At 62.8% G+C, this 113,645-nt stretch carries 97 protein-coding genes, 3 pseudogenes and 1 riboswitch (2 of these 101 cut by a window edge); of the genes and pseudogenes, 46 read left to right on the top strand and 54 right to left on the bottom strand.

The genetic code is table 11. From position 1 onward, the window contains the following. Positions 1-135, bottom strand: partial view of a YkgJ family cysteine cluster protein gene (locus ACE4QZ_RS25920; protein WP_049870388.1) — the 5' portion only. 270 nt of this gene lie to the left of the window's left edge; 135 of the gene's 405 nt are visible here — the first part of the coding sequence; it begins with the start codon at positions 133-135; the stop codon falls past the left edge of the window. A 183-nt stretch (positions 136-318) separates the two neighbouring features. Here ACE4QZ_RS25920 and ACE4QZ_RS25915 point away from each other — a divergent pair, with 183 nt between their 5' ends. The 5 genes from ACE4QZ_RS25915 (at position 319) to ACE4QZ_RS25895 (ending at position 5,667) form a co-directional block, all read left to right on the top strand. Then, on the top strand, positions 319-2,769 hold the full coding sequence (locus ACE4QZ_RS25915; protein WP_021783719.1) for a glycogen/starch/alpha-glucan phosphorylase: 2,451 nt from the start codon (positions 319-321) through the stop codon (positions 2,767-2,769). 236 nt (positions 2,770-3,005) lie between these two features. Continuing rightward, entirely contained in the window at positions 3,006-4,016 is a 1,011-nt protein-coding gene (locus tag ACE4QZ_RS25910; RefSeq protein WP_003249230.1) for a class 1 fructose-bisphosphatase, read from the top strand. Between the two features lie 3 nt (positions 4,017-4,019). Beyond that, positions 4,020-4,616, top strand: a complete 597-nt coding sequence (locus tag ACE4QZ_RS25905; RefSeq protein WP_021783720.1) for a DUF924 family protein — start codon at positions 4,020-4,022, stop codon at positions 4,614-4,616. Positions 4,617-4,843: 227 nt separating this feature from the next. Then, on the top strand, positions 4,844-5,098 hold the full coding sequence (gene bamE, locus ACE4QZ_RS25900) for an outer membrane protein assembly factor BamE (protein ID WP_009681214.1): 255 nt from the start codon (positions 4,844-4,846) through the stop codon (positions 5,096-5,098). Further along, positions 5,095-5,667 carry a lipocalin family protein gene (locus tag ACE4QZ_RS25895; RefSeq protein ID WP_021783721.1) on the top strand — a complete coding sequence of 191 codons (573 nt, stop codon included), beginning with the start codon at positions 5,095-5,097 and terminating at the stop codon, positions 5,665-5,667. Before bamE ends, ACE4QZ_RS25895 begins: the two co-directional genes overlap by 4 nt. Positions 5,668-5,823: 156 nt before the next feature. On the opposite strand, the gene ACE4QZ_RS25890 is transcribed toward ACE4QZ_RS25895, so the two are convergent. Next, entirely contained in the window at positions 5,824-7,188 is a 1,365-nt protein-coding gene (locus ACE4QZ_RS25890; RefSeq protein ID WP_021783722.1) for a formimidoylglutamate deiminase, read from the bottom strand. Between the two features lie 144 nt (positions 7,189-7,332). On the opposite strand from ACE4QZ_RS25890, the gene hutC reads away from it, so the two are divergent. The 14 genes from hutC to ACE4QZ_RS25820 all read left to right on the top strand — a co-directional run bounded on the left by hutC (position 7,333) and on the right by ACE4QZ_RS25820 (position 24,922). Beyond that, entirely contained in the window at positions 7,333-8,043 is a 711-nt protein-coding gene (gene hutC / locus ACE4QZ_RS25885) for a histidine utilization repressor (RefSeq protein WP_172402783.1), read from the top strand. After that, the gene (locus ACE4QZ_RS25880; protein WP_021783724.1) at positions 8,040-8,612 is read left to right on the top strand and encodes a HutD family protein; all 573 of its coding nucleotides are present in this window, start codon (positions 8,040-8,042) and stop codon (positions 8,610-8,612) included. The genes hutC and ACE4QZ_RS25880 overlap by 4 nt, the downstream gene beginning before the upstream one ends. Positions 8,613-9,006: 394 nt before the next feature. Beyond that, positions 9,007-10,680: a urocanate hydratase gene (hutU, locus tag ACE4QZ_RS25875; RefSeq protein ID WP_021783725.1), complete on the top strand. Its 1,674-nt coding sequence runs from the start codon at positions 9,007-9,009 to the stop codon at positions 10,678-10,680. Between the two features lie 107 nt (positions 10,681-10,787). Continuing rightward, positions 10,788-12,320 carry a histidine ammonia-lyase gene (gene hutH / locus ACE4QZ_RS25870; protein ID WP_010955589.1) on the top strand — a complete coding sequence of 511 codons (1,533 nt, stop codon included), beginning with the start codon at positions 10,788-10,790 and terminating at the stop codon, positions 12,318-12,320. A gap of 157 nt (positions 12,321-12,477) precedes the next feature. Beyond that, positions 12,478-13,881: an amino acid permease gene (locus ACE4QZ_RS25865; protein ID WP_028697521.1), complete on the top strand. Its 1,404-nt coding sequence runs from the start codon at positions 12,478-12,480 to the stop codon at positions 13,879-13,881. Between the two features lie 15 nt (positions 13,882-13,896). After that, positions 13,897-15,102, top strand: a complete 1,206-nt coding sequence (gene hutI / locus ACE4QZ_RS25860; protein ID WP_053870496.1) for an imidazolonepropionase — start codon at positions 13,897-13,899, stop codon at positions 15,100-15,102. 10 nt (positions 15,103-15,112) lie between these two features. Beyond that, positions 15,113-15,916, top strand: coding sequence for an N-formylglutamate deformylase (hutG, locus tag ACE4QZ_RS25855; protein ID WP_028697520.1), 804 nt, complete (start codon positions 15,113-15,115; stop codon positions 15,914-15,916). Between the two features lie 168 nt (positions 15,917-16,084). Beyond that, positions 16,085-17,056 carry a prolyl aminopeptidase gene (pip, locus tag ACE4QZ_RS25850; protein ID WP_021783729.1) on the top strand — a complete coding sequence of 324 codons (972 nt, stop codon included), beginning with the start codon at positions 16,085-16,087 and terminating at the stop codon, positions 17,054-17,056. Beyond that, entirely contained in the window at positions 17,053-17,490 is a 438-nt protein-coding gene (dtd, locus tag ACE4QZ_RS25845) for a D-aminoacyl-tRNA deacylase (protein WP_021783730.1), read from the top strand. Before pip ends, dtd begins: the two co-directional genes overlap by 4 nt. Before the next feature lie 263 nt (positions 17,491-17,753). Further along, the gene (locus tag ACE4QZ_RS25840; protein WP_206539453.1) at positions 17,754-19,493 is read left to right on the top strand and encodes a glucan biosynthesis protein G; all 1,740 of its coding nucleotides are present in this window, start codon (positions 17,754-17,756) and stop codon (positions 19,491-19,493) included. After that, the gene (mdoH, locus tag ACE4QZ_RS25835; RefSeq protein WP_021783732.1) at positions 19,486-22,059 is read left to right on the top strand and encodes a glucans biosynthesis glucosyltransferase MdoH; all 2,574 of its coding nucleotides are present in this window, start codon (positions 19,486-19,488) and stop codon (positions 22,057-22,059) included. The genes ACE4QZ_RS25840 and mdoH overlap by 8 nt, the downstream gene beginning before the upstream one ends. A gap of 296 nt (positions 22,060-22,355) precedes the next feature. Beyond that, positions 22,356-23,153, top strand: a complete 798-nt coding sequence (locus ACE4QZ_RS25830) for a transporter substrate-binding domain-containing protein (RefSeq protein ID WP_033730273.1) — start codon at positions 22,356-22,358, stop codon at positions 23,151-23,153. A gap of 79 nt (positions 23,154-23,232) precedes the next feature. Then, complete coding sequence (locus ACE4QZ_RS25825) at positions 23,233-24,195, top strand: amino acid ABC transporter permease (protein ID WP_021783734.1); 963 nt, start codon at positions 23,233-23,235, stop codon at positions 24,193-24,195. Beyond that, positions 24,188-24,922, top strand: a complete 735-nt coding sequence (locus ACE4QZ_RS25820) for an amino acid ABC transporter ATP-binding protein (protein ID WP_003249271.1) — start codon at positions 24,188-24,190, stop codon at positions 24,920-24,922. The genes ACE4QZ_RS25825 and ACE4QZ_RS25820 overlap by 8 nt, the downstream gene beginning before the upstream one ends. Positions 24,923-25,031: 109 nt before the next feature. Here the strand turns inward: ACE4QZ_RS25820 and ACE4QZ_RS25815 are convergent, their stop codons facing one another. The 13 genes and pseudogenes from ACE4QZ_RS25815 to ubiE form a co-directional block, all read right to left on the bottom strand. After that, complete coding sequence (locus ACE4QZ_RS25815) at positions 25,032-25,736, bottom strand: methyl-accepting chemotaxis protein (protein WP_373604728.1); 705 nt, start codon at positions 25,734-25,736, stop codon at positions 25,032-25,034. Positions 25,737-25,934: 198 nt separating this feature from the next. Then, positions 25,935-26,975, bottom strand: a pseudogene (locus tag ACE4QZ_RS25810) (methyl-accepting chemotaxis protein); the annotation flags it as partial. A gap of 202 nt (positions 26,976-27,177) precedes the next feature. After that, on the bottom strand, positions 27,178-27,882 hold the full coding sequence (locus ACE4QZ_RS25805) for a methyl-accepting chemotaxis protein (protein ID WP_373939454.1): 705 nt from the start codon (positions 27,880-27,882) through the stop codon (positions 27,178-27,180). A gap of 198 nt (positions 27,883-28,080) precedes the next feature. Then, a pseudogene (locus ACE4QZ_RS25800) lies at positions 28,081-28,977 on the bottom strand (methyl-accepting chemotaxis protein); the annotation flags it as partial. Positions 28,978-29,195: 218 nt separating this feature from the next. Then, complete coding sequence (locus ACE4QZ_RS25795; RefSeq protein ID WP_021783737.1) at positions 29,196-29,903, bottom strand: 16S rRNA (uracil(1498)-N(3))-methyltransferase; 708 nt, start codon at positions 29,901-29,903, stop codon at positions 29,196-29,198. Further along, a complete protein-coding gene (tatC, locus tag ACE4QZ_RS25790) occupies positions 29,900-30,688 on the bottom strand; it encodes a twin-arginine translocase subunit TatC (protein ID WP_028697516.1) in 789 nt (262 codons plus the stop codon). The genes ACE4QZ_RS25795 and tatC overlap by 4 nt, the downstream gene beginning before the upstream one ends. Next, positions 30,685-31,062 carry a Sec-independent protein translocase protein TatB gene (gene tatB, locus ACE4QZ_RS25785; protein WP_010955576.1) on the bottom strand — a complete coding sequence of 126 codons (378 nt, stop codon included), beginning with the start codon at positions 31,060-31,062 and terminating at the stop codon, positions 30,685-30,687. The genes tatC and tatB overlap by 4 nt, the downstream gene beginning before the upstream one ends. 3 nt (positions 31,063-31,065) lie before the next feature. Continuing rightward, positions 31,066-31,338 carry a twin-arginine translocase TatA/TatE family subunit gene (locus ACE4QZ_RS25780; protein WP_016489564.1) on the bottom strand — a complete coding sequence of 91 codons (273 nt, stop codon included), beginning with the start codon at positions 31,336-31,338 and terminating at the stop codon, positions 31,066-31,068. An 81-nt stretch (positions 31,339-31,419) separates the two neighbouring features. Next, complete coding sequence (locus ACE4QZ_RS25775; protein ID WP_003249283.1) at positions 31,420-31,755, bottom strand: phosphoribosyl-ATP diphosphatase; 336 nt, start codon at positions 31,753-31,755, stop codon at positions 31,420-31,422. A gap of 1 nt (position 31,756) precedes the next feature. Further along, the gene (gene hisI / locus ACE4QZ_RS25770) at positions 31,757-32,149 is read right to left on the bottom strand and encodes a phosphoribosyl-AMP cyclohydrolase (protein WP_021783739.1); all 393 of its coding nucleotides are present in this window, start codon (positions 32,147-32,149) and stop codon (positions 31,757-31,759) included. 72 nt (positions 32,150-32,221) lie between these two features. Further along, positions 32,222-33,844, bottom strand: coding sequence for a ubiquinone biosynthesis regulatory protein kinase UbiB (gene ubiB, locus ACE4QZ_RS25765; RefSeq protein WP_021783740.1), 1,623 nt, complete (start codon positions 33,842-33,844; stop codon positions 32,222-32,224). Next, positions 33,841-34,464: an SCP2 domain-containing protein gene (locus ACE4QZ_RS25760; RefSeq protein ID WP_021783741.1), complete on the bottom strand. Its 624-nt coding sequence runs from the start codon at positions 34,462-34,464 to the stop codon at positions 33,841-33,843. The genes ubiB and ACE4QZ_RS25760 overlap by 4 nt, the downstream gene beginning before the upstream one ends. Next, the gene (gene ubiE, locus ACE4QZ_RS25755; RefSeq protein WP_009682367.1) at positions 34,464-35,234 is read right to left on the bottom strand and encodes a bifunctional demethylmenaquinone methyltransferase/2-methoxy-6-polyprenyl-1,4-benzoquinol methylase UbiE; all 771 of its coding nucleotides are present in this window, start codon (positions 35,232-35,234) and stop codon (positions 34,464-34,466) included. Before ubiE ends, ACE4QZ_RS25760 begins: the two co-directional genes overlap by 1 nt. A 124-nt stretch (positions 35,235-35,358) precedes the next feature. Here ubiE and ACE4QZ_RS25750 point away from each other — a divergent pair, with 124 nt between their 5' ends. Then, positions 35,359-35,634, top strand: coding sequence for a polyhydroxyalkanoic acid system family protein (locus ACE4QZ_RS25750; RefSeq protein WP_003249289.1), 276 nt, complete (start codon positions 35,359-35,361; stop codon positions 35,632-35,634). A gap of 18 nt (positions 35,635-35,652) precedes the next feature. Here the strand turns inward: ACE4QZ_RS25750 and ACE4QZ_RS25745 are convergent, their stop codons facing one another. Further along, positions 35,653-40,413: a DUF6543 domain-containing protein gene (locus ACE4QZ_RS25745; RefSeq protein WP_230849537.1), complete on the bottom strand. Its 4,761-nt coding sequence runs from the start codon at positions 40,411-40,413 to the stop codon at positions 35,653-35,655. 179 nt (positions 40,414-40,592) lie between these two features. Between ACE4QZ_RS25745 and ACE4QZ_RS25740 the strand changes: the two genes are divergently transcribed. Beyond that, complete coding sequence (locus ACE4QZ_RS25740) at positions 40,593-41,012, top strand: phasin family protein (RefSeq protein WP_014592667.1); 420 nt, start codon at positions 40,593-40,595, stop codon at positions 41,010-41,012. 10 nt (positions 41,013-41,022) lie between these two features. Then, positions 41,023-41,796 carry a phasin family protein gene (locus ACE4QZ_RS25735; protein ID WP_084850233.1) on the top strand — a complete coding sequence of 258 codons (774 nt, stop codon included), beginning with the start codon at positions 41,023-41,025 and terminating at the stop codon, positions 41,794-41,796. 121 nt (positions 41,797-41,917) lie between these two features. On the opposite strand, the gene ACE4QZ_RS25730 is transcribed toward ACE4QZ_RS25735, so the two are convergent. From ACE4QZ_RS25730 to gshB, 14 genes are all read right to left on the bottom strand, one after another. Next, positions 41,918-42,532 carry a TetR/AcrR family transcriptional regulator gene (locus ACE4QZ_RS25730; RefSeq protein WP_021783744.1) on the bottom strand — a complete coding sequence of 205 codons (615 nt, stop codon included), beginning with the start codon at positions 42,530-42,532 and terminating at the stop codon, positions 41,918-41,920. Between the two features lie 12 nt (positions 42,533-42,544). After that, positions 42,545-44,227, bottom strand: a complete 1,683-nt coding sequence (gene phaC, locus ACE4QZ_RS25725) for a class II poly(R)-hydroxyalkanoic acid synthase (RefSeq protein ID WP_031322405.1) — start codon at positions 44,225-44,227, stop codon at positions 42,545-42,547. Between the two features lie 48 nt (positions 44,228-44,275). Next, the gene (gene phaZ / locus ACE4QZ_RS25720; protein ID WP_021783746.1) at positions 44,276-45,127 is read right to left on the bottom strand and encodes a poly(3-hydroxyalkanoate) depolymerase; all 852 of its coding nucleotides are present in this window, start codon (positions 45,125-45,127) and stop codon (positions 44,276-44,278) included. A gap of 62 nt (positions 45,128-45,189) precedes the next feature. Continuing rightward, positions 45,190-46,869 carry a class II poly(R)-hydroxyalkanoic acid synthase gene (gene phaC, locus ACE4QZ_RS25715; protein ID WP_021783747.1) on the bottom strand — a complete coding sequence of 560 codons (1,680 nt, stop codon included), beginning with the start codon at positions 46,867-46,869 and terminating at the stop codon, positions 45,190-45,192. 268 nt (positions 46,870-47,137) lie between these two features. Then, positions 47,138-47,515 (bottom strand): gamma-butyrobetaine hydroxylase-like domain-containing protein, encoded by a 378-nt coding sequence (locus ACE4QZ_RS25710; protein ID WP_003249306.1) that lies wholly within the window; start codon positions 47,513-47,515, stop codon positions 47,138-47,140. A gap of 166 nt (positions 47,516-47,681) precedes the next feature. Further along, on the bottom strand, positions 47,682-49,025 hold the full coding sequence (hslU, locus tag ACE4QZ_RS25705) for an ATP-dependent protease ATPase subunit HslU (RefSeq protein WP_003249308.1): 1,344 nt from the start codon (positions 49,023-49,025) through the stop codon (positions 47,682-47,684). A gap of 76 nt (positions 49,026-49,101) precedes the next feature. After that, on the bottom strand, positions 49,102-49,632 hold the full coding sequence (gene hslV / locus ACE4QZ_RS25700) for an ATP-dependent protease subunit HslV (RefSeq protein WP_003249309.1): 531 nt from the start codon (positions 49,630-49,632) through the stop codon (positions 49,102-49,104). Between the two features lie 211 nt (positions 49,633-49,843). Next, positions 49,844-51,115: a dihydroorotase gene (locus ACE4QZ_RS25695; RefSeq protein ID WP_021783748.1), complete on the bottom strand. Its 1,272-nt coding sequence runs from the start codon at positions 51,113-51,115 to the stop codon at positions 49,844-49,846. After that, positions 51,112-52,116 carry an aspartate carbamoyltransferase catalytic subunit gene (locus ACE4QZ_RS25690; RefSeq protein ID WP_021783749.1) on the bottom strand — a complete coding sequence of 335 codons (1,005 nt, stop codon included), beginning with the start codon at positions 52,114-52,116 and terminating at the stop codon, positions 51,112-51,114. Before ACE4QZ_RS25690 ends, ACE4QZ_RS25695 begins: the two co-directional genes overlap by 4 nt. A gap of 12 nt (positions 52,117-52,128) precedes the next feature. Then, complete coding sequence (pyrR, locus tag ACE4QZ_RS25685; protein WP_021783750.1) at positions 52,129-52,647, bottom strand: bifunctional pyr operon transcriptional regulator/uracil phosphoribosyltransferase PyrR; 519 nt, start codon at positions 52,645-52,647, stop codon at positions 52,129-52,131. Between the two features lie 49 nt (positions 52,648-52,696). Next, on the bottom strand, positions 52,697-53,122 hold the full coding sequence (gene ruvX / locus ACE4QZ_RS25680) for a Holliday junction resolvase RuvX (protein WP_003249316.1): 426 nt from the start codon (positions 53,120-53,122) through the stop codon (positions 52,697-52,699). Next, the gene (locus tag ACE4QZ_RS25675) at positions 53,122-53,691 is read right to left on the bottom strand and encodes a YqgE/AlgH family protein (protein WP_021783751.1); all 570 of its coding nucleotides are present in this window, start codon (positions 53,689-53,691) and stop codon (positions 53,122-53,124) included. The genes ruvX and ACE4QZ_RS25675 overlap by 1 nt, the downstream gene beginning before the upstream one ends. A 1,085-nt stretch (positions 53,692-54,776) precedes the next feature. After that, a complete protein-coding gene (locus ACE4QZ_RS25670) occupies positions 54,777-55,682 on the bottom strand; it encodes an energy transducer TonB (protein WP_021783752.1) in 906 nt (301 codons plus the stop codon). A 91-nt stretch (positions 55,683-55,773) separates the two neighbouring features. Then, positions 55,774-56,727, bottom strand: a complete 954-nt coding sequence (gene gshB, locus ACE4QZ_RS25665; RefSeq protein WP_021783753.1) for a glutathione synthase — start codon at positions 56,725-56,727, stop codon at positions 55,774-55,776. A 238-nt stretch (positions 56,728-56,965) separates the two neighbouring features. Here gshB and ACE4QZ_RS25660 point away from each other — a divergent pair, with 238 nt between their 5' ends. The 7 genes from ACE4QZ_RS25660 to trhA all read left to right on the top strand — a co-directional run bounded on the left by ACE4QZ_RS25660 (position 56,966) and on the right by trhA (position 66,578). Further along, positions 56,966-57,367 carry a PleD family two-component system response regulator gene (locus ACE4QZ_RS25660; protein WP_021783754.1) on the top strand — a complete coding sequence of 134 codons (402 nt, stop codon included), beginning with the start codon at positions 56,966-56,968 and terminating at the stop codon, positions 57,365-57,367. A 47-nt stretch (positions 57,368-57,414) separates the two neighbouring features. Continuing rightward, complete coding sequence (gene pilH / locus ACE4QZ_RS25655; RefSeq protein WP_014592657.1) at positions 57,415-57,780, top strand: twitching motility response regulator PilH; 366 nt, start codon at positions 57,415-57,417, stop codon at positions 57,778-57,780. Beyond that, positions 57,777-58,331, top strand: a complete 555-nt coding sequence (locus ACE4QZ_RS25650) for a chemotaxis protein CheW (protein ID WP_021783755.1) — start codon at positions 57,777-57,779, stop codon at positions 58,329-58,331. Before pilH ends, ACE4QZ_RS25650 begins: the two co-directional genes overlap by 4 nt. A gap of 47 nt (positions 58,332-58,378) precedes the next feature. Continuing rightward, positions 58,379-60,403, top strand: coding sequence for a methyl-accepting chemotaxis protein (locus ACE4QZ_RS25645; protein WP_223271165.1), 2,025 nt, complete (start codon positions 58,379-58,381; stop codon positions 60,401-60,403). A gap of 12 nt (positions 60,404-60,415) precedes the next feature. Next, complete coding sequence (locus ACE4QZ_RS25640; protein ID WP_021783757.1) at positions 60,416-65,356, top strand: Hpt domain-containing protein; 4,941 nt, start codon at positions 60,416-60,418, stop codon at positions 65,354-65,356. After that, positions 65,349-65,822 (top strand): chemotaxis protein CheW, encoded by a 474-nt coding sequence (locus ACE4QZ_RS25635; RefSeq protein WP_021783758.1) that lies wholly within the window; start codon positions 65,349-65,351, stop codon positions 65,820-65,822. The genes ACE4QZ_RS25640 and ACE4QZ_RS25635 overlap by 8 nt, the downstream gene beginning before the upstream one ends. 138 nt (positions 65,823-65,960) lie before the next feature. After that, positions 65,961-66,578, top strand: a complete 618-nt coding sequence (trhA, locus tag ACE4QZ_RS25630; protein ID WP_021783759.1) for a PAQR family membrane homeostasis protein TrhA — start codon at positions 65,961-65,963, stop codon at positions 66,576-66,578. Here the strand turns inward: trhA and ACE4QZ_RS25625 are convergent, their stop codons facing one another. The 3 genes from ACE4QZ_RS25625 to ACE4QZ_RS25615 all read right to left on the bottom strand — a co-directional run bounded on the left by ACE4QZ_RS25625 (position 66,579) and on the right by ACE4QZ_RS25615 (position 69,423). Continuing rightward, complete coding sequence (locus ACE4QZ_RS25625; RefSeq protein WP_003249340.1) at positions 66,579-67,298, bottom strand: 16S rRNA (uracil(1498)-N(3))-methyltransferase; 720 nt, start codon at positions 67,296-67,298, stop codon at positions 66,579-66,581. Between the two features lie 147 nt (positions 67,299-67,445). Continuing rightward, entirely contained in the window at positions 67,446-68,852 is a 1,407-nt protein-coding gene (locus ACE4QZ_RS25620; RefSeq protein WP_021783760.1) for an adenosylmethionine--8-amino-7-oxononanoate transaminase, read from the bottom strand. A 79-nt stretch (positions 68,853-68,931) separates the two neighbouring features. Then, complete coding sequence (locus tag ACE4QZ_RS25615; RefSeq protein WP_021783761.1) at positions 68,932-69,423, bottom strand: hypothetical protein; 492 nt, start codon at positions 69,421-69,423, stop codon at positions 68,932-68,934. A gap of 208 nt (positions 69,424-69,631) precedes the next feature. Here ACE4QZ_RS25615 and ACE4QZ_RS25610 point away from each other — a divergent pair. The 3 genes and pseudogenes from ACE4QZ_RS25610 to ACE4QZ_RS25600 form a co-directional block, all read left to right on the top strand. Beyond that, positions 69,632-71,263, top strand: a pseudogene (locus ACE4QZ_RS25610) (flavin monoamine oxidase family protein); the annotation flags it as partial. 208 nt (positions 71,264-71,471) lie between these two features. Continuing rightward, positions 71,472-72,023: a cytochrome b gene (locus ACE4QZ_RS25605; RefSeq protein WP_021783763.1), complete on the top strand. Its 552-nt coding sequence runs from the start codon at positions 71,472-71,474 to the stop codon at positions 72,021-72,023. Between the two features lie 32 nt (positions 72,024-72,055). Beyond that, positions 72,056-72,634, top strand: coding sequence for a YceI family protein (locus ACE4QZ_RS25600; RefSeq protein WP_003249350.1), 579 nt, complete (start codon positions 72,056-72,058; stop codon positions 72,632-72,634). 140 nt (positions 72,635-72,774) lie between these two features. On the opposite strand, the gene ACE4QZ_RS25595 is transcribed toward ACE4QZ_RS25600, so the two are convergent. The 5 genes from ACE4QZ_RS25595 to ahcY all read right to left on the bottom strand — a co-directional run bounded on the left by ACE4QZ_RS25595 (position 72,775) and on the right by ahcY (position 79,434). Further along, entirely contained in the window at positions 72,775-74,667 is a 1,893-nt protein-coding gene (locus tag ACE4QZ_RS25595; protein ID WP_021783764.1) for a DEAD/DEAH box helicase, read from the bottom strand. A 218-nt stretch (positions 74,668-74,885) separates the two neighbouring features. Continuing rightward, a complete protein-coding gene (locus ACE4QZ_RS25590) occupies positions 74,886-75,674 on the bottom strand; it encodes a substrate-binding periplasmic protein (protein WP_021783765.1) in 789 nt (262 codons plus the stop codon). 169 nt (positions 75,675-75,843) lie between these two features. After that, positions 75,844-76,920, bottom strand: a complete 1,077-nt coding sequence (locus tag ACE4QZ_RS25585) for a hypothetical protein (protein ID WP_021783766.1) — start codon at positions 76,918-76,920, stop codon at positions 75,844-75,846. 93 nt (positions 76,921-77,013) lie between these two features. Next, positions 77,014-77,859, bottom strand: a complete 846-nt coding sequence (metF, locus tag ACE4QZ_RS25580; RefSeq protein WP_021783767.1) for a methylenetetrahydrofolate reductase [NAD(P)H] — start codon at positions 77,857-77,859, stop codon at positions 77,014-77,016. A 165-nt stretch (positions 77,860-78,024) separates the two neighbouring features. Further along, positions 78,025-79,434: an adenosylhomocysteinase gene (gene ahcY, locus ACE4QZ_RS25575; protein WP_021783768.1), complete on the bottom strand. Its 1,410-nt coding sequence runs from the start codon at positions 79,432-79,434 to the stop codon at positions 78,025-78,027. A gap of 20 nt (positions 79,435-79,454) precedes the next feature. Continuing rightward, a riboswitch (S-adenosyl-L-homocysteine riboswitch) is annotated at positions 79,455-79,551 on the bottom strand. Between the two features lie 178 nt (positions 79,552-79,729). Between ahcY and ACE4QZ_RS25570 the strand changes: the two genes are divergently transcribed. Beyond that, the gene (locus ACE4QZ_RS25570; protein ID WP_021783769.1) at positions 79,730-80,131 is read left to right on the top strand and encodes an acyl-CoA thioesterase; all 402 of its coding nucleotides are present in this window, start codon (positions 79,730-79,732) and stop codon (positions 80,129-80,131) included. Between the two features lie 111 nt (positions 80,132-80,242). On the opposite strand, the gene ACE4QZ_RS25565 is transcribed toward ACE4QZ_RS25570, so the two are convergent. Then, positions 80,243-81,478 carry a cation:proton antiporter gene (locus ACE4QZ_RS25565; protein ID WP_021783770.1) on the bottom strand — a complete coding sequence of 412 codons (1,236 nt, stop codon included), beginning with the start codon at positions 81,476-81,478 and terminating at the stop codon, positions 80,243-80,245. Between the two features lie 282 nt (positions 81,479-81,760). Between ACE4QZ_RS25565 and ACE4QZ_RS25560 the strand changes: the two genes are divergently transcribed. Further along, positions 81,761-82,594, top strand: a complete 834-nt coding sequence (locus ACE4QZ_RS25560) for an EamA family transporter (RefSeq protein WP_021783771.1) — start codon at positions 81,761-81,763, stop codon at positions 82,592-82,594. A gap of 28 nt (positions 82,595-82,622) precedes the next feature. After that, a complete protein-coding gene (locus ACE4QZ_RS25555; RefSeq protein WP_021783772.1) occupies positions 82,623-83,009 on the top strand; it encodes an MAPEG family protein in 387 nt (128 codons plus the stop codon). 110 nt (positions 83,010-83,119) lie between these two features. Here ACE4QZ_RS25555 and ACE4QZ_RS25550 read toward each other — a convergent pair whose 3' ends face one another. Next, a complete protein-coding gene (locus ACE4QZ_RS25550; protein WP_021783773.1) occupies positions 83,120-84,271 on the bottom strand; it encodes a murein transglycosylase A in 1,152 nt (383 codons plus the stop codon). Positions 84,272-84,390: 119 nt separating this feature from the next. Between ACE4QZ_RS25550 and ACE4QZ_RS25545 the strand changes: the two genes are divergently transcribed. Then, entirely contained in the window at positions 84,391-84,849 is a 459-nt protein-coding gene (locus ACE4QZ_RS25545; protein WP_021783774.1) for a c-type cytochrome, read from the top strand. A gap of 124 nt (positions 84,850-84,973) precedes the next feature. Here ACE4QZ_RS25545 and ACE4QZ_RS25540 read toward each other — a convergent pair whose 3' ends face one another. The 4 genes from ACE4QZ_RS25540 to ACE4QZ_RS25525 form a co-directional block, all read right to left on the bottom strand. Next, a complete protein-coding gene (locus tag ACE4QZ_RS25540) occupies positions 84,974-85,366 on the bottom strand; it encodes a DUF1090 domain-containing protein (protein ID WP_084850245.1) in 393 nt (130 codons plus the stop codon). A 132-nt stretch (positions 85,367-85,498) separates the two neighbouring features. Continuing rightward, positions 85,499-87,199 carry an NAD-dependent DNA ligase LigB gene (gene ligB, locus ACE4QZ_RS25535; protein ID WP_238090202.1) on the bottom strand — a complete coding sequence of 567 codons (1,701 nt, stop codon included), beginning with the start codon at positions 87,197-87,199 and terminating at the stop codon, positions 85,499-85,501. 237 nt (positions 87,200-87,436) lie between these two features. Further along, a complete protein-coding gene (gene metK / locus ACE4QZ_RS25530; RefSeq protein WP_003249375.1) occupies positions 87,437-88,627 on the bottom strand; it encodes a methionine adenosyltransferase in 1,191 nt (396 codons plus the stop codon). Between the two features lie 18 nt (positions 88,628-88,645). Then, complete coding sequence (locus tag ACE4QZ_RS25525) at positions 88,646-89,638, bottom strand: ArsR/SmtB family transcription factor (RefSeq protein WP_101196358.1); 993 nt, start codon at positions 89,636-89,638, stop codon at positions 88,646-88,648. A gap of 251 nt (positions 89,639-89,889) precedes the next feature. On the opposite strand from ACE4QZ_RS25525, the gene tkt reads away from it, so the two are divergent. The 9 genes from tkt (at position 89,890) to ACE4QZ_RS25480 (ending at position 99,287) form a co-directional block, all read left to right on the top strand. Next, the gene (gene tkt, locus ACE4QZ_RS25520; RefSeq protein WP_021783778.1) at positions 89,890-91,887 is read left to right on the top strand and encodes a transketolase; all 1,998 of its coding nucleotides are present in this window, start codon (positions 89,890-89,892) and stop codon (positions 91,885-91,887) included. A gap of 151 nt (positions 91,888-92,038) precedes the next feature. After that, entirely contained in the window at positions 92,039-93,100 is a 1,062-nt protein-coding gene (epd, locus tag ACE4QZ_RS25515; RefSeq protein ID WP_021783779.1) for an erythrose-4-phosphate dehydrogenase, read from the top strand. 12 nt (positions 93,101-93,112) lie between these two features. After that, a complete protein-coding gene (locus ACE4QZ_RS25510; protein WP_021783780.1) occupies positions 93,113-94,276 on the top strand; it encodes a phosphoglycerate kinase in 1,164 nt (387 codons plus the stop codon). Then, positions 94,276-94,527: a hypothetical protein gene (locus ACE4QZ_RS25505; RefSeq protein ID WP_021783781.1), complete on the top strand. Its 252-nt coding sequence runs from the start codon at positions 94,276-94,278 to the stop codon at positions 94,525-94,527. Before ACE4QZ_RS25510 ends, ACE4QZ_RS25505 begins: the two co-directional genes overlap by 1 nt. A gap of 78 nt (positions 94,528-94,605) precedes the next feature. Continuing rightward, complete coding sequence (locus ACE4QZ_RS25500; RefSeq protein ID WP_021783782.1) at positions 94,606-94,935, top strand: MliC family protein; 330 nt, start codon at positions 94,606-94,608, stop codon at positions 94,933-94,935. 100 nt (positions 94,936-95,035) lie between these two features. Next, a complete protein-coding gene (gene fba, locus ACE4QZ_RS25495; protein ID WP_021783783.1) occupies positions 95,036-96,100 on the top strand; it encodes a class II fructose-bisphosphate aldolase in 1,065 nt (354 codons plus the stop codon). Positions 96,101-96,311: 211 nt separating this feature from the next. Continuing rightward, complete coding sequence (locus ACE4QZ_RS25490) at positions 96,312-98,438, top strand: putative bifunctional diguanylate cyclase/phosphodiesterase (RefSeq protein ID WP_021783784.1); 2,127 nt, start codon at positions 96,312-96,314, stop codon at positions 98,436-98,438. 39 nt (positions 98,439-98,477) lie between these two features. Beyond that, positions 98,478-98,978, top strand: a complete 501-nt coding sequence (locus ACE4QZ_RS25485; protein ID WP_003249394.1) for a M48 family metallopeptidase — start codon at positions 98,478-98,480, stop codon at positions 98,976-98,978. Positions 98,979-98,990: 12 nt separating this feature from the next. Continuing rightward, positions 98,991-99,287, top strand: a complete 297-nt coding sequence (locus ACE4QZ_RS25480) for a helix-turn-helix domain-containing protein (protein WP_016395304.1) — start codon at positions 98,991-98,993, stop codon at positions 99,285-99,287. 33 nt (positions 99,288-99,320) lie between these two features. Here the strand turns inward: ACE4QZ_RS25480 and ACE4QZ_RS25475 are convergent, their stop codons facing one another. After that, positions 99,321-99,773 carry a GNAT family N-acetyltransferase gene (locus ACE4QZ_RS25475; protein WP_021783785.1) on the bottom strand — a complete coding sequence of 151 codons (453 nt, stop codon included), beginning with the start codon at positions 99,771-99,773 and terminating at the stop codon, positions 99,321-99,323. Positions 99,774-99,927: 154 nt separating this feature from the next. Between ACE4QZ_RS25475 and ACE4QZ_RS25470 the strand changes: the two genes are divergently transcribed. Beyond that, entirely contained in the window at positions 99,928-100,665 is a 738-nt protein-coding gene (locus ACE4QZ_RS25470) for a substrate-binding periplasmic protein (RefSeq protein WP_021783786.1), read from the top strand. A 30-nt stretch (positions 100,666-100,695) separates the two neighbouring features. Here ACE4QZ_RS25470 and yccS read toward each other — a convergent pair whose 3' ends face one another. The 9 genes from yccS to putA all read right to left on the bottom strand — a co-directional run. Further along, positions 100,696-102,879, bottom strand: coding sequence for a YccS family putative transporter (gene yccS / locus ACE4QZ_RS25465; RefSeq protein ID WP_021783787.1), 2,184 nt, complete (start codon positions 102,877-102,879; stop codon positions 100,696-100,698). Between the two features lie 211 nt (positions 102,880-103,090). Next, a complete protein-coding gene (locus ACE4QZ_RS25460; RefSeq protein ID WP_021783788.1) occupies positions 103,091-104,272 on the bottom strand; it encodes an NAD(P)/FAD-dependent oxidoreductase in 1,182 nt (393 codons plus the stop codon). Between the two features lie 122 nt (positions 104,273-104,394). After that, positions 104,395-105,732 carry an ATP-dependent RNA helicase DbpA gene (gene dbpA, locus ACE4QZ_RS25455; protein ID WP_235776642.1) on the bottom strand — a complete coding sequence of 446 codons (1,338 nt, stop codon included), beginning with the start codon at positions 105,730-105,732 and terminating at the stop codon, positions 104,395-104,397. Positions 105,733-105,844: 112 nt separating this feature from the next. Continuing rightward, positions 105,845-107,272 carry a multidrug transporter subunit MdtD gene (gene mdtD / locus ACE4QZ_RS25450; RefSeq protein WP_021783790.1) on the bottom strand — a complete coding sequence of 476 codons (1,428 nt, stop codon included), beginning with the start codon at positions 107,270-107,272 and terminating at the stop codon, positions 105,845-105,847. 107 nt (positions 107,273-107,379) lie between these two features. Further along, positions 107,380-108,699: a TldD/PmbA family protein gene (locus tag ACE4QZ_RS25445; protein ID WP_021783791.1), complete on the bottom strand. Its 1,320-nt coding sequence runs from the start codon at positions 108,697-108,699 to the stop codon at positions 107,380-107,382. Beyond that, positions 108,699-110,141 (bottom strand): TldD/PmbA family protein, encoded by a 1,443-nt coding sequence (locus ACE4QZ_RS25440; protein WP_021783792.1) that lies wholly within the window; start codon positions 110,139-110,141, stop codon positions 108,699-108,701. The genes ACE4QZ_RS25445 and ACE4QZ_RS25440 overlap by 1 nt, the downstream gene beginning before the upstream one ends. 31 nt (positions 110,142-110,172) lie before the next feature. Continuing rightward, positions 110,173-111,975, bottom strand: a complete 1,803-nt coding sequence (locus ACE4QZ_RS25435) for an acyl-CoA dehydrogenase (RefSeq protein ID WP_021783793.1) — start codon at positions 111,973-111,975, stop codon at positions 110,173-110,175. 551 nt (positions 111,976-112,526) lie between these two features. Then, a complete protein-coding gene (locus tag ACE4QZ_RS25430; RefSeq protein ID WP_373939398.1) occupies positions 112,527-112,760 on the bottom strand; it encodes a hypothetical protein in 234 nt (77 codons plus the stop codon). Positions 112,761-113,485: 725 nt separating this feature from the next. Next, on the bottom strand, positions 113,486-113,645 hold the 3' portion of the coding sequence (gene putA / locus ACE4QZ_RS25425; protein WP_021783845.1) for a trifunctional transcriptional regulator/proline dehydrogenase/L-glutamate gamma-semialdehyde dehydrogenase. Its footprint extends 3,794 nt past the window's final position; only the last 160 of its 3,954 coding nucleotides appear in the window; the start codon falls outside the window, past its right edge; the stop codon is at positions 113,486-113,488.

Below are 113,645 nucleotides of genomic sequence, written 5' to 3'. Positions count from 1 at the left end.
GATCAGATCCTTGATCTTCACCTCTACCGGCAGGGTGCAGCAGGTCGAATGGCAGCCGTGGCACATGTGGCTGGCGTAGCGCTGCCAAGTCTCCAGGCGGTCGACTTCGGCGGCGGCGATCAGGGTCGTTTTCATCTTATAGGGTGGATCACGGTCTTGGGGCGCGCGATGATACCGGAATTGTTCAATTTATGAACAACCTTTTGCCGGAATCGCAGAGTGGGCATGAAAACTGCGAACCGTAACTGTCGCTCCCTGTCGAAGGGTCTAGTCTCATCACTCTCCCTCCGCTTTCGTCAACTTGCCCGAGGATGCCGCATGTCCCAGGAACCCAAAGCACGTGACGCCGAAGTCGCGGATTTTCGTGCCGCTGTACTGAACAAGCTGACCTACGCGGTCGGCAAGGACCCCGAGCATGCCTTCGACCATGACTGGTTCGAAGCGATTGCCCTGGCTGCACGCGATCACATGGTCGATCACTGGATGGATCACACCCGGCAGGCTTATCGACGCAGCCAGAAGCGGGTCTACTACCTTTCCCTGGAGTTTCTCATCGGCCGCTTGCTGTACGACAGCCTGAGCAACCTGGGCCTGCTGGACATCGCGCGCGATGCTCTGGAGGGGCTGGATGTGGACCTTGAGCGCATTCGCCTGCTCGAACCGGACGCCGCGCTGGGCAATGGCGGCCTTGGCCGTCTGGCAGCGTGCTTCATGGAGAGCATGTCTACCCTGGGTATCGCTGCCCATGGTTACGGCATCCGCTATGAGCACGGGCTGTTCCGTCAGGCCGTGGTCGATGGCTGGCAGCAGGAACAGACCGAAAACTGGCTGGATTTCGGCAACCCCTGGGAATTCGAGCGCGCCGAGGTGATCTACCCGATCAGCTTTGGCGGCAGCGTCGAAACGGTCCACGATGCAAGCGGTGCCCAGCGCCAGGTATGGTGGCCTGGCGAGACGGTGCGGGCGGTGGCCTACGACACGCCGGTAGTCGGCTGGCGCGGATCCAGCGTCAACACCCTGCGTCTGTGGCGTGCGCGTGCGCTGGAAGAGTTGCACCTGGAGCGCTTCAACGCCGGTGACCACTTGGGGGCGGTGGCTGAAGTGGCGCGTGCCGAGAGCATTTCGCGTGTGCTTTACCCAGCCGACAGTACCGAGGCCGGTCAGGAACTGCGCCTTCGCCAGGAGTACTTTTTCGTCTCGGCTTCGCTGCAGGACTTGCTGCGGCGTCACCTGAACATGCACAAGGACCTGCTCAACCTGCCTGATGCAGCGGCCATCCAGCTAAACGACACCCACCCTTCGATTGCGGTGGCGGAGCTGATGCGGTTGCTGGTGGACCAGCACGAAGTGCCTTGGGAAAAGGCCTGGGAGCTGACCGTCGGTACGCTCGCCTACACCAACCACACCCTGTTGCCAGAAGCCCTGGAAACCTGGCCGGTAGCGCTGATGGAGCGCATGTTGCCGCGGCACATGCAGATCATCTACCTGATCAACGCCTACCACATTGACAGCCTGCGCGCCAAAGGCCTGCACGACTTCGACGTGCTGCGCGCGGTTTCGCTGATCGAGGAAGACAACGGCCGACGGGTGCGCATGGGCAACCTGGCGTTTCTTGGCTCGCACAGCGTCAACGGCGTGTCGGCGCTGCACAGCAAATTGATGAAGAGCACGGTATTCTCCGAGCTGCACAAGCTCTACCCGCAACGCATCAACAACAAGACCAATGGCATTACCTTCCGCCGCTGGTTATACCAGTCCAACCCGCAGCTGACCGAGATGCTGGTCGAGGCGCTTGGGCCGGAACTCAAGGACGACCCGCAGGCGCGGCTGGCGGGCCTGGTGCCGTTCGCCGACAAAGCCGGTTTTCGCAAGCAGTTCGCTGCCCAGCGGCTGCACAGCAAGCGTGCCCTGGCCAGCATCATTCAGGATCGTATCGGCGTCACGGTCAACCCCGAGGCGCTATTCGACGTTCAGGTCAAACGCATTCACGAATACAAGCGCCAGTTGCTCAACCTGCTGCACACCGTTGCACTGTACCAGGCCATACGCAATGACCCTGGCACCAACTGGGTGCCACGGGTGAAGATCTTCGCTGGCAAGGCTGCGGCCAGTTACCACCAGGCCAAACTGATCATCAAGCTGGCCAACGACATCGCCCGGGTGGTGAACAACGACCCGACGGTGCGCGGCCTGCTGAAGGTGGTGTTCCTGCCCAACTACAACGTCAGCCTGGCCGAGAGCATCATCCCGGCGGCGGACCTTTCCGAGCAGATATCCACCGCGGGTTACGAAGCGTCCGGTACCAGCAACATGAAGTTCGGCCTCAATGGTGCGCTGACCATTGGCACCCTGGATGGCGCCAATGTGGAGATGTGCGAACAGGTGGGGGCCGACAACATGTTCATCTTTGGCCTGACCGCGCAGCAGGTTGAAACGCGCAAGCGTGCCGGTGACTTTGGTGCCAGCGCTGCCATAGCCGCTTCCAACCGCTTGAGCGATGTGTTGCAGGCTATTCGCAGTGGTGTGTTCTCGCCAGATGACCCCTCTCGTTACACCGGGTTGATCGACGGCCTGATCGCCTACGACCGCTTCCTGGTGTGCGCCGATTTCGATGCCTACTGGGATGCCCAGCGGCAGGTCGAGGAACTGTGGCATACGCCGCAGGAGTGGTGGCGCAAGGCGGTGCTCAATACTGCGCGGATGGGCTGGTTCTCGTCGGATCGGACTATCCGTGAGTATGCGACCGAGATCTGGAAGGCGCTGGATTGATGCAGCGCCCATGCTGGCTTGTTCGCGGGTAAACCCGCTCCTGCAGGGGCCTCATCAACCTGTGGGGGTGGGCGCGCCCGCGAATGGCCCCACAACCAGACCACCGGCCTGGCGCGCGCTGAACTACCGACCTATTGTGCCGTCTGAGAGCCGTGGCGAGTCTCATCACTCGCTAGCCCGCCACTCTCCCTGTAAACTGCGGGGGTTTTCATCCCCCAATCCGTTCGGAGCCATACATGTCCCGCGTTACCCTGAGTCGCTATCTGATTGAGCAGACCCGCAGCAACAATACCCCTGCCGATCTGCGCTTCCTGATCGAAGTGGTAGCGCGTGCGTGCAAGGAAATCAGCCATCACGTATCCAAAGGCGCCCTCGGTGGTGTGCTGGGCAGCATGGGCACTGAAAACGTGCAGGGCGAGGTCCAGAAGAAACTTGACGTGATTTCCAACGATATCCTGCTGGAAGCCAACGAGTGGGGCGGTCACCTGGCTGGCATGGCTTCCGAAGAAATGGACAACGCATACCAGATCCCGGGCAAGTACCCGAAAGGCGCCTACCTGCTGGTCTTCGACCCGCTGGACGGTTCGTCGAATATCGACGTCAACGTCTCGGTCGGTACCATCTTCTCGGTTCTGCGTTGCCCTAACCAGTACCTGAGCCAGAACGAAAGCCTCAACGAAGAAGCGTTCCTGCAGCCAGGTACCGAGCAGGTTGCTGCCGGCTATGCCATCTACGGCCCACAGACCATGCTGATCCTGACCTTGGGCAACGGCGTCAAGGGCTTCACTCTGGACCGTGAACTGGGCAGCTTCGTGCTGACTCACGAAAACATCCGCGTACCGGAAACTACCGCCGAGTTCGCCATCAACATGTCCAACCAGCGCCACTGGGAAGCACCGGTACAGCGGTACGTGGGCGAACTGCTGGCAGGTGAGACCGGCCCGCTGAAGAAGAACTACAACATGCGCTGGATCGCCTCGATGGTGGCCGACGTGCACCGCATCCTGACCCGTGGCGGCCTGTTCATGTACCCACGTGACGCCCGCGAACCAAGCAAGCCGGGCAAGCTGCGCCTGATGTACGAAGCCAACCCGATGTCGTTCATCATCGAACAGGCCGGCGGCGCTTCCACCAACGGTTACGATCGCATCCTCGACATCAAGCCAGAAAGCCTGCACCAGCGCGTGTCGGTGATCCTCGGCTCGAAGGAAGAGGTCGAGCGCGTCACCGCCTACCACAAGGAGTAAGTCATGCTCGCACCTTGGCAGCCGTTGCTGGAGTGGTGGTTCGGTTGGGGCACCAGTGCCCAGGCCGTGGCTGACGAGAAGAGCACGCTGTGGTTCGGCAAGCATTACGATGCCGACGCCCATGCGCTGTTTGGCGACCTGGTCGAGCACGCCCTGGCGGGTGGGCTCGACGAGTGGCAGCAAAGCCCGCAGGGCTGGCTGGGTCTGCTGATTTTGCTCGACCAGCTGCCACGCATGATCTACCGCGACACGCCGCGCGCCTTCGAGGGCGATCGGCGTGCCCAGGTAGTGGCCATGCAGGGCCTGCAGAAGGGCTGGGACTACCAGCTGCTGCCGATCCAGCGGGTGTTTGTGCTGCTGGTGCTGGAGCATGCCGAGGTGCTGGACTGGCAGAACCTGTGCGTGGAACGCTATCAAATGCTGCTGGATGAACAGCCCGAGGCCAACCGCCGGCTGTTCGAAGGCTTCCTCGACTATGCCGAGCAGCACCAGCGGGTAATCGCCCGGTTCGGGCGTTTCCCGCACCGCAACCTGGTGCTGGAGCGGCCGAGCACCAGCGAAGAGATGGACTTTTTGCTGGAGCCTGGGTCTCGCTTCTGACGCCCAAGGGGCCTGCTGTGCAGGCCATCGCGACGCAAGGCCGCTCCAACAGGGGCGGCCTTTTTTATTGTGCGCATGACTAATGCTTTGTGATTAATCGCACAGTAGTGGCCATCCGACCAATGGTGTAGGGGCAAAGGGGGTGGGGCAGGGAACCTGGGAGGGATTTTCACGTCGAAGGTCACTGCAGGCCACTCGCCTGTATCATCTTTCAGGAGTGTCCCTTCATGTCGTTGCGTTCCCTCGCCCTGTTGTCGCTGTGCGTCGTGCTGACCGCCTGCAGCAAGATCAACCAGGAAAACTATTCCAAGATCAAGGCTGGTATGAGCAAGGCCGAGGTCGAGCAGTTGCTCGGGACGCCGACCGAGTGTTCTGGCGCGTTGGGCATGAGCAGCTGCACCTGGGGGGACGAGAAGAGCTTCATCAGCGTGCAGTACGCAGCTGACAAGGTGCTGATGTATTCCGGGCAGGGTCTCAAATGAGGCGTGCGTACCTGCTGATGGGGGTATGCCTGGCGTTGCTGCTGGGCGGTTGTGCAGGTTCCTCGCACGACCCGCTGGCACCGAAAACCGCCGGCCATGTCGACCTCAAGCGCTACCAGGGCAAATGGTACGAGCTGGCGCGCCTGCCCATGCGCTATCAGGAAGGCTGCGAGCAGTCCGAGGCCCACTACAACCTCAAGCCTGATGGCAGTTATGGCGTGCTCAACCGCTGCCGCACCATGGGTGATGAATGGCTACGCGCCGAAGGGCATGCGAATATCCAGGAGCCAGGGCACACCGACAAGCTGTGGATCGAGTTCGATAACTGGTTCACCAAGCTGGTGCCAGGCGTGGCGCGGGGTGAGTACTGGATTCTTTATGTGGACGAGCACTACCGTACGGCCATCGTCGGCAGCCCGGACCGCAAATACCTGTGGATATTGTCGCGTACGCCGACGCTGCCTGCCTGGGAGCGCGAGAACCTGCTGTCCAGGGCGCGGCAGCAGGGGTATGACACCAGCCGCTTGATCTGGCGGGCGTCCGATCAGCAAATAGTAAAAATGCACTGAGTTTTTCGGGGTTGCGTTGCAACCCTTCGCGGGCAAGCCCGCTCTCACAGGTTCTGCGCTGAGCCCTGGACTGCCCACAAGACGTTTTTTGGGGGGGCAGTCCAACCTGTGGGAGCGGGCTTGCCCGCGAAGGGCTGCAACGCAGCCCCGGTACACTCAGCCCAAAAGCTCGCGCAACACTTCGGTAAACGCCCGCCCGCTTTCTTCTTCTTGCGCATGCCGCCCCTGGCGTACCACCCACTGCCCATTCACCATCACATCGCGCACCTGGCGATCGCCACCGGCAAACAGCCAGCGGTTGAGAATGGCGTCACCCTCCGCCATGGCGATGTACGGGTCCTGTCCATCGAGCACCAGCCAGTCCGCGCGCTTGCCCACCGCCAGCTCACCGACCGCCTGCCCCAGCGCCTGCGCACCACCGCCCAGCGCCGCGTCATACAGCGTGCGCCCGACCATCGGCTGGTCGCCGCGATACAGGCGGTTGCGCCGTTGATCCCGCAGGCGCTGACCATATTCCAGCCAACGCAGTTCCTCCACCACGCTTAACGACACATGGCTGTCCGAGCCAATACCCATGCGCCCGCCCTGTGCCAGGAAATCCACTGCCGGGAAAATCCCGTCGCCCAGGTTGGCTTCGGTGGTCAGGCACAACCCGGCCACCGCGCCGCTGCGGGCCATGGCAGTTACTTCGTCCGGTTCGGCATGGGTAGCGTGTACCAGGCACCAGCGGCGGTCCACGTCCACGTGCTTGTACAGCCACTGCAGCGGGCGCAGGCCGCTCCAGGCCAGGCAGTCGTCAACTTCCTTCTGTTGTTCGGCGATGTGGATATGCACCGGGCACTGCCTGTCGCTGGCCGCCAGCACTTCGGCGATCTGCCCAGGTGTTACCGCCCTTAGCGAGTGGAAGCACAGGCCCAGGTGCTGCGCGGGTTGCGCGGCCAGCAGCGGGGCGAGTTGCGCTTGCAACTGCAGGTACTGTTCAGTGGAGTTTATGAAGCGCCGCTGCCCGTCGTTCGGCGCCTGGCCGCCAAAGCCTGCATGGCTGTACAGCACCGGCAGCAAGGTCAGGCCAATGCCGCTATCGGCCGCAGCCGCGCTGATGCGGAGCGACAGTTCGACCGGGTCGGCGTAGGGCTTGCCGGCCTGGTCGTGGTGTACGTAATGGAATTCGGCCACAGAGGTGTAGCCGGCCTTGAGCATCTCGATGTACAACTGGCGAGCGATGACCTGAAGCTGCTGGGGGCTGATCTGCCCGACCAGGCGATACATCAGCTCGCGCCAGGTCCAGAAACTGTCGTTGGGGTTGCCGGCAACTTCCGCCAGGCCTGCCATGGCGCGCTGGAAGGCATGTGAGTGCAGGTTGGGCATGCCGGGCAGCACAGGGCCGGCAAGGCGCTCGGCGCCTTCGGCCGAAGCGCCTGGCTCGATGCTGGCCACATGGCCATCGCTGGCGACCTCGATACGCACATGGCTGGCCCAGCCCGTAGGTAGCAGGGCGCGTTCGGCGAAGTAGGCAGACATCGGTGGAATCCTGTTATTGTTAACTTGTATATACATATACAGGCGTTTGCCTGCCGGGTAAACTGCGGCAAGCTACCGCTCATTTCATTTGCACAAGGATCCATCGCCGTGCCGACACCTCCTGTCTCCGCGCTGGTTGCCCAGATGGGCGAGGGCCCGGCGCCGCTCTACGCCCGGGTCAAACAGATGATCATCCAGCAGATCGACAACGGCAGCTGGCCGCCGCATCATCGGGTACCCTCCGAGAGCGAGCTGGTCAACGAGTTGGGCTTCAGCCGCATGACCATCAACCGCGCCCTGCGTGAACTCACCGCCGAAGGCCTGCTGGTGCGCATGCAGGGGGTCGGCACCTTCGTGGCCGAGCCCAAGGGCCGTTCGGCGCTGTTCGAGGTCAACAACATCGCTGACGAAATTGCCGCCCGTGGCCACCAGCACAGCTGCCAGGTGATCACACTTGCCGAGGAAGCGGCTGGCTCCGAACGGGCGTTGGCCCTGGACATGCGCGAAGGCCAGCGGGTGTTCCACTCGCTGATCGTGCATTTCGAGAACGGCGTACCGGTGCAGATCGAGGACCGCTACGTTAACGCGGCCATCGCCCCCGACTACCTCAAGCAGGATTTCACCCGGCAGACGCCTTACGCCTACCTGTCCCAGGTGGCGCCGTTGACCGAAGGCGAGCACGTGGTCGAGGCGATCCTGGCCGAGCCGGAAGAATGCCGCCTGTTGCAGATCGAGCCGGGCGAGCCTTGCCTGCTGATTCGTCGTCGCACCTGGTCCGGTCGCCAGCCGGTGACCGCTGCACGGCTGATCCACCCCGGTTCCCGTCATCGCCTGGAAGGACGTTTCAGTAAATGAGTCAGCTGCTGTTGATGCGTGCGCACGATTACCCGCGCATGCCGTGGAAGAACGGTGGCGGTTTCACCGAAGAGATCACCCGTGACAGCGGCGAGGGCCTGGACGGTTTTGGCTGGCGTCTGTCGATTGCCGATATCGAGGAGTCGGGCGGCTTTTCAACCTTCGTCGGTTACCAACGGATCATCACCGTGCTGCAGGGCGACGGCATGCGGCTGCTGGTCGACGGCCAGGCCAGCCGGCCATTGTTGGCGTTCGATGCGTTTGCCTTCAGCGGCGAGAACCAGGTCAGCTGCAAGTTGCTGGGCGGGCCGATCCGCGATTTCAACCTGATCTATTCGCCGCAGCGATATCGGGCGCGGTTGCAGTGGCTGGATGGCACCAGCCGGGTGTACAGCTCGGCGTCGACGGTGTTGTTGTTTGCTGCCAGCAGCCTGGTCGAAGTAACTATCGTCGGACACGAGACACAGCGGTTGGGGTTGTATGACTGCTTGCGGCTGGAAGGCAATGACCAGTTGCTGGGGCTGGATGTTCAAGGGCGGTTCTGCCTGATTGAGCTGGTGGGGCGCTGAGGGGTTCGCCTGTAGGTTTTTGTCGCCTGTGAGATCGAGCGCCGCCCGCGCGGCGCATCGCGAGCTGCGCTCGCTCCTACGTTTGTTTCTGGCCAGTAACGCCTGTGCCAACGCGCGCGATCGCCTTGTTTGCAAGACGCGACATCAAGCCATGCGCTAAAGCGTTCGCGCGCAAATCCCACAGGACGAATTGGCCAGAAACAAACGTAGGAGCGAGCGCAGCTCGCGATGCGCCGCGCGAGCGGCGCTCGTTCTAGACACCGCCACAAAAATCAAGCCAGGAGCGCACAGGTCCGATTATTTTGGTTGTCCATGCTTGTACATACAAGTAAAGGTGTGTTTGTATATTGACCACGACATACCCGCCCGCGGACGACCGCAGAGGACCTTTCCCGTGACCGACAACAACAAATACCGTGACGTTGAAATCCGTGCCCCACGTGGCAACAAGCTGACCGCCAAAAGCTGGCTGACCGAAGCGCCACTGCGCATGCTGATGAACAACCTCGATCCACAGGTCGCGGAAAACCCGAAAGAGCTGGTGGTATATGGCGGTATCGGCCGCGCTGCGCGCAACTGGGCCTGCTACGACAAGATCGTCGAAACCCTGACCCGCCTGGAAGACGACGAAACCCTGCTGGTGCAGTCGGGCAAGCCGGTCGGTGTGTTCAAGACCCACAGCAATGCACCGCGCGTGCTGATCGCCAACTCCAACCTGGTGCCACACTGGGCCAACTGGGAACACTTCAACGAACTGGACGCCAAGGGCCTGGCCATGTATGGCCAGATGACCGCCGGCAGCTGGATCTACATCGGCAGCCAGGGCATCGTCCAGGGCACCTATGAAACCTTCGTCGAAGCCGGGCGCCAGCACTACGGCGGCAGCCTGAAAGGCAAGTGGGTGCTCACCGCTGGCTTGGGCGGCATGGGCGGCGCGCAGCCACTGGCCGCGACCCTGGCCGGGGCTTGCTCGCTGAACATCGAATGCCAGCAGAGCCGCATCGACTTCCGCCTGGAAACCCGCTACGTCGACGAGCAGGCCACTGACCTCGACGACGCCCTGGCACGCATCGCCAGGTACACCGCCGAAGGCAAGGCCATCTCCATCGCCCTGCACGGCAACGCCGCCGAAATCCTCCCAGAACTGGTCAAACGTGGCGTGCGCCCGGACATGGTCACCGACCAGACCAGCGCCCACGACCCACTCAACGGCTACCTGCCTGCCGGCTGGACCTGGGAGCAGTACCGCGACCGTGCGCAGACCGAACCGGCAGCAGTGGTCAAGGCCGCCAAACAGTCGATGGCCGTGCACGTGCAGGCCATGCTGGACTTCCAGAAGCAGGGTATCCCGACCTTCGACTACGGCAACAACATCCGCCAGATGGCCAAGGAAGAGGGCGTTGCCAATGCCTTCGACTTCCCAGGCTTCGTCCCGGCCTATATCCGCCCACTGTTCTGCCGCGGGGTTGGCCCGTTCCGCTGGGCGGCGCTGTCCGGTGACGCCGAGGACATCTACAAGACCGACGCCAAGGTCAAGGAACTGATCCCTGACGACGCCCACCTGCACCGCTGGCTGGACATGGCCCGCGAGCGCATCAGCTTCCAGGGCCTGCCGGCACGTATCTGCTGGGTGGGTCTGGGCCTTCGCGCCAAGCTGGGCCTGGCCTTCAATGAAATGGTCCGCAGCGGCGAGCTGTCGGCACCGGTGGTGATCGGCCGTGACCACCTCGATTCCGGCTCGGTATCCAGCCCGAACCGCGAAACCGAGGCCATGCGTGATGGTTCGGATGCTGTTTCCGACTGGCCGCTGCTCAACGCCCTGCTGAACACCGCAGGCGGCGCCACCTGGGTGTCGCTGCACCATGGCGGTGGCGTGGGCATGGGCTTCTCGCAGCACTCGGGCATGGTCATCGTCTGCGACGGTACCGATGAGGCCGCCGAGCGCATCGCCCGAGTACTGACCAATGACCCAGGGACAGGCGTCATGCGCCACGCCGATGCCGGTTACGACATCGCCATCGACTGCGCCAAGGAGCAGGGCCTGGACCTGCCGATGATCACTGGCTGATCGCCTCGCTTTGGACCGCACCCCACAAGGGGTGATACTGAACAACAAGAAGGAGTGCGCAGGCACCTGGATACGGGCCTGCGGCTCTACGCGATTGGAGTAGCAAAGTGACCGAACTCACCCTCAAGCCTGGCACCCTGACCCTGGCCCAGCTGCGTGCGATTCACGCCGCGCCCGTGCGCCTGCAACTGGATGCCAGCGCCGCGCCGGCCATCGACGCCAGCGTCGCCTGCGTCGAACAGATCATTGCCGAAGACCGCACTGCCTATGGCATCAACACCGGTTTCGGCCTGCTGGCCTCGACCCGCATCGCCAGCCATGACCTGGAAAACCTGCAGCGTTCGCTGGTGCTGTCCCACGCCGCCGGTATCGGCGCGCCGCTGGATGACGACCTGGTGCGGTTGATCATGGTGCTGAAGATCAACAGCCTCAGCCGTGGCTTCTCCGGCATCCGCCGCAAAGTCATCGACGCGCTGATTGCCTTGGTCAACGCCGAAGTCTACCCGCACATCCCGCTGAAAGGTTCGGTAGGTGCCTCCGGTGACCTTGCGCCGCTGGCGCATATGTCGCTGGTGCTGCTGGGCGAAGGCAAGGCTCGCTACAAGGGCCAGTGGCTGCCGGCCACCGAAGCCCTGGCGATTGCCGGCCTCGAACCGCTGACCCTGGCCGCCAAAGAAGGCCTGGCCCTGCTCAATGGGACTCAGGCTTCCACCGCCTATGCCTTGCGTGGCCTGTTCCAGGCCGAAGACCTGTATGCCGCTGCCATCGCCTGCGGCGGCCTGAGCGTCGAAGCTGCGCTGGGTTCGCGTTCGCCGTTCGATGCGCGTGTCCACGAAGTGCGTGGCCAGCGTGGCCAGATTGACACCGCGGCCTGCTTCCGCGACCTGCTGGGCGACTCCAGTGAAGTGTCGCTGTCGCACAAGAACTGCGACAAGGTCCAGGACCCGTACTCGCTGCGCTGCCAGCCGCAGGTCATGGGTGCCTGCCTGACCCAGCTGCGCCAGGCCGCCGAGGTACTGGGCATCGAAGCCAACGCCGTGTCGGACAACCCGCTGGTGTTCGCTGCCGAAGGTGATGTGATCTCCGGCGGCAATTTCCACGCCGAGCCGGTGGCCATGGCCGCCGACAACCTGGCCCTGGCCATCGCTGAAATCGGCTCGCTCAGCGAGCGCCGCATCTCGCTGATGATGGACAAACACATGTCCCAGCTGCCGCCGTTCCTGGTGGAAAACGGCGGGGTCAACTCCGGCTTCATGATCGCCCAGGTCACCGCTGCCGCCCTTGCCAGCGAAAACAAAGCCCTGTCGCACCCGCACAGCGTCGACAGCCTGCCAACTTCGGCCAACCAGGAAGACCACGTGTCGATGGCCCCGGCGGCCGGCAAGCGCCTGTGGGAAATGGCCGAAAACACCCGTGGCGTGCTGGCCATCGAATGGCTGGGCGCTTGCCAGGGCCTGGACCTGCGCAAAGGCCTTAAGACTTCGGCCAAGCTGGAGCAGGCGCGCCAGGCGCTGCGCAGCGAGGTGCCGCACTACGACCGTGACCGTTTCTTCGCGCCGGATATCGAAAAGGCCGTGGACCTGTTGGCCAAGGGTAGTCTGACCGGCTTGCTGCCGGCGGGTGTGCTGCCAAGCCTGTAATGCCCCTTGGGGCCGCTTGGCGGCCCTTCGCGGGCAAGCCCGCTCCTGCACAAATTGCGATATGCAACGCTATCCATGTAGGAGCGGGCTTGTCCGCGAATGGGCTGCGCAGCAGCCCCTCAATCTCACGACCACAAAAACAATTCAAGGACGTGACATGCAACAAGCTCAAGGTCTCAAGCGCGGGCTAAGTGCCCGCCACATCCGTTTCATGGCCCTTGGCTCCGCCATCGGCACCGGCCTTTTCTACGGCTCTGCCTCGGCCATCCAGATGGCAGGCCCGGCCGTGCTGCTGGCCTACCTGATTGGCGGCGCTGCAGTGTTCATGGTCATGCGCGCCCTTGGCGAAATGGCCGTGCACAACCCGGTGGCCGGCTCCTTCGGCCACTACGCCACGACCTACCTCGGCCCAATGGCCGGTTTCATCCTCGGCTGGACCTACGCTTTCGAGATGGTCATCGTCGCCATCGCCGACGTCACCGCGTTCGGTATCTACATGGGCTTCTGGTTCCCGGAGGTAGCCCGCTGGATCTGGGTGTTGGGCATCGTTTTCCTGATCGGCGGCCTCAACCTGTGCAACGTCAAGGTATTCGGCGAAATGGAATTCTGGCTGTCGCTGCTCAAGGTCGGCGCCATCGTGGCGATGATCCTGGCCGGCCTCGGCATCATGGCCTTCGGTTTCAGCCAGGTGGGTACCGGGCATGCCGTGGGCATGAGCAACCTGTTCGACCATGGCGGCTTCATGCCTAACGGCGTGGGTGGCTTGATCGCGTCGTTTGCCGTGGTGATGTTCGCCTTCGGCGGTATCGAGATCATCGGCGTCACTGCCGGCGAGGCAAAAGACCCGCAGCGCGTCATTCCCAAAGCGATCAACGCGGTGCCAATACGGATCCTGCTGTTCTACGTGCTCACCCTGTTCGTGCTGATGTGCCTGTACCCATGGCCGCAGATCGGTAGCCAGGGCAGCCCGTTCGTGCAGATCTTCAGCAACCTGGGCATTGGCTCTGCCGCTGCTGTGCTGAACGTCGTGGTGATTTCCGCTGCCATCTCTGCCATCAACAGCGACATCTTTGGCGCTGGCCGCATGATGTATGGCCTGGCCCAGCAAGGCCACGCCCCGCGCGGTTTCAGTAAGTTGTCGAAACATGGCGTACCGTGGATGACCGTCGTGGTGATGGGGGCTGCGCTGCTGATCGGCGTATTGCTCAACTACCTGATCCCGGAAAATGTGTTCCTGCTGATTGCCTCGATCGCCACCTTCGCCACGGTGTGGGTGTGGCTGATGATCCTGCTCACCCAGGTAGCCATGCGCCGCAGCATGAGCCGCGAGCAAGTGGCCCAGCTCAAGTTTCCGGTACCGTTCTGGCCATACGGCCCGGCCATGGCCATTGCGTTCATGGTGTTCATCTTTGGCGTGCTCGGCTACTTCCCGGACACCCAGGCGGCATTGATCGTCGGCGTGATCTGGGTGGTGTTCCTGGTGGCGTCCTACCTGCTGTGGTGCAAGCCGCGTGCAGGGCGGGGCCAGCCGGTAGCGGAGCCGGCCGAGCTGCACCGCTAGCAAAGGAGATTGTGCATGAGAACCCTCTGGCAGCATTGCCATGTTGCAACCATGGCCGACGGCCGCTACTCGGCCATCGAGGATGCGGCGATCGTCACCAGCGCCGGGCTGATCGAGTGGATAGGCCCACGCGCCGAGCTGGCGCCAGTCGAAGCTGATCGCACGGTTGACCTGGGTGGTGCCTGGGTCACCCCTGGGCTGATCGACTGCCACACCCATGCGGTGTTCGGCGGCAACCGCAGCGGCGAGTTCGAGCAGCGCCTGCAGGGCGTGAGCTATGCCGAAATCGCCGCACAGGGTGGCGGTATCGCCAGCACTGTGCGGGCTACCCGTGCGGCCAGCGAAGACGAGTTGTTCGCCAGTGCTCGCCAGCGCGTTCAGGCACTGATGCGCGATGGCGTGACCACCATCGAGGTCAAGTCCGGCTACGGCCTGGACCTGGCCAACGAGCGCAAGATGCTGCGAGTGGCCCGGCGCCTGGCTGACGAGCTGCCGCTGACGGTGCGTGCCACGTGCCTGGCAGCGCACGCTTTGCCCCCGGAGTACGCAGCCCGGGCCGATGACTACATCGCGCACATCTGTGATGAAATGTTGCCGGCCCTGGCCGCCGAAGGCCTGGTAGATGCGGTGGACGCCTTCTGCGAACACCTCGCGTTCTCGCCGGCCCAGGTCGAGCGACTGTTCATCAAGGCACGCGAACTGGGCCTGCCGGTCAAGCTGCATGCCGAACAGCTGTCATCGTTGCACGGCTCAAGCCTGGCCGCGCGTTACCAGGCTCTGTCGGCTGACCACCTGGAGTTCATGACAGAGGAAGACGCCATGGCCATGGCAAACGCCGGCACAGTCGCCGTGCTGCTGCCGGGTGCCTTCTACTTCCTGCGTGAAACCCAGCTGCCGCCAATGGATGCATTGCGCCGGCACGGGGTGAAGATTGCCCTGGCCAGCGACCTCAACCCCGGCACCTCGCCAGGGTTGTCGCTACGGTTGATGCTGAACATGGGCTGCACCTGCTTCCGCATGACGCCGGAAGAAGCCCTGGCCGGCGTTACGGTCCACGCTGCCACGGCGCTGGGCCTGGGTGACAGCCACGGCTCGCTGCAAGTGGGCAAGGTGGCCGACTTCGTCGCCTGGCAGATCGAACGCCCCGCCGACCTGGCCTACTGGCTGGGTGGCGACCTGCCCAAGCGCGTAGTGCGCATGGGCCATGAAATCTCCAACTGAGCGAGGCCCGATGGACAAGGTACTGAGTTTTCACCAAGGTCGCCTGCCGCTGCTGATCAGCATGCCGCACGCTGGCCTGCGCCTGAGCGACGCCGTGCGCGACGGCCTGGTCGACCAGGCGCAAAGCTTGCCGGACACCGACTGGCACATCCCGCAGTTGTACGACTTTGCCCGTGACATGGGCGCCAGCGTGGTGGCTGCAGAGTATTCACGCTTCGTCATCGACCTGAACCGGCCGGACGACGACAAGCCACTGTACGCCGGCGCCACCACGGGCTTGTACCCGGCGACGCTGTTCGGTGGCGAACCCCTGTTCAAGGATGGGCTGGCACCGTCTGGCGAAGAACGTAAACGCTATCTGGAGCAGATCTGGCGCCCCTATCACGCTACCATTCGTCGCGAGCTGGACCGCTTGCGAGAGCAGTTCGGTTATGCGCTGCTGTGGGATGCCCATTCGATCCGTTCGCTGATCCCGCACCTGTTCGACGGCAGGTTACCGGACTTCAACCTGGGTACTTTCAACGGCGCCAGTTGCGATCCGGCACTGGCTGAGCGGCTGCAGGGTGTGTGCGCCGGGATGCAAGGTTACAGCCATGTGCTCAACGGTCGGTTCAAAGGCGGGTACATCACCCGGCATTATGGCGACCCGGCCAACCATATCCATGCTGTGCAACTGGAGCTGGCGCAAGGCACGTATATGGAGGAAATCGAGCCATTTGCCTACCGGGAAGATCTGGCGCAACCGACACAAGCGGTATTGAGGCAGCTGCTGCAAGCGCTGCTGGCGTGGGGCGACGAGCGTTACAAGCGTTGAGTGGAGGCGGCGACGCTATCGGCGTCGCCAGGCGCCGTGGGAGGCCATTGTCGGAAATCTGCGCAATGGCCATTCGCGCCGTTCGAACGCGTCAGCAAGGACGGTGCTGAAAGCGCAATTCAGGTTTATGATGGCCCACGGCCGAATAATCCTCACACGGAGTGCGCAATGCAGACCCTCTACCCGCAGATCAAACCCTACGCCAGGCACGATCTGGCCGTGGAAGCGCCGCATGTGCTTTATGTCGACGAAAGCGGCTCGCCGGAAGGTCTGCCCGTGGTGTTTATCCACGGAGGCCCTGGCGCTGGCTGCGACGCCCAGAGCCGCTGCTACTTTGACCCCAACCTGTACCGCATCATCACCTTCGACCAGCGCGGCTGTGGCCGCTCCACGCCCCATGCGAGCCTGGAGAACAACACCACGTGGCACCTGGTCGAAGACCTGGAGCGCATTCGCGAACACCTTGGCATAGACAAGTGGGTGCTGTTTGGTGGCTCTTGGGGCTCGACCCTGGCCCTGGCCTACGCTCAGGCTCACCCAGAACGCGTGCACGGCCTGATCCTGCGCGGCATCTTCCTGTGCCGGCCGCAGGAAATCGAGTGGTTCTACCAGGAAGGCGCCAGCCGCCTGTTCCCCGACTACTGGCAGGACTACATCGCACCGATACCACCGGAGGAACGCGGCGATCTGGTCAAGGCCTTCCACAAGCGCCTGACCGGTAACGACCAGATCGCCCAGATGCACGCCGCCAAGGCGTGGTCCACCTGGGAAGGCCGTACCGCCACCCTGCGCCCCAATCCGCTGGTGGTCGACCGCTTTTCCGAACCGCAGCGGGCGCTGTCGATCGCTCGCATCGAATGCCACTACTTCATGAACAACGCCTTCCTCGAACCGGACCAGCTGATCCGTGATCTGCCCAAGATCGCCCACCTGCCGGCGGTGATCGTGCATGGGCGCTACGATGTGATCTGCCCACTGGACAACGCCTGGGCGTTGCACCAGGCCTGGCCGAACAGTGAGCTGAAAGTGATCCGTGACGCCGGTCACGCGGCTTCCGAGCCTGGCATCACCGATGCCCTGGTGCGTGCCGCCGACCAGATGGCCCGACGCCTGCTCGACCTGCCCTTGGAAGAAGCATGAAGGGCCTGTTGCAGCGCGTGCGCGGTGCGCGGGTTGAAGTGGCGGGGGAGGTGGTCGGTGCCATCGACCAGGGGTTGCTGGTGCTGGTGGCGGTCGAGCCTGACGATTCCCGCGAACAGGCCGATAAGCTGTTGCACAAGCTGCTGAACTACCGTGTGTTCAGCGACGATCAGGGCAAGATGAACCTGTCGCTCAAGGATGTCGGGGGTGGCCTGTTGCTGGTGTCACAGTTCACCTTGGCCGCCGATACCCGCAACGGCATGCGTCCGAGCTTCTCGACAGCGGCGCCACCGGCCCTCGGCGCCGAGTTGTTCGACTATCTTTTGCAGCAGGCAAAGGCTCAGCACGCCGACGTGGCCAGCGGCCGCTTCGGGGCGGATATGCAGGTGCACCTGGTCAATGATGGCCCCGTAACATTTATGTTACAAATATGAGGTCAAAAACCCCTTTGTTCACAGGAAAACAAGGGGTTTTATACGATAAATAGTTGCTCCAGCCTGATGCGTTGTCACGCAACCTGCTGGATAATCGCGCGCTGCATGGACCTGCGTTCGCAGGTCCGTTTCACTCTGACTCGAGCATTGTCTGGATCCGTTTGGGGAATCATTACGCCCTCACGGGGTCCGAACAGTGCTCGCCAACCCGGCATTTGTCGCTGGCCGTTGGTTTCATGATCTGTTTTCGGCGAGGGTTGCTCGTGATTGTTAGTCCCCAAAAAGCATCAAGAATCCCCGGCGTTCGGCTACGCAAGGCGCTGATGGCCAGTGTGGCTCTGGTTGGCCTGATGAGCGCGGGCCAGCTGTGGGCATTCAATCTTGACGATGTTGCAGCCAAGGCAAAGGATCTGGCCGGCCAGAAGTACGACGCACCCAAAAGCAACCTGCCGGCCGTGTTCCGCGACATGAAGTTTGCGGACTACCAGAAAATCCGTTTCCTGCAGGAAAAGGCCGAGTGGGCCAAGGACAAGACCCCGTTCAAACTGTCGTTCTATCATCAGGGCATGCACTTCGACACCCCGGTGAAAATCAACGAGGTCACTGCCACCAAGGTCCAGGAAATCAAGTACGACCCGGACCGCTTCGAGTTCGGTGACGTGCCGCACGACCCGGAAACCACCAAAAACCTCGGTTACGCCGGTTTCCGCGTGCTGTACCCGATCAACAAGGCCGACAAGCAGGATGAGATCATGACCCTGCTTGGCGCCAGCTATTTCCGTGTAGTCGGCAAGGGCCATGTGTACGGCCTGTCTGCCCGTGGCCTGGCCATCGACACCGCACTGCCCTCGGGCGAAGAGTTCCCGCGCTTCACCGAGTTCTGGGTTGAAAAACCCAAGCCAGCCGACAAGCACCTGGTGATCTATGCGCTGCTGGATTCGCCGCGCTCCACCGGCGCCTACAAGCTGATCCTGCGTCCGGGCAACGACACCGTGGTCGACGTGCAGTCCCGCGTGTTCCTGCGTGAGCATGTCAGCCGCTTGGGCATTGCTCCGCTGACCAGCATGTACCTGTTCGGCCCCAATCAGCCGTCCAAGGTGCTCAACTACCGCCCGGCCCTGCATGACTCCGAAGGCCTGTCGATTCACGCCGGCAATGGCGAGTGGCTGTGGCGCCCGCTGAACAACCCGAAGCACCTGGCCGTGAGTAACTTCAGCGTCGAGAACCCGCGTGGTTTCGGCCTGATGCAGCGCCAGCGCGCCTTCAGTGACTACGAAGACCTCGACGACAACTACCAGAAGCGCCCAAGCGCCTGGATCGAGCCGAAGGGTGACTGGGGCAAGGGTAGCGTCGACCTGGTCGAAATCCCGACCGCCGACGAGACCAACGACAACATCGTGGCTTTCTGGAGCCCGGAGAAGCTGCCGGAGCCCGGCAAGCCGATCGAGTACGCCTACCGCATGCATTGGACCATTGACGAGCCGCAGTTCCAGGCCCCTGACCTGGGCTGGGTCAAGCAGACCCTGCGTTCCACCGGTGACGTCAAGCAATCCAACCTGATCCGCCAGCCAGACGGCAGCGTGGCGTTTCTGGTCGACTTCGCCGGCCCGGCCCTGGCTGCCCTGCCGGAAGACACCGCGGTGCGTAGCCAGATCAGCGTGGGCGACAACGCCGAGGTGGTCGAGAACAATCTGCGCTATAACCCTGAGACCAAGGGCTGGCGCCTGACCCTGCGCCTGAAGGTAAAGGAAGCCAACAAATCGACCGAAATGCGCGCCGCACTGGTGCGTGACGTGCCGGTCGAAGCCGCCAAGCCTGCCCAGGACGCCAAGCAGGACAAGGCCGCAGCCAAGCATGCCAAGGCCGAGAAAGCCGTCAAGGCTGAGCCATCTGCCAAGGCCGAACAACCTGCCGCCGATGCGGCACCCACCAACGGGGCCCCGGCCACCACCGAGAAGGTGCTGACCGAGACCTGGACCTATCAGTTGCCTGCCGATGAGTAACTCAAGCGCAAGGCCGGAATCGCTTGGCGAGTACCTGGCCCACCTACCACTGAGCGACCAGCAGCGGGCTGAACTTGCCAGTTGCACCTCGTTCAGTGAGCTGCACCAACGCTTGGCGGCCAACCCGGCCGCCAGCTCTGCCGAGGCCGTGCAGGCCTCGGTGGGCCCGCGCCTGACCGTGGGCAGCGCCGCCGAGCTGGAAGACGCCGAAATGCTCGGCGTCGATGGCAGCGGCCGCCTGTGCCTGAAGATCGCCCCGCCGATCAAGCGCACCAAGGTTGTGCCCGAACCGTGGCGCACCAACGTGCTGATCCGCATGTGGCGGCGCATGACCGGTCGTACCAATGCCCCGCAGCCGCCCAAGCGCGAACTGCCACCGGCACGCTGGCGCACGGTCGGTTCGATCCGCCGCTATATCCTGCTGACCCTGATGATTGGCCAGACCATCGTTGCTGGCTGGTACATGAAGGGTATCCTGCCGTACCAGGGCTGGTCGTTCGTTGACCTCGACGAAATCCTCAGCCAGTCGCTGTGGGACACGGTGGTGCAGGTGTGGCCGTATGCCTTGCAGACATCCATCCTGATTCTCTTCGGCATCCTGTTCTGCTGGGTGTCGGCGGGCTTCTGGACCGCACTGATGGGCTTCCTCGAGCTGCTCACCGGGCGCGACAAATACAAGATTTCGGGCAGCAGCGCAGGCAACGAGCCAATCGCGCCCGAGGCGCGCACCGCGCTGGTGATGCCGATCTGCAACGAAGACGTGCCGCGGGTGTTCGCCGGCCTGCGCGCAACGTTCGAGTCGGTGGCCGCCAGCGGCAACCTCGACCGTTTCGACTTCTTTGTGCTCAGCGACACCAACGACACCGACATTGCCGTGGCCGAGCAACAGGCCTGGCTGGATGTGTGCCGCGAAACCAAAGGCTTTGGCCGCATCTTCTACCGCCGCCGTCGTCGCCGGGTGAAGCGCAAGAGCGGCAACCTCGACGACTTCTGCCGTCGCTGGGGTGGCGAGTACAAGTACATGGTTGTACTCGACGCCGACAGTGTCATGAGCGGCGAGTGCCTGAGCAGCCTGGTGCGCCTGATGGAAGCCAACCCGGACGCCGGCATCATCCAGACCGGGCCGAGAGCCTCGGGCATGGACACCCTGTACGCACGCATGCAGCAGTTCGCTACCCGCGTGTACGGCCCACTGTTCACTGCCGGTCTGCACTTCTGGCAGTTGGGTGAGTCGCACTACTGGGGCCACAACGCGATCATCCGCATGAAGCCGTTCATCGAGCACTGCGCCCTGGCGCCGTTGCCGGGCAAGGGCGCATTCGCCGGTGCCATCCTTTCCCACGACTTCGTCGAAGCTGCGCTGATGCGCCGTGCCGGCTGGGGCGTGTGGATTGCCTACGACTTGCCGGGCAGCTACGAAGAACTGCCGCCAAACCTGCTCGACGAGCTCAAGCGCGACCGCCGCTGGTGTCACGGCAACCTGATGAACTTCCGCCTGTTCCTGGTCAAAGGCATGCACCCGGTTCACCGTGCGGTGTTCCTCACCGGGGTGATGTCTTACCTGTCGGCGCCGCTGTGGTTCCTGTTCCTGGTGCTGTCGACCGCGTTGCTGGCGACCAACACGCTGATGGAGCCGCAGTATTTCATCGAGCCATACCAGCTTTACCCGCTGTGGCCGCAATGGCACCCGGAGAAGGCCGTAGCGCTGTTCTCCACCACCATCGTGCTGTTGTTCCTGCCCAAGCTGCTTAGCGTCATCCTGATCTGGGCCAAGGGCGCCGTCGAGTTTGGTGGGCGAGTCAAGGTTACTTTGTCGATGCTGATGGAGATGCTGTTCTCCATGTTGCTGGCACCGGTACGCATGATCTTCCACACCCGCTTCGTGCTGGCCGCGTTCCTCGGCTGGGCTGCGACCTGGAACTCGCCGCAGCGCGACGACGACTCCACGCCGTGGGGCGAAGCCGTGCGCCGGCATGGCCCGCAGACGCTGCTGGGCATTGCCTGGGCCGCACTGGTGGCGTGGTTGAACCCGAGCTTCCTGTGGTGGCTGGCGCCTATCGTCGGTTCGCTGGTGCTGTCGATCCCGGTATCGGTCATTTCCAGCCGCACCCGCCTGGGCCTGGCGGCCAAGGACGAGAAGCTGTTCCTCATCCCCGAGGAATACGCCACCCCACAAGAGCTGCTGGCGACCGACCAGTACACTCACGAAAACCGCTGGCATGCCTTGCATGATGGCTTCGTGCGGGCCGTGGTCGACCCGCGGCAGAATGCCCTGGCCTGCGCCATGGCCACTGCCCGCCATGGCCAGGCGGCACCGATTGAAGCGTTGCGTGCAGAGCGCGTTGCCAAGGCGATTGAAGTCGGGCCGAAAGGCCTGGACCTCAATACGCGCCTGGCCCTGCTCAGCGATCCGGTGGCACTGAGCCGCCTGCACGAGCAGGTGTGGGCCGAGCACAACGCGGCATGGATCGATGTGTGGCGTGCGTCGATCAACAATGACCCGCATTCGCCGCTGTTGCCGTTGCACCCGGAAAACGCAGGCCAACCGACACTCGTCGGCGCCTGATCGGGCCTGTTCGCGGCGGTTCGGCGCCCCGATGGACCCGATCCTACAGGGTAACTGACAGGTCCTCTTCGCGGGTGAACCCGCTCCTACCAGGGATACACATTCCCTTGTAGGAGCGGGTTCACCCGCGAAGCTTTTTGCCCTAGCCCCCCATTTTGGCCAACAAAGTCCCCCCGCGGCTCTAGGTCCTCGGGCCGCCATGCGTTAGCATCCCTCTCCGATACGACGCTTCGGCCAGCACGGCCGTGCCAACACAATAAGATTCGCTACTTTTATTGCTAGGGGACTTGGTGATGATCAAGAAATACCTTTCGCGACTGCTGGTCGGTGTGACCGCCCTGGTCGCCGTGACTGCGGCCCAGGCGGGCGCCATCGATGACGCGGTCAAGCGCGGCACCCTGCGGGTGGGCATGGACCCGACTTACATGCCGTTCCAGATGACCAACAAACGTGGCGAAATCATCGGCTTCGAAGTCGATATCCTCAAGGCCATGGCCAAGTCCATGGGCGTCAAGTTCGAGGCTGTGTCCACCGCCTATGACGGCATCATCCCGGCCCTGCTGACCGACAAGTTCGACATGATCGGCAGCGGCATGACCCTGACCCAGGAGCGCAACCTGCGTCTGAACTTCAGCGAACCCTTCATCGTGGTTGGTCAGACCCTGCTGATCCGCAAGGAACTGGCTGGCGAGATCAAGTCGTACAAAGACCTGAACAACGAGAAGTACCGCCTCACTTCCAAGTTGGGCACCACGGGTGAAATGGTCGCCAGGAAGCTGATCAGCAAAGCCAAGTACCACGGCTACGACAACGAACAGGAAGCGGTCATGGACGTGGTCAACGGCAAGGCTGACGCCTTTGTCTATGACGCGCCGTACAACGTGGTGGCGGTAGATAAAGCCGGCGCCGGCAAGCTGCTGTTCCTCGACGAGCCCTTCACCTACGAGCCGCTGGCCTTCGGCCTGAAGAAAGGCGACTACGACAGCATCAACTTCATCAACAACTTCCTGCACCAGATCAAGCACGACGGGACCTACGATCGTATTCACGACAAGTGGTTCAAGAACAAGGACTGGCTGAAGGAAATGGAATAAGGCCCAGGCCACAAGCCCGGCTTTATGACCCCGACGCGCAGGCAAACCCTGCGCGTTCGCATTTACGGAAGTACCCCACGTGATCAAACACAAGAAAGCCCAGTGGCCATGGCATGGGTTGACCGCCCTGGTCCTGGTGGGCCTGGCGCTCAGCCTTTACATGGCCACCTCGATGATTTCCTACGAGTGGCGCTGGAACCGCGTACCGCAGTACTTCGCCTACAAGGCCGAGGACGTACAACGCGCTGCCGGCTACGGCACTGTGCAGGAAATCGTCATCTCCGGTGACAACGCCCGCGTCACGCTGAAGGACGAAAGTGGTGCCGAGCAAGTGCTCGATGTGGCCAAGGACAGCCTGCAACTGAGCCGCGGCGACGATGTTGCCGAAGGCGACCAGATTGGCGTAACCCGTCACTGGGCCGCTGGCCCGCTGGCCTGGGGCCTGTGGACCACTTTGTGGATCTCGGTGGTGTCCGGGGCGTTGGGCCTGGTGATCGGCCTGTTCGCCGGATTGTGCCGGTTGTCCAACAACCCGACCCTGCGCGACCTGTCGACCGTCTATGTCGAACTGGTGCGCGGTACGCCGCTGCTGGTACAGATCTTCATCTTCTACTTCTTCATCGGCACCGTGCTCAACCTGTCCCGCGAGTTTGCCGGGGTGGCGGCACTGGCATTGTTCACCGGTGCTTACGTGGCTGAAATCGTCCGTGCTGGCGTGCAGTCGATCGCCAAGGGCCAGAACGAGGCTGCCCGGTCGCTGGGCCTGAACGCTGGCCAGTCGATGCGCCATGTGATTCTGCCGCAGGCGTTCAAGCGCGTGCTGCCGCCCCTGGCCGGCCAGTTCATCAGCCTGGTCAAGGACACCTCGCTGGTGTCGGTGATCGCCATCACCGAACTGACCAAGAGTGGCCGTGAGGCCATCACCACCTCGTTCTCAACCTTCGAGATCTGGTTCTGCGTAGCAGGCCTGTACCTGCTGATCAACCTGCCGCTGTCGCACATTGCCAGCCGGCTCGAGCGGAGGCTTGCGCAAAGTGATTGAAGTCCGTGACCTGCTGAAAGTCTTCGACACCCGTGGTCAGGTGGTAAGGGCTGTGGATAACGTCACCACTCAGGTCGCCAAGGGCGAAGTGGTGGTGGTGCTCGGGCCATCGGGGTCGGGCAAGTCGACGTTCCTGCGCTGCCTCAACGGCCTGGAGCATTTCGACCAAGGCCATGTGGCCATCGATGGCCTGCAACTGGCCGACCCTAAGACCGACATCAATGCCTATCGCCGCGAAGTCGGCATGGTGTTTCAGCATTTCAACCTGTTTCCGCACATGACCGTGCTGGAAAACCTGTGCCTGGCGCAGAAGGTGGTGCGCAAGCGCAACAAGGCTGACCGCGAGGCCAAGGCCCGGGCGTTGCTGGAAAAGGTCGGTATTGCGCAGAAGGCCAACGAATTCCCGTCCCGGCTTTCCGGCGGTCAGCAGCAGCGGGTAGCGATTGCCCGGGCCCTGGCCATGGACCCGAAAGTGATGCTGTTCGACGAGCCGACCTCAGCGCTCGACCCGGAAATGGTCGGTGAGGTGCTGGACGTGATGAAGACCCTGGCCCAGGAAGGTATGACCATGGTTTGCGTCACCCACGAAATGGGCTTTGCCCGTGAAGTGGCCGACCGCGTGCTGTTCTTCGATCACGGCAAACTGCTGGAAGATTCGGCCCCGGCGGCGTTCTTCGCTGCGCCGAAAGACCCGCGTGCGCAGGCATTCCTGCGCCAGGTGCTGTAACCGCGCCGGGTTCTTCGCGGGCAAGCTCGGCCCTGCATGTCCACCACTGCCTTGAAGGGGGTGCTGTACCTGTGGGCGCGGGCTTGCCCGCGAAGAGGGCGACGTGATGTCAGATGCTGAACCTCCCCACCATCCCCCGCAATTGTTGCCCCAGATGCTCCAGCTCTCCACTCGAGGCTGCCGTCTGCTCACTGGCGGCACTGGTCTGATCCGAAACATCCCGCACATTGATTACGCTTCGGTTGATCTGCTCGGCCACCACGCTCTGCTCTTCACTGGCGGTGGCGATCTGCTGGTTCATGCCCTGAATGCTCGACACCGTGTCGGTGATCTGGCTCAGCGCGTGCCCGGCCCTGCGGCTCAGCTCTACGCTCTGTTCGGTCAGGCTCTTGCTGCTGTCCAGCAAACGGGTCACTTCGTCGGTACCGTTGTGCAGGCTGTCGATCAGTTGGCCGATCTCCTCGGTCGCCGTCGACGTGCGCTGGGCCAGGCCGCGCACCTCATCGGCCACCACGGCAAAGCCACGCCCGGCTTCACCGGCCCGTGCCGCTTCGATCGCCGCGTTCAGCGCCAGCAGGTTGGTCTGTTCGGAGACCGACTTGATCACATCCAGGATGCTGCCAATCCGCTGGCTCTCGCCTGCCAAGTGCTGCATGGCCGCCAGGCAATGGTCCATCTGCCCGGCCAGTTGTTCGATACGGCCGATGGCTTCGGCTACTACCTGGTCACCCACCTGTGCCTGCTGGTCTGCGTTGGTCGCGGCCAGCGAGGCTTGTTCGGCGTTCTGTGCCACTTCCTGCACGGTGGCGCTCATCTGGTTCATGGCAGTGGCCACCTGGTCGGTTTCCTCGCGCTGCTGATTGATGCGCAACTTGGTGTCTTCGCTACAGGCCGCCAACTGCGTGGCGGCCTGTGAAAGCTGGCCGACACCCTGATCAATTCCACCGATCAGCTCGCGCAGGCTCAAGGTCATTTCGCGCATGCTGGTTTGCAACTGGCCCATTTCGTCGCGACGTTGCACGGTGTCGACCTGGCTCAGGTCACCCTTGGCGATGCGGGCAGCCACAGCCAGTGTCTGGCGCAGTGGCTGGGTGATCTGCAAGGTGATCAGCCAGGCGGCCAGCGCCCCTACCACCATTGCCAGCAGTGCCACACTGGTCAGCAGCGACCGAGCGGCCAGGGCCTCACTGTCGCGTTGTTCGACCTTGCGTTTGCCCAGTTCGAGGCTAACCGTTCGCAGCTCGTTGCCCATGTTTTCCATGTTGTTCTGCAACTGCTCGACACGTACGGCGGCGCGGCGGTACTGATCCAGGCTGGTGCGGTACTTGCTCAGCTCGACACCGGGTTGCTCACTGATGGCACGTGGCAAGCCCAACGGTGCAAGGCCTTCAAGCAGTTGCGCAAGGCTACTGTCGGCGGCGTCCAGGGCGTTATCACCGACTTTGGCAAAATCCTCGACCGGGACGAAGGTGTAGGCTGGAACCAGGCTTTGCTGGTTGGCACCTTCGACATGCCGGCTGAGGGTGTCCATCAGGCCCAGCACACCACTTTGCTGACTGTCGTCAGGCATTTTCAGCAAGGCCTGGGTCTGCAGTTCGTCAATCGCCACGCTGAGTGCTTGCTCCTGCGACTGCAGGGCTTCGCGCAGGGCTACACGGCTGGCGACGCTGCGCTGCAGTTCGCTGAAGTTGTCGCGCAGGCTCTGTAACAATGCCATTTTTTCTGTCAGCAACTGCCGTGACTCATCGACGTTGCTGCGTTGCTGCAGGGTGGTCAGCATGCTATTGAGCTGGTCGAGGATGTTGCTGATGCGCGCTCTGCTGGCATCGTCGTTGAGCACGCGGTAGGTGATGCGTTCCGCGCGCAGGTCTTTTGTCAGGTCGTTGATCAGGCCTATTTCACTGAGTTGCTGTGAGCGCACGATGGCACCATCCAGGGCACGCCAGCCGCTGATGGTGGTGGCCAGGGTGAGCAGCAGGACCACGGCGAAGCCGAGGGCCAGCTTGGCGGCGACACTGATGTTGCCGAGCTTGCGGTTGAGGGAGCCAAGCATGGGGAATCTCCGAGCGAGTGAGAGAAAGGATGCAGGCGCATGGCTGGCATCACATCTCTGCCCATCGGCAGCGGAGTTGTAGGACTTGACCTGATAATCAGGTAGGAAATTTCGCCGCTAGAAGTAGGAAACAGTTCGTCCGGTGCCGCCTCCTCGCGGGTAAAACCGCGAAGAGGCCCGACCGGGCGACCGCTAGTTCAGATCAGAGCCTGAACCGCCCAACCAACCCTTGCAAGTGGGTACCCAACCGCGCCAGTTCCACGCTGGAGCTGGCGGTCTCCTCACTCGCCGCCGAGGTCTGGTCGGAAATATCACGCACATTCATCACGCTGCGGTTGATCTCCTCGGCCACCGCCGTCTGCTCCTCGGCCGCCGTGGCAATCTGCTGGTTCATCGCCTGAATCGACGACACCGTGCGGGTGATGGTTTCCAACGAGCTGCCGGCGCGGCGGGTCAGCTCGACGCTGCTGTCGGTCAGTTGGCGGCTGTTGTCCATCACGCTGGCCACCCGTTGGGTGCCGCTTTGCAGGCCGGCAATCAACTCTTCGATCTCTTCGGTCGACTGCTGTGTGCGTTGGGCCAAGCTACGCACTTCGTCGGCAACCACGGCAAAGCCACGCCCGGCCTCACCGGCGCGGGCCGCTTCGATTGCCGCGTTGAGGGCCAACAGGTTGGTTTGCTGGGCCACCGATTTGATCACGTCGAGTACGCTGCCGATCTTGTCGCTTTCGGTCTTGAGCAGGTTCATCGCTTCGCTGGAGTTGACCACTTCGCTTGCCAGACGCTCGATCTGTGCCACCGCCTCGCCCACCACGCGATCGCCCTCGCGGGCCTGCTGGTCGGCCATCAGGGCGGCTTCCGAAGCCTGTTCGGCATTGCGTGCCACATCGTGCACGGTGGCTGTCATCTGGTTCATGGCCGTCGCCACCTGGTCGGTTTCGACCTTCTGGTTGTTGACCCCGGCGCTGGTCTGTTCTGTCACCGCCGACAGCTCCTCGGCAGCGCTGGCAATCTGCGTGACGCCGTCGCCAATGCCGCCGATCAGTTCACGCAAGCCTTGGGTCATGCGATGCATGCTGGCTTGCAATTGGCCCAGTTCGTCGCGGCGTTGCACCTGCAGGCTTTGGGTCAGGTCTCCGCTGGCCACGCGTTCTGCGGCGTGCAGGGTCTGGCGCAGAGGGATGATGATCTGCCGGGTAATGGCCCAGGCGGCCAGCAGGCCAAGGGCCAGTGCCAGCACGGTGGCGACTGTGAGCAGTGTTTTGGCCTGCGCGGCAGCAGCATTGCGCACCTCGGTTTGCGAGGTGGTCATCGTCTGGCTGGCCTGCAGCAGTACCGTGCCTTGTTCAGCCATGCTTTGCAGCGCTTGTTCACTGGCACGCAGGGCATCACCGAACTGGGTCACGGCATCGCGGTAGCCGCCCATGGCCGTGGCGGCATCATCCAGGTTGGCAGCATGTTCGGCTGGCACTTTGGCCGGCAGTGCGCGCAGCTCGGCCAAGGCCTGGTCGATGGCCTTCAGTGCCGTTTGCTGGAAATCGGCATTGCCGCTGTAGGTGTAGCCACGCACCTGGAAACGCGCTTGTTGCAGCAATGCGCTGACGTCCACCGCGTGCTGGTACTGATTGATGTCTGCACCTTGCAGCAGGCTACGTTGTACTCGGCCAATCAATTCAACGACTTTATCGGCGCTGCTACCCAGTACATCACGGCTTGCTTCGCGGCGTTGTTCGGCCTGCTTCAGCTCGTTGAATGCCTGCTGGTAGATGCGCACTGCCTCGCGCTGCTGTTCAAGGCGCTGGCGGTCGGCAGGCTGTTCGATCTGGCCAAGCATCAGTTGCACTTGGCGGTCGAGGTTGCCCAGGGCTTTTTCCAGCTCTGCCAGCGAAGCGTCGTCGCGGCGGCGATCGTAGAGCTGGCGGGCGATGCGCAGCTCCTGGGTGTATTGCTGGACGACAGAAATGTTTCCCAGTTTGTCGCCACGGTCGATGATGCTGTCCATGCCGTGCCAGCCGACCAGGGTAATAGCCAAGGTCAACAGTAGCACCAGGCCGAAACCCAGCCCCAGTTTGCGATTGACGCTCACATTGCCCAGCGATTGGGCTAACCATTGATACATGTTCGACTCCCCGGCGGCTTGGCAGCACAAATAATTGTTTTGTTGCCAAGGCCATCGGCCCGGGAGAGGGAAACTTGATGGGCAAAAAAGGGGTGTTTGTGTCAGAAAATGCGCGAAAGTAGCGCAGTGACGGCAGTCTCCACCCGCAAGATGCGATCACCCAGCTGCACCGGCGCCAGGCCTGCCTTGCCCAGCAGGTCGATTTCGTAGGGGATCCAGCCGCCCTCGGGGCCGATGGCCAGGGTAACGGCTTGTTCTACGGCGCGGGGACAGGCTGGGTAAGGGCCGGGGTGGCCGACCAGGCCCAGGGTGCCGGCGGCGATGGTGGGCAGGCGGTCTTCGACAAAAGGCTTGAAGCGCTTTTCGATGATAACCTCGGGCAGCACGGTGTCGCGCGCTTGTTCCAGGCCCAGGATCAGGTTCTCGCGAATGGTGTCGGGCTGCAGGAAGGGCGTTTGCCAGAAGCTTTTCTCGACCTTGTAGCTGTTCAGCAGGATCAGCCGCGGTACACCCAGTGTGGCCACGGTCTGAAACAGCCGTCGCAGCATTTTGGGCCGAGGCACCGCCAGCACCAGGGTCAGCGGCAGCTTGGCCGGTGGCTGCTGGTCGAAGGCCACTGCCAGCTCGGCTTCGTGTTTTTCCAGGCGCAGCACCGTGGCCTTGCCCATCAGGCCATTGATACGGCCCACGCGCAGGTTGTCACCCACCGCCACGCGGTGGATTTCCTGCATATGGGTGAAGCGCCGATCAGCAAGAACGACGCGGTTGGCCGAAACGAAGTCGGCCTCTTCAAGAAGCAACAGGTTCACGGTTGGGTCGCAGGTGGCTGGTCGTTATGGTCGTCGGCGGTTTCGTCGTGGGCGCTGCGCTTGCGGATCAGGCTGCCGCACAGCACGCCGATCTCGAACAGCAGCCACATGGGCACGGCCAGCAGGGTCTGGGAGAAGATGTCCGGTGGGGTGAGGACCATGCCGACCACGAAGCAGCCGATGATCACATAGGGGCGGGCCTTTTTCAGGTACTTCACGTCGACCACGCCGATCCACACCAGCAGCACCACCGCCACCGGGATTTCGAAGGCTACGCCGAAGGCGAAGAACAGCGTCATCACGAAGTCGAGGTAGCTTGCGATGTCGGTCATCATCGAAACGCCTTCTGGCGTGGCACTGGCGAAGAAACCGAAGATCAGCGGGAATACCAGGAAATAGGCGAAGGCCATGCCGGCATAGAACAGGAAGATGCTCGACACCAACAGTGGAATGGCGATGCGCTTTTCATGGCGGTATAGCCCTGGCGCGATAAAGCCCCAGATCTGCTGGAGGATGAACGGGATGGCCAGGAACAGCGCCACTATCATGGTCAGCTTGAACGGCGTGAGGAACGGCGAGGCCACATCGGTGGCGATCATCGTTGCATTGGCCGGCAAGTGCTCGCGCAGTGGCGCGGAAACCAGTGTGTAGATCTGCTGGGCGAAGGAGAACAGCCCGGCAAAGATCAGGAAAATGACGGCAACGCAGCGCAGCAGGCGGGTGCGCAGTTCGGTCAGGTGTGAAACCAGCGGCATTGGCTGGTCGTGTTCCGGATTCTCGCTCATGGGGCTCGCGGCGGTTGAGGCGGTTCAGACGGTGCGGCCGGGGCAGCGGGTGCTTCGACCGGCTTGGCTTCGAGCCCGGCAGGTGGCTGCACGCTGGCCGTGGTGACCGGCGGCTGCGCGGGTGGCGTCATGGGGTTGAGGATGCGCTTGGCTTCCTCTTCCATCTGCAGGATGTGCTCGTTATGCAGCTGGCGGCGGATGTCGTCGGCGCCAATTTCGCGCTCCACTTCCATCTTGATGCTGTTGAAGCTGCGCTTGAGCCGCCCGATCCACAGGCCTGCCGTGCGCGCGGCACCCGGCAGGCGCTCAGGGCCGAGCACCAGCAGGGCAACCAGGCCGACAAGCAGCAGCTCGCTGAAACTCATGCCGAACATGGATCAGTCTTTCCGCTGCGGCTCTTGGACCGGTTGGGCCTGGCCCTCGATGGTGTGGCCTTGTTGCGGCTGCGCGGTGTTTTGCACCGGTGGCACCGGTTGGGCAGGCGGCGGAGTCTGCTCGGCCGGTTTGGTCTCTTCTTCGTTCATGGCCTTGCGGAAGCCCTTGATCGATTCGCCCAGGTCGCTGCCGAAGTTCTTCAGTTTCTTGGTGCCGAACACCAGAACCACGACCACCAGCAGGACGATCCAGTGTTTCCAGTCAAAGATACCCATTTCGTACTCCTGAAAATTGTGTGTACAGCATATCGATCCGGCAACCCGGTGCCTGTGGGAGCGGGCGCCCCCAATAAAACGTCAGGCAGATGGCTGGCGTGCGGCCTTCTCATCATGCCCGGACAAGCCGAAGCGGCGTTCCAGTTCATCCAGCACGGCTTGTGGATGCTGGCCCAGCGCACTGAGCATCACCAGGCTATGAAACCACAGGTCGGCGGTTTCGTAGATGACATCGCTGTAATCCTTGCTGATTTGGGCATCCTTGGCAGCAATGATCGTTTCGACCGACTCTTCGCCGAGCTTTTCAAGGATCTTGTTCAGGCCCTTGTGGTACAGGCTGGCCACGTAGGAGCTGTCAGGCGCCGCTTGCTTGCGTTCTTCAAGCACTTCGGCCAGGCGGTTGAGGGTGTCGCTCATGTCAGTGTCCTGCGTTGTAGATGGCATCCGGGTCCTTCAGGACCGGGTCGACGATTTTCCACTGGCCGTCTTCATAGACGCGGTAGAAGCAGCTTTCACGACCGGTATGGCAGGCGATATGGCCCAGTTGCTCGACCATCAGGATGATCACGTCGGCGTCGCAGTCCAGGCGCAGCTCATGCAGTTTTTGCACGTGCCCGGACTCCTCGCCTTTACGCCACAGCTTGCCACGCGAACGCGACCAGTAGATGGCACGCTGCTCGGCGGCGGTCAGGGCCAGCGATTCACGGTTCATCCAGGCCATCATCAGCACACGTCCGGTCTTGTGGTCCTGAGCGATTGCCGGTACCAGGCCATCGCTGTTCCACTTGATCTCGTCCAGCCAGTCTTTCATCGTCGACTCCAAAGCGGGCCCGCTCCTGTGCCGGGCCCTTTGCGCTAGTGTGCCAGCCACAGGCGCGGCTGGCTATTGGCGCACGATCAGGTAAAGGCCTGCAGCCAGCATCAGCCAGGCGGGCCAGGCGGCCGGGGCGGCCAGGCTGGCGGTTTCGGCAGCGCCTGCGGCCAAGACTGCGCCACCGCCAAGCAGGCCGGCGCCCAGCAGGCGCAGCGCCCAGCGGTCGCCCTGGCGGCGCCGCTCCGGCAATTGTGGATCGTGCAGGTGAGGCTGCGACAGGCGTTCGAGCAGGTCGCGGGTCATGCCGGCCAGGTGCGGCAATTGCTCTACCTGGCTGTGCAGGTTGCCGAATACGGCCTTGGGGCTATAGCGGTCGCGCATCCAGCGTTCGAGGTACGGCTTGGCGGTGCTCCACAGGTCCAGGTCGGGGTACAGCTGACGGCCCAGGCCTTCGATGTTGAGCAGGGTTTTCTGCAGCAATACCAGCTGTGGCTGCACTTCCATGTTGAAGCGCCGTGCGGTCTGGAACAGGCGCATCAGCACCTGGCCGAAGGAAATATCTTTTAACGGTTTTTCGAAGATCGGCTCGCACACCGTGCGAATCGCGGCTTCGAACTCGTTCACCTTGGTGTTTGCCGGCACCCAGCCCGAGTCGATGTGCAACTGGGCGACGCGGCGGTAGTCACGCTTGAAGAAGGCAAACAGGTTGCGCGCCAGGTAGTCCTGGTCCTCGGCGGTGAGGCTGCCGACGATGCCGCAGTCGATGGCAATGTACTGCGGGCTCCACGGCTTGACCGTGCTGACGAAGATGTTGCCGGGGTGCATGTCGGCATGGAAGAAGCTGTCGCGGAACACCTGGGTGAAGAACACTTCCACGCCGCGCTCGGCCAGCAGCTTCATGTCGGTGCGCTGGTCGGCCAAGGTGGCCATATCGGTCACCGGTACGCCGTAGATGCGTTCCATCACCAACACTTTGGGGCGGCACAGGTCCCAGTACACCTGGGGCACGTACATCAGCTCGGAGCCTTCGAAGTTGCGCCGCAGCTGGCTGGCGTTGGCAGCCTCGCGCAGCAGGTCGAGCTCGTCGTAGATGGTTTTTTCGTAGTCGCCGACGATTTCCACCGGGTGCAGGCGACGGGCATCCGCCGAGGCGCGTTCGGCGGCCTTGGCGATCAGGAACAGCCAGGCCAGGTCTTGGGCGATGACCGGTTTCAGGCCCGGACGCACCACCTTGACCACCACCTCTTCGCCGGTTTTCAGGCGTGCGGCGTGCACCTGGGCCACCGAGGCCGAGGCCAGTGGCTCGACGTCGAAGCGGCTGAACACCTCGCCGACCTTGGCACCGAGCTGTTCCTCGATCAAGGCCACGGCTTTTTTCGGGTCGAAGGGGGGCACACGGTCCTGCAACCGCATCAGTTCGTCGGCGATGTCCGGGGGCAGCAGGTCGCGGCGGGTGGACAGCAACTGGCCGAACTTGATGAAGATCGGCCCCAGGTCCTGCAGTGCCAGGCGCAGGCGCGCGCCACGGCTAAGCTCGGTGGGCTTGCGTGGCAGCCAGCGCCACGGCATCAACAGGCGCAGGCTGGCCAGCCACCAGGGCAGCAAGGGTTGGTCGAACAGCAGGTCATCGAGGCGGTAGCGGATCACCACACGCTGGATGCGAAAAAGACGTCGGACGGCGAGCAGCTTCATGCGTTATCGCTGGTATCAAGGGATCGGGACAGGCGCCTGAGGCGCGCTTCGAGGCGTTCTGTATCAAGTTTCAAGGCATCGAGTTCGCTGAAGGCGGCTTCGGCCTCGCGCTTGCCGACCAGGGTGCGGGATTCCTCGGCCAGGTATTCGGACAGGTTCTGGCTGAAACGTGCCAGACCTTGGCGAGTCCAGCGAGCGCGCAGGCGGATATGGCCGGCCAGCATTGCTGTGGCGACCGGGCCAAGCCAGCGTTGCAACTCGTGCTCCCAGTCCAGTTCCAGGTCCTGCAGCACGCCGAACAGGTCAAGCAGTACGGCGCTGTCGCCGTGCAGCTCGACTTGCGGGCTGTGCAGCACGGCGGTCTTGTCCTTGGCCAGGGCCAGTTGCGCCAGGCTACCGGCGGGGGCGCGCAGGCTGCAGTCGACCTCACCCTGCCAGTGGGCGGCGAGCATCAGGCCTTCTTCGTCGGGCAAGATGAACAGCTGCAGGGCCGGTTGGCGGCAGTCGATTTCGATGACTTTGCCTTCCAGCGCGGCCAGCCGCGGCAGGGCCGTGCTGTCCATGCGCAGGACGCGGTTCAGGCCATGTTCGACGCTGGCGAGCAGCCCGGCCAGCAACATCAGGGTTTGATTCCCCGGTGCACGGCAACGATGCCGCTGGTCATGTTGTGATAGGTGACGCGGTCGAAACCGGCCTCGACCATCATGCTCTTCAGGGTTTCCTGGTCAGGGTGCATGCGGATCGACTCGGCGAGGTAACGGTAGCTCTCGGAGTCATTGGTGATCAGCTTGCCAGCCAGCGGCATGAAAGCGAACGAGTAGGCGTCGTAGGCCTTGGACATCAGCTTGTTGGTCGGCTTGGAGAACTCCAGGATCAACAGACGGCCACCGGGCTTGAGCACGCGCAGCATCGAACGGATGGCGGCGTCCTTGTGGGTGACGTTGCGCAGGCCGAAAGCAATGGTCACGCAGTCGAAGTGGTTGTCCGGGAACGGCAGCTTTTCAGCATCGGCCTGGACGAACTCGATATTGCCGGCCACGCCGCGGTCAAGCAGGCGGTCACGGCCTACCTTGAGCATCGAATCGTTGATGTCGGCCAGCACCACCTGCCCGGTCGGCCCGACAAGACGCGAGAACTTGGCCGCCAGGTCACCGGTACCGCCGGCGATGTCCAGCACGCGGTTGCCGCTGCGCACGCCTGACAGCTCGATGGTAAAGCGCTTCCACAGGCGGTGCATGCCGCCGGAAAGCACGTCGTTCATCAGGTCGTACTTGGCTGCCACCGAGTGGAACACTTCGGCGACTTTCTTCGCCTTCTGGCTTTCAGGCACGTCCTGATAGCCGAAATGGGTGGTGGGTTCGGCGTGGTCGCCTTTGCGCTGGTCGTTCATATCGCTTCACCGGAAAAAATTACCGCCATTCTAGGGCGAACGGGCGGATTTGTCTTGGCGGGGTGTGCCAGCGGGCAGGGGCGGGCATAATGCGCATTATGTCTACATCTTCAGGAACGTCCGCATGACCCAGATCAGCGTCGAACGCAAACACTCCCTCGGCCGTGATGCCGCCCGCGCCAAGGCCGAAGCGCTGGTCGACAAGCTCAGCCGCGAGTACGACCTCAAGGCCACCTGGAACGGTGACCGTGTGGACGTTGCGCGCAGTGGCGCCAATGGCAGTGTGCACATTGGCGACGACAGCATCCGCGTCGAATTGAAGCTGGGCATGATGCTGTCGATGATGAGCGGCACCATCAAAGGCGAGATCGAGCGGGCGCTGGACAAGGCCCTGGCCTGAGCCGGCGCCGCTGTCTGGCTACTGTGGCGCGTCCGCCGGGAAAGGAATGATGCCAATCACCTGCTCCAGGCGCAGATCGCCGCGGTAGATCGCGATGCGCTCGCGTGCGTCTGCGGCCTGCTCGAGCATGGCCTTTCGGCCCCTTACGCCTGCATCCCAGAATTTGAGGTGGCCCTTGACGAAGTCATGCCCTCTCGCTTCGAGGCTGGGATAATGAAAGTGCGCCTCCCACAGTAACCGCTGTGGCGCTTGCACATCGCGAATCTCGTAGACGTCGAGGTAATCATTGGCGTGACGTAGCTGCCGGCGAATCACGGTCTGCCTGACCCGAATCCGCTTCTGCTCAGCCAGGAAGCGAAGGGCCTTGCCGTCGGGATGGCGGGTGTTCAGATACGCGTCGGTGAGCAGTCGAAGCCTTTCGCGATGGATGCGGTCTACCGCTGCCCTAAGGAGGTCGACCAAGCTGGAATCCAGTGGGTTGTTCAGCTCGGTCAGTTGCTGCTGAACTTCGCGCATGTCACCGGCCGGCCATTCCAGGAAGTCGCTCAGGCTGTTGGGCTCATCGGCATAGTGAGCGGCGAACGCGATTTTTCCATCCACCTCTGCCAGCAAGCGGTTTGCTCGCTGGCGAAGCTGTGCCCGGTCGCGCGGGGCCGGCCGCGCTTGCTCAGGCACGGCATGCCACACCCCGTCGCGTTGCGTGAAGCTGCCCGCAGGCTCCTGGTTGAATGCACTGCGCTGGATAGCACGGTTGCCCATTTGGTCTATTTCCACCAGTAGCGGTCGACCTCGGTCAACACGGATGACCCGGCGTTTGATCGTCGCGGGCCGATGATATGGCGTTGGCGAGGGGGGGCTGATGCCGCTGTCGAGGTTGGTCAAGGTCGCGCTCAGTTGCTGCTCTGTGATCTGGGCAATCGTGGACAGTTCGCGTATGTATTCGTCCAGTACGTCAGCGACCAGCGCAGGCGAGTCCAGCGTTTTCATGTATTGGGCGCGGTCCAGCACGGTACGGTATTTCTGAAGGATATCCTCAAGCAGTTCGGCTTTGACCTGGGCCGTCTCTTCGGTGGCTGCCAGCCCGTCGTGGCTCCATACCGTGCTGCTGAATTCGATGCCGCTGAGCGGCGCGCGCATCGCAAGCAAATCCTCGGCCGTGTCCGCAGAGAGGCGGCTCTTGTCCACGGCGAGGTAGGCCAGGTCACTGAGCAGCTGGGCCCGAATGACCAATGTCGAATACGTTCTGCGTCGGATGGTCTGAGCGAGTTTCGTGGCTTTATTGGCAAAATCGATCTTGGGGTCCTGCAGTGTTTCCGCCAGGATCCGGTCCAGCCGCTGGCTGACGACAAGCAGGCGGCGGCTGGCTTGGCAGGAATCGCGTACCCGCTCGCGATAGTCGAGGTATTGCTGTATCTGCTCGGCAGTCTCTGGAACGCGGGGCAGCCCGGTGGCCTGTGCGCTCAGTGCCTGGTGGTCGACCTGCTCCAGCAAGCGTCGGCACAGCAGCATGTCGTTTTCGATGGCTGCGCCGTACCAATTGCCGTATCGGCGTCGGCTCGGGGCTCGGGTGTCGAATTTGCTGAACCGTGGTTCGGCCATCTCCTTGAACACTTCGATGTTCCCATGCAACAGCGTGCTCTGCCGTTCCAGGTAGAGCGCGGATGCCCTGATCTCTGGCAAGTGGCGCAGGCGCTGGGCTTTGAGTGCCTGCCTCTGAAGTTGCAATGCTGGCGGCGGTGAAGCGCGCTCCTGTGCAGGCAGAGCATCGACAGCCAGGCTGTACTCCAGCGCGAGGTCGTCATAAGCCTGCAGTTGCACTTGGCTGCGTTCCATAAGTGGCGCCATCTGGTTCAGCGCTTGTTGGTTCGCCGTGGCGGTTGTACTCAAGGTGTCGAACCGCTGGCGGTTTTCAGCGTTGATGGATTGCCTGTTCCTTGGCATGCCGCCAGAGAGGTTCAGATTCACGGTCCATTGGCCATTCCAGCGCGTCAGCCAGGGGCCTTTTTGGCGTTCACGGCCAACGATATGGTAGCCGTCCGGGGCGCCATTCCATTGGGACACCCACTCGCTGCTGCTCGGCTCGGGGCCGATGATCTGCATGCCGTTCCACGTCTCGATGACCTCATAGGCGCCATCGCCCAACTTGGCGTAGTAACGGCCGGCAATATTGTACAACCCACGCAAACGGCCCCTTGTCAGTGGCGCGTGCCCTTCGAGTGGCTGCGAGGCTTGCAGTTGGGCCAGTGACTGGCGCTCCTGTACCGACAGGTTGCTCAGGCGCTGCCCGTCATGCCAGCCATCTACACGCACGAGCGTGGGCCGTGGCGCCTCGACGGGGGGCTGCCACGGTTTCTCCTGTGGCTGCTCGAGCGCTGGGGGCGGGGTCTCTTCCTTCGGCGCAGGGCCTGAAAAGCGTAGCCTGGCGGGCTCTTCGCTGTTGGCAGGTGGCGTTGCAGGGCGGTGGGCAAGGAGCAAGGCCAGGTTGGTGACCAGGTCTATGGCTGCGACGATCTTGTCGTCACCGCTGCGCTTGATCAGCGCCTCGACGTCTTCCTTGACTGCCGACAGCGCCACCACCAGCCACACCAGGGTGGTCATCGGGCCATGCCAAAGTTGGGTGACGGTATTGAAGATCGCCCACGCAGCCTCCTTCACCAAAGCCCGCACTTCCTGGGCATTGGAGACGCTGTTGCTGGCTGAGGCCAATAACATGGTCTCGATACGGGCGTTGAACAGATGAGTGTCCAGATCTTCCGTCCAGGCCTGGAACGAGGCCTGGACCGGGCGTCTGAGGCGTTGCAAAAGGTGGTCCAGCAGCTCGACCGGCACATTGAGCAGGTGCGTCAGCTTGGTCATGTTCGGGTGCAGGTGCGGGTGCTTGAACCCGTCGTTCTGGTAAGTCGGACGCGCGTCATCCTCAAGCCAGGCCAGTACGCTCTCTTGCAGTTCGCCCCTGCTGCGGATTGCGTCCATCAGCAATTCGAGGTTCGGAAATTCCTGCAACGCCCTGTCGGCATAGAATGGGCGGTACAAGACCCAGCTGCCGCTTGCCGGTATTTCGATGATGAACATCCCGTGCGCCACATCGCTTGCCGAAGCGCCAGGCGCGCAAAGGAACGCCAGGGGGGCGATGCGCAGAAGGTCCACGCCATTGTCCATGCCCTGGCAGAACCTGAGCATTGCCTGGCTTGCCGCTTCGCCAAGCTGTCGCTCGATCTTGGCCTTCAGCGTGCTGAACCGAAGGGCGTAACGCCATTCCCTGGCATGCTGGCGGATTCGCTCGGCCCTGCGCGGCTGGGTGTTGACTTGGTCCTTCAGGTAGGAGGGGTAGTGACCGCCGATGTCGACCTGATGAATCAGGCCCCTGATCTGGTCGATGCTCAGCCAGTCGGTCACAGGCGAGCCGTCCTCGAAGTTCATCCCGCTCATCACCTCGCCAGCCTCCAGCCGCAGGCGTGAAACTGCCAAGTCGGTCAGGGGCACCGAGTACAAGAACAGTGACTGCCCTTGTGTAGCGGCGCCGATGATGGCCTGGGAAATGCGGATGTGCACCTTGTTCGGGTCGTGTACCGCCTTGTCTGGGTAGCTGGTCTGCAGGGTCTCACGCAAGCGGCGAGCGGCGTAATCACGGATATCCTCGACATCGCCCAGGGATGTGCAGCCCTTCGACCGACCTTGGCTCGCCGCCAGATCGAGCAGTGCAGTGTGGTAGGCGTAGCGGTCCTCAGCGCTGGCATTGAGCAGCCATCGCGGCGGGCTGACGGAGGGTGCAGCTTGCTCCTGCGATGGCAGGTTGAGGAAGTAAGCTGACGGGTCGCTCACCTGGCGCAGTTGTCGCTCCAGTTCGTCGACGGTTGTCAGGCCGCCAATACGCAGGCGGCCGATGTCGTCCAGGATATCGTTCAGCAGTTGCCTGACCTGGAAGGCGAAAGGGCGTCCGATTACTGGCGTGTGTGCCCAGGACAACGTTTCGAAGCGATAACGTTGCGCTAGCTGCCGTTGCAGCGCGGTGGCAAAGCTGGGCAGGTCGACATGGCGATGAACCGAACCGCAGGGCTTGCATTGCAGAACCAGGCTGCGGGTGCCGCTTGTGGTGATGAGCAACAGATCCGGTAGGGTAACGGTGTGTGCCCCGCCATCCGTTCCGAGCGTGACTTGTATCGCCTCGACAGCCAGGCTGTCGTATACCCCGTCGAGCAGGGCGTACATTGTTGCTTTTTCATCATCTTCAAGGCCTTGGCGAGGGAGGTTCTCGAGCAATGCAGCCTTGATGGTGTGCTCAAGCCAGAGCATGCGCGAGACTTGGCTGTCTTCGTCGAGCCCGTTCCAGAAGCCGATCTGGGCTTGCTGGAAGGCCGGTATCAACGCACCAAGCACGGTATCGAAGTCATCGCTGAGCTTCGTCAGGTCCGGCATGATTTCGGGTTGGCGAATGTTGTCCTGGCCTTGCTCCTGAATTTTAAACACATGGGGAGGGCTGATGCTCAGCTTGTCTGAGGCGCCCAGTTGCACACGTTCCTTGGTCAGGAAATGCCGGAGAAGCTCGTCCAGCAGCCCGCTCTGACGTGGCAGATCATCTGTGCTGGCCGGTGCATGCAGGATGACGAAAGGGTCGAGCGATGTGATATGAGGATGGTTGCGGTGCAACCATGGATACCGGTCGCTGAAAGTCTGGAATGCGTCCTTTGATAAAACGTCCCGCAGGCTGGGTCGTTTGGAGAAACAGGCTGCCACGCTTTGCTTGAACGTCAGCCTGGGTGGGTTTGCTACAACAGTCATGGCGTCGATGTCCGTGAGGTGAAGCTTGCGACGCTAGCGCTATGGGCGAAGGGGCTTGCGGTATATAGATGCGACAACGAAGACCTTAGGGTGAGGTTTCTAATTTTCTTCCCTACCTTATGTTCAAGCCCAGCCTCCGTGGGCGGTTTTCCACCACTCATGAGCATGAGGTACACAGCATGGCCAAAGTGATTGTGAAGAAAAAAGACGAAGCCCTGGGCACGCTTGGCGAGGTGCGCGGCTATGCGCGCAAGATCTGGCTGGCCGGTATCGGCGCCTATGCCCGCGTTGGTCAGGAAGGCTCTGACTACTTCAAGGAGCTGGTCAGGGCGGGTGAAGGTGTCGAGACTCGCGGCAAAAAGCGCATCGACAAAGAACTCGATGCCGCCAACCACCAGCTTGACGAAGTCGGTGAAGAAGTGAGCCGCGTACGCGGCAAGGTAGAAATTCAACTCGACAAGATCGAAAAAGCTTTCGACGCACGGGTCGGTCGCGCCTTGAATCGCCTGGGTATTCCGTCTAAACATGACGTTGAGGCGTTGTCGATCAAGCTTGAACAGTTGCATGAGCTGCTTGAGCGTGTCGCGCACAAACCATAAGGAGAGCAGGATGGCTGGCAAGAAGAACACCGAAAAAGAAGGCAGCTCCTGGGTCGGCGGGATCGAGAAATACTCCCGCAAGATCTGGCTGGCTGGGCTGGGTATCTATTCGAAGATCGACCAGGACGGCCCGAAGCTGTTCGACTCGCTGGTAAAGGATGGCGAGAAGGCCGAGAAACAGGCGAAAAAGACGGCTGAAGATGTTGCCGAGACTGCCAAGTCTTCGACCACTTCGCGGGTGTCGGGCGTGAAGGACCGTGCGCTGGGCAAGTGGAGCGAACTTGAAGAAGCCTTCGACAAGCGCCTTAACAGCGCCATCTCGCGCCTTGGTGTGCCGAGCCGCAACGAGATCAAGGCACTGCACCAGCAGGTGGACAGCCTGACCAAGCAGATCGAGAAGCTGACCGGTGCTTCGGTTACGCCGATTTCGTCGCGCACTGCAGCAACCAAGCCGGCTGCGAGCAAGGCTGCGGCCAAGCCACTGGCCAAAGCAGCAGCCAAGCCTGCGGCGAAAACGGCGGCGGCCAAACCTGCTGCTAAAACCGCAGCGGCAAAACCCGCAGCCAAAACCGCAGCGGCAAAACCTGCAGCCAAGCCTGCAGCGGCCAAACCTGCGGCAGCCAAGAAACCTGCGGTGAAGAAAGCTCCAGCCAAACCGGCAGCGGCCAAACCAGCAGCACCAGCTGCCAGCGCTGCGCCTGCTGCGACCACAGCACCGGCACCTGCCGCTACCCCGGCCAGCAGCACGCCGTCGGCACCGACTGGCACCGGTACCCTGATCTGATACCGCGTCGCTTTCTTCGCGGGCTCGCCCGCTCCCACAGGTACAGCGCAGATCCGAACATCAGCGCAGACCCTGTGGGAGCGGGCATGCCCGCGAAGGCCCCACCACGGATCTGCTCGGCCTACCCCTCCAGGTACTTCACTGCCAGTTGCTCCGCCGCCGCCCGTGCCTGGGCCTGCAGATGCGGCGCCACCAGCATCATCACCTGATACACCACGATCCCCACATCCCCCTCGCGCCCCAGCACACGCTGATAATCCAGCGAGAACATCAGCGTCAGGGTGATCTGCTCCACCAGTTGACCCAGCGCCTGGGTATCACTCTCTACCAGCCCCTGGCTCTTGAGGCTGGCCAACAGCGCCGCCAGCGTGCGTTTGATCGCATTGATCAGGCTGCGCATGCCTCGGGCGAGCTTGGGCAGGCGCCCGGTCAGGTTGGACAAGTCCTGGAACAGGAAGCGGTACTGAGCCATGCGCTCGACGATCAAGTGCAGAAACAGCCAGTAATCCTCTGCGTCCAGACGCACCTCCAGTGGCGGGTCCAGCAGCGGCATCAACGCTTCTTCAAAACGCTCGAACAAGCCCAGTACCACCGGCTCCTTGCCATGGAAGTGGTAGTACAGGTTGCCTGGGCTGATGCCGAGTTCGTTGGCAATTTCCAGGGTGGATACGTTGGGTTCGCCCTGCTGGTTGAACAGCTGCAGGGCGCATTCAAGGATACGGTCGCGGGTTTTCATCCAGTCAGCAGCTCATCGGGTCAGCACGTAGGTGCCTGGCGCGGGGCCTAGCGGTGGGTAAGTGGCGTTGCCCAGTTCAGTGCGCGGCGCCTTGAGCAGGCCGGAGCGGGCGGTGATCCACTCCAGCCACAACGGCCACCAGCTGCCTTCGCTGCGCTTGGCATCGTGGAACCAGGCGCGCGGGTCGTTGCTCAGCTTGGGGTTGGCCAGGTAGTAGGCCTTGGGGTTGCCTGGCGGGTTGATGATGCTCTGGATATGCCCGCTGTTGGCCAGCACAAAGCGCCGCTCGCCACCCAGCAGCAACGCCGAGCGGTACACCGCATCCCATGGCGTGATGTGGTCGTTGCTGCCGGCCACGGTAAAGCTGTCGATATTGACCTGCTGCAGGTCGATCGGCGTACCGCACACCTCCAGCCCTGACGCGTAGGTCAAGGGATTGAGCTTGAAAAACTCCAGCAGGTCGCCATGTAGCGCGGCGGGTAGGCGCGTGCTGTCGGCATTCCAGTACAGGATGTCGAACGCCGGCGGTGTCTTGCCGAGCAGGTAGTTGTTGACCCAGTAGTTCCAGATCAGGTCGTTGGGCCGCATCCAGGCAAAGATCCGCGCCACTTCGCCACCGTCCAGCACGCCACGCTGATAAGAGCGTCGCTTGGCCGCTTCGATGGTTTGCTCATCGGCGAACAGGCTAGCCGGGCTTTCGAACTTGCTGTCCAGCAAGCTGACCAGATAGGTGGCACTGCGCACCCGGCGCAATTGCTTCTTGGCTTGCAGGTGGCCTTGCAGTGCGGCCATGGTCAGGCCGCCGGCACAGGCGCCCATCAGGTTGGGGTCGCGGTTGCCGCTGATACTGCGGCAGGCATTGAGCGCTTCCTCCAAGGCTTGCACGTAGCTGGAAAGGCCCCATTCACGGTGGCGTGGGTCGGGGTTGCGCCAACTGACCATGAACACCTGCAAGCCGCTTTTGAGCATGTACTGGACAAAGCTGTTGGTAGCGCTGAGGTCGAAGATGTAGAACTTGTTGATCTGAGGCGGCACGACCAGCAGTGGGCGTGCGTGCTGCTTTTCGCTCATCGGCGAGTACTGGATCAGCTCCAGCAGTTCGTTGCGAAATACCACTGCGCCAGGGGTTGCGGCCAGGTTAACGCCCACTTCAAAGGCGCGCTCGTCCACCTGACGCGGCAGCCCATCGTTGTGACGCAGGTCGTCGAGCAGGTGGGCCACGCCGCGCACCAGGCTCTGGCCGCCAGTGTTGAACAGCTCCTTGACCGCCAGCGGATTGAGCAGTGAGTTGCTGGGCGCCAGCGCATCGTTGATCAGGTTGAACAGAAAATGGGCGCGGGCTCGATCATCGTCGTTCAAGTGGCTTTCATCGATCCACTGGCGTGTCTGCTTCTGCCAGGCCAGATAGGCCTGCAGGCCGCGGCGGTAGAACGGGTTCTGGCTCCAGGTCGGGTCACTGAAGCGTGCGTCACGCGGGTTCGGCTGGTAGGGCGTGTCCCCCAGCATTACCCGCCCCAACTGCCCGCCAAGCGCCAGCAGATGGTGCGCGGCATGCAGCGGGTGGCGCAGGCCGTGGCGGCCGACGTTGCGTAGCGTGGAAAGCAGGTCGCGGCCGCGAAGGCCGAGGATGGCGTTCTGCACGTTCATGCGGGTGGCGGGGAGCGTTGTCGATCCTTTGGCCGGTTTGTCTTTCATGGCAACACTCCCTCGTCTAATCCATTTCCCTGTCAGGCCGCAGCTGTTTCACCCCCCCGAGGCCGGACGGGGATGCATGACCGCACGCTGACGTTCTTCCTGCAGGAACTTCATGATGATCGGAGCGACGGCTTCTGCCCGGGTGATCAGGAACAGATGGCCGTCGTCGATAATGTGTAGCTGGGCATTGGGAATCCGCCAGGCTAGCAGGCGCATGTTGATCAGCGGGATCAGCGGGTCGTCGTCGCCGGCCAGTACCAGGGTGGGCTGCTGGATCTTGTGCAGCCAGTGGATGCTGGTCCAGCCGAGCCCGGCGAACAGCTGCCAGTAGTAGCCCAGTTTGCCGCCGGAGCGCACTTTGGCGGCATGGTGCATGGCCAGGTCTGGGTCACGTCGGAAGCCGCCGCCATAGATCATCGGTGCAATGCGGATGACATGCGACGGCTGCACGTAACGCCGGGGGCTGGCCATCATCCACAGCACCTTGGGCTTGCCTGGCACCATGACCGCGCCGGCAGCGGTTGCGGCCAGCACCAGCTTCTTGCAGCGCTCGGGGTAATCGTGAGCGAACTGCTGGGCCAGGGCGCCGCCCCAGGACACGCCGATTACGTTGACCTGGCCGTAGTCGAGGTAGTCGAGCATCCGCGCGGTCAGCTTGGCCAGCCCAGGGAAGCGATACGGGTGGCGCGGTGTGGACGAGCCGCCGACCCCGGGCACATCGAAGGCGATGACTTCCAGGTCCGGATCAAGTGCTTCGATGAACGGAAACACCAGCTCGAGGTTGGCGCCGATGCCGTTGAAGATCAGCAACGGCGTCAGGTGCGGCTTGCCGGGGCGAACAGCGGTACGGATGGACTGGTTGTCCAGCTCGACGGTCCTGAAAATATAGGGTTGCGGCATGCACGTGACTCTTGGGTGAAGTAAACACCGTGGCGCCTTGCAGGCCGCCACGGCGCTGTAACTCAACGCTCGTGAACGTAGGTGCCTGGGGAGGCTTCACCGGCGGCATACGCACGGTTGCCCAGGCGGGTCGGTGCCTTTTTCAGCGCGCCGGCACGCTCGCCCAGCCAACTCTGCCAGTGCAACCACCAGGAGTCTGCATGCTTGATGGCGTTTTCCTGCCAGGCCACCGGGTCGCCCGGGCGGTCGGCACCGGTCATGAAGCGTGCCTTCGGGTTACCCGGCGGGTTGAGGATGCTCTGGATATGCCCGCTGTTGGACAGTACGAATTCGATCTTGCCGCCGAACAGATGTGCCGAGCGGTAGCATGACGGCCATGGGGTGATGTGGTCGTTGGTGCCGGCGAGGCTGTAGATGTCACATTTGACCTGTTTCAGGTCGATCGCGGTGCCGCACACTTCCAGGGCGTCGGGGCGGGTCAGCGGGTTGGTCTTGAACATTTCGATCAGGTCGCCGTGGAAGGCGGCCGGCAGGCGCGTGGTGTCGTTGTTCCAGAACAGGATGTCGAATACGGGGGGCTCATTGCCGAGCAGGTAGTTGTTTACCCAGTAATTCCAGATCAGGTCGTTGGGGCGCATCCAGGCGAACACCTTGGCCATTTCGCTGCCTTCCAGCACGCCCGCCTGATAGGAGTGGCGCTTGGCTGCCTCCAAGGTCTGCTCGTCGACAAACAATGCGACCTGGTTGTCCATGGTGGTGTCCAGCACGCTGACCAGCAGGGTCAGGGCGTTGACCTTGTTCTCACCAATGGCGGCATAGTGGCCCACCAGTGCGGTACAGGTGATGCCGCCGGAGCAGGCGCCAAGCATGTTCAAGTCTTTGCTGCCGGTAATCGCCAGCACCGCGTCGACGGCTTCTTTCAGCGCATCGATGTAGGTGGACAGGCCCCACTCGCGCTGGGCCTTGGTCGGGTTGCGCCAGCTGATGATGAAGGTCTGCTGCTGCGAGCGCAGGCAGAAGCGCGCCAGGCTCTTTTCCGGGCTGAGGTCGAACACATAGAACTTGTTGATCTGCGGTGGCACCACCAGCAGCGGGCGGGCGTGCACCTGCTCGGTGATGGGGCTGTACTGGATCAGCTCCAGCACATCGTTGCGGTACACCACCGCGCCTTCGCTGGTGCCCAGGTTCTTGCCCACTTCGAAGGCATCCATGTTCACCTGGCTAGGCATGCCGCCGTTATTGACCATGTCCTTGGCCAGGTTGGACAGGCCATCGAGCAGGCTCTTGCCGCCGGTTTCGAAGAAGCGTTTGACCGCAGCCGGGTTGGACAGGGTATTGGTCGGCGCCATGGCCTCGGTCATCAGGTTGATGACGAACTGGCCGCGGCTGATGTCCTGGGGGGACAGGTCGCTGCTGCTGACCCAGTCCTGCAGCTCCTTGCGCCAGGCCAGATAGGTTTGCAGGTAGCGGCGGTACAGCGGGTTGTTGCTCCAGGCCGGGTCACTGAAGCGACGGTCGTCGCTTTCCGGGGCCAGGCTGGATTTGCCCAGCAGCACGTTCTTCAGCTCCAGGCCAAAGTGAGCCACATGTTTGGCGCTGTGCAGCGGTTGGCGCACGGCCTGGCGCAGCACGGTGCGTGCCGAGCTCAACAGGTCCTTGCGGCGGATGCCGATGACCGGGTTCAGCCCCAGGGTGTTTTCCGAGGCCTGCCGCTGCAGCTCATCGTTGTTCTTGTTACTCATCTACGACGCTCCGTTGTCCTGAGACGAGTACCGGTTGCTGTGGTGGGTGCACAGCCCTGAGCCCGGTACTGCTACTCGGGTGACCAGTGATAAGGAACAGCGGTGCTGCGTGGGTTCTGACGACCTGCAAAGTGATGCAGGGAACTTGCCACACCCATTGGTTACCCGACTTTCGTGTAATGCGCAAGACAGCCCTTCACTGGGCTGTCTGCAAGCCATTCAAACAGATGAATTTAGAAAATGCGCTCTAAACCCCGCAGGCCTTGCGCTAGAGCATGAGCTTGACCACAGATTCGGCTGGGTCGCGGGATTTGCCGGCCTTGTGCAACTCGTCGAGGTATTCCGCCCACAGTTGTTCCTGGCGCAGGCACAGTTGCTCAAGGTATTCCCAGGTGAACAAGCCGCTGTCATGACCGTCGTCGAAGGTCAGTTTCAGTGCATATTGGCCGGCAGGTTCCAGGCCACTGAGGCCGACATTGATCTTGCCGAACTGCAGGATGGGGTTGCCGTGGCCCTGGACCTCGGCGGAGGGAGAGTGCACGCGCAGGAATTCGGCGGGCAGGTGGTAGACCTCGCCGGGCGCGTAGGTGAGGCTGAGGGTTTTGGAGGCTTTGTGCAGGTTGATGGCGGTAGGCAGGCGGGCCATGGGCAGAATCTCTCGGGAGCTGATGAAGCACAGCTTCCAGCTTATGGGAAAGGGATTCAAGGGCCTCTTCGCAGGCAAGCCCGCTCCTGCACGGATCACCACAGGCCCAAGGGATGTGGTGACATGTGCAGGAGCGGGCTTGCCCGCGAAGCTGTCGAAACCGGTCTTACAGGATGTAACGCGACAGGTCTTCGTTCTGCGCCAGCTCACCGAGGTGGCTGTTCACATACGCCGCATCGATCTGGATCGGCGCTTCGTCATGGGTGCTGGCCAGGTCGCCCGCACTGAACGACACCTCTTCGAGCAAGCGCTCGAGCAGGGTGTGCAGGCGGCGGGCACCGATGTTTTCGGTTTTCTCGTTGACCTGGTAGGCAATCTCGGCCAGGCGCTTGATGCCGTCGGCGAGGAACTCGATGTTCAGGCCTTCGGTCTTCAGCAATGCCTGGTACTGCTCGGTCAGCGACGCGTGCGGCTCTTGCAGGATGCGCTCGAAGTCTTCCGGGGTCAGTGCCTTCAGTTCAACACGGATCGGCAGGCGGCCTTGCAGCTCGGGCACCAGGTCGCTCGGCTTGCTCAGGTGGAATGCACCCGAGGCAATGAACAGAATGTGGTCGGTCTTGACCATGCCCAGCTTGGTGTTGACGGTGCAGCCTTCGATCAGCGGCAGCAGGTCGCGCTGCACGCCTTCGCGGGACACGTCGGCGCCGCCAACGTTGCCACGCTTGGCAACCTTGTCGATTTCGTCGATAAACACGATGCCGTGCTGTTCGACCGCTTCCAGGGCCTTGGCCTTGAGCTCTTCCTCGTTGACCAGGCGGCTCGCTTCTTCATCGCGAACCATCTTCAGCGCTTCTTTTACCTTCAGCTTGCGCGCTTTGCGCTTGCCCTTGCCCATATTGGCAAACAGGCTCTGCAGCTGGTTGGTCATTTCTTCCATGCCGGGCGGCGCAGCAATTTCGACACCGACGGCATCGGCCACTTCGATCTCGATTTCCTTGTCGTCCAGTTGGCCTTCGCGCAGGCGTTTGCGGAACAGCTGGCGAGTGTTGGAGTCGCTGCTGGTCTGTGCGGCTTCTTCGCTGAAGCTGGTGACGCGCGCCTGGGGCAGCAGGGCGTCGAGGATGCGGTCTTCGGCGGCGTCTTCGGCGCGGTGGCGCACGCGGATGATTTCCTGCTCGCGCAGCATCTTCAGCGCGGCATCGGCCAGGTCACGGATGATCGACTCGACGTCGCGGCCCACGTAGCCCACTTCGGTGAACTTGGTGGCTTCGACCTTGAGGAACGGCGCGTTGGCCAGCTTGGCCAGACGGCGGGCGATTTCGGTCTTGCCGACGCCGGTAGGGCCGATCATCAGGATGTTCTTGGGGGTGACTTCGGCACGTAGCTCGGCAGGGAGCTGCATGCGCCGCCAGCGGTTGCGCAGGGCAATGGCCACGGCGCGCTTGGCGTCGTCCTGGCCGATGATGTGGCGGTTGAGTTCGTGGACGATCTCGCGGGGGGTCATGGACATGATCAATACGGTCCTTGGGCAGGTGAGTCAGCGTGGAAAAGCCCCTTCGCCGGGAAGGGGCGCCAGAACAGCTGAATCAGTCGGCCAGGTCCTGCTCCTCGATGGTCAGGTTGTGGTTGGTGAACACGCAGATGTCGCCGGCGATGTTCAGGGCGGTCTCGGCGATTTCGCGGGCCGAGAGGTCGGTCTTGTTCAGCAGGGCACGGGCTGCGGCCTGGGCATAGGCGCCGCCGGAACCCATGGCGATCAGGCCGTCTTCGGGTTCGACCACGTCACCGTTGCCGGTGATGATCAGGGATGCATCCTTGTTGGCCACGGCGAGCATGGCTTCCAGGCGGCTCAGGGAGCGGTCGGTACGCCATTCCTTGGCCAGCTCGACGGCGGCGCGTACCAGGTGGCCCTGGTGTTTTTCCAGCTGACCTTCAAAGCGCTCGAACAGGGTGAAAGCGTCGGCGGTAGCGCCGGCGAAGCCCGCGATGACCTGGCCGTGGTACAGGCGGCGCACCTTCTTGGCGTTGCCTTTCATCACGGTGTTGCCAAGGGATACCTGGCCGTCGCCGCCCATGACGACTTTGCCGTTACGGCGGACAGAAACGATTGTGGTCAAGGGGAGAGTCTCCACGCAGCGGGGCGAAAGTGCCTGATGCAGACTCATATGGGGGTGGGGGGAAGGATTTCAACCGGGGGGGATGAATGGTCGCGCTTGGCGGGGGGACTATGTGAAGGCATTCGCGGGCATGCCCGCTCCCACAGGGTTACCACATGCCTTGGAATTGTGGTGATCCTGTGGGAGCGGGCGTGCCCGCGAAGCATGTTACTCAGGCCTCGTGGCAGACGTGCCCGTCGACCAAGGTATAACGCACCGCCCCCGGCAGGCAGTGGCCGATGAACGGGCAGTTCTCGCCACGGGAGAACCATTGTTCGCCGGCAACGGTGGAGGCTTGCGGGTCGAACAGCACCAGGTCGGCCGGGCCGCCTACTTTCAGCTCCCCGGCCGGCAGGCGCAGGGCGGCAGCCGGGCCGCTGCTCAGACGGGCCAGCAAGGTCGGCAGGTCGAGCAGGCCGTCTTGCACCAGGGTCATGGCCAGTGGCAGCAGCAACTCGACGCTGCTGATACCCGGCTCGGTGGCGCCGAACGGGGCCAGCTTGGCGTCGCGCTCGTGCGGCTGGTGGTGGCTGGAGATGGCCTGGATCACCCCCGACTTCACCGCCTCGCGCAACCCGTCACGGTCGGCAGCGGTGCGCAGCGGCGGCTGCACGTGGTACAGGCTGGAGAAATCGCGCAGCGACTCGTCCGTGAGGATCAGCTGGTACAGCGCTACATCGGCGGTCACAGGCAGGCCCAAGGCCTGGGCCTGGGCAATCAGCCGCGCGCCACGGGCGCTGGTGATCTGGCTGAAGTGCGCACGCACGCCGCTCTGTTCCACCAGCAGCAGGTTGCGCGCCAGGGCCACGGTTTCGGCGCTTTCCGGGATGCCCGGCAGGCCGAGGAAGCTGGCCATGGCACCCTCGTGGGCCAGGCCGCCCTGGGCCAGATCGCGGTCCTGGGAGTGGAACACCACCGTCAGGTCGAAGGTGGCGGCATACTCCAGGGCGCGGGCCAGGGTACGGTTGTTGGGGATTTCCTTCAGGCCGTTGCCAAATGCTACGCAACCGGTGTCACGCAGGGCCACCAGTTCGGCCAGTTGCTCGCCTTCCAGGCCCTTGGTCAGGGCGCCGACCGGGTAGACCTTGCTGTTGGCGGCTTCGCGGGCACGGTCAAGGATAAGTTCGGCTACCGCCGAGGTGTCCAGCACCGGCTTGGTCTGCGGCGGGCAGCACAGGCTGGTGACGCCCCCAGCCACGGCAGCGCGGGTTTCACTGGCGATGTTGCCTTTGCGGCTATAACCCGGCTCGCGCAGGGACACGCCCAGGTCGACCAGGCCGGGTGCTGCGACCAGGCCATCAGCCTGGATCGTGCGGCTGGCGCTGAAACCGGCCGGTGCGGCACCGATGGCGGCAATGCGGCCGCCGTCCAGGTGCAGGTCGGTGACCTGGTCCAGGCCGCTGTTGGGGTCGATGACCCGGGCGCCGAGAATACTGATGGTCACTGGGCGTTCTCCTGGTCGAATTGACGTTGCGCGTTCTGCCCGCTCATGGCCATGGACAGCACGGCCATGCGCACGGCGATGCCGTAGGTGACCTGGTTGAGGATCACCGAATGCTTGCCATCGGCAACCGCCGACTCGATTTCCACGCCACGGTTGATCGGGCCCGGGTGCATGACGATTGCATCGGGCTTGGCTGCGGCCAGGCGTGCAGTCGTCAGGCCGAACAGGCGGTAGAACTCGCCTTCGCTGGGCAGCAGGCCACCGGCCATGCGCTCACGCTGCAGGCGCAGCATGATCACCACGTCGACGTCTTTCAGGCCTTCGGCGAGGTCGGTGTAGACCTTCACGCCGTACTGCTCGATACCAATGGGGATCAGGGTTTTCGGGCCGATCACGCGAATGTCCGGGCAGCCCAGCGCCTTGAGGGCGAGCATGTCGGAACGGGCCACGCGCGAGTGCAGGATGTCGCCGACGATAGCCACGGACAGGTTTTCGAAGCTGCCTTTGTGGCGGCGGATGGTGAGCATGTCGAGCATGCCCTGGGTCGGGTGCGCGTGGCGGCCGTCGCCGCCGTTGATCACGGCAACCTCCGGGCACACGTGCTCGGCGATGAAGTGCGCGGCGCCGGAGTCGGAATGGCGCACGACGAACATGTCGGCGGCCATGGCTTCGAGGTTGCGCAGGGTATCGAACAGGGTCTCGCCCTTGCTGGTCGAGGAGGTCGACACGTTCAGGCTGATCACGTCGGCCGACAGGCGCTGGGCTGCCAGTTCGAAGGTGGTACGGGTACGGGTCGAGTTCTCGAAGAACACGTTGCACACAGTCTTGCCGCGCAGCAACGGGACTTTTTTCACAGCCCGGGCGCCGACTTCCAGGAAGGAGTCGGCGGTGTCGAGGATCTCGGTGAGCAGTTCGCGGGGCAAACCGTCAAGCGAGAGGAAGTGGCGCAGCTGGCCCTGATCATTGAGCTGCAGCGGGCGCTTGGCGTCGATTGGCGTCATCGCGGGGGACTCTTAAAGGGCGGAAGCGGAGGCGAGGTCCTGGCGCTCGAGGGCGAGCGGTGCGGGTCCGGTCAATTTTACCCGTTCATGGGCGCCCAGCGACAGGGTGGCGCCGAGCACGTTCGGGCGAATCGGCAGTTCGCCGGCATCCAGGTCCAGCAGGCAGACCAGGGTAACGCTGGCCGGGCGGCCGTAATCGAACAGTTCGTTGAGCGCCGCGCGGATGGTACGACCGCTCATCAGCACGTCATCCACCAGCACCAGGTGCTGGCCTTCGACCTCGAACGGCAACTCGGACGGGCGCACTTGCGGGTGCAGGCCGTTCTGGCTGAAGTCGTCGCGGTAGAACGACACGTCCAGGGTGCCCATGGGGCTGGTGTCGCCCATCGCTTCCTGCAGGGCCTGGGCAACCCAGACTCCGCCGGTGCGGATACCGATGTAACGGGGCTCGGTGATTGCCCGGCGCGCCAGGTGGGCACGAAGGTCGACAGCCATCTGCCGGATCAGCTCGGCGGGATTGGGTAGGCTCATTGCGGGCTCCTCGGAAGGGTGCGCCGGGTGGGCCCGGCGGCAAAGATGATCAGGTATTGGCCTCCAGCCAGCCTTGCAGCAACAAGGCAGCGGCAATGGCATCGACCGGGTTGTCGCGGTAGCTGCCACGCTGGCCGCCACGGGCCATGCGCTCGCCTTTGGCCTCGAAGGTGGTCAGGCGCTCGTCGTGCGTGTGCACGGGCAGGTTGAAGCGGCCGTTCAGGCGGCGGGCGAACTTTTCGGCACGGGCGCTCATTTCGCTGGGAGTGCCGTCCATGTTCAGCGGTAGGCCGACGACAATGGCATCTGGCTTCCATTCGGCAATCAGCTTTTCCACCTGGGCCCAGTCCGGTACGCCGTTCTGCGCCTTCAGGGTGCACAGTTCGCGGGCCTGGCCGGTAATCACCTGGCCAACGGCCACGCCGATCTGTTTGCTGCCATAGTCGAAGCCCAGCAGCAGGCGTAGCTCAGCCATCAGGCGTGGCCCGCCTGGCTGGTCAGCAGGTGCAGGTTGATCCCCAGGCTGGCGGCCGCAGCCTCCAGGCGCAGGTCGCTGGCCATGCCGAAGACAATGTCCGGGTCGAACGGGCAGTTCAGCCAGGCGTTGTCGGCCAGCTCTGCTTCCAGTTGGCCCGCTTCCCAACCGGCATAGCCCAAGGTGATCAGGCTCTGCTTCGGGCCCACCCCGGCGGCGATAGCCAGCAATATGTCCTGTGACGTGGTCAGCGACAGCCCCTCCAGCGCCACGCTGGCCTGGAAACTGCACTCGCTGCTGTGCAAAACGAAGCCGCGGTCGGTTTGTACCGGGCCACCCTGGTAGATCGGCACCTGCAAGGTGCTGGCCGGCGGCGTTTCGTCCGGGCGCAGTTGCTCGAGGATGTCGGCCAGGCTCAGTTCCTGTGGTCGGTTGACCACCAGGCCCATGGCGCCATGCTCATTGTGCTCGACGATGTACGTGAGGGTCTGGGCGAAGTTCGGATCGGCCATGTGTGGCATGGCGATCAGGAACTGGTGCTTGAGGTAGCTGGGTGCGAGGGTTTTCATGGGGATAGTGTGGCGCCAGGTGGCGAGACTGACAAGGTGCGGATTTGTGTCGTCTGGTTGGCGGTTGTCGTGAGGTTTTTGGTGTCTTCGAGATTGAGCGCCGCCCGCGCGGCGCATCGCGAGCTGCGCTCGCTCCTACGTTTGTTTCTGGCCAGTAACGCCAGTGACAGGCGCGCGCGACCGCCTGGTCCGTACCACACGATATCGCGTCATGCGCCAAGGCGTACGCGCGCAAATCCCACAGGAATGACTGGCCCGAAACAAACGTAGGAGCGAGCGCAGCTCGCGATGCGCCGCGCGGGCGGCGCTCGGTCTCCCAGGCGACGCACCTCTACCGCCATACAGGCGGCGCTCGATCTCCCAGGCGACGCACCTCTACCGCCATGCGCGGGCGGCGCTCGATCTCCCAGGCGACGCATCTCTACCGCCATACCCTCAAGGCCACACCGCCTGGCATGACGTTGCGCAATGGCCGGGTGTGTTTGCCGTGGGTTTCAGGGGGTGGCAGAAATCGAGCGCCGCCCGCGCGGCGCATCGCGAGCTGCGCTCGCTCCTACGTTTGTTTCTGGCCAGTAACGCCTGTGACAGGCGCGCGCGACCGCCTTGTTTGTACGACGCAATATCGCGCCATGCGCCAAGGCGTACGCGCGCAAATCCCCCAGAAATAATTGGCCCGAAACAAACGTAGGAGCGAGCGTAGCTCGCGATGCGCCGCGCGGGCGGCGCTCGATCTTCCAGGCGACGCACCTCTACCGCCATACAGGCGGCGCTCGATCTCCCAGGCGACGCATCTCTACCGCCATACCCTCAAGGCCACACCGCCTGGCATGACGTTGCGCAATGGCCGGGTGTGTTTGCCGTGGGTTTTATGGGGTGGCAGAAATCGAGCGCCGCCCGCGCGGCGCATCGCGAGCTGCGCTCGCTCCTACGTTTGTTTCTGGCCAGTAACGCCTGCGACAGGCGCGCGCGACCGCCTTGTTTGTACGACGCAATATCGCGCCAAGCGCCAAGGCGCCCGCGCGCAAATCCCCCCCAGAAATAATTGGCCCGAAACAAACGTAGGAGCGAGCGCAGCTCGCGATGCCTCAGTTACTGGACAAACGGTCCCCACGGGCGAAGCGCCAGGTGCGGATGATCTCCAGCCGGTCAAACTCGGCCAGATCCCCGGTAAACGGTGCAAATGGCGCCGCCAGCCGCACGATGCGCTGCGCAGCCTGGTCCAGCACTGGCTGCCCGGATGATTCCAGCACCAGCACCTCGTACAGCGAGCCATCGCGGTTGATCGACACCATCATGCGCAAGTTGCCGTAGATCTGCTGCCGGCGCGCTTCGTCGGGATAGTTCAGGTTGCCCACGCGCTCGACCTTCTTGCGCCACTCTTCCTTGTACCAGGCGCCCTTGTCGCGCATGGTCGACGCGGCGTTCAGGCGATGGATGCGCGGGCGCTTGGCGTACATCTGCTGCTCGTTGGACAGCTCCGCCTCCAGGCTGGCGATCTGGCTGGACAGCTGCGAGCTGTCGAAGTCCGGTGCCGGTGCGGCTGGCTTGGGCTGTGCTTTGCTTTCCTTGGGTTTGGGTTCGACCTTGTGCGGCTTGGGCGCCGTAGTCACCACCGCCGACTTTTTCGGGGTAGGGGGTGGAACCACCTCGGGCCTGGCCGCAGGCGGTGGGGTGATCTTGTTGATCTTGCTGTCCTGGAAAGGCGCCAGTTCGGTGGTCTTGGGCACCGCTTTCTTGTCTAGGGTGCCGCTGCCTTGCTGGTTGTCCTGGGCCTGGAAGTCAGCCTTCTCGGGCGGCTTCTCGCTCTTGAAGGTGGCCAGGGTGATGTCCATGGTGTGGCGGATTTCGGCAGGCTTGACCACGGTGAAACCCACGCCGAGTATCAGCGCCAGGTGCACCAGCGCAGCCAGGAACAGGGTGAAGCCGAGCCGGTCCGCAGGGCGAACACGGGGAGGCAGCAGGTCGGCAGGGACGTCAGCGGGCAGCGTCATCAGGTATCCAGCAACCGCAGGGCGGGGCAGCAGCTCAGTCGAATAGGACCGGCATCATACCCCACTCTACGGCTTTACTTCGCGTTGGCTGTCAGCGTGCCTTGAGCTTGCGATCAATGGCATCCATCAGCTTGCCACCGATATCGGTGTTGTAGGCGGCATCGATTTCGCGAATACAGGTGGGGCTGGTGACGTTGATTTCGGTGAGGTAGTCGCCGATCACGTCCAGGCCAACGAACAGCAGGCCCTTCTCGCGCAGCGTCGGGCCGACCTGGGCGGCGATCCAGCGGTCGCGCTCGGTCAGTGGGCGGGCTTCGCCACGCCCGCCAGCGGCCAGGTTGCCACGGGTTTCGCCGCTGGCCGGAATACGTGCCAGGCAATAGTCCACTGGCTCGCCGTCGATCATCAGGATGCGCTTGTCGCCGTCCTTGATTGCCGGCAGGTAGGCCTGGGCCATGATTTGCTGGGTGCCCAGCGCGGTCAGGGTTTCCAGGATCACCGACAGGTTGGGGTCGCCCGCCCGGTGACGGAAGATCGACGTACCGCCCATGCCATCCAGTGGCTTGAGGATCACGTCTGGATGCGTGGCAGCGAATTCGCGAATGATGTCCGGGCGGCGGCTGACCAAGGTTGGGGTGGTGCATTGCGGGAACAGCGTGGCGAACATTTTTTCGTTGCAGTCGCGCAGGCTTTGCGGGCGGTTTACCACCAGTACGCCTTCGGCCTCGGCTTGCTCCAGCAGGTAAGTGCTATAGACAAACTCCATGTCGAAGGGCGGGTCCTTGCGCATCAGGATCACGTCCAGCTCGGCCAGCGGGCTGTCCTGCTCCTCGCCCAGTTCGAACCAGCGTGCCGGGTCGGCAAACACGTTCAGCGGGCGCATGCGGGCGCGGGCCTTGCCTTCGCCCTGATACAGGTCTTGCTGTTCCATGTAGAACAGGCTCCAGCCGCGTGCCTGGGCGGCCAGCAGCATGGCCAGCGAGCTGTCCTTCTTGTAGGAGATGGACGCGATGGGGTCCATGACAATGCCGAGGCGAACGCTCATGGGGGGTCCTCTTGGCGGCAGGTGGCCGCGGTGGATCGAAAGAAAAGTGGCTCAGGGTGGCGCCGCGAACGCCGCCGGTCAAGGGGCGCGGCAGATGGAATGGCCACCCGGAGTATGCTAAAAATGCAGCTGCAAGCCTTGAGCTACAAGCCTCAAGAAAAGAGCATCCATGCGCCGAGCTGCTTTCTTGCAGCTTGCCGCTTGCAACTTGCGGCTTCAATCCTACTGGTAGGCATCTATGGAACAACCCCTGAAGGTGATGGTGATCGACGATTCCCGCACGATCCGCCGCACCGCGCAGATGCTGCTCGGTGAAGCGGGTTGCGAGGTGATCACTGCCAGCGATGGCTTCGATGCCCTGGCCAAGATCGTCGACCATCAGCCCAGCATCATTTTCGTCGATGTGCTGATGCCACGCCTGGACGGCTACCAGACCTGCGCGGTAATCAAGCACAACAGTGCCTTCAAGGATACCCCGGTTATCCTGCTGTCGTCGCGCGATGGCCTGTTCGACAAGGCCCGCGGCCGGGTGGTCGGTTCCGATCAGTTCCTGACCAAGCCGTTCAGCAAGGAAGAACTGCTCGACGCGATCCGCGCCCATGTGCCCGGGTTTGCCGCACCTCAACAACACGTACCCTGACCGAGCCCCGCCATGGCGCGGTCCTACTTTCCTGATGGGGAAACAGCATGGCCCGAGTTCTGATTGTCGACGACTCGCCGACAGAGATGTACAGATTGACCGAATGGCTGGAAAAGCACGGCTACCAGGTGCTCAAGGCCAGCAACGGTGCCGACGGCGTGGCTCTGGCCCGGCAGGACAAGCCCGACGCGGTGCTGATGGACATCGTCATGCCTGGCATGAACGGCTTCCAGGCCACCCGCCAGCTCAGCAAGGACCCGGAAACCAGCGCTATTCCAGTGATCGTGGTAACCACCAAGGACCAGGAAACCGACCGTATCTGGGCCACGCGCCAGGGTGCCCGTGACTTCCTGACCAAACCGGTGGAAGAGGAAGCGCTGATCGCCAAGCTCAAAGAAGTGCTGGGGGCTTGACCACCCGCCCGCAAGGCGCGTCGCTGACCGCCTTTGAGTTGTTGCTGGACATCGACCGGCGCTGCCGCCTGCTGGTCGCCGATCAGCCGCTGCAGGACAACCGCGTGCAGCAGTGGAGCGGCATTGGCTTTAGCATTGCCGGGCAGTGGTTCGTCGCGCCCATGGGCGAAGTGGCCGAGGTGCTGCGCGAACCACGTAGTAGCCGTGTCCCCGGTGTGCAGCCATGGGTATGTGGGGTAGCCAACCTGCGTGGCCGGCTGTTGCCGGTAATGGACTTGAGCTGCTTCTTCGGCCTGGGCCACGCCGCACCGGGCAAGCAGCGGCGAGTGCTGGTGCTGGATCACGACGACCTGTTCGTCGGCTTGCTGGTCGACGAGGTGCTGGGCCTTCAGCACTTTGCCCTCGACAGCCTGCAGCTGTCGCCGCCGCAGCCTCTGATCGCTGCCGCTGCACGCTTTGTGCAGGGGTATTTTCCGCGTGAACGTAACTGGGCGATCTTCAGCCCCTTTGCCCTGGCCCAGGCGCCGGGCTTTCTCGATGTGGCGTTATAGGACCTGCGAACGTGAACAAGCCTGCCACCCCCGTCACTGCCACCACCGTGAGCCCACGTACCCGCAGCATCGCGCAGATCACCGTGCTGTTCCTGATACTGATCCTCTCGATCATCTTGCTATTCGCAAACTTTGCTTACCTCAATACCCAATCCAACTACGACAAGCAGTACATCGGCCATGCCGGCGAGCTGCGCGTGCTGTCGCAGCGTATCGCCAAGAACGCCACCGAGGCGGCCACCGGCAAGGCCTTGGCCTTCAAGCTGCTGTCGGATGCGCGCAATGATTTCGAGCAGCGCTGGGGCTACCTGCGCCAAGGGGACAAGTCCACTGGCCTGCCGCCTGCGCCGCCTTCGGTGCGTGACGAGATGGAATCGGTACGCCGCGACTGGGAAAACCTGCGCAAGAACACCGACATCATCCTGGCCAGCGAGCAGACCGTGCTGTCGCTGCATCAGGTGGCAGCGACCCTGGCCGAGACCGTGCCGCAGTTGCAGGTGGAATATGAAAAAGTGGTCGAGATCCTGCTGCAGAGCGGTGCCCCGGCCAGTCAGGTTGCAGTGGCTCAGCGCCAACTGTTGCTGGCCGAACGTATTCTTGGCTCGGTCAACACCGTCCTGGCCGGTGACGACAGCGCCGCCCAGGCGGCCGATGCCTTCGGCCGTGACGCCGGGCGCTTTGGCCAGGTGCTGGAGGGCATGCTCAATGGCAATGCGACGATCCAGGTAACCCGTGTAGAAGACGCCGACGCCCGCGCACGGCTGGCCGAAATCGCCGAGTTGTTCCAGTTCGTTGCCGGTTCGGTGGACGAAATCCTCGAAACCTCGCCCGAACTGTTCCGTGTGCGTGAGGCTGCGGGCAACATCTTCAGCCTGTCGCAAACCTTGCTCGACGAAGCTTCACACCTGGCGAACGGTTTCGAGAACCTGGCCGGCGGTCGCACCCTCGACACCGTTGGCGGCTATGTCTTGGGCCTGCTGGCGCTGGCGTCGATCATCCTTATCGGCCTGGTCATGGTGCGTACCACCAACCGCCAACTGCGCGAGACCGCAGAAAAGAACGAACGTAACCAGCAGGCCATCATGCGCCTGCTCGACGAAATCGAAGAGCTGGCAGATGGCGACCTGACGGTGACAGTATCGGTGACTGAAGACTTCACCGGCGCCATTGCCGACTCGATCAACTATTCCGTGGACCAGTTGCGCGATCTGGTCGCCACCATCAACCACAGTGCAGTGCAGGTCGCGGCCGCCGTGCAGGACACGCAGAACACCGCGCGGCAACTGGCCAAGGCCTCCGAGCACCAGGCCGCACAGATCAGCGAGGCGTCCGAGGCGGTGGGTGACATGGTCGAGTCGATTGACCGGGTTTCGGCGCATGCTTACGAATCGGCCAAAGTGGCCGAGCGTTCGGTGGCTATCGCCAACAAAGGCAATGAGGTGGTGCACAACACCATCAACGGCATGGACAACATTCGCGAGCAGATCCAGGACACCGCCAAACGGATCAAGCGCCTTGGCGAATCCTCTCAGGAAATCGGCGACATCGTCAGCCTGATCGACGACATTGCCGATCAGACCAACATTCTTGCCCTGAACGCTGCCATCCAGGCTTCGTTGGCCGGGGAAGCCGGCCGTGGGTTTGCCGTGGTTGCCGACGAGGTGCAGCGCCTGGCTGAGCGCTCATCGTCTGCCACCCGCCAGATCGAGGCGCTGGTGCGTACCATTCAGGCCGATACCAACGAAGCGGTGATCTCCATGGAGCAAACCACCGCCGAAGTGGTGCGTGGCGCACGCCTGGCCCAGGATGCCGGGGTGGCGCTGGCCGAGATCGAAGGGGTGTCGCAGAACCTCGCCGACCTTATCCACAGCATCTCCGACGCTGCCCAGTTGCAGACCTCGTCCGCCGGGCAGATCTCCCACACCATGGCAGTGATTCAGCAGATCACCGCGCAAACCTCCGCCGGCTCCGGCGCCACCGCCGACAGCATCCGCCACTTGGCCCGCATGGCGAGCGAGATGCGCCGTTCGGTGTCCGGATTCACCCTGCCGCCACCTACCGAGCCGCGTTGAGGAATAGTGACCATGGCGTCTGCAGTAAGCCCCGAGCGTCACGAAACAGTGGCGCTGGCCTGGACCAAGGCCGCCATTCTCGATTGCCTGGGTCAGGCACGGCAGGCGCTGGAGCGCTTTGCTGGCGAGACGGACGACCTTTCGATGATGGCTTTCGTGGTCGACAACCTGCATCAGGTGCACGGCTGCCTGCGCATGCTCGAACTGCGCGGCGCAACGCGCCTGGCCGAGGAGCTGGAGCTGTTCGCCAAGGCGTTGGCCGACGGCCAGGTCAGCCCCCGGGGTGATTGCCTGGGGGCGTTGTTCCGCGGCCTGGAGCAGTTGCCCTCGTATCTTGAGCGGTTACGCGGTGCCCGCCACGACCTGCCGCTGGTGATGCTGCCGTTGCTCAACCAGCTGCGTGCCTGCCGTGGCGAGGAACCGCTGGCCCAGGCCAGCCTGATGACCGGTGCCGCCCAACGCTTTGCAGGTGACGATGACCTTGCCAACCTCGACCTGTCGCTGGGCAACTGGCGTGACCAGTTGCAGGCCGGGTCGGGGCGCGATGCGCTGCGTTCGGTGGTAACTGCACTGTGCGATGACTTGATGCGCATCAAGGAGCGCCTGGACCAGTACGGGCGCGGTGACCGTCAGCATCACGAGCAGCTCGATGCGCTACTGGCACCGTTGCGCCACGTGGCTGACACCCTGGCGGTACTGGGCTTTCAGCAACCGCGGCGCGTTATCATCGACCAGGTGCTGGCATTGCAGGCATTGGCTCAGGGCGAGCGGGCGGTGGACGACGCGGTGTTGATGGATGTGGCGGGGGCTTTGCTGTACGTGGAGGCCTCCCTGAACGGCATGGTCGGCCCTTTGGAGGAAAACGGCCAAGGCAGCCTGCCGGGCTCGGACCTGGCCGAGATACGCCAGCTGGTGCTGAATGAATCGCTGAACGTGCTGCAGCAGGCCAAGGATCTGATCGGCGATTACCTGGAGTCCGACTGGCCCCGGCAACGCCTGCAGCCCTTGCCGGGGCTGTTGCAGCAGATCCGCGGGGCACTGGCCATGTTGATGCTGCCGGCCGTGGCCGAGCTGTTTGTCGGCTGCGCAAGCTATGTGCAGCGTTGGCTGCAGCACCTGGACGAAGAGCCGCCGATTGATGAGCTGACGCACTTGGCCGAGGCACTGAGCGCTGCCGAATGCTACCTGCAATGGCGGGCGGCCGACCCGCTGGCCGATGGCCAGCCCTTTATCGAGATGGCACGGGCCAGCCTGGCGGCGCTGGGTGTGCAGTGCGCGGTGGTCGGGGCCAGCCCAGACCAGGACGGCAGTGGCGATGGTATCGATGACGAGCTTCGCGAAGTGTTCCTTGAAGAAGCGGGCGAGCTGCTGCCGGAAATCGAGCGCCATTGGCTGCGCTGGCGTGCCGACAACCAGCAGCGCGAAGCGCTGGGCGAAGTGCGTCGCGCGCTGCACACGCTCAAAGGCAGTGGCCGCATGGTGCATGCAGAGGCGGTGGCTGAACTGGCCTGGGGCGCCGAGCACCTGCTGAACCGGGTGCTCGAGGGCCGCAGCGTACTCAGCCCGGAAGGGGTTGTAGCGCTGCAGCAGGTGTTCGTTCACTTGCCTGACCTGATGGCCGACTTTGCTGCCGGCCAGCTGCCGCAACTGACTGAAATCGAGCAATTGGCCGGGCACTTGCACAGCTTGGCCGAAAACGATGCCCCGGCGGCTGCCGGTGTCGATGGCCTCGATCCGCAGTTGCTGGGCATTTTTCGCACCGAGGCGCAGGGTCATCTGGCCAATCTTGAGGTTTATCTGCAAAGCGCCGGCGGCCACGACACGCCGGTCAGCGATGACTTGCAGCGTGCCTTGCACACGCTCAAAGGCAGTGCCGCCATGGCCGGGGTGATGCCGGTCGCAGAACTGGCCACTGCCTTCGACCGTCTGGCCCGTGAGTACAAGGGGCATCAACTGCCACTGCAAATGGCCGAGATGGAGTGGCTGGAAGCTGCGCGCTCGTTGTTCCATCTGGGTTTGGCGCAACTCGATAGCACACCGCTGGCCGCCATCCCCGGCGCTGCGGAACTGATCGAACAGGTCGGCCAGGCAGTGGACGGCCGCCTGGCCAGCCTGCATGAAGACCCGCACCATGCCGGCCGGCGCAAGCATGATCCGCAGTTGGTCGCCAGCTTCCTGGCGCAGGCCATGGACATTCTGCTCGATGCAGAGACGTTGTTGTCGCGTTGGCAGCAACAGCCTGCCCAGCGTGACGCGCTGGATAATCTGCTCGACCAGATGACCACCCTGGGGCACGCCGCGCATCTGGCCGACCTGTGGCAGATGGATGAGGTGTGCGAGGCGTTGCTGGACCTGTATGGCGCTGTGGAGGAGGGCAGCCTGCCTGCCGATGCCCGCTTCTTCAGCCAGGCGCAGCGGGCCCAGGAGACCCTGCTGGACATGCTCGACGAAGTGGCCGCCGGGCAGGATATTCCGCCGCGCCCGGAGCTGGTCGACAGCCTGCGCAACTTGCTGGACCAGGCCCTGGCGCCGGATGCCACCGGCCTGGTGGGCATCGATACGGTCACACCACTGCACCCGGACATGGACCTGTCCGACACCTTGGGGTTGCCGCACCCGCCGTTGCAACCGGAGGTGGCCGAGCCGCTTGCCGAGAAACCGGAAAGCCCCGGCGAAGAGCTGCTGGAAGTGTTTCTGGAAGAAAGCTCGGACATCGTCGAAAGCGCCGCGGCGGCCTTGGCACGTTGGCAGGCCGACCCGCGCAGCAGCGTAGAGGTGGACAACCTGATGCGCGACCTGCATACCCTCAAGGGTGTGGCGCGTATGGTCGAAATTACCCCGATCGGTGACCTGGCCCACGAACTGGAGTTTCTCTACGAGCTGTTGGCTGCCGGCAGATTGCCGCCAAGCGCGCCACTGTTCGCCCTGCTGCAGAACTGCCACGACCGTCTGGCGCATATGCTTGACGCTGTGCGCCTGGGGCAGCCGCTGCATGCCGCTACAGCGCTGATCGACTACATTCGCAACTTCAGCAGTGCGGCACTGACCGACAGTGCCGCGGGCCAGGGGCCGCCAGAAGCTGCAACCGCCGAAGCACCGGCAGCAGCGCCAGAGCGGGCACCAGGTGACATGGTCAAGGTCGACGCCGAGCTGCTCGACGACCTGGGTAACCTGGCCGGCGAGCACTCGATCATTCGTGGGCGCATCGAGCAGCAGGTCAACGACGCGCAGTTCGCCCTCAACGAGATGGAAACCACACTTGAGCGCATGCGTGATCAGTTGCTGCGTCTGGATGTGGAGACCCAGGGGCGAATCTCCAGCCGGCAGCAGTTCGAAGGCGATGCCTATGACGACTTCGACCCTCTGGAAATGGACCGCCACTCCCAGCTGCAGCAGCTGTCACGGGCCCTCTTCGAGTCTGCCTCGGACCTGCTCGATCTGAAGGAAACCCTGGCTCAGCGTGCTCAGGAGGCGTACAGCCTGCTGCAACAGCAGGCGCGGGTGAACAGCCAGTTGCAGGAGGGCCTGACCGCCACCCTGATGGTGCCGTTCGAACGCCTGGTGCCGCGCTTGCAGCGCGTGGTGCGTCAGGTGGCCAGCGAGCTGGGCAAGCAGGTGGAGTTGGTGGTTGGCAATGCCGAGGGTGAACTGGACCGCAGCGTACTGGAACGTATGGTGGCGCCGCTGGAGCATATGCTGCGCAACGCCGTTGACCACGGGCTGGAAAGCCGCGCAATGCGCCTGGCCGCCGGCAAGCCGGAGCAGGGCACCATTCACCTGAATTTGCTGCATGAGGGCGCCGATATCGTCATCGAAATGACGGATGATGGTGCCGGCGTGCCACTGGAAGCGGTGCGGCACAAGGCCATCAAGCGCGGCCTGCTGGACCCGCAGGCACAGTTGAGTGACCACGAGATCCTGCAGTTCATCCTGCGGCCAGGCTTTTCCACCGCCGAAAAGATCACCCAGATTTCCGGGCGCGGGCTGGGCATGGATGTGGTGCACGAGGAGGTCAAGCAACTGGGTGGCTCGATGAGTATCGAGTCGGCGCAGGGCAAGGGGGCGCGCTTCCTGATCCGCCTGCCGTTCACCGTGTCGATCAACCGTGCGCTGATGGTGCACCTGGGCGAAGAGCAATACGCCATTCCGCTCAATACCATTGAGGGCATCGTCCGCGTGCCACCTGCCGAGCTTGCGGCGTGCTACCAGCTGGACTCGCCCCGCTATGTGTATGCCGGTCACGAATACGAGCTGCGCTACCTGGGCGAGTTGCTGCAAGGCCTGCCGCGCCCGGCGCTGCTGGGGCAGAGCGTACCGTTGCCGGTGCTGCTGGTGCATTCCAAGGAGCAGTCGTTCGCCATTCAGGCCGACAGCCTGTCGCCCAGCCGCGAGATCGTGGTGAAAAGCCTGGGGCCGCAGTTTGCTGCGGTTGCCGGGCTATCGGGGGCGACATTGCTAGGCGATGGCCGGGTGGTACTGATTCTTGACCTGCTGGGCCAACTGCGCGGCCAGCAGCGACGGCTGGCCCGCCTGCCCGGTGGCGGCAGCCAACGCCAGTTGCTTGGCCCGGCACCGCGCCGTCCCTTGCTGGTGATGGTGGTGGACGATTCGGTAACCGTACGCAAAGTCACCAGCCGCCTGCTGGAGCGCCACGGCATGAGCGTGCTCACGGCCAAGGATGGCGTCGATGCCATGGCCCTGCTGGAAGAGCACCGACCCGACGTGTTGTTGCTGGATATCGAGATGCCGCGCATGGACGGCTTCGAGGTGGCCACACGTATCCGCCGTGACGCGCGGCTCAAAGACTTGCCGATCATCATGATCACCTCGCGCACCGGGCAGAAGCACCGGGACCGCGCCATGGCCATCGGCGTCAACGAATACCTGGGCAAGCCGTACCAGGAATCGCTGCTGTTGCAGAGCATCGCACATTGGAGCCAGGCCCATGCTTGAACTGATTTCCGGCCAGCGCAGCAGCCTGACCGGGCTGTTGCTGCCGTTGGGGGACCGCACGCTGGTGTTGCCCAACGTGGCGGTGGCCGAGCTGAGCGGGCAACGTAACCTGGTGTGCCAGCATGGCGACCCCGCCTGGCACCTGGGGTGGATCGATTGGCGTCAGCAACGCCTGCCGCTGATCGGTTTCGAGGCCGCGTGCGGTGGTGAGACGCCGTGCGGGGAGCGGGCTCGCGTGGTGGTGCTCAATGCCTTGGGCGATACCGGTTTGCGGTACCTGGCGCTGTTGCTGCAGGGCATTCCGCGCTCGTGCAAGCTCGACAGCCAGCTGAACTATGTGGATGTGGCGCTGGGCAGGCTGGAGCTAGCGGCGGTGCAGGTGGGTGAGCAGGTGGCGCGGGTGCCGGACCTGGTCGCATTGGAAAGGCTGGTGCGTGACGCGGATCTGCAACCTGATCTTGAGTAGGATGTGAGGCACAGGGCCTCTTCGCGGGTAAACCCGCTCCTACAATGGCTGCGCTCCGTTGTAGGAGCGGGTTTACCCGCGAAGGGATCATCAGCATCACTTCAGGAACCCAGCCCACCTCAGGAGGTCTGTGTTTGCATGTATTACGGTGAACGCTTCAACGCCTGGACCCACTTGGTCGGTGCCGTCCTCGCTGCTATTGGTGCCATCTGGCTGATCGTGGTCGCGGGCATGCAAGGCGACCCCTGGAAGATCGTCAGTTTCTCCATCTACGGCGGCACGCTGCTGTTGCTGTACAGCATTTCCACCCTGTACCACAGCACCCGTGGGCGGGCGAAAGTGATCATGCGCAAGCTCGACCATCTGTCGATCTATCTGCTGATTGCCGGCAGCTACACGCCGTTTTGCCTGGTCAGCCTGCGCGGCCCTTGGGGATGGAGCCTGTTCGGCGTGGTCTGGGGGCTGGCGATCATCGGCATGTTGCAAGAGATCAAGCCGCGCTCCGAGGCGCGGATCCTGTCGATCATCATCTATGCGGTAATGGGCTGGATCGTGCTGGTGGCCGTCAAACCACTGCTGAATTCGCTGGGCACTGCCGGCTTCGCCTGGCTGGCTGCCGGCGGCGTGTTCTATACCGTCGGCATCATCTTCTTCGCCTTCGACAGCCGCTTCCGCCACTGGCATGGCATCTGGCACCTGTTCGTGATCGCTGGCAGCCTGATGCACTTCGTGGCGGTGTCGCTCTACGTACGCTAATTAAAAATCGCCCCACAACTGCTGTGCCACCGACAGCGCCACCACTGGCGCGGTCTCGGTGCGCAGCACGCGTGGGCCAAGGCGGGCTGCGTGGAAGCCGGCGGCTTTGGCCTGCTCCACTTCGGCCTCGCTAAGGCCGCCTTCGGGGCCGATCACGAAGGCCAGGGTTGCGGGCTTTTCATGGCTGGTGAGCGGCTCGGCCACCGGGTGCAGGACCAGCTTCAGGTCAGCCTTGGTGCTGCTCAACCATTCGGCCAGGGGCACGGGTGGGTGGATGACGGGCAAGGTAGAACGCCCGCATTGTTCACAGGCGCTGATCGCCACTTGGCGCCAGTGGGCCAGGCGCTTGTCGGCGCGTTCGTCTTTCAGGCGCACTTCACAGCGTTCGCTGACGATCGGCGTGATTTCATTGGCGCCAAGCTCGGTGGCCTTCTGGATCGCCCAGTCCATGCGCTCGCCACGGGAAAGGCCCTGGCCCAGGTGCACATGCAGCGGTGAATCGGCCTGGCCGGCAAAGGCCTGGTCAAGGCTGACGCGGACAGTTTTCTTGCCCACCTCAAGCAACTGACCACGGAATTCCTGGCCGCTGCCATCGAACAGCTGCACGGCGTCGCCGGGAGCCATGCGCAGCACGCGGCCAATGTAGTGGGCCTGGGCCTCGGGCAGGTCGTGCTCGCCAAGGCTCAGGGGGGCGTCGATGAAGAAGCGGGACAGTCTCATGGGTTTGCTCGGTAAATAGAGAGACACAGATCCCTGTGGGAGCGGGCGTGCCCGCGAATCAGGCGCCGCGGTGCCTGGCAAGGGCTTCGCCTTTGTTCGCGGGCTCGCCCGCTCCCACAGGAAAAGTGATGTGGCGAATTGCCAGGCCTAGCCCGGGTCGCGGAAGTCGGGGTGGAAGTTGGCCGGCACTGCGACACTGATGCTGTCGCGGGTGGCGATGTCGATGCCTTCGCTGGCGACCTCAGCGAGGAAGTCGATCTGCTCGGGGGTGATCACATACGGCGGCAGGAAGTACACCACGCTGCCCAGCGGTCGCAGCAGGGCGCCGCGGGTCAGGGCGTGCTCGAACACCTTCAGGCCACGCCGCTGCTGCCAGGGATAGGCAACCTTGCCTGCCTTGTCCTGAACCATTTCGATGGCCAGGGCCATGCCGGTCTGGCGAATTTCGGCAACATGAGCATGGTCGGCCAAATGTGCAGTGGCTGTGGCCATGCGCGTGGCCAGGGCCTTGTTGGCCTCGATCACATTGTCCTGTTCGAAGATATCCAGGGTCGCCAGCGCCGCAGCGCAAGCCAGCGGGTTGCCGGTGTAGCTGTGCGAGTGCAGGAATGCGCGCAGTGTCGGGTAATCGTCGTAGAACGCCTGGTACACCTTGTCGGTGGTCAGGCAGGCGGCCAGCGGCAGGTAGCCACCGGTCAGGGCCTTGGACAGGCACAGGAAATCTGGGCGGATGCCGGCTTGCTCGCAGGCGAACATCGTGCCGGTGCGGCCAAAACCCACGGCGATCTCGTCGTGGATCAGGTGCACGTCGTAGCGGTCGCAGGCCTCGCGCAACAGCTTGAGGTACACCGGGTGGTACATGCGCATGCCACCGGCACCCTGTATCAGCGGCTCGACGATCACGGCGCTGATCGAGGTGTGGTGTTCGGCCAGGGTCTGCTCCATGGCCTGGAACATGTTGCGCGAGTGCTCTTCCCAGCTCATGCCCTCGGGGCGCAGGTAGCAGTCAGGGCTGGGCACCTTGAGAGTGTCGAGCAGCAACGCCTTGTAGGTTTCGGTGAACAGCGGCACATCACCCACCGACATGGCGGCAATGGTTTCGCCGTGGTAGCTGTTGGTCAGGGTGACGAAGCGCTTCTTGTCCGGTTTGCCGATGTTCTGCCAGTAGTGGAAGCTCATCTTCAGCGCCACTTCGATGCATGACGAGCCATTGTCGGCATAGAACACCCGGTCAAGGCCGGCCGGGGTCATGGCGACCAGGCGCTCGGACAGCTCGATCACGGGCTGATGACTGAAGCCGGCCAGGATCACGTGTTCGAGCTGGTCGACCTGGTCCTTGATGCGTTGATTGATGCGCGGGTTGGCATGGCCGAACACGTTGACCCACCAGCTGCTCACCGCATCCAGGTAGCGTTTGCCCTCGAAGTCTTCCAGCCACACGCCTTCGCCGCGCTTGATCGGAATCAGCGGCAGCTGCTCGTGGTCTTTCATCTGGGTACAGGGGTGCCACAGGACCTTGAGGTCGCGTTGCATCCACTGATCATTGAGGCCCATGGGCACTTCTCCTGGCTTTGCGGCGTGATTCGACCGCGTAAGCCTAAGCAATGCCGCAGGGCAGGACAACCGCTGCCGTTCAATGGCGGTGGGTGCCGGTCCATTCCAGCTTGCGGATATGCACGGTGCCCGCGTGCGAGGTGGAGATGGTCAGGCGCCGAAAGGGGCCGTCAATCACCTGGTAGTAGGGGTGCGTAGCTATCGGGCCCGGGCGAGAGTCCCGGAAGCCGCTACCTTCGAGGGTGAGCCAGTAGAAAATGCGAGGGGATGGCGCAACCAGGTCATAGTCGATGTTCTCGGCATCGAACAACATGTGCAGGTCTTCGCCTAGAAAGTCGCTGACTACGTAGTATTCCAGCCGCAGGGAGTCGACCTCTTGAGCGAACGCAATCGAAATTTCGCTGTGTTCACCAATCACCAGCTCGGTACCGTCCTCGCCCTTGAAGGCTTCGTGAAAGCCGATCCAGGACGTGCTGCTGGAGTGGAAGCTCAGGCCTGAGGCTGTGCGAAGTGTCTGCCTGTGTAACAGAAGCTGCCGCTCCACTTGGTTGAAACGCTCCTCGAAGATCATGCGCACCCCCCCTGGCGGGCGTTTGGCCATCTTCGCCAGCTTCGCCTACCACCCTGTGACATGGCTACTGGCAAAAATGTCAGTTGCCAAAAGGACTTGATGTCACTGCGCTGGCAGGGTGGTCGGACCTGACGTATTCTTAACGCATCTTCTTGGGGCATTCCTGCCTCTCCCCGTTTCTGTAACCCCTGACTCGGAGTCCGCCGACATGGCTGCTGCTTGGGTGCGTCTGTGCGCGTTGGTATTGATTGGTGTGTCCAGCGGCGCTGCGCTGGCAAAAGACAAGACGCCCACGGCAATTGTCGTGGGGGGGGGCCTGGCAGGCCTGACTGCAGCCTACGAGCTGCAGAACAAAGGTTGGCAGGTGACCCTGCTGGAGGCCAAGGCGGGCATGGGTGGGCGTTCGGGCCTGGCCACCAGCGAGTGGATCGGCAACGCCAAGGCACAGCCGGTGCTTAACCAGTACCTCAACCGTTTCAAGCTTGAAACACTGCCGGCGCCGGAGTTTGTGCGTACCCCCGGTTACCTGATCGACGGTGAGTACTTCAGTGCCAGCGACCTGGCCACCAAGCAACCGGCCACTGCCGAGGCGCTCAAGCGTTACGAGAAAACCCTCGATGACCTGGCCCGCTCGATTGATGACCCGCTGAACCCGCAGGCAACCAGCACGCTGTTCGCCCTGGACCAGATCAACGTCTCTACCTGGCTGAACAAGCTGCAACTGCCGGCCACCGCACGTCAGTTGATCAATCAGCAGATCCGCACCCGTTACGATGAGCCGTCGCGCCTGTCGCTGCTGTACTTCGCCCAGCAGAACCGCGTGTACCGCGGCGTCAGCGACCGCGACCTGCGCGCCGCGCGGCTGCCCGGTGGCAGCCCGGTGCTGGCCCAGGCTTTCGTCAAGCAGCTGAAAACCATCAAGACCAGATCGCCGGTTACCGCCATTGTCCAGGACAAGGATGGGGTCACGGTAAAAGTCGGCAGCGTCGGTTACAAGGCAGATTATCTGGTCATGGCCGTGCCTTTGCGCGCGCTGGCCAGGATCCAGATGACCCCTGGCCTGGACAGCCAACATCTGGCGGCGCTCAAGGGCACCAACTACGGTTGGCGCGACCAGATCATGCTCAAGTTCAAGAAACCCGTATGGGAAAGCCGTGCACGCATGTCGGGCGAAATCTTCAGTAACGCCGGCCTCGGCATGCTGTGGGTCGAGCCGGCGCTCAAGGGTGGTGCCAACGTGGTGATCAACCTGTCCGGCGACAACGCTCGCCTGCTGCAGGCCTTTGGTGACAAGCAGATGGTCGACCAGGTGCTGATCCGTCTGCATGCGTTCTACCCACAGGCCCGTGGTGCTTTCACCGGTTACGAGGTCAAGCGATACAGTGCTGATGTGGGCACTGGTGGTGCCTACCTGGCCTACGGCCCGGGGCAGATCAGCAAATACTGGCGCCTTTGGGAACGCCCGGTGCAACGCATTACCTTTGCCGGTGAGCACACTGATGCCCTGTACCCCGGCACCTTGGAAGGCGCCTTGCGCAGTGGCCAGCGTGCGGCCGGCCAGGTTCAGGACCTGTTGGCCGGCAAGTCGTTCGACCCGGCCAAGGTTGCGCCGGTTGCTGCGACGGCAGGTGCGGCGGCCGCCAAGGAGAGCAAAGGAGGGTTCTTCTCCAATATGTTCGGCGGTTCGTCCGACAAGGGCGACAAGGCTGACAAGGCGCCGGTCAAAGCTGAGCCGAAGCCGTCCGAGGAAGCCAAGCAGGACAAGCCTGGCTTCTTCAAGCGCTTGTTTGGTGGAGCGGACACGCCCGAGGTGAAGGCTGCATCCAATACCCAGGCCAAGGCTGGCTGATTGATCGACAGTGCCGGCCTGTTGGCAGCCTGAGGGCCGGCACTGTAACTCTCACTCTCCGACTATCGTTAATGTTTTCTTAATGGTGAGCCAACAGAATAAATATCGGATTACTCGATAATCCGAAGCAATTTTTTCCGCTTTTCTTCGATAAGTTTCGCGTTAGTCTGTGCACAGCTTTCACGGGGAAACACGCAACATGCAACTGCGCAATTCACCTTCTCGCTACGGCGTGGTCAGCATCATCCTGCACTGGGGCGTGGCACTGGCAGTCTTCGGCCTGTTCGGCCTGGGCCTGTGGATGGTCGGCCTCGATTACTACAGCCCTTGGCGCAAGGCCGGCCCGGACCTGCACAAGAGCATCGGCCTGGTGCTGCTGGCGGTGATGCTGCTGCGGATGCTATGGCGTTTCATCAGCCCGCCACCACCGGCTCCGGTCAATCATGGTGCGCTCACGCGCCTGGCGGCCAAGATGGGCCATCTTGTCCTGTACTTTGGGCTGTTTGCAGTGATGGTTGCCGGTTACCTGATTTCCACTGCCGACGGCGTCGGCATTCCGGTGTTTGGCCTGTTCGAAGTGCCGGCATTGATCAGCGACCTGCCCGACCAGGCAGATGTGGCGGGTGTGGTTCATTTGTGGCTGGCTTGGGGGCTGGTGATTTTTGCCGTGCTGCATGCCCTTGCCGCGCTCAAGCACCATTTCATCGACCGTGACGCGACCCTGACTCGCATGCTGGGCCGCAAAGCTTGACTCTCAACCTCAATTACACAGGAAGGAACAGGATGTTGAAAAAGACTTTTGCCGCTCTGGCGCTCGGTACCGCTCTGCTCTCTGCTGGCCAGGCCATGGCTGCCGAGTACAAGATCGACAAGGAAGGCCAGCACGCGTTCGTTGACTGGAAAATCAGCCACCTGGGCTACAGCTTCATCCACGGTACCTTCAAGGATTTCGACGGCAACTTCAGCTGGGACAGCGCCAAGCCTGAAGCCAGCAAGATTAGTGTCGACTTGAAAACCGCCAGCCTGTGGTCGAACCACGCCGAGCGTGACAAGCACATCGCCAGCGCCGACTTCCTCGATGTGAAGAAGTACCCGGACGCCAAGTTCGTCTCCACCAGCGTCAAGTCGACTGGCGACAAGACTGCTGACGTGACTGGCGACCTGACCATGCACGGTGTCACCAAACCGGTGACATTCAAGGCTACCTTCAACGGTGAAGGCAAGGACCCATGGGGTGGTGAGCGCGCTGGCTTCAATGCCACCACCACGCTGAACCTGAACGATTTTGGCATCAAAGGCCCGGGTGCTACGTCGCAGACCCTGGACCTGGATATCAGTGTTGAAGGTGTGAAGCAGAAGTAATTTCTGCCAGCTGAAGACCGAGGGGGCCGCTTTGCGGCCCTATCACGACATAAGGCCGCTCCTGCAGAGATCAAGAAATCCTCTACAGGAGCGGCCTTATGTCGTGATAGGGCTGCGAAGCAGCCCCCTCGGTATTTCTATCAGCCCTTGCGGGTCAGCAGCGCCGGGCGCTCGCCGCGTGGGCGGCTTGGCAGGTCATCCAGTTGTTCAGGCGTCGGGAAGCGGTCCAGCTTGGACTCCTTGCGAATGATCACAGGCTGTTTTTCCGGCTGACGCGGGTTGCGCACGGCCGGCTCTTGCCGGGCAGCATCGTCACGCGCAGGGCGACCACGGCCACCGCCGCCATCACGACGGCTACCGCCACCGTTGTTGGCGCGGGGCGGGCGTTTTTCTCCGCCGGCACCGCCACCACTGCGTGGCTGGCCGCCATTGCGGGCTTGGCCCTGGCCGCCAGCGTTGCTGCGTTGGCCATTGCCTTGTCCCTGACCTTGGCCAGCACCACCGGGGCGACGGTTGCGGCCCTGGTTCTTGCCCTGGTACGGGCTGACATAGTCGGCGCGGTTACCGAAGTTGTCGAGTTCGTCGTCCAGGAATTCTTCCGGGTCGCGGTCTGCTGGCGGCTTCGGCACGCTGCTATTGCTGGCCTGCTGCTGGCGTGGCTTCTTGTCACGCGGCTTGCGCGGTTGCTGCTGCTTGTCGCCGCTCCTTTCCTTGTCCTCCGGCTTGGCCGCAGCTTGCTGCCTGGCTTTGCCTTTATCCTTGCCTTTGTCCTTGCGGCCGCCGTTGGTGTCTTTACCACCTTCGCCACGGGCTTGCTGGTTGCGGCCACCGCGACCGTTGTTCTGCGGGCGCTCGCGTGCTTCGGGCTTCTCGGCTTCTACCTGGCTGGCGTCGAAGCCCATCAGGTCGCCATCCGCGATGCGCTGCTTGGTCACCCGTTCGATGCTCTTGAGCAGCTTCTCTTCATCTGGCGCGACCAGGGAAATTGCTTCGCCCGAACGACCGGCACGGCCGGTACGGCCAATGCGGTGGACGTAGTCTTCCTCGACATTCGGCAGCTCGAAGTTGACAACGTGTGGTAACTGGTCGATGTCCAGGCCACGGGCAGCAATGTCGGTGGCGACCAGTACGCGCACGCTGTTGGCCTTGAAGTCGGCCAAAGCCTTGGTGCGGGCGTTCTGGCTTTTGTTGCCGTGGATCGCGGCGGCGGTCAGGCCTTGCTTTTCCAGGTACTCGGCCAGGCGGTTGGCGCCATGCTTGGTTCGGGTGAACACCAGCACCTGTTCCCAGGCGCCCAGGGTGATCAAGTGCGCCAGCAGGGCACGCTTGTGGCTGGCTGGCAGGCGATACACCCGCTGCTCGATACGCTCGACGGTGGTGTTCGGCGGGGTGACCTCAATGCGCTCCGGGTTGTGCAGGAGCTTGTCGGCGAGGTCGGTGATGTCCTTGGAGAAGGTGGCCGAGAAGAGCAGGTTCTGGCGCTTGGCCGGCAGGCGGGCGAGGACCTTCTTGACGTCGTGGATGAAGCCCATGTCGAGCATGCGATCGGCTTCATCCAGTACCAGGATTTCCACGTGGGCCAGGTCGACCTTGCCTTGGCCGGCGAGGTCGAGCAGGCGGCCTGGGCAGGCGACCAGCACATCAACGCCTTTGGCAATGGCCTGAATCTGCGGGTTCATGCCAACGCCGCCAAAGATGCAGGCGCTGACCAGTGGCAGGTCACGGGCATAGACCTTGAAACTGTCATGCACCTGGGCTGCCAGTTCGCGGGTCGGTGTCAGGACCAGAACGCGAGGCTGGCGCGGGCCGTGGCGTTGCGATTTGTCGGGATGGCCGGCCGGGAACAGGCGCTCGAGAATCGGCAGGGCGAAGCCGCCGGTTTTACCCGTCCCTGTCTGTGCGGCAACCATCAGGTCGCGGCCTTGCAACACGGCGGGAATTGCCCGCTGTTGCACGGGGGTCGGCTGGGTGTAGCCCGCAGCCTCGATAGCGCGGACAAGAGCCTCGGAGAGACCGAGGGAAGCAAAGGACATGGGCGATCCTGTTCTCGTGTGGGCTGGGCCCGTTGGGATGTTCTGCCTGGCGCGACGGGCATCGGTGAGATGCGATCGCGTCCGGTCCAGCTGGGCTTTCACTGCACATCCGGGAAACGGAGGCTGGACGCGAAGAGGCGTCGGTGCCGATCGGGATGCCTGTTGCGAGGCCGAGCGTCCGGGCGTGAGCCGGGCGGGAAGGCCCGAGTATAACAGAGCTATCGCGCTGTGCTGCTTTCCTGCTGCTCAACGGCGTTGAGAATGTTTCCGGTGTCGCTTGTGTAGCGGCTGCTGATCGCTGCATAGGCCGGCTCCTGCTTGAACCGCTGCAGCTCTTCGGCAAAGGCCAGTGCCAGTGCTTCCCGGCCAGGTTTGCGCACTAACCCCAGGTACTGTGTTTGATGGCTTATTACCAGCGGCAACTCCTCGACTTGCCGCTGCAGGCCAAGTTGGTTAAGCAGGTGGTGCCCAACCCTGCGGTCGGTGATCGCCAGGTCGATACGGCCCAGCATCAGCTTGCCAAAGTTGGCTTCGAGGGTAGGTGCGGCTTCGCGCTTGAAGTAAGAGGCCTCGCTGAACGCGGCGCCATAGGTATAGCCTGGCGATGTGCCGACGGTAAGGCCGGAAAGGTCTTTCAGCTGGGTGACGGCATGGCGGCGTGCTTGAGCCTGGAACAGGACGAATTCGACCTCCGACAAGGGCTCGGGCGCATAGACCAGGTAAGGCTGGCGCGACTCGATCTGGAAGATGTCGAGGATGCCGTCGGCCAAGCCTTGCTTGATCATTGCCAGACAGCGTTTCCACGGCAGGAACTGCAACTCGACCTCGACCCCCAGGCGCTTGAACACCTGAGTGGTGACCTCGTAGTCGATACCGCGTGGCTGGCCTTCATGCTGATACACGTAGGGCGCCCAGTCATCAGTCACCAGGCGCAGTCGCTCGCCCAGAGCCAACGGGCTCAGGCTGGCGAGCAGCAGGATCCAGAACAGACGGGCGATATGTGGCATGGCCGGAGATTACGCGCTCGGCCGGTGTACGGTAAAGGCATGTACGATCGATGTGGGAGCGGGCGTGCCCGTGAACACCGGCAAAGCCGGTGCCAACTATCGGGTCGCTCCCTTCGCGGGCACGCCCGCTCCCACAAAACCGCGCAAGACAATGAATTTTGCGGGCACATCAGGCTTGAGTGGTTCGCAGCAGATGCGCCTCGATATCCTTGCGCCGCTCGCCCAGCGATAACCGCAACCCCGGATGGCGCAGGCACTGACGCAGCCGCTCGGGCTCCATGTGGCCATGGCGGTCGTTGAGGTTTTCCAGGGCCTTGTCCCACCAGGCGGACGCGCAGGCGCGGTCGAACTCATTGGGGTAGGGATAGCAGCCATACAACAACTCGCGGGCGAACTGGCGCTCGTGGCTGGGCAGGGTCAGGCTCAGCGCCTTGTAACCCAGGCGGTGCAGGGTTGGTGGCCGCGGCAGTTGGTCGTTGACCTGCGCAACATCGGCCAAGGCCGAGGGGCTGAGTGGGTCATGATCGTGCTTGCGCAGCCAGGCCTGGATCTTGGCGCGGAACTGCGCCTTGCGGCTCCAGTAGTGATGGATGACATCGGTACACTCGGCCAGCTCCAGGTTGCGGTAGGCCGCCACGGCCAGGCAGAACTCCTCAAGGGTATAGGCCTCGCGAGCCAAGGGGTAGAACTCATCCATCATGGCGATGGAGCGGTCGAGGGTGCCGCAGTCCTCGGCAGTGAGGCCTATAACGCCGGAATTGACGAGCGGCATCTGACAGTCTGCCAGCCCCCTGGACTCGAGAATGGCCAGCAGGTTCTTGTACAAGAGGCACTTCTGGTCAGCGCCGTAGCGCGCACCGATGGCGTTGCACAGCAGGCGATTGGGCGCCACACGGGCGAACAGATTCAGCGGCGAAGTGCGGAAAAAGGTGTCTGTATCGATCAGCACTGCCAGTGGGTGTTCCTGCAGTACCTGGCGCAACAGCACATGCTTGCTGCGAAAGTGATAACCGTGCGGGGCGTTCCATGCCTGGCGCGTGGCCTCGTCCAGCAGGTGTACGGTAACGGGCAGCTTGGCGTAGGGCTTTGCAGTGTCCGTGTAGACCTGAATGTCCATCGCCTCGCCGGCTGCGCTGCCCAACTGGGCGAGGGCGCTGACGATGCTGAAGCAGGCTTCCTGATGGTAGGTTGCCGGGCCAAAAGCCAGGTATACAAGCTGTGGGCGCGAAGGTTGGTGTTGCTGCATGGCAGGCGAGACCTGTTTAACCCGAAAATGAATAAGGCTTTAGTCTATGACCAAAGCCTTATTTATTTCTTAAACAGACTTTGCCAAAAGATTTCAGCGCGGCAGCTTAAGGTTGTTCCAGATCGCCAGGCTCGGTTCAGCCTGGTTCAAGGTATAGAAGTGCAGGCCCGGCGCGCCGCCTTGCAACAGCTGTTCGCACATGCGGGTAATCACTTCTTCGCCGAAGGCCTGGATGCTGGCGGTGTCGTCGGCATAGGCTTCCAGTTGCTTGCGGATCCAGCGCGGGATCTCGGCGCCACAGGCATCGGAGAAGCGGGCCAGCTTGCTGTAGTTGGTGATTGGCATGATGCCCGGTACCACCGGAATGTCCACACCCAGCTTCTGTGCCCGCTCGACGAAGTAGAAGTAGCTGTCGGCGTTGAAGAAGTACTGGGTAATGGCGCTGTCGGCACCGGCCTTGACCTTGTGCACAAAGTTGGCCAGATCGGCCTCGAAGTTGCGCGCCTGCGGGTGCATTTCCGGGTAGGCAGCCACTTCCAGATAGAAGTGATCAGCGGTTTCCTGGCGGATGAACTCGACCAGGTCACTGGCATAGCGCAGTTCCCCACTGGCCATGCCCATGCCCGACGGCAGGTCGCCACGCAGAGCGACGATGCGTTTGATACCGGCGGCCTTGTACTCGGCCAGCAGGGCGCGCAATTCTGCCTTGGTGTCGCCCACGCACGACAGGTGCGGCGCGGCAGGGATTTTCACTTCGCTTTCCAGCTGCAGCACGGTATTGAGCGTGCGGTCGCGGGTCGAACCACCGGCACCGTAGGTGCAGGAGAAGAAGTCCGGGTTATAGGTGGCCAGCTGGCGGGCGACGCCCATCAGCTTTTCGTGACCGGCGTCGGTCTTGGTCGGGAAGAACTCGAAACTGTAACGGCGTTCTTGTGACATCAGGCGTTCCTCAAGCAGCAAGCTTCAAGCGGCAAACTGCAAGTAAAAGCCAGATCGGTGATGGCCGACCTGGCTTGGCATCGTTCAACATCGTTGGTGCTTGAGCTGCAAGCGGCAATGGCACTGTCTGCCTCATCTTGCAGCGTGCAGCTCAAGGCTTGCCGCTTAGTAGCGGTAGGCGTGCGGCTTGAACGGGCCTTCGACGGTCACGCCGATGTAGTCGGCTTGCTGCTTGGTCAGCTGGGTGACCACGCCGCCGAAGCCGCGGACCATTTCCAGGGCCACTTCTTCGTCGAGTTTCTTCGGCAGCACTTCAACGGTCAGGCGCTCGGCTTTCTTTTCTGCCGGCAGGTCAGCGAACTTCTGCTCGAACAGGAAGATCTGTGCCAGAACCTGGTTGGCGAACGAACCGTCCATGATGCGGCTTGGGTGGCCAGTGGCGTTGCCCAGGTTGACCAGGCGGCCTTCGGCCAGCAGGATCAGGTAGTCGTCGTTCTGCGGGTCGAAGCTGCCAGCGCCGGTACGGTGGATCTTGTGAACCTGCGGCTTGACCTCTTCCCAGGCCCAGTTCTTACGCATGAAGGCGGTGTCGATCTCGTTGTCGAAGTGGCCGATGTTGCAGACCACGGCACGCTTTTTCAGGGCCTTGAGCATGTTGGCGTCGCAGACGTTGACGTTACCGGTGGTGGTCACGATCAGGTCGATCTTGCCCAGCAGAGCCTTGTCGATGCTGGCTTCGGTGCCGTCGTTGATACCGTCGATGAACGGCGAGACCAGCTCGAAGCCGTCCATGCAGGCCTGCATGGCGCAGATCGGGTCAATTTCGGAGACCTTGACGATCATGCCTTCCTGACGCAGGGACTGGGCCGAGCCCTTGCCCACGTCACCGTAGCCGATCACCAGGGCCTGCTTGCCCGACAGCAGGTGGTCGGTACCACGCTTGATGGCGTCGTTCAGGCTGTGACGGCAGCCGTACTTGTTGTCGTTCTTGCTCTTGGTGACCGAGTCATTGACGTTGATCGCCGGGACTTTCAGCTCGCCCTTGGCCAGCATGTCCAGCAGACGGTGGACGCCGGTGGTGGTCTCTTCGGTTACGCCGTGCACACGGTCCAGTACCTGCGGGTACTTCTTGTGCAGCAGTTCGGTCAGGTCACCACCGTCGTCGAGGATCATGTTGGCGTCCCATGGCTGGCCATCTTTCAGGATGGTCTGCTCCAGGCACCACTCGTACTCTTCTTCGGTTTCGCCTTTCCAGGCGAACACCGGGATACCGGCGGCGGCGATCGAGGCAGCGGCCTGGTCTTGAGTCGAGAAGATGTTGCAGGACGACCAGCGCACTTCGGCACCCAGGGCAACCAGGGTTTCGATCAGCACGGCGGTCTGGATGGTCATGTGGATGCAGCCCAGGATCTTCGCACCCTTGAGCGGTTGTTCGGCCAGGTACTTGCGACGCAGGCCCATCAGCGCAGGCATTTCCGATTCGGCAATGATGGTTTCGCGACGGCCCCAGGCGGCCAGGGAGATGTCGGCGACTTTGTAATCGGTAAAACCAGCAGGCATGTTTGCAGCGCTCATGAGAGCCTCCATTCGTAATGTGCGAATGGGCGCCGTTGTGCGTTAAGCGCTCGCGGGAGCGAGCAACGCCCCATCCGAGCCTGACAGGCCTAGCCTGCTGCAGCGCCCCTCGGACAGGTGGCGGGCATGGCACCGCTGTGGGCAACCATGTAAAACGGCGCAGATTATAGCTGCCCCCGCCGGCTTGCCCAAGGTTTTCCGTCGATTAATCGCGACGATAGTCGATGTTCAATGGAGCGAAGGCAGCCGCTCTGCCATCATTGCTACACGTTAGCCAAGCAGGTCAGGAGTACAGATGAACTTTCACACCCGCAAGTGGGTTAAACCCGAAGACCTCAACCCCAATGGCACCCTGTTCGGTGGCAGCCTGCTGCGCTGGATCGATGAAGAGGCGGCGATCTACGCCATCGTCCAGCTGGGCAACCAGCGTGTGGTGACCAAGTACATGTCGGAAATCAACTTCGTCAGTGCTTCGCGTCAGGGCGATATCATCGAGCTGGGCATCACCGCTACCGCGTTCGGCCGCACCTCGATCACCCTCAAGTGCGAAGTGCGTAACAAGATCACCCGCAAGAGCATTCTGACTGTCGACAAGATGGTGTTCGTCAACCTGGGTGAAGACGGCCAGCCGGCGGCCCATGGGCGCACCGAGATCAAGTATGTGCAGGACCAGTTCCCGGATTCGGCAGTCGAATAGACCCTGGTTGCCATTGCCGGCCCTTCGCGGGTAAACCCGCTCCTACAGGGGTACGCGATCCTGTAGGAGCGGGTTTACCCGCGAATGGGCCGCAAAGCGGCCCCGGCATTCTCAAGGCTGGGCGCTGACCTTGCGCACCACCCGGCCAATGCTCAACCCCTGCACCAGAATCGACGACAACACCACGATGTAGGTGATCGACAGCAGCAGGTCCCGTTCCTCGCCCAGCGGTAGCGACAGCGCAAGTGCCACCGACACCCCGCCACGCAGGCCTCCCCAGGTCAGCACCCGCACCGTGCCTTTGGGCACCGGGCGCCAGCGCCGCAGCAGCACGATCGCCGGGGCCACCGTCAGCAGGCGCGACAGCAGCACTGCCAGCGCCAGCACGCCGCCGGCCGCCAGGTGCATCCAGTTGAACGGCAGCAGCAACAGCTCCAGACCGATCAATGCGAACAGCAGGGCATTGAGCATGTCATCGATCAGCTCCCAAAAACCGTCCATGTAACGGCGTGTCATGTCATTCATCGCCAGGTTGCGCCCCAGGTTGCCGATGATCAGGCCGGCCACCACCATGGCGATCGGCGCCGACACATGCAGCTCGTAGCACATCGCCGAGCCACCGATTACCAGTGCCAGGGTCAGCATGACTTCCACCTGGTACTGCTCGACGCTCTTGATCATGCGGTAGGTGGCATAGCCGATCAGGCCACCGAACACCACACCGCCAATGGCCTCGCGGGCAAACAGGATTGCCGTGTCGGTCATGCTCGGTGTTTCACCCAGCCGGATGATGCCCAGCAACACGGTGAATACCACGACTGCCGTGCCGTCGTTGAACAGTGACTCGCCGACGATGGTGGTTTTAAGCGGTTTGGGCGCATTGGCAGTACGTAGCGCACCGAGCACGGCAATCGGGTCGGTCGGTGAGATCAATGCACCGAACAACAGGCAGTAGATCAGTGGCACCTCCCAGCCGAACAGGGCAAACACCCAATGCGACAGGTAGCCGATGACCACGGTGGCGATCAGCACGCCCAAGGTAGCCAGCAGGCCAATGGGCCAGCGATAGCTGCGCAGATCACTGAGGTTGACGTGCAGGGCGCCGGCAAACAGCAGGAACGCCAGCATCCAGTGCATGAGCAGGTCGTTGAAATCGATCTGGTTCATCAGCCCTTCGACGCGTTCTTCCAGGCCAGGGAAGCCGACAAGGCTCAGCCCCTGCAGCAACAAGGAAAACAGCAGCGCCGTGACCATCACGCCGATAGCGGGGGGCAAGCCGATGAAACGGTAGTTCACATAGGTCAGAAGTGTGGTGAGGCAGATAAACGCGGCAACTAATTCAAGCATCCCGAATCCTGTAACAGTGGCTTCCAAGTCTCAACCCGAACGGCTCGGGCAGTTCTTTGATGACCTGGCACGGGGTTCGGGACACGGGGTTTGACCGAATTAGTCCAAATCGTTCCTGTGACAGTCTGCACTGGTTACCCTGTGGGAGCGGGCGAGCCCGCGAACACCGGCAAAGCCGGTGCCATACACCGAGTTGCATTCTTCGCGGGCATGCCCGCTCCCACAAAGCCCCCCTGAACGCTATATATTCACAGCCATGAAAAGCCATAAGGACAAGAAGGCGTGTTGGCAACATCTCTGGTGCTGGTTGCCGCCCTGCTGCATGCAACCTGGAATACCTTGATCAAATTCAGCGGCGAGCGCTTGCTGGTAATTGCCAGCATGGACACGGTAGCGCTGGCCTTCGCGGTGCTGGCGGTGCCCTTCGTGGATGTTCCGCCTGCTGAAGTCTGGCCCTGGCTGGTAGCCTCGGCACTGGCTGAGCAGTTGTACCGCTATCTGCTGATCCAGGCCTACCGCGTGGGCGACCTGGGGCTGGTCTATCCTCTGATGCGCGGGCTGTCACCGCTGGTGGTGCTGGGGCTGACCCTGGCCTTTGCCGGAGAATCGCTGAGCCAGCAGCAGATCATCGGAATCCTGTTGATCCCCTGTGGCATGGCCTGCCTGTTGTGGCAGGGCGGGGGTGGTGACCGGCTGCCTTGGTCGATGTTGCCGGTGGTTGCCTTGATTGGCCTGTGCATTGGTTGCTACACCTGGTTCGACGGCCAGGCCGTGCGCCTGTGGGGCAAGCCGTGGGATTACCTGGTGTGGCTGACCCTGCTCAGCGCCTGGCAATTTCCGTTGTTGGCGGGCGTGGCGCGGCGGGTGCCATTCGTTCTGTTCTGGCGAACCCAGTGGCGCCTTGGGTTGGCAGTAGGGTTCTGCGTATTGTTCAGCTATGCCCTGGTGCTGTGGGCCATGCACCTGGGGTCAGTGGCCGAGGCGGCGGCACTGCGGGAGTTGAGCGTGATCCTGGTGGTGCTGCTGGGTATGCGCTACCTCAAAGAACCTTTTGGCGGGCCGAGACTCCTAGCTTGCGGGCTGGTGTTGGCCGGCATGCTGGTAATGAAGCTTTGACCTGAAGACTGAACAAGGAGTCCTGTCCATGACTGTTGCCCTGTGGTGCATCCTGATTGCGTTGCTGTTGAACCCGCTTTGTGCCTTGGTCGCCAAGGCGAGCAGTGGCCGCTTCGGCCTCAAGGACAATCACGATCCGCGAGCCTTCCTCGATACCTTGTCGGGCCTGCCACGGCGTGCCCATGCTGCGCAGCAGAATGGCTACGAAGCGTTTCCGGCATTTGCTGCGGCGGTGCTTGTGGCGGATATCGTCGGCAATGCAGAGCAGGTGACCCAGGACGTACTGGGGGTGATGTATATCACCAGCCGCTTGCTTTACATCATCTGCTACCTGGCCGACTGGGCTGCCTTGCGATCGCTGATGTGGCTTGCCGGCTTGGCGTTGATCGTGTCGTTCTTCGTAGTTTCCATCTGAACCGAGTGGCCTTCTTCGCGGGCTTGCCCGCTCCCACAGGTACACCACAGTATTCAAGGGCTGTGGTGTACCTGTGGGAGCGGGCAAGCCCGCGAAGAATCCACCGCCGATCAAGGTACCTTAGGTACCTCAGGTAGCGGCTGGCCTTTAGGCCAGAGCATCCAGATCTGCCCCTGCTGCTTCATGTTCCCCGCCAGCTCGCCGGCTTCCGGCCCGGTGCCCCAGAACAGGTCGGCACGCACTTCGCCGGTAATCGCCCCGCCAGTGTCCTGCGCGCCAACCGGTCGTACCACCGGGGAGCCGTCCGGGCGTGTGGTAGACAGCCACAACAAGCTGCCCAATGGAATCACCTTGCGGTCGATGGCCACGCTGTAGCCGGCGGTAAGTGGCACGTTCAGCGAGCCGCGCGGGCCTTCGTTGCTGTCCGGGCGGGTGCTGAAGAATACGTAGCTGGGGTTGCTCGCCAGCAGTTCTGGTACGCGCTGCGGGTTGGCCTGGGCCCAGGCATGAATGGCGCCCATGCTCACGTCTTCTTTTTTCAGTTGGCCCTGTTCCACCAGCCAGCGGCCGATCGGCCGGTAGGGGTGGCCGTTCTGGTCGGCGTAGCCCAGGCGCAGTTGACGGCCGTCTTCCAGTTGCACCCGGCCAGAACCCTGGATCTGCAGGAATTGCAGGTCCATCGGATCGGTCAGCCAGGCCAGCACCGGTGCCTTGACGCCGTTACGGTTGATGACTTCGGCCGTGTCGTAGGGCTTGAGCACTCGACCGTCAAGACGGCCGCGCAGGCGTTTGCCCTTCAGTTCGGGGTACACACTGGCCAGGTCGACCACGATCATGTCATCAGGGATGCCGTAAACCGCCACATGGTTGGTTGCCGAGGGGCTCAGGCTGCCCGGGTAGACCGGCTCGTAGTAGCCGGTAATCAGGCCGTTGGCATTGTTCTCTGCAGAGCGCAGGCCGTACACCTGCAGGTTCTGCTCAAGGAAGGTACGCACTTGGGCGGCGCTGGCTGTGGCGCTGCCGGCCGCTTCGCAGGTGGCTGCCCACACCGGGTCGCGCTTGAGCTTTTCGCAGCCGTTGCGCCAGGCATAAAAGCCGGCCAGCAGGTCTTCATCGCTGACGGCCGGCAAGTCTTTCCAAGTGGCCGGGGCATAGGTGGCGACAGCGTGGGGCTCGGGCTTGGCGCTCTCGCCGCCGTTGCAGCCGGCCAGTAAAGCCAGCACCGGCAGTGTCCAGGCCAGGTGGCGCAGGGCAGATTTCATGTGTGCATTCCTGTCATGAGCGAACATGAAGGTTCGCCCCTGTCTTTTATGTGGCTATTGGTGTTTGGCCCAGGGGCAGCGATACTGGCCGCCCATTTGCGTAGGCCGAAGTGAGCGTGATGTTGAAGCGATTGACCGTTGTTCTGCTGGCAGCACTTGCCCTGGGAGGGGCTTTGACTGGTTGTGACCGGGTTGACCCGAACTCGCCGCTGGGCAAACGCAAGGTGATCTTCAAGGACATGCTCAAGACCAGCGAAGATCTGGGCGGCATGCTGCGTGGCCGGTTGCCGTTTGACGGGGTGAAGTTTGCTGACGGTGCGCTGAAGTTGGACAGCCTGTCGCATCAGCCGTGGCAGCATTTTCCACAGGTGCGCGATGGTGGTGACAGTGCCGCCCGCGCCGAAGTGTGGGAGCGCCAGGCGCGGTTCCATGACCTGGCCCGGCAGCTTGAAGGCGTCACCGGCGAACTGGTTGATGTCACCCGCAATCAGCCACTGGATGCTGCGCAACTGAAGGCACCGATGGACAAGGTCGAGGCTGCGTGCAAGGCCTGTCATAGCGAATTTCGTAATCATTGAATGACTGTGCAGGCCACATTGGCCCTTGTAGGAGCGGGCTTGCCCGCGAACATTGGCGAAGCCGGTGCATGCCCCGCGTCGCACTCTTCGCGGGCAAGCCCGCTCCTACAATCACCGCGTCTGTTTAGCGGTCGAGGTCGTCGACTGCTTCCTGCAGCTCTTTACGCGACTCGGCCAGCTTGTCCTTGCGCTTGTTGATCTTCTCGGCGTCGCCTTTTTTCTCGGCCTTCTTCAAGTCCTTTTCCCGCTGCGCCACTTCATGACGCGCATCGAGCACCTTCTGCTCACGCTCTTTGCGCAGGCTGGCGTCGGTGCAGTTGTCCACACCGCGCAGGGCTTCTTCCAGCCCTGCAACCTGGTCGCTGTTGCCGTGGTCACGGGCAATTTTCAGCTGGTTCTCGATAGCGCTACGCTTGGCAGCGCAACCGGTCAGGCCCGGGTCCGGCTGGGCAGCTTGCACGCTGCCCGCAGCCAGACCCAGTGTTGCGAGCAGGAAAAGAGTCGAAATACGTTTCATGAAAAGCCTCTTGAACGGGGCGGGGCAGCAAAAGTTGGTGGAAATCCTGCCTTGGTTTTGCCCATTTAGAAACCCTTGGTGAAGTTTTCTGCCTGAGTCTCAGGTTTTTCCTACGCATTATTTGGTAAAAAATCATTGCTCAATGCGCTGGGGTGGGGGCAGGAACCCTTCTATGCCGGTTTCTGCCAGCTGTGCGGCAATGGCTTGCACCTCAGCGGCGGTGAAGAACTCCACAAGTTGGCGCGAGCGTTTTGCGCCGATGCCGGGCACGGTTTGCCATTGCCCGGCACTGCGTGAAGCCAGCTCTTGCCAGTTGCCAGTCAGTGGCAAATGCTTGCCAATGGGCACGCCAAGGGCGCGCAACCACTGATCGAACGGGCGTGAGCGGGCTTGGTCGAAACTGCCCAGCAACTGTGTTGCAGTGAGTCTGCTGATTCCGGGGGCCTGCTGCAGGCGCTCGGCATCGAGCTGCAGCCAATCGGTCATGGACGTTACCAGGCCCGCTTCGACCAGCCGACGCCATGTGCCGGGCCCGGTGCGCGGCAAGGCCAAGCCCTGTTTGCCGCCAAGCCAGGTGAGGCGGGCAATGAACTGCTCATCACAGCCCTCGCTGGCCTGCCAGCAGCTGTGGGCGTGATGCTGGTCGGGTGCTGGCGCGGTTATCGGTTGGCGCTCTACAGTGCGGTGCACGACGTGATCGAGCCGCGGAATGGTCAGCCCGGCGAGGCTGATGGCGACCTGATCGCCGGGCCGAATATCCAAGCTTTGCCAGCGCGCCAGTGACCCAAGGCTGACTTGGGTAATGCGCCGGTCATCGAGGGTAACGGGTTGCACTTGCAGAACGGGCGTGACCCTGCCAGTGCGGCCGACCCGAAAGCGCACGTCGCGTACTTCAGCCAAGGCTTGTGCATAAGGGTACTTCCAGGCCGCGATCCAGTAAGGTGCCTTGGCCTGCCAGCGCTCGGCCGGCGGCCGGTGGCCCTGGCGCAGGATCACACCGTCGGTGGCGAAGGGCAGAGCAGAGCGGTACCAGTGTTCACGCCAGTGTGCTGCGTCCTCCAGCGTGTCGATGGCGATGCTGTAGCGCTGGCTGTCCGGGAACCCCAGTTGTGCCAGCTGGGTGAGGCGATCGGCCTGTTGCTCGGGGCCGTGCGGCCAGCCCCACACGAACAGGCCGATAGCGTTGCCTTGCGTACCGGTCAGTTGCTTGCGTGCGAGCAGCCCTGCCACGGTACCCCGGGCGTTGGCGCTGCCTGCCTTGGCTTGCACATGTTCGTCCAGGCGCAGATACAGCTCACCTTGCAAGTGCAGGTCGACCGCTTCAGGCAACTGCCGAGTGACAGCACCGAGTTGTGCAATGTGTCGGCTCCAGTCATGGCCATGTACACCGTCCCCCCGGCTGGTCAGCTGTACCAATCGGCCCTGCTGGTAAGTGAGGGAAACCGCAACACCGTCGACCTTGGGCTGTACCCACACGCCGGTCTTGCCGGCCATCCATCGCGCCACGGCCTGGCGGTCTGCCAGCTTGTCAACGCCGGTATGCGGCACGGGGTGGGGGACGGGGCCGCGAGCACTGGCCAGGGGGGAGGGGCTGGTGCCAACTGCGAAGCACTGCTGCAGGTGATTCAGGCGCTCGCGGCTCTGGTCGTACAGTTCGTCGGCCACCAGGGCTATGCCTTGGCGATGGTAGTGCTCGTCCCATCGGGCAAGCGTGGCGCGCAGTTGCGCAACTTCGGCCTTGGCCTGTTGCGGGGACCAGTGTGGGCATGAGGCAGCCCTGGTCGGTGGGGCGTTCAGCGCAAATAGCAGTGCGAATAACAGCAGATACTGCATGGCCTGGCATCCTTGCATGGCGTGGAAGCGCTTAGCGTAGGCGGGTAGCGGGGCGGTTGGTGTGTGCAGTTGTCAGGTGATATTTCGCAGGTGCTCGTCTTCAATCCCGGGCTGGGGCAAGAAACCAGCGCCGCGTGGGCGGCGGTCGATCTCACAGGCGATGAAAATGCCGTGACAGGCACAAAAAAGCCCCTGCCGGTCACTCGGCAGGGGCTTTTGTCTGGCGCTGCAGGAAGCTTACAGGCCGGCAGCGTCACGCAGCGACTGGGCGCGGTCGGTGCGCTCCCAGGTGAAGGTGGTGAAGGTGTCGTCGCCGACAGTCTTCTGCTGCGGGGTGCGGCCGAAGTGGCCGTAGGCAGCGGTTTCCTGATACATCGGGTGCAGCAGGTCGAGCATGGTGGTGATGGCGTACGGACGCAGGTCGAAGCACTCGCGCACCAGCTGGATGATCTTGTCGTCGGAGACCTTGCCGGTGCCGAAGGTGTTGATCGAGATGGACGTTGGCTGAGCCACGCCAATGGCGTACGACACCTGGATCTCGCAACGCTCGGCCAGGCCGGCGGCGACGATGTTCTTGGCCACGTAGCGGCCGGCGTAGGCGGCGGAACGGTCGACCTTGGACGGGTCCTTGCCGGAGAACGCGCCACCACCGTGGCGGGCCATGCCGCCGTAGGAGTCGACGATGATCTTGCGGCCGGTCAGGCCGCAGTCACCCACCGGGCCACCGATGATGAAGTTGCCGGTCGGGTTGATGTGGTACTGGGTGCCTTTGTGCAGCAGTTCGGCTGGCAGGGTGTGCTTGACGATCAGCTCCATCACGGCTTCTTGCAGGTCTTTCTGCGAAACCTCCGGGTTGTGCTGGGTCGACAGCACCACGGCGTCGATACCGACCACTTTGCCGTTCTCATAGCGGCAGGTGACCTGCGACTTGGCATCCGGGCGCAGCCATGGCAGCAGGCCGGACTTGCGCGCCTCGGCCTGGCGTTCTACCAGACGGTGCGAGAAGCAGATCGGTGCAGGCATCAGGACTTCGGTTTCGTTGCTGGCATAGCCGAACATCAGGCCCTGGTCACCGGCGCCCTGGTCTTCCGGCTTGGAGCGGTCCACGCCCTGGGCGATGTCTACCGACTGTTTGCCGATGATGTTCATCACGGCGCAGGTGGCGCCGTCGAAGCCAACGTCGGAACTGTTGTAGCCGATGTCGATGATGACTTTGCGCACCAGGTCTTCCAGGTCGACCCAGGCCGACGTAGTGACTTCGCCGGCGATGATGGCGACACCGGTCTTGACCAGGGTTTCGCAGGCTACGCGGGCGTATTTGTCCTGGGCGATGATGGCATCAAGGACAGCGTCCGAAATCTGGTCGGCGATCTTGTCCGGATGCCCTTCGGACACGGACTCGGAGGTGAAAAGGGAGTATTCGCTCATCTCGAAGGTTCCTGAAATTTACCGATGGTGTATGTCGCCAGCCGTCCGCTGGAAATGGCGGACCTGGATCTGGAAACCGTTACGCAGGCCCACGTACAGGCTGTCCGCATGGGCCAGCCCGGCATCGTTGGCCCAGCGCGCCAGGTCGTCCTGTTCGAAGCCCAGCCAGAGGTCGCCGCAGGCTTCGCGCGCCCACCCCTGGTCATGGCTGCACAGTTCGGTGACCAGCAGGCTGCCGCCTGCCTTTACCCGTTTGGCCAGCTGGCGCAAAGCCAGGGCCGGGTCGCTGAAATGGTGCAGCACCATGTTCAGCACAACGCAGTCGGCGGCCACATCCGTTGCACCCAGTGCATCGGCCAACTGCAGGTTCACGTTGTCGAGCCCTTCGCGTTGGCACACCTGCCGCGCAAGCTCGAGCATGGTAGGGCTGTTGTCCAGGGCGGTGACCTGGGCGAAGCGCCGGGCCAGGTCGGGCAGGAAACCACCGTCGCCAGGCCCGACTTCCAGCGCACTGGCAGCCGGGTCGAAATGCAGTTTGTCGAGCAGCGCCAGCAGGCTTTCGCGGTACTGCGGAAGGCCGGCGATCAGGTCTTGCTGGGCACGGAACTTCTCTTCCACACGCAGGAAGAAGTCCTGGCTGGTGGCTGCCCGGCGCAGTTGCACCTGGGCGATGCGCGCCTGCACATCGGACGGCAGGGCCAGGTCGTCGACTTCTTCGAGCAGCGCAGCATGCAGCCGGCCACCCAGGCGCAGGCCATCGGGCAGGGCACGGCGGTAGAAGATGGCGTTGCCTTCGCGGCGGGTTGCCACGAGGTCGGCCTGCGCCAGCACCTTAAGGTGGTGGCTCATGCCCGACTGGCCGATGTCGAAGATCTGCGCCAGTTCCAGCACGCCGAACGAGTCGTTGGCCAGGGCGCGCAATACGTTCAGGCGCAACGCATCGCCACTGGCTTTGCACAGGGCGGCCAATGTTTCGCGTTGCTCGGGGATCGATTGCGCACGGAGATTCATGGGGCGGCAGTCTAGACAGGCATTGATGCCCGAGCAAGGCCAATATCAAAAAGTTTTGATATTGGCGATGAGCTGCAGGCCGAAAGCTTCAAGCAACAGGCTTTGGAGCGGTCCGAACCGTGCTCTGCTTCTTCACTTGCAGCTTAAAGCTTGCGCTTGGCGCTTAAATGTTTGCCCCAAGCGCCCCCAGTGGGCGAAAATGGCCGCCTTTTTCGTGACACCACCTCTTCAAGCCCCCTAGGAGATCAGCGATGCCCAGCCGTCGTGAACGTGCCAACGCCATTCGTGCCCTCAGCATGGATGCCGTGCAAAAGGCCAACAGCGGCCACCCAGGTGCCCCCATGGGCATGGCGGATATCGCCGAAGTGCTTTGGCGCGACTACCTGAAGCACAACCCGAGCAACCCGAGCTTCGCTGACCGTGACCGCTTCGTGCTGTCCAACGGCCACGGTTCGATGCTGATCTACTCGCTGCTGCACCTGACCGGTTACGACGTCACCATCGATGACATCAAAGGCTTCCGCCAACTGCACAGCCGCACCCCGGGCCACCCGGAATACGGCTACACCCCAGGCGTGGAAACCACCACCGGCCCGCTCGGCCAAGGGATCGCCAACGCCGTGGGCTTCGCCCTGGCCGAAAAAGTGCTGGCTGCCCAGTTCAACCGTGACGGCCACACCATCGTCGACCACAACACCTATGTGTTCCTCGGCGATGGCTGCATGATGGAAGGCATCTCCCATGAAGTCGCCTCGCTGGCAGGCACTCTGGGCCTGAACAAGCTGATCGCCTTCTACGATGACAATGGCATCTCCATCGACGGCGAAGTGCACGGCTGGTTCACCGACAACACCCCGGCGCGCTTCGAAGCCTACAACTGGCAGGTGATCCGCAACGTCGACGGCCACGATGCCGAAGAAATCAAGATGGCCATCGAGACCGCCCGCAAGAGCGATCGCCCGACCCTGATCTGCTGCAAGACCATCATTGGTTTCGGCTCGCCGAACAAGCAGGGCAAGGAAGATTGCCACGGTGCACCGCTGGGCAACGACGAAATCGCCTTGGCCCGTAAAGAACTGAACTGGAACTACGGCCCGTTCGAAATCCCTGCCGACATTTATGCCGAGTGGGATGCCAAGGCCGCTGGCGCCAAGGCCGAAGCCGAGTGGAACCAGCGTTTCGACGCCTACGCCAAGGCCTACCCGGAGCTGGCTGCCGAGTTCAAGCGCCGTGACAGCGGCGAGCTGCCGGCCGACTTCAGCGAGAAGGCCCAGGCCTACATCAACGAAGTGGCTGCCAAAGGCGAAACCATCGCCAGCCGCAAGGCCAGCCAGAACGCCCTGAACGCCTTTGGCCCGCTGCTGCCGGAGTTCCTCGGTGGTTCGGCGGACCTGGCCGGCTCCAACCTGACCCTGTGGAAAGGTTGCAAGGGCGTCGAAGCCAATGATGCCAGCGGCAACTACGTGTTCTACGGCGTGCGCGAGTTCGGCATGACCGCCATCATGAACGGCGTTGCCCTGCACGGTGGCCTGGTGCCTTACGGCGCGACCTTCCTGATGTTCATGGAATACGCCCGCAACGCCGTGCGCATGTCGGCCCTGATGAAGCAGCGCGTGATTCACGTGTACACCCACGACTCCATCGGTCTGGGCGAAGACGGCCCGACTCACCAGCCAATCGAGCAGCTGACCAGCCTGCGCAGCACGCCGAACCTGGACACCTGGCGCCCGGCCGACGCAGTGGAATCCGCCGTGTCCTGGAAAAACGCCCTGGAGCGCAAGGATGGCCCTTCGGCGCTTATCTTCTCGCGTCAGAACCTGCAGCACCAGGCGCGCGATGCCCAGCAGATCGCCGACATCAGCCGTGGTGGCTATGTGCTCAAGGACTGCACCGGCGAGCCGGAGCTGATCCTGATCGCCACCGGTTCCGAAGTGGGCCTGGCTGTTCAGGCCTTCGACAAGCTGACCGAGCAAGGCCGCAAGGTGCGTGTGGTTTCCATGCCGTGCACCAGCGTGTTCGATGCCCAGGACGCAGCCTACAAGCAGTCCGTGCTGCCGCTGGAAGTCGGTGCGCGCATCGCCATCGAAGCTGCCCACGCCGACTTCTGGTACAAGTACGTTGGCCTGGAAGGTCGTATCATCGGCATGACCACTTACGGTGAGTCGGCGCCGGCTTCGGCACTGTTCGAAGAGTTCGGTTTCACCCTGGAGAACATCCTCGGTACAGCCGAAGAGCTGCTGGAAGACTGATTTAAAGATCTGCGGGCGGTGTCGCCTTCATTCGCGGGCAAGCCCGCTCCCACAGAGGTTGCATGAAACCCTGTGGGAGCGGGCTTGCCCGCGAATGCCACACCGCAAATTCCGCAGGCTGACGACAAACGAACTGTCTCGTGAGCCCCGAATGCCCCACCTGCGTCCCTACAAAGTTGCACTCAACGGTTATGGCCGTATCGGCCGCTGTGTCCTGCGCGCGCTGTTCGAGCGGGGGGCAAAGGCCGGTTTCGAGATCGTCGCGCTGAACGATCTGGCCGATCAGGCCAGCCTGGAATACCTGACACGCTTCGACTCCACCCACGGGCGTTTTCCCGGCGAGGTCAAGGTCGACGGCGACTGTCTGCATATCAATGGCGACTGCGTGAAGGTTATGCGCAGTGCCACCCCCGAAGGCATTGACTGGGCTGCGTTGGGCATCGACCTGGTGCTGGAGTGTTCCGGTGCCTATAACACCCGTGCCGATGGCCAGCGTTTTCTCGACGCCGGTGCGCCAAGGGTGCTGTTCTCGCAGCCCATGGCCAGTGAGGCCGACGTTGACGCCACGGTGGTCTACGGCATCAACCAGGCCTGCCTTACCGGCAGCGAGCGCCTGGTGTCCAACGCTTCGTGCACCACCAATTGCGGTGTGCCGCTGCTGCGTGTGCTGGACCAGGCGTTCGGCATCGAATATGTGCAGATCACCACCATCCACTCGGCGATGAACGACCAGCCGGTGATCGATGCCTATCACCACGAAGACCTGCGCCGCACGCGTTCGGCCTTCCAGTCGGTGATTCCCGTGTCCACTGGCCTGGCGCGTGGCATCGAGCGCCTGCTTCCGGAACTTGCCGGGCGAATCCAGGCCAAAGCGGTACGTGTACCGACCGTCAACGTCTCGTGCCTGGACATCACTCTGCAGACCGCCCGCGACACCACTGCGGCCGAAGTCAACCGAGTGCTGCGCGAGGCCGCGCTGGACGGCCCGCTTAAAGGCTTGCTGGCCTACACCGAGTTGCCGCACGCCAGCTGTGATTTCAACCACGACCCGCATTCTGCGATCGTCGATGCCAGCCAGACTCGTGTTTCCGGCCCCCGCCTGGTAAACCTGCTGGCCTGGTTCGACAACGAATGGGGTTTTGCCAACCGTATGCTCGACGTTGCCGAACACTTTTTGCACGTCGTTCACCCAACCCGCAACAAACAGCCCTGAAGGACTGCATTCATGACCGTGTTGAAGATGACCGACCTCGATCTGCAAGGTAAGCGCGTACTGATCCGCGAAGACCTCAACGTGCCTGTGAAGGACGGTGTGGTAGCCAGCGACGCACGTATCCTGGCAGCGCTGCCGACCATCAAGCTGGCCCTGGAGAAGGGCGCAGCGGTAATGGTCTGCTCACACCTGGGCCGCCCGACCGAAGGCGAATTTTCTGCCGAGAACAGCCTCAAGCCGGTCGCCGATTACCTGAGCAAGGCCCTGGGTCGTGACGTGCCGCTGGTTGCCGACTACCTGGACGGTGTCGCGGTACAGGCCGGTGATCTGGTGCTGTTCGAGAACGTGCGCTTCAACAAGGGCGAGAAAAAGAACGCCGACGAGCTGGCGCAGAAATACGCTGCGCTGTGCGACGTATTCGTCATGGACGCTTTCGGCACCGCACACCGCGCCGAAGGTTCGACCCATGGCGTCGCCAAGTTCGCCAAGGTTGCCGCTGCCGGCCCGCTGCTGGCAGCCGAACTGGATGCCCTGGGCAAGGCCCTGAAGGCCCCGGCCAAGCCAATGGCGGCAATCGTTGCCGGCTCCAAGGTATCCACCAAGCTGGACGTGCTGAACAGCCTGAGCAGTGTTTGCGACCAGTTGATCGTTGGCGGCGGTATTGCCAACACCTTCCTGGCCGCTGCTGGCCACCCGGTCGGCAAGTCGCTGTACGAGCCTGACCTGGTCGACACCGCCAAGGCCATTGCCGCCAAGGTCAGCGTACCGCTGCCAGTCGACGTGGTGGTTGCCAAAGAGTTCGCCGAGAGCGCCGAAGCTACCGTCAAAGCCATTGCCGACGTAGCTGCCGACGACATGATCCTGGATATCGGCCCGCAAACCGCGGCCAACTTCGCCGAGCTGCTGAAGTCGTCGAAAACCATTCTGTGGAACGGTCCGGTGGGCGTATTCGAATTCGATCAGTTCGGCAACGGCACCAAGGTACTGGCCAAGGCCATCGCTGAAAGCGCCGCGTTCTCCATCGCCGGTGGCGGTGACACCCTGGCAGCCATCGACAAATATGGCGTCAGCAAGGAAATCTCCTACATTTCTACCGGTGGTGGCGCCTTCCTCGAGTTCGTCGAGGGCAAGGTCCTGCCAGCTGTCGCAATCCTGGAAGAGCGGGCCAAAGCCTGATGACGTCGGCGCTTGGCAAAGGGAGTGGCCTGGTGGTCAAGCAATTGCCTGTGATGATGCTGGCCGGTCTGCTGAGCGCTTGTGCTGGCAGCCCGGCCTCGGATGCCGACCCGGCGCGATCGCACAAGGGCGGTTGCTACCAGTCCGAATGGCAGGCCGAGACTGTGCCGGTCATCAGCAAGCGCGTGGGCCCGGAAGGCCTGGAAAAGTACGACGAAGACCACCAGCGCAAGGCGCCGGGTTGCCCTTGATCGGGTAATAGGCAACCTGAAGGTTGATTTGTGGTCTTGAAGAAGGGCTGCACAGCAGCCTCAAATCGAGGAAACTGAATGAAAGCGCTTTTGGCCGTGTCGGCCTTGGCGACACTGGCAGGATGCTCACTGCTGCAGCCGGCGCAACCCGCCCCGGCAGACAACTGGACCCGTTGGGTCTGCGACACTCAGGTTGAGGTGCTTTGGCGCTTTGCCGATGCCCAACGCGACCAGGTTGATGTACGCCTTGGCGGCGGTGATCAGGTCTATCGGCTCAAGGCTGAACCGGGTGCTTCGGGTGCGCTTTACAGCGATGGCATGCTGGCCTTCCACACCAAGGGCGAAGAAGGCCTGGTGTACTGGGTGGCAACCAACGATCTGATTGGGCGGGGTTGCAAGGCACCGTGACTGGCCGGGCCGCGAGGGTGGCCCACACTACTTGAACAGCAACCGCCCCTGCGGCAGGCTTGCACGAAACAAACGACGCTTGTCGGGAGAGAGATACACAATGGCACTCATTAGCATGCGCCAGATGCTGGACCACGCCGCCGAGTTCGGCTACGGCGTTCCAGCTTTCAACGTCAATAACCTCGAGCAGATGCGCGCCATCATGGAAGCGGCCGACAAGACCGACTCTCCGGTGATCGTCCAGGCCTCGGCCGGTGCCCGCAAATACGCCGGTGCCCCGTTTCTGCGCCACCTGATCCTGGCTGCCATCGAAGAGTTCCCGCACATTCCGGTGTGCATGCACCAGGACCACGGTACCAGCCCTGACGTCTGCCAGCGCTCGATCCAGCTGGGCTTCAGCTCGGTGATGATGGACGGCTCGCTGGGTGAAGACGGCAAGACCCCGACCGACTACGAATACAACGTCCGCGTTACCCAGCAGACCGTTGCCATGGCTCACGCCTGCGGCGTTTCGGTTGAAGGCGAGCTGGGCTGCCTGGGTTCGCTGGAAACCGGCATGGCCGGTGAAGAGGACGGGATCGGCGCCGAAGGCGTGCTGGATCACAGCCAGATGCTGACCGACCCGGAAGAAGCCGCCGACTTCGTCAAGAAGACCCAGGTCGACGCCCTGGCGATCGCCATCGGTACCAGCCACGGTGCCTACAAGTTCACCAAGCCACCAACCGGTGACGTGCTGGCCATCGATCGCATCAAGGAAATCCACAAGCGCATTCCCAACACCCACCTGGTGATGCACGGTTCGTCCTCGGTACCGCAAGAGTGGCTGGCGATCATCAACCAGTACGGCGGCGACATCAAAGAAACCTACGGTGTACCGGTCGAAGAAATCGTTGAAGGCATCAAGCATGGTGTGCGCAAGGTCAACATCGATACCGACCTGCGTCTGGCGTCTACCGGTGCCATGCGCCGTCTGATGGCGCAGAACCCGAGCGAGTTCGACCCGCGCAAGTTCTTCGGTGAAACCATCAAGGCCATGCGCGACGTGTGCATCGCCCGTTACGAAGCTTTCGGCACCGCTGGCAATGCCTCGAAGATCAAGCCGGTCTCTCTGGAAGGTATGTACCAGCGCTATCTGAAAGGTGAGCTGGCCGCCAAGGTCAACTGATCGACAGGTAACACTGAAAAACCCGCAGCGATGCGGGTTTTTTATGGGCGATGAAAGCCTGCACGTAATGTCGGCGGATCGACCGTTAGTCGGCTAACGTACAGTTTAGCCACTGATAGCGTTCTGATTGCATTGCGTGTTGCAGCCTCAGGTCTAGAGTACTAATGGATCCAACCGTATTTTGAAGTCGGTCACATAACAGAGAAGCAGCATGGATGGCGCTTACCTTCAACAACAGCCACTGGATGGCAGCTCAGTTCTTCTGGTAGTAGACGACTACCCCGAGAACCTCATCAGCATGCGGGCCTTGTTGGCCCGGCAGGATTGGCAAGTATTGACGGCTAGCTCTGGGATTGAAGCCTTGAGCGCGTTGCTTGAGTACGAAGTCGACCTGGTGTTGATGGATGTACAGATGCCGGAAATGGACGGCTTTGAAGTCGCCCGGCTGATGCGCGGCAATCAGCGTACCCGACTGACTCCGATCATTTTCCTCACCGCCAACGAACAGTCCGAAGCGGCCGTGCTCAAAGGCTATGCCAGCGGCGCCGTGGACTACATGTTCAAACCGTTCGACCCGCAAATTCTCAAGCCCAAGGTCCAGGCTTTGCTCGACCAGCAGCGCAACCGGCGCATGCTGCAGCAGCTGAGTCGCGAGCTGGAGGCGGCCAGGGCATTCAATGCGTCCATCCTGGAAAATGCCGCCGAAGGCATTCTGGTGGTTGATGCCCATGGCATCATCAGTTTTGCCAATCCGGCCATTTCCCGTTTGCTGGCGGCACCGGTGCAACAACTGCAGGGCACCCAGTTGCTCGACGTTGTGCAGCTGGGCAGTGCCAGCCTGTGGCGCGATTCGGACTTCTACAAGGCCTACCAAGGGCGACGGATCTTCCGCGTACACGATGCTCAACTGCGTATCCATGGGGGGGAAGCTGTGCCAGTGGCGCTGTCCTGTGCGCCGTTGCCGGCCGACCAGCAGGCCATGGTGGTGACCGTGCTGGATATGTCGGTGGTGCATGACTTGCACCAGCAACTGGAATATCAGGCCATTACTGACCCGCTCACCGGCCTGCTCAACCGCCGTGGTTTCTACCAGGCTGCTGAAGGTGCCCTGTTGCGTAACGAGCGCTCGGGCAAGGCGCAGGCGCTGATGTACATGGACCTGGATGGCTTCAAGCGCATCAACGACTCGCTCGGCCATGACGCTGGCGACCGGGTGTTACGCTGGGTGGCCGAGCAGCTCAAGGACTGCCTGGGCAGCGAGGCCTTGCTGGCGCGCATGGGCGGCGACGAGTTCACTGCACTGTTCGACAGCTTGCCCTACCCGGAGCAGGCCGGGCGTTATGCCGAACGGTTGCTCGAGCGTGTTTCCATCAGCCATGAGGTAGACGGGCTCGATGTGTGCCTTGGGGTCAGCATCGGTATTGCCACCTACCCTGACTGCGGCGCCAATGTCGAAGGCCTGCTGCGTTCGGCCGATACTGCGATGTACGCAGCCAAGCAGGCTGGGCGTCAGCAATACCGCTTCTACGACCAGGAACTCAATGGACGGGCGCGCTCGCGGCTGATGCTCGAGGACAGCGTGCGTATGGCCATCGAGCAGCAGGACTTTACCTTGGTGTACCAGCCACAGGTAGCTTTCCACGATGGTCGCCTGCGTGGTTTCGAGGCCTTGCTGCGCTGGCAGCACCCCAGCGTTGGCGATGTACCGCCGGGGCTGTTCATCCCATTGCTGGAAGAAGCGCGCCTGATCAACCGCCTGGCCAGCTGGATCTACCGCCAGGGGGCCGCACAGCGGCAGGCCTGGTATGACCGGTTTCCGGCGGACCTTGTGCTCGGCATCAGCCTGAGCCGCGCTCAGTTCGTCATGCCTGGGTTGGTCGAAGAGCTGCAACGGGTCATCCAGCTTTACCAGCTTGTCCCGACGCAGTTGGAAGTGGAAGTGGCGGAAACCTCGCTTATGTATAACATCGATGCGGCCGTCAAGCAGATACACCGCTTGCGTGACCTGGGCGTGAGGGTGGCTCTGGATGACTTCGGTGCGGGGGACTGTTCGTTGCGCATGCTGCGCGATCTGCCTATCGATACCCTCAAACTCGACCGTCATCTGGTGGCACGGCTGCCCGATTCGGCGGTAGATGCTGCTTTGGTTCGCAGCGTGATCGGCCTGTGTGCCGACTACCGTATCACGGTGATCGCCGAGGGCGTGGAGACCCCGGCACAGGCAGCCTGGCTCAAGGCCAATGGCTGCGAATACGTTCAGGGCTTCCTGGTGGCTTATCCGATGACTGCAGCTGACGCTAGCGGCTTCCCGGCAATTTTCTCCTGGCCAGGGCCGTGATTGGCTAGAATCGGCATTCGTTACGCCGAATACAGCGCCATGACCGTATTACGTTACTTGCAAGCCTATCCCCCGCACCTGCAGGCGCAGGTGCGGCAGATGATCGACAGCGACCGCCTGGGTGAATACCTGCAGCGCCGTTACCCTGACCGCCATGACGTGCAAAGCGACAAGGCGCTGTATGGCTATGCCCAGGATCTACGCCAACAGTACCTGCGAAGTGCGCCAAACCTGGACAAGGTGCTGTTCGACAGCCGCCTCGACCTGACGCATCGGGCCCTGGGCTTGAACACGGCGGTATCGCGGGTGCAGGGCGGCAAGCTCAAGGCGAAGAAGGAAATCCGCATTGCCTCGCTGTTCAAGGAGGCCGCGCCACAGTTCTTGCGCATGATCGTGGTGCACGAGTTGGCGCATCTGCGCGAGCGAGATCACAACAAGGCGTTCTACCAGCTCTGCCAGCACATGGAGCCGGACTATCACCAACTGGAATTCGACCTGCGCGTCTACCTGACCTACCGGGAGCTGCCGGGCAACCTCTAAGGAACATGCAGCATGGAAGTAAGCAAGACCAAGAGCAGCTTCTACCGCCGCCTGTACGTGGCCTGGCTGATCGACAGCCAGACCGCGACCAGCGTGCCCGCCCTGATGGAGGCCACCGGCATGCCCCGTCGCACAGCCCAGGACACTATCGCCGCGCTGGCCGACCTGGACATCGTCTGCGAGTTCGAACAGCAGGAAGGCGCACGCAACCACGCCGGGCATTACCGCATTCATGACTGGGGGGCGATCGACAAGCAGTGGATCATCCAACACTTGCGGCAGATCCGCGAAGTGCTGGGCTACCCCTGATTTGAAAAGCTGGCGCGGTCCGTGGGGGCGGCCTCAACCCTTTCGCATTCCGATAGTCGCGATGCCGTCCACCAGAGACTCCCCGCTCACCACCGCAAACCCATGGCGGGCATAAAAATCCTGCAAATGCGCCTGAGCCGACAGATACACCGGCACTCCCGGCCAACAGTGCTCCGCCGCCTCCAGCCCTTTGAGCAGCAAGCTTTCCTCGAGCTTCAAACCTCGCGCTTGCGGTGATGTCACCACGCGTCCGATCACCACATCCCCTCCTTGTGATTGCGGATCCAGTAGGCGCAGGTAGGCCACCAGCTTGTCTTCCTGCCAGGCCATAAGGTGCAAGGTATCGCCGGTCAGGTCCTGACCATCGACTTCCTGATAGGCGTGGCGCTGCTCCACCACGAATACCTCAGTGCGTAATTGCAAAATGGCATAGAGCTGCTCCTTGCCGAGGGCGGTGTGGTGCTTGCAGAGCCAGTCGATTGACATTGGCACGAACTCCTTGGATGGGGCTGGATCATCGCATGCTGCATGTGCTTCGGCCAAAATAGAGGCTAAATGACACTATTGGCCGCTGCCCTCGGTAACAGCTTTGTGTAATCTCACTGCCAGTGTTGCCCTCCATATGCGAAAGGACGTGAGCATGCGGCCACTGCTTTGTGTTCTGGGATTGCTGGCAACGATGCTGGCAACACCCGCCCTGGGTCGCGACAAGCTACGGCTGGTGGCTGACAACTGGCCACCGTTCACCGATGCCAAGATGCCGGGCGGCGGCCTTGCGACCTCCATCGTTACTACGGCGCTAGCCCGTGCCGGCTACGCCAGCGGCTATGAAGAGGTGCCGTGGGCGCGTGCGTTGCTGGGGGTAGGTGAAGGGCGCTACGACGTGCTGATCAATGCCTGGTACAACGATGCGCGCGCCAATATCGGGCAGTTCTCCAACGCCTACCTCAGTAATCGAATTCGGCTGCTGCAACGCAAGGGCGAGACGTTTAGCTACAAGCAGCAGTCTGACCTTTATCCCTACAGCATTGCTGTAGTGCGCGATTACGCCTATTCACCGGAATTCGACGGGGATCCCCGTCTGCACAAGGTGCCGGTGCGCAACTTTTCTTCTGCGGTACGCATGTTGGCGGCGGGGCGGGTAAGCCTGGCGGTGGAAGACGAGTACGTGGCCCGCTACAACCTGCAACGTGAGCCGCAGGAAGTACGTGATGGAGTGATGCTGGTGGAGCCGCCGCTAGGGGAGAACACCCTGCATATTCTGGTCAGCCTGAAGCACCCGGAGCATAGGCGGATCGTACAGCGCTTTGAGCAGGCGATTGCGGCGATGAAGGCGGATGGCAGCTATGCCCGGCTGCTGCGTCAGTATGGTTTTTGAGCGCAGCGGCCAGCACAGGCAATAAAACTATCAGGCCGGGGCACCTTCTTTGATCAGGTGTGCCGCCAGGGTCCGCAATGGCCCTAGCTGGCGGCATATCAATGCCAACTGCGTCTGCACCAACCGCTGATGCTCATCCAGATCTTCCGGCATCTGCTCCAGGGCATTGGCCAGCGCCTCTTCGGTATCACTGTGAATCGCCACCGGCAGCCGTGCAGCCAAGCCGTTGGCAATCTCGTCCAGGCTGTTGGCCAGGCTTTGCCCGGCGCCTTCGATCAACTGCTCCTGTACCTCCGCCGGCAACGCCGTGTCGCGGTGCGCGCCTAACCCCGAGAGGTAGCTGAGCAGGGTGTGCGACAGCACCAGGAAGCGAAAGCCAACGTCGGCTTCCTTACGGAAATGCCCCGGCTCCATCAGCATGTTGGCCAAGGTGGTGGACAGCGCCGCGTCAGCGTTGTGGGCATTGCGCCGGGCCAGGCGATAGGCCAGGTCGTCGCGCTTGCCGTGGGCATACTGCTGCATGATCTGGCGCAGGTAGACGCTGGCGCAGGCCAGGGTATTGGCCAGCGCCTTGTTCAGCCGTCGGCCCTGCCAGTCAGGCAGGAACAGGAATACCGCGAGGATGGCAATCAGGCTGCCCACCAGAGTATCGAACAGGCGTGGCAGGAACAGGCCGTAGCCATCGCCGATCTGGTTGAAGCAGAACAGCACCATCAGGGTGATCGCGGCAGTGGCCAGGGTGTAGCGGGTCGTGCGGTTGACGAAGAACACCACCCCGGCAACCACGGCGAACAACGACTGGATGACCGGGTTAGGGAACAGATCGAACAAGGCCCAGCCCACTGTCAGGCCAACGGCAGTGCCGAAGATTCGCTGCACCAGCTTGCGCCGGGTGGCCCCGTAGTTGGGCTGGCACACGAACAGCGTGGTGAGGATGATCCAGTAGCCCTGGGTCGGGTGAATCAGGTGCACCATGCCATAGCCGATCGACAGCGCCAGCGGCAGGCGCAAGGCATGGCGGAACAACAGCGAGGTCGGTGTGAGCTGGGTGCGCAGGCGCGTCCATACGTCCTTCAGCGAGCGTGGCGAGCGGTCGAGCAGGCTGCTGTCGCTGGCATCGGCCAGGCTGTCCGGGTTGCTGGCGGCACTGAGCAGGCGGTCCAGCGTTGCCAGGTTGGCAGCCAGCGCCCGCAGCGAGCGCAGCAGGCCGCGCCAGGCCGGGTTGCTTTGAATGCGCAGGTGTTCGAGCGAAGCGTTGAGGTCCTCGAGGGCTTCTGGATAACCGCTGGCCAGCACGAACGGTTGGCGCAGGCGGATCGAGCGGGCCAGCTCCTGGCAAGATGAGCCCTGCTTACGCAGCAGGCGCTGGCAGCGGAACATGACGTCACTGTGGAAAAACGCCTCGGTCAGAGCGTTGTAGGGGTAGTGCGAGGCACTGACACGCTCGTGGATGTCCTGGGCCAGGAAGTACAGCTTGAGGTAGCGGCTTACCTTCGAGTTTGGTTGGCTGTTGCCCACCCGGTGCAGGATGATTTCCTTGGCGGCGTTCAGCGCTGCCACCACCTTGCCGTTCTGCTGGGCCAGTTCCAGGCGCCGGGCCTCGACGTCGAGCGTGCGGACCGGTTCGAACAGGCTGGCCTTGAGCTTGAGGTAGCTGCCCAGCTCGAAGAACAGTTTGGCCAGGCTCTGTTGTACCGGCTGGTTGGAAAACAGCGCCTGCCACAGCACCGACAACAGCCCGTACCAGGCCGCACCTGCCACCAGCAGCAGCGGTTCGTGCCAGAAGTCGGTGACCTGGCCGCCGCGCTGGTCTACGCCGATCATGGTGTAGACCGCAGTGATCAAGGTGGCCGAAGCGATGGCGCCGTAGCGCTCGCCCAGCGCTCCGAGCATGGTCAGGCCAAAGGCGGCCAGGGCCAGGGCAATGACGAAGATCCAGGGGTAAGGGAACAGCAACTCGACCGCCAGTGCAGCGATGGCGAAACACACCAGGGTAACGGCCAGGGCGCTGAGGCGGCCCTGCCAGCTGTCGTCGGTTTCGGCCAGGGCGCTGGCGATGATGCCGAGGAACAGTGGAATCAGCAGGGCCATCTCGTTCTGGTACCAGCACAGGGCCAGACTGCCGGTGAGGGCAATGGTGACCCGGATGCTGTAGCTGAACTTGTCTTGGCCCCACAGGCGACGCAGTGACTGACGGAACGAGCTCGATGACATGATGGCCTGCCAGGCGGTGATCAGAAGAATACCTTTCAGGGCCGGTTATTGGGGCCGCTTCGCGCCCCTTCGCGGGCACGCCCGCTCCCACACGTTCTACAAAGAACCCTGTGGGAGCGGGCGTGCCCGCGAAGGGGCGCGAAGCGGCCCCAATAACGGCTCCAAACACGGGCCAGCAAGAAGCGTTCCGTGCTGCTGAAAGGATTCTACCCTACACGAACTGCGCTGCGGCGTTCGCTGATGCCCAGGCCCACTGGAAGTTGAAACCGCCCAGGTGGCCGGTGACATCCAGCACTTCACCGATGAAGTACAAACCGGGGCTTTTCAGCGATTCCATGGTCTTGGACGACACCTCGCGGGTATCCACGCCGCCCAGGGTCACTTCGGCGGTGCGGTAGCCTTCGGTGCCGGCCGGCACAACTTGCCAGTTCGCCAGCTTTTCGGCGATTTGCGCCAGTTCCGCCGGGGTGTACTGCTTCATCGGTCTGGACTCGAACCACTGCTCGGCCAGCAAGTTAGCCAGCTTGCGAGTGAAGACCTCGCCCAGCACGGTCTTCAGTTCGGCGTTGGCGCGCTCGGCCTGCATCTGTTGCAGCCAGGTCAGCGCATCGCGGTCGGGCAACAGGTTGATCTCGACCGTGTCACCGGCTTCCCAGAATGACGAGATCTGCAAGATCGCCGGACCGCTCAGGCCGCGGTGCGTGAACAGCAGGTTTTCGCGGAAACTGGTGCCGTTGCAACTGGCGGTGCAGTCCAGCGAGGTGCCAGACAATTCGGTGCACATCGCCTTGAGTTGGGGCTCGGTGATGGTGAATGGCACCAGCCCGGCGCGGGTTGGCAGCAGGGTGTGGCCGAACTGGCGGGCCACCTGGTAGCCGAAACCGGTGGCGCCCAGGGTCGGGATCGACAGGCCGCCGGTGGCGATGACCAGCGACTGGCAGGCGAACTGGCCGCTGCTGGTCTGCAACATATAGCCGCTTTCGGTCTTCTCGATCTGTTCGATGCTGGTGTGCATGCGGATCTCGGCGCCGGCCTCGTCACACTCGGCCAGCAGCATGTCGAGGATGTCGCTGGCCTTGTTGTCGCAGAACAGTTGCCCGAGTTTCTTCTCGTGGTAGGCCACGCCGTGCTTGCAGACCAGTTCGATGAAGTCCCATTGGGTGTAGCGAGCCAGCGCCGACTTGCAGAAGTGTGCGTTGTGCGAAAGGAAGTTGGCCGGCTCGGTGTACATGTTGGTGAAGTTGCAGCGCCCGCCGCCGGACATGAGGATCTTCTTGCCTGGCTTGTTGGCGTGGTCGAGCAGCAGCACCCGGCGGCCGCGACGGGCACTGAGCTGGGCGCACATCAGGCCGGCGGCGCCGGCGCCAAGGATGATCACGTCGGTGGAGTGCACTGTATGAACCTTCAGAGTTGAAATGCTGAACCCTGTGGGAGCGGGTTCACCCGCGAATGCGATGGTGCATTCACTGCCGCATTCGTGGGTAAAACCGCTTCTACAGGGGATTTGCCTGGCATTTAGATAATGCGGACTTTCAGGGCGCGGCCCTTGATCTTGCCGCTGTTCAGCCGCTGCATGGCCTGCTTGGCCAGCGCCCGCTCCACGGCCACAAACGCCTGAAAGTCGAAGATGGCAATCTTGCCCACCTGCTTGCCCGGGATGCCGGCATCACCGGTCAAGGCCCCCAGGATGTCGCCAGGGCGCAGCTTGTCCTTGCGGCCAGCGGCAATGCACAGCGTGGTCATCACTGGCAGCAGGGGCTCGCCGCCCTTGTTTTTCAGGCTGTCCAGCTGGTCCCAGCGCAGCGGGCTCTTCTGCAGCGCTTCGATGGCCTGGGCGCGGTGGCCTTCGGCCGGTGCCACCAGGCTGACCGCAATGCCTTTCTCGCCGGCGCGGCCGGTGCGGCCCACGCGGTGCACGTGGATTTCCGCATCACGTGCCAGTTCCACGTTGATGACCATGTCCAGGCCATCGATGTCCAGACCGCGGGCGGCCACGTCGGTAGCCACCAGCACCGAGCTGCTGCGGTTGGCGAACATGGTCAGCACCTGGTCACGGTCGCGCTGCTCCAGGTCGCCGTGCAGGGCCTGTGCGACGATGCCCTTGGCGGTCAGGTGGGCAACCACGTCCTCGCATTGCTGCTTGGTGAAGCAGAACGCTACGCACGACTGCGGGCGGTAGTGGCCGAGCACGCGGGTGACTGCTTCCAGACGTTGTTGCGGGTCAATCTCGATGAAACGCTGCTCGATCTGGTTGTCGGCGTGCAGGCTCTCGACCTTGACCTGCTGCGGGTTGCGCATGAAGTCGGCGGCCAGTTGCTTGATGCCGGCCGGGTAGGTGGCAGAGAACAGCAGGGTCTGACGGCGCGACGGGGTCTTGCCGATGATGCTGGCGATGGCGTCGAAGAAGCCCATGTCGAGCATGCGGTCGGCTTCGTCCAGTACCAGGGTGTTCAACCCGTCCAGTACAAGGGTGCCTTTGTCCAGGTGCTGCTGGATGCGCCCTGGAGTGCCGACGATGATGTGTGCGCCGTGCTCCAGCGACGCGATCTGTGGGCCAAGCGAAACACCGCCGCACAGGGTCAGGATCTTGATGTTGTCCTCGGCGCGGGCCAGGCGGCGCAGCTCCTTGGCCACCTGGTCGGCGAGCTCGCGGGTAGGGCAGAGCACCAACGCCTGGCAGCCGAAGTAGCGCGGGTTGATCGGGTTGAGCAGGCCGATGCCGAAGGCGGCGGTCTTGCCGCTACCGGTCTTGGCCTGGGCGATCAGGTCCTGGCCTTTGAGGATGACAGGCAGGCTCTGGGCCTGGATAGGCGTCATCGAGGCATAGCCGAGGGCGTCCAGGTTGGCCAGCATGGCAGTGGACAGCGGCAAGGTAGCAAAGGCGGTGGATTCGGTGGTCACGAGGCGGGCCTGCGTTGCGAAGCGAAAAATGCCGCACAGTCTACCAGCCTCGTGGCCATTCGCCCTACGACTCCATGTGTTGTTCCGGACGACGGGCACGCCTTCCGTCCGTCGGCGCCAGTTGCAGGAAAATCGCCGCCGCCAGCATGGCCATTACACCGATGGTGACGAAGGTCAGCTGGAACGCGCCCAGGGTGGTTTCCACGCCCTCGGCGCTGCCTGCCGCAGTAAAACCGCCCAACAGTGCGCCGGCGCAAGCCACGCCCAGGCTCAGCGACAGTTGCGCGACCACCGACAGCAGGCTGTTACCGCTGCTGGCGCTGGCATCGTCGAGATCGATGAGCGTCACTGTGTTCATCGCCGTGAACTGCATGGAGTTCACGGCACCCAGAAGGCCAAGTTGCACCAACAGCAGCCAATAGGGCGTCTGCTCGTCCACCAGGCCCAGGCTTGCCAGCAGGATGCCCAGCAGCAAGGTATTACCGGTCAGAATGATGCGATATCCGAACCGTTCGATCAGCGGTCGGGCAATGGACTTGGCCAGCATGGCCGCCACCGCCAGCGGGATCATGCTCATGCCTGCCTGGGCGGGCGAGTAGCCCAGCGCGACCTGCAGCAGCAACGGCACCAGGAAGGGCAGAGCGCCGCTGCCCAAGCGGGCGAACAGGTTGCCGAGGATGCCGATGGCGAAGGTGCGCACGCGGAACAGGCTGGGCGAGAACAGCGGCTCCGGGTCGCGCCCGGCTCGCAGCCAGTACGCGGCCAGGCAGGCCATGCCGGCGAACAGCAGCAACATTACCCGCAAGTGCGGCAGGTGCAGCTCGCCCAGGCCTTCCATTGCAATGGTGATCAGTACCATCGCTGCGCCAAACAGCAGGAAACCAGGGCCGTCGAAGGTGGTGCGCTCGGCGCCGCGCAAGTCCGGGATGAACTTCCACACGGCAATGCAGCCAAGCAGGCCGACTGGCAGGTTGAGCAGAAAGATCCAGTGCCAGCTGAGGATTTCCACCAGCCAGCCACCGACCGTTGGACCCAGCAATGGCCCGAGCAGGCCGGGGATGGTGATGAAGCTCATGATCCGCACCAGCTCGCTGCGGGGGTAGGCGCGCAGCACCACCAGCCGCCCGACCGGCAGCATCAGTGCACCGCCCAGGCCCTGCACTACGCGGGCGAAGATCAGGAAACCAAGGCTGTTGGCTACGGCGCACAGCAGCGAACCAAAGCTGAAAAGCAAGATGGCACTGAAGAAGATGCGCTTGGTGCCGAAACGGTCGGCGATCCAGCCTGAGGCAGGGATCAGCAGGGCCACGGTGAGCATGTAGGCAATGATCACACCCTGCATGCGCAAAGGGTCTTCGGCCAACGAGCGGGCCATGGCCGGCAGCGCAGTGTTGAGGATGGTGCCGTCCAGGGACTGCATGAAGAAAGCGATGGCCACCACCCAAGGGATCCAGCGGGCGGTGACGGGGTCCAGCGGGGTGCGTTCGGGCATGACTTCCTCGTTTGTCAGTGCCAGCCTCTTCGCGGGTACCCGCTTCTGCAAGGGTTTGGCGCCCCCTGTAGGAGCGGGCTTGCCCGCGATAGGGCCATCAATGCCTATTACAATGTCAGGGTCAGGCCTTTGACCAGCGCCCCGGGCAAATGACTCGACCCAGTACTGCGCTGCCCATAAGTACTTGTGGACAGGATCATCTCGCGCTCTTGGGTCAGGTCCTCAAGCTGGCTGCCCAGCAAGCTGTACAGGCTGTCATCGAAGCGCATGGTACTCACCGGCCCCTGGATCTGCCCGTCTTCTACCCAGAAGGTGGCGAAGCGGGTCAGCCCGGTCATGCGCGCCGCTGGCAGGTCCGAGTAGTTCAGGTACCACAGGTTGCTGATGTACAGGCCGGTGCCCAGCCGCTCAAGGATCTGCGCACTGGCCAGATTGCCCGGCGCCAGGCTGAGCGCACAGGGCGACTCATAGCCGTCGGCGCCATTGGCCTGCAGCTCGAACTCGGCCGCACTGCGCGCACTGATCAACTGCTGCCGGGCCTCGCCTTGCTGGATCAGCGGCACATCCAGACGCGGCGCACCTTCATCGGAAAATGCTGGGCTAAGTGAGCCACTTACCTGCTCGGTAAAACTCACCAGCGGGCTAAGCCGTGCATCGCCGTTGTACAGGCGCTGCAGAGCGCTGTTGCCAGTGGCCAGGGCTTGCGCGGAAAAGCCGCCCCAGCACAGCATGCCGGCGACTTCGTCCATGGCCGCAGGTGCAAGGTAGGCGCGGTAGGTGCCGGGCTTGAGGGTAACTGCCGGGCGACCGAGGAAACCCAACTGCTCTCGTGCTTGGCGCAGGCGCGCGGTGAAGTCGTCGGCACTCCAGGCCTGGCCGGCATAGTTGGCCTTCACCGCCTGGCCATTAGCGTGGAACAGGCTCCAGTCGACGTTGAAACTGTTGGCCTGGTGCCAGCCGAAGGCGCCGAACGAGCTGGCGAAACCCCGGCAGACCGGGCCGGCGGCATGGATGCCGACCAGGTCCAGGTCGCCTGCTTCACGCTCGAGCAGATCCAGTACTTCGCTCAGTGCGGGCAGGGGGTGTTCCTGCAGGCTATGGCTGTGCCAGGCATTTTCGTCCAGGCGCAGATAAGGGTCGAGGGCCAGCAGCGGCAAGGTCTGACGCAACTGCTCGAGCGCAACATTCAGGCGCTGGCGATCCAGTTGTGCGTCGCCACTCAAGGTTACCTGCTGTTCCGCCTGGCGCCCATCGCGCACCAGCCGCAGCTGCGCGCTGGCCTGGCTGACTTCGCCGGCCTGGCGCACCTTGGCATGGTTGAAACGCACGAACTGCGATTGCTCGGCACTGTAACCGAGGGTGAACTGCTCGCCCGCCTGAAGGGCGGCGTGCACATCCCCGACCAGGTTTTCGAAAGCGTACTTCATCAGGCGTCTCCTCCGAATACATCGATCTGGCGGAACACACAGGCCGGCGAGGCGTGGCCGACCCGCACCACCTGATTGGGTTCGCCCTTGCCACAGTTGGGCGTGCCCAGCACCTGGAAGGTACTGTGGTCGCCAACCGCTGACAGGTTTCGCCAGAACTGCGCGGAGATGCCGCGGTAGTTGGGGTTCTTGACGATACCCTTGAGCTCGCCATTTTCAATCAACTGGCCCCATTCGCAGCCGAACTGGAACTTGTTGCGCGCATCGTCGATGGACCAGGAACGGTTGGTACGCATCAGGATGCCGTGCTCGATGCCCTGGATCAGTTGCGGCAGGCTTTGCTCACCAGGCTCGATGTTGAGGTTGGCCATGCGGTCGATCGGCGCGCGGTTCCAGCCGCAGGCACGGCTGTTGGCCACGCCGTCCAGGCCAGAGCGGAACTGAGACAGCGCGCCACCCAGCGGGCGCAGCAGCAGGCCGTCGCGTATCAGGAATGCTTTGCTGGCCGGGGTGCCGTCGTCGTCATGACTGTAGCTGGCCAGCTCTTCGCCAATGGTCGGGTCGAAGGTCACGTTCAGCAGGCTGGAGCCGTACTGCAGGTGGCCGAAGTCGCTGGCTTTGACGAAGCTGGTGCCGGCGTAGTTGCGCTCGTCGCCGAGAATGCGGTCCATCTCCAGCGGGTGGCCGATGGATTCGTGAATCTGCAGCATCATCTGGTCCGGCATCAACAGCAGGTCACGCGGGCCGCTGGGGGTGTTCGGTGCCAGCAGCAGTTGCAGCGCTTCGTCGGCCACCCGGCTGGCCGCGCCGACCAGGCCACAGCGCTCGATGATCTCGAAACCACCCTGTTGGCCGAAGTTGTCGCGGCCCAGGCTGCGGCTCTGGCTGTCCTGGCCATCGCTGGCAGTTACGCCAAGGCCCGGGAACAGGAAGCGCTGGGCGTGGCGCAGCTCGGCGCCGGCCGAGTTGAGGTAGGTTTGCTCGACCAGGCTCAGCCCCAGGCTGGCCTGCCAGTCCACAAGGCGGCTGTCCCTGGGCACGCTGGCCGATTCATCGGCGAGCAGGCCAAGGCAGTCGGCGAGGCTGGGTACGGGTTGGTCGAAGTTGGGCGAGACATGGTCGTGGTGTGCGCTGGTCACCGCTTGTTCGCGCAGGTCCAGCAGGCTGTGCCGGGCGATCTGCCGCGCCAGCGCCTCGGCTTGCTCAAGGGCGCGCTGCAGGCCAGCCTGGGACAGGTCGGCGGTGGCAGCGTAGGCCTCCACGCCATTGACCCGCACGGTGAGCATGGCGCCCTCATCCTGGCTGAAGAAGGGTGGTTCGGCGACGTTGCGGCGAACTGAAAGCGCCTGGTGCGACTGTTTTACATGGCGCAGGGAAAACAACTCGGCCGTACTGCGCAGCGCGGCAAAGCGCTGGCGCAGCAGGGCGCTGGAATCGAACATGCGGATGCCTCCGTGTACACGGTGGCTCCCCCTAGAACCACCCGTCTTGCATGGCGAGGCAGGTATCGTCGTGTGCCTCGAGCAATGCCAGCTCATTATGGCAGCCCGGTACTTCCCAGGTCAGGAAATAACGTGCGGCTTGCAGCTTGCCGAGGTAGAAGTCGCGATCAGCAGCGCTTGCCTTGAGCAGGCCAAGCTCGGCGTGAACCGCCTGCTCAAGCCAGCGCCAGCCGATCACGCAGTGGCCGAAGGCCTTGAGGTACAAGGCAGAGTTGGCCAAGGCACCAGCGACTTTGCCTTGGGCCAGATCGCCGAGCAGGGCCAGGGTTACGCCTTGCAGGCGGTTGACCAACTGCTCCAGCGGCTGGCGCAGCAGGTCCAGGTTGGGGTGATGGCTGGCGCGCTCGCCGGTGGTGGCGATCAGGCGGATCAGTTGCTTGAGGCCGGCACCATTGTTCTGCGCCAGCTTGCGGCCGAGCAAATCGAGCGACTGAATACCTTCGGTACCTTCGTGGATCGGATTCAGGCGGTTGTCGCGGTAGTACTGCTCGACCGGGTATTCGCGGGTGTAGCCGTGGCCGCCGAGAACCTGGATCGCCAGTTCATTGGCCTTGAGGCAGAACGCCGAAGGCCAGGATTTGACGATCGGGGTCAGCAGGTCGAGCAGCGCCTGCGCTTGGTTGCGCGACGTTTCGTCGTCGGCGGTCTGGGTATCGTCGAACAGGCGCGCTGCGTACAGGCCCAGGTCGAAGGCGCCTTCTACATAAGCCTTTTGTGCCAGCAGCATTCGTTTCACATCGGTGTGCGCAATGATCGGTACTGCCGGGCTGAGCGGGTCTTTGCTGTCCGGCAGCCGGCCTTGCGGTCGCTGGCGGGCGTACTCCAGCGAATACAGGTAGCCGGCGTAACCGAGCATGACCGCCCCCATGCCAACGCCGATACGTGCTTCGTTCATCATCTGGAACATGCAGGCCAGGCCTTGGTGCGGCTGGCCGACCAGGTACCCGACGCACTGGCCATTGTCGCCGAAGTTCAGGGCTGTGGAGGTGGTGCCGCGCCAGCCCATTTTGTGGAACAGCCCGGCCAGCAGCACATCGTTGCGCGGGCCACGGCTGCCGTCCGGGTTTACGTGGTACTTGGGCACGATGAACAGCGAGATGCCCTTAACCCCGGGCGGGGCGTCCGGAAGCTTGGCCAGCACCATGTGCACGATGTTTTCCGACAGTTCGTGGTCGCCGCCGGAAATGAAGATCTTGTTGCCTTTGAGTCGGTAGCTGCCGTCGTCTGCTGGTTCAGCACGGGTGCGGATGTCGGCCAGCGAAGAGCCGGCGTGGGGTTCGGTCAGCGCCATGGTGCCGAAGTAGCGGCCCTCGATCATCGGTTGCAGGAACAGGCGCTTCTGTTCATCGGAGCCGAAGCTCTCGATCAGGTTGGCCGCGCCCATGGTCAGGAATGGGTAGGCTGTGGTGCCCGCGTTGGCGGCCTGGAAGTGGGCGAAGCAGGCTTGCGAGACCAGGCTGGGCAGCTGCATGCCACCAACCTCGAAGTCCCGGTTGGCGTTGAGGAAGCCGGCTTCGAGGAAGGCGTCGACGGCGGGTTTTACTTCGGGAATCAGTTCGGCGCGGCCATCCACATAGCGTGGTTCGTTTTCGTCGGCCTTGCGGTTGTGCGGGGCGAAATACTTCTCGGCGACGGTACGCGCGGTGGTCAGTGCCGCATCGAAGGTTTCACGGCTGTGTTCGGCGAAGCGCGGGCGTTGGGTCAGGGCTTCGGCGTCGAGGACTTCGTAGAGCTCGAAGGCGAGGTTGCGGGGGCTGAGCAAGGTCTCGGGCATGGTGGCGGTCCTGAGGCGGGATGCTGCGAGTGTAGGGGCCTGGTGCGGGAGGGGACAGGTTAATAGGTGTGAGTGATATTGTTTTAGAAAGGGCGAGCGCCATGGCTTTAAGGGGATGGCGTTAGAGGTGCGTCGTCTGGGAGACCGAGCGCCGCCCGCGCGGCGCATCGCGAGCTGCGCTCGCTCCTACGTTTGTTTCGGGCCGGTTATTTCTGGGGGGATTGGGCGCGGGCGCTTTGGGGCATGTCGCGATATTGCGCCGAACAAACAAAACGGTCGCGCGCGCCTGTCACGGGCGTTACTGGCCCGAAACAGACGTAGGAGCGAGCGCAGCTCGCGATGCGCCGCGCGGGCGGCGCTCGATTTCAGCAACGGCATAACATCCACGGCAAACATGCCCGGCCATTGCGCAACCTCATGCCATGCGGTGTGGCGTGCCATGCGCCATGGCTTTAAGGGTATGGCGTTAGAGGTGCGTCGTCTGGGAGACCGAGCGCCGCCCGCGCGGCGCATCGCGAGCTGCGCTCGCTCCTACGTTTGTTTCGGGCCAGTTATTTCTGGGGGATTTGCGCGCGGGCGCTTTGGGGCATGTCGCGATATTGCGCCGAACAAACAAAACGGTCGCGCGCGCCTGTCACGGGCGTACTGGCCCGAAATAGACGTAGGAGCGAGCGCAGCTCGCGATGCGCCGCGCGGGCGGCGCTCGATTTCAGCAACGGCATAACATCCACGGCAAACATGCCCGGCCATCGCGCAACCTCATGCCATGCGGCGTGGCGTGCCATGCGGTGTGGCTTTGAGGGTATGGCGGCAGAGGTGCGTCGTCTGGGAGACCGAGCGCCGCCCGCGCGGCGCATCGCGAGCTGCGCTCGCTCCTACGTTTGTTTCGGGCCAGTTATTTCTGGGGGATTTGCGCGCGGGCGCTTTGGGGCATGTCGCGATATTGCGCCGAACAAACAAAACGGTCGCGCGCGTCTGTCACGGGCGTTACTGGCCCGAAACAAACGTAGGAGCGAGCACAGCTCGCGATGCGCCGCGCGGGCGGCGCTCGATTTCAGCAACGGCATAACATCCACGGCAAACATGCCCGGCCATTGCGCAACCTCATGCCGTGCGGCGTGGCGTGCCATGCGGTGTGGCTTTGAGGGTATGGCGGCAGAGGTGCGTCGTCTTGGAGACCGAGCGCCGCCCGCGCGGCGCATCGCGAGCTGCGCTCGCTCCTACGTTTGTTTCGGGCCAATTATTTCTGGGGGATTTGCGCGCGGGCGCTTTGGGGCATGTCGCGATATTGCGCCGAACAAACAAAACGGTCGCGCGCGCCTGTCACGGGCGTTACTGGCCCGAAACAGACGTAGGAGCGAGCGCAGCTCGCGATGCGCCGCGCGGGCGGCGCTCGGTCTTGCAGGCGCAGAAAATGTTGTGGCGAGCCCCAGCCCCCCAAACCCAATCTCAAGACAAACGCCCATAAAAAAGGAGAGCCGAAGCTCCCCTTTTTCAGCAACCCTCAGCTTCAGCCAATGGTCATCAGGCTGGCGTTACCACCCGCCGCCGCAGTGTTCACGCTCACCGCCCGCTCGATCACCAAACGCTCCAGCGCAATCTGGTGATCACCGCTGGACAGCCCGTGCACCCCAACGATCGCCCCGGCACGTTTGGCCACCTGCTGGCAT

Origin of the sequence: Pseudomonas sp. DCA-1, assembly GCF_046523955.1 — a bacterium.
GTDB classification, from domain to species: Bacteria; Pseudomonadota; Gammaproteobacteria; order Pseudomonadales; family Pseudomonadaceae; genus Aquipseudomonas; species Aquipseudomonas putida_Y.
This window is presented reverse-complemented; position numbering and strand designations above follow the sequence as displayed.

Excerpts from the sequence above, each read along its gene's own strand:
- ACE4QZ_RS25915 (WP_021783719.1), top strand. The coding sequence starts at position 319 with ATGTCCCAGGAACCCAAAGCACGTGACGCCGAAGTCGCGGATTTTCGT.
- ACE4QZ_RS25910 (WP_003249230.1), top strand. The coding sequence starts at position 3,006 with ATGTCCCGCGTTACCCTGAGTCGCTATCTGATTGAGCAGACCCGCAGC.
- ACE4QZ_RS25905 (WP_021783720.1), top strand. The coding sequence starts at position 4,020 with ATGCTCGCACCTTGGCAGCCGTTGCTGGAGTGGTGGTTCGGTTGGGGC.
- bamE (WP_009681214.1), top strand. The coding sequence starts at position 4,844 with ATGTCGTTGCGTTCCCTCGCCCTGTTGTCGCTGTGCGTCGTGCTGACC.
- ACE4QZ_RS25895 (WP_021783721.1), top strand. The coding sequence starts at position 5,095 with ATGAGGCGTGCGTACCTGCTGATGGGGGTATGCCTGGCGTTGCTGCTG.
- ACE4QZ_RS25890 (WP_021783722.1), bottom strand. The coding sequence starts at position 7,188 with ATGTCTGCCTACTTCGCCGAACGCGCCCTGCTACCTACGGGCTGGGCC.
- hutC (WP_172402783.1), top strand. The coding sequence starts at position 7,333 with ATGGGCGAGGGCCCGGCGCCGCTCTACGCCCGGGTCAAACAGATGATC.
- ACE4QZ_RS25880 (WP_021783724.1), top strand. The coding sequence starts at position 8,040 with ATGAGTCAGCTGCTGTTGATGCGTGCGCACGATTACCCGCGCATGCCG.
- ACE4QZ_RS25865 (WP_028697521.1), top strand. The coding sequence starts at position 12,478 with ATGCAACAAGCTCAAGGTCTCAAGCGCGGGCTAAGTGCCCGCCACATC.
- hutI (WP_053870496.1), top strand. The coding sequence starts at position 13,897 with ATGAGAACCCTCTGGCAGCATTGCCATGTTGCAACCATGGCCGACGGC.
- hutG (WP_028697520.1), top strand. The coding sequence starts at position 15,113 with ATGGACAAGGTACTGAGTTTTCACCAAGGTCGCCTGCCGCTGCTGATC.
- pip (WP_021783729.1), top strand. The coding sequence starts at position 16,085 with ATGCAGACCCTCTACCCGCAGATCAAACCCTACGCCAGGCACGATCTG.
- dtd (WP_021783730.1), top strand. The coding sequence starts at position 17,053 with ATGAAGGGCCTGTTGCAGCGCGTGCGCGGTGCGCGGGTTGAAGTGGCG.
- mdoH (WP_021783732.1), top strand. The coding sequence starts at position 19,486 with ATGAGTAACTCAAGCGCAAGGCCGGAATCGCTTGGCGAGTACCTGGCC.
- ACE4QZ_RS25815 (WP_373604728.1), bottom strand. The coding sequence starts at position 25,736 with ATGAGCGCCACCGTGCAGGAAGTGGCACAGAACGCCGAACAAGCCTCG.
- ACE4QZ_RS25805 (WP_373939454.1), bottom strand. The coding sequence starts at position 27,882 with ATGACAGCCACCGTGCACGATGTGGCACGCAATGCCGAACAGGCTTCG.
- tatC (WP_028697516.1), bottom strand. The coding sequence starts at position 30,688 with ATGAGCGAGAATCCGGAACACGACCAGCCAATGCCGCTGGTTTCACAC.
- tatB (WP_010955576.1), bottom strand. The coding sequence starts at position 31,062 with ATGTTCGGCATGAGTTTCAGCGAGCTGCTGCTTGTCGGCCTGGTTGCC.
- ACE4QZ_RS25780 (WP_016489564.1), bottom strand. The coding sequence starts at position 31,338 with ATGGGTATCTTTGACTGGAAACACTGGATCGTCCTGCTGGTGGTCGTG.
- ACE4QZ_RS25775 (WP_003249283.1), bottom strand. The coding sequence starts at position 31,755 with ATGAGCGACACCCTCAACCGCCTGGCCGAAGTGCTTGAAGAACGCAAG.
- hisI (WP_021783739.1), bottom strand. The coding sequence starts at position 32,149 with ATGAAAGACTGGCTGGACGAGATCAAGTGGAACAGCGATGGCCTGGTA.
- ubiB (WP_021783740.1), bottom strand. The coding sequence starts at position 33,844 with ATGAAGCTGCTCGCCGTCCGACGTCTTTTTCGCATCCAGCGTGTGGTG.
- ACE4QZ_RS25760 (WP_021783741.1), bottom strand. The coding sequence starts at position 34,464 with ATGTTGCTGGCCGGGCTGCTCGCCAGCGTCGAACATGGCCTGAACCGC.
- ubiE (WP_009682367.1), bottom strand. The coding sequence starts at position 35,234 with ATGAACGACCAGCGCAAAGGCGACCACGCCGAACCCACCACCCATTTC.
- ACE4QZ_RS25750 (WP_003249289.1), top strand. The coding sequence starts at position 35,359 with ATGACCCAGATCAGCGTCGAACGCAAACACTCCCTCGGCCGTGATGCC.
- ACE4QZ_RS25745 (WP_230849537.1), bottom strand. The coding sequence starts at position 40,413 with ATGACTGTTGTAGCAAACCCACCCAGGCTGACGTTCAAGCAAAGCGTG.
- ACE4QZ_RS25740 (WP_014592667.1), top strand. The coding sequence starts at position 40,593 with ATGGCCAAAGTGATTGTGAAGAAAAAAGACGAAGCCCTGGGCACGCTT.
- ACE4QZ_RS25735 (WP_084850233.1), top strand. The coding sequence starts at position 41,023 with ATGGCTGGCAAGAAGAACACCGAAAAAGAAGGCAGCTCCTGGGTCGGC.
- ACE4QZ_RS25730 (WP_021783744.1), bottom strand. The coding sequence starts at position 42,532 with ATGAAAACCCGCGACCGTATCCTTGAATGCGCCCTGCAGCTGTTCAAC.
- phaC (WP_031322405.1), bottom strand. The coding sequence starts at position 44,227 with ATGAAAGACAAACCGGCCAAAGGATCGACAACGCTCCCCGCCACCCGC.
- phaZ (WP_021783746.1), bottom strand. The coding sequence starts at position 45,127 with ATGCCGCAACCCTATATTTTCAGGACCGTCGAGCTGGACAACCAGTCC.
- phaC (WP_021783747.1), bottom strand. The coding sequence starts at position 46,869 with ATGAGTAACAAGAACAACGATGAGCTGCAGCGGCAGGCCTCGGAAAAC.
- ACE4QZ_RS25710 (WP_003249306.1), bottom strand. The coding sequence starts at position 47,515 with ATGGCCCGCCTGCCTACCGCCATCAACCTGCACAAAGCCTCCAAAACC.
- hslU (WP_003249308.1), bottom strand. The coding sequence starts at position 49,025 with ATGTCCATGACCCCCCGCGAGATCGTCCACGAACTCAACCGCCACATC.
- ACE4QZ_RS25690 (WP_021783749.1), bottom strand. The coding sequence starts at position 52,116 with ATGACGCCAATCGACGCCAAGCGCCCGCTGCAGCTCAATGATCAGGGC.
- pyrR (WP_021783750.1), bottom strand. The coding sequence starts at position 52,647 with ATGAGCCTACCCAATCCCGCCGAGCTGATCCGGCAGATGGCTGTCGAC.
- ruvX (WP_003249316.1), bottom strand. The coding sequence starts at position 53,122 with ATGGCTGAGCTACGCCTGCTGCTGGGCTTCGACTATGGCAGCAAACAG.
- ACE4QZ_RS25675 (WP_021783751.1), bottom strand. The coding sequence starts at position 53,691 with ATGAAAACCCTCGCACCCAGCTACCTCAAGCACCAGTTCCTGATCGCC.
- ACE4QZ_RS25670 (WP_021783752.1), bottom strand. The coding sequence starts at position 55,682 with ATGACGCTGCCCGCTGACGTCCCTGCCGACCTGCTGCCTCCCCGTGTT.
- gshB (WP_021783753.1), bottom strand. The coding sequence starts at position 56,727 with ATGAGCGTTCGCCTCGGCATTGTCATGGACCCCATCGCGTCCATCTCC.
- ACE4QZ_RS25660 (WP_021783754.1), top strand. The coding sequence starts at position 56,966 with ATGGAACAACCCCTGAAGGTGATGGTGATCGACGATTCCCGCACGATC.
- pilH (WP_014592657.1), top strand. The coding sequence starts at position 57,415 with ATGGCCCGAGTTCTGATTGTCGACGACTCGCCGACAGAGATGTACAGA.
- ACE4QZ_RS25640 (WP_021783757.1), top strand. The coding sequence starts at position 60,416 with ATGGCGTCTGCAGTAAGCCCCGAGCGTCACGAAACAGTGGCGCTGGCC.
- ACE4QZ_RS25635 (WP_021783758.1), top strand. The coding sequence starts at position 65,349 with ATGCTTGAACTGATTTCCGGCCAGCGCAGCAGCCTGACCGGGCTGTTG.
- trhA (WP_021783759.1), top strand. The coding sequence starts at position 65,961 with ATGTATTACGGTGAACGCTTCAACGCCTGGACCCACTTGGTCGGTGCC.
- ACE4QZ_RS25625 (WP_003249340.1), bottom strand. The coding sequence starts at position 67,298 with ATGAGACTGTCCCGCTTCTTCATCGACGCCCCCCTGAGCCTTGGCGAG.
- ACE4QZ_RS25620 (WP_021783760.1), bottom strand. The coding sequence starts at position 68,852 with ATGGGCCTCAATGATCAGTGGATGCAACGCGACCTCAAGGTCCTGTGG.
- ACE4QZ_RS25615 (WP_021783761.1), bottom strand. The coding sequence starts at position 69,423 with ATGATCTTCGAGGAGCGTTTCAACCAAGTGGAGCGGCAGCTTCTGTTA.
- ACE4QZ_RS25605 (WP_021783763.1), top strand. The coding sequence starts at position 71,472 with ATGCAACTGCGCAATTCACCTTCTCGCTACGGCGTGGTCAGCATCATC.
- ACE4QZ_RS25600 (WP_003249350.1), top strand. The coding sequence starts at position 72,056 with ATGTTGAAAAAGACTTTTGCCGCTCTGGCGCTCGGTACCGCTCTGCTC.
- ACE4QZ_RS25595 (WP_021783764.1), bottom strand. The coding sequence starts at position 74,667 with ATGTCCTTTGCTTCCCTCGGTCTCTCCGAGGCTCTTGTCCGCGCTATC.
- ACE4QZ_RS25590 (WP_021783765.1), bottom strand. The coding sequence starts at position 75,674 with ATGCCACATATCGCCCGTCTGTTCTGGATCCTGCTGCTCGCCAGCCTG.
- ACE4QZ_RS25585 (WP_021783766.1), bottom strand. The coding sequence starts at position 76,920 with ATGCAGCAACACCAACCTTCGCGCCCACAGCTTGTATACCTGGCTTTT.
- metF (WP_021783767.1), bottom strand. The coding sequence starts at position 77,859 with ATGTCACAAGAACGCCGTTACAGTTTCGAGTTCTTCCCGACCAAGACC.
- ahcY (WP_021783768.1), bottom strand. The coding sequence starts at position 79,434 with ATGAGCGCTGCAAACATGCCTGCTGGTTTTACCGATTACAAAGTCGCC.
- ACE4QZ_RS25570 (WP_021783769.1), top strand. The coding sequence starts at position 79,730 with ATGAACTTTCACACCCGCAAGTGGGTTAAACCCGAAGACCTCAACCCC.
- ACE4QZ_RS25565 (WP_021783770.1), bottom strand. The coding sequence starts at position 81,478 with ATGCTTGAATTAGTTGCCGCGTTTATCTGCCTCACCACACTTCTGACC.
- ACE4QZ_RS25555 (WP_021783772.1), top strand. The coding sequence starts at position 82,623 with ATGACTGTTGCCCTGTGGTGCATCCTGATTGCGTTGCTGTTGAACCCG.
- ACE4QZ_RS25550 (WP_021783773.1), bottom strand. The coding sequence starts at position 84,271 with ATGAAATCTGCCCTGCGCCACCTGGCCTGGACACTGCCGGTGCTGGCT.
- ACE4QZ_RS25545 (WP_021783774.1), top strand. The coding sequence starts at position 84,391 with ATGTTGAAGCGATTGACCGTTGTTCTGCTGGCAGCACTTGCCCTGGGA.
- ACE4QZ_RS25540 (WP_084850245.1), bottom strand. The coding sequence starts at position 85,366 with ATGAAACGTATTTCGACTCTTTTCCTGCTCGCAACACTGGGTCTGGCT.
- ligB (WP_238090202.1), bottom strand. The coding sequence starts at position 87,199 with ATGCAGTATCTGCTGTTATTCGCACTGCTATTTGCGCTGAACGCCCCA.
- metK (WP_003249375.1), bottom strand. The coding sequence starts at position 88,627 with ATGAGCGAATACTCCCTTTTCACCTCCGAGTCCGTGTCCGAAGGGCAT.
- ACE4QZ_RS25525 (WP_101196358.1), bottom strand. The coding sequence starts at position 89,638 with ATGAATCTCCGTGCGCAATCGATCCCCGAGCAACGCGAAACATTGGCC.
- tkt (WP_021783778.1), top strand. The coding sequence starts at position 89,890 with ATGCCCAGCCGTCGTGAACGTGCCAACGCCATTCGTGCCCTCAGCATG.
- epd (WP_021783779.1), top strand. The coding sequence starts at position 92,039 with ATGCCCCACCTGCGTCCCTACAAAGTTGCACTCAACGGTTATGGCCGT.
- ACE4QZ_RS25510 (WP_021783780.1), top strand. The coding sequence starts at position 93,113 with ATGACCGTGTTGAAGATGACCGACCTCGATCTGCAAGGTAAGCGCGTA.
- ACE4QZ_RS25505 (WP_021783781.1), top strand. The coding sequence starts at position 94,276 with ATGACGTCGGCGCTTGGCAAAGGGAGTGGCCTGGTGGTCAAGCAATTG.
- ACE4QZ_RS25500 (WP_021783782.1), top strand. The coding sequence starts at position 94,606 with ATGAAAGCGCTTTTGGCCGTGTCGGCCTTGGCGACACTGGCAGGATGC.
- fba (WP_021783783.1), top strand. The coding sequence starts at position 95,036 with ATGGCACTCATTAGCATGCGCCAGATGCTGGACCACGCCGCCGAGTTC.
- ACE4QZ_RS25490 (WP_021783784.1), top strand. The coding sequence starts at position 96,312 with ATGGATGGCGCTTACCTTCAACAACAGCCACTGGATGGCAGCTCAGTT.
- ACE4QZ_RS25485 (WP_003249394.1), top strand. The coding sequence starts at position 98,478 with ATGACCGTATTACGTTACTTGCAAGCCTATCCCCCGCACCTGCAGGCG.
- ACE4QZ_RS25480 (WP_016395304.1), top strand. The coding sequence starts at position 98,991 with ATGGAAGTAAGCAAGACCAAGAGCAGCTTCTACCGCCGCCTGTACGTG.
- ACE4QZ_RS25475 (WP_021783785.1), bottom strand. The coding sequence starts at position 99,773 with ATGTCAATCGACTGGCTCTGCAAGCACCACACCGCCCTCGGCAAGGAG.
- ACE4QZ_RS25470 (WP_021783786.1), top strand. The coding sequence starts at position 99,928 with ATGCGGCCACTGCTTTGTGTTCTGGGATTGCTGGCAACGATGCTGGCA.
- yccS (WP_021783787.1), bottom strand. The coding sequence starts at position 102,879 with ATGTCATCGAGCTCGTTCCGTCAGTCACTGCGTCGCCTGTGGGGCCAA.
- dbpA (WP_235776642.1), bottom strand. The coding sequence starts at position 105,732 with ATGCTGGCCAACCTGGACGCCCTCGGCTATGCCTCGATGACGCCTATC.
- mdtD (WP_021783790.1), bottom strand. The coding sequence starts at position 107,272 with ATGCCCGAACGCACCCCGCTGGACCCCGTCACCGCCCGCTGGATCCCT.
- ACE4QZ_RS25445 (WP_021783791.1), bottom strand. The coding sequence starts at position 108,699 with ATGAAGTACGCTTTCGAAAACCTGGTCGGGGATGTGCACGCCGCCCTT.
- ACE4QZ_RS25440 (WP_021783792.1), bottom strand. The coding sequence starts at position 110,141 with ATGTTCGATTCCAGCGCCCTGCTGCGCCAGCGCTTTGCCGCGCTGCGC.
- ACE4QZ_RS25435 (WP_021783793.1), bottom strand. The coding sequence starts at position 111,975 with ATGCCCGAGACCTTGCTCAGCCCCCGCAACCTCGCCTTCGAGCTCTAC.
- ACE4QZ_RS25430 (WP_373939398.1), bottom strand. The coding sequence starts at position 112,760 with ATGGCACGCCACGCCGCATGGCATGAGGTTGCGCGATGGCCGGGCATG.